Below are 115,343 nucleotides of genomic sequence, written 5' to 3'. Positions count from 1 at the left end.
TCCGAGATTGGGAAGAACTGTTTCTTGACCACGGCCATGCCCAGTATCGCCAGCACGAACAGGCCTACCACCGCGCCAGCCACCGGCCACTTGCGGGTGATGACGCGCTTCAGTAACTGGCGGAAGCGGTTATAGCGCGGCGTGTTGTAGAGCGCCTCGTGGCCGCCCTCGACCTGTTTGAGTTCGGGCAGCAGTTTGACGCCCAGGTAGGGGGTGAAGACCACGGCGACGACCCACGACGCAATCAGTGCGATGCCAACGATCCAGAACATATTGCTGGTGTACTCGCCTGCGGTGGAGCGGGCAAAGCCGTTCGGCATGAAGCCCACTGCCGTGACCAGCGTGCCCGACAGCATGGGCGCGGCGGTATGGCTCCAGGCGTAGGCAGACGCGGCGATGCGGCTGGCGCCTTCCTCCATCTTCACCACCATCATTTCGATGGCGATGATGGCGTCGTCCACCAGCAGGCCCAACCCCAGTATCAAAGAGCCCAGCGTGATGCGGTCAAAGTTCTTGCCGGTTGCGGCCATCACAATGAAGACCACCGCCAGGGTCAGCGGCACGGCGGCGGCAACGACGATGCCAACGCGCCAGCCCATGCTGACAAAACACACCACCATCACCACCAGCAGCGCAACGAAGAACTTGACCATGAATTCATCGACCGCCGAACTGATGTTCACGGCCTGATCGGTGACCTTGGTCAGTCCCATGCCGAGCGGCAGTTCGGCGTTGACCGCGCCGACCTCTTTATCGAGCGCCTTGCCGAGATCGAGTCCGTTCCAACCATCACGCATGACGATGCCGAGCAGTAGGGCGGGTTCGCCGCCGTTGCGCAGCATGAAGGTCGCCGGGTCTTCATAGCCGCGCTTGATCGTGGCGATGTCCGACAGCTTCAAGGTGCGACCCTGGGCAACGACAGGCGTGTCGCGGATCTTTTGCAATTCATCGAAAGCGCCGTCCAGGCGTATGAATACCTGCGGCCCCTTGGTTTCCACCGAACCGGCCGGCGTCAGGACATTCTGATTGTTCAGCGCGGCGAACACCTGCTGCGGGCTGACGCCCAAAGTCGCCAGGCGTTCATGCGAGAACTCGACAAAGATACACTCGGGTTGTTCGCCAACGATGTTGACTTTTTTAACGCCAGGCACATGCAGCAGACGTTGGCGTAGCGTCTCGGCATCCCGCACCAGCAGGCGCTGTGGCTCACCCTTGGCCTTCAGCGCGAACAGTGCAAAAGTGACGTCCGCATATTCGTCGTTGACCATGGGACCGATAACGCCGCTTGGCAGGTTGCCGGCCTCATCGCCGACTTTCTTGCGCGCCTGGTAGAACTGCTCCTGCACTTCCGCCGGTGGCGTGCTGTCCATCAAGGTCAAGGTTGTGAATGCCAGCCCCGGCCGGGTGTAGGTTTCGCTACGCTCGTACCAGCGCAATTCCTGCAGCCGCTTCTCGATCTTTTCGGCGACCTGGTCCTGCATCTCTTGCGCGCTTGCGCCTGGCCAGGCAGTGACCACGGTCATGACCTTGACCGTGAAAGCCGGATCTTCCGCGCGTCCCAATTTAAAGAACGAAACGACGCCAGCCGCGGAAATCAGGAAAATCAGGAACAAGGTGACGGCGCGCTCGCGCACGGCGAGCGCCGACAGGTTGAAGCGAGCTGCGCTCATGGTTGCGCTCCCGCGCCGGCGGCGGCCTGGTCGGAGATACGCACCGGTGAGCCTTCGCGCAGCAGGTGCGCGCCAAGTGCCACGATCCGCTCGCCTTGCTTGAGCTGAGCGGTAACGAGCGCGGTGTCGTCGCCCAGACGCTGGACCGTCACCGGACGCCAGTTGACCTTGGCCGGCTGGCCCTGGATCACCCAGACGCCTGGCCCCTTGCCAGCGTCAAACAGGGCGCCCAGCGGCACCGACCACGCGCTCTGCGGAGCGGACTGCCCATCCGGGATCTGGATCGTCACGGTGGCGCCCAGCGGGGCGTCGGCCAGCTCACCTTCCAGCACATAACGCGCCTCGAAAGTGCGCGTGAGGCGGTCTGCCGTATCTGAAAGCTGTCTTAGTTTGGTCGGGGCGCCTGCGCCAGCCTTGCCAAAAAGCGAGGCTAACCCCGCCGAGCCTATCGCGGGCCGCAGCGTTTCCGGGAGCTGGATGATGGCTTCGCGGCGGCCTGCATGGGCGATACGGATGACCGCCTGGCCCGCGCCGACGACCTGGCCGGGTTCGACCAGCGTTTCCATGACGACGCCATCGGCATCGGCCACCAGTTCGGTATAGCGGCTGGCGTTGCGCGCCACCTCGGCTTGGGCTTCGGCTGCGTTCAGCTGGGCTTTCGCGGCGTCGGCGGCGGCCGAGACCTGGTCATAAGCGGAGGCCGAAATTGCGCCGGTGCCGCGCAGGTCGCGGTAGCGCGCTTCGTCCTGCGCGGTTTGCTGCGCGCGGGCGCGGGCGGCCGCGACCGCTTCCTGTTGGGCCAGGACAGCAAGCCTCAGATCGGCCGGGTCGATGCGCAGCAGTACTTGGCCGCGCTGTACGGTCTGGCCGGTATCCACCAGGCGCGCCAGTACTTTGCCGGAGACCCGAAAGCCCAGGTCGCTTTGCACCCTGGCGGCGACGGTTCCGGTGAATGCCCGTGTGGCAAGCGCCGCATCCTTGACGATGGCGGCGCGTACCAACGGGGCATCGGTACGCGGGTCGGATTGTTTTTTTTCGCCGCAGGCGACCAGCATCAGCGGCAAAACGGATATGACGGCGGAGAAAACGAGGCGGCGGCGAAGCATAGAAATCCCGTAAATGAACAAAACAGGATTTCATTTTGAGACTAGTGACTAAATATGTCAATAGTCACTCTCAATTTTGCATGGTCATCTTGATAAGCTTCGTAGCACCAGGCTCGATAGTTGAGCCGGCGCGTCGTCGGTGGAATCCAAGCTGTATTGCAACAGCAGCGGGTTGAGGTAGGGGCGCATGACCAGGTAAATGGCGTTCGCGGTTTCGTCCAGCGGCGTCTTGCGCTCGAAATCGTCGGCTTCGCGGCCCAGGCGCAACACCTCCTGCAGCATTTGCCGGATACGCAATTCGTAGTCCCGCACGGCTTGCCACTGTCCAGTGGCGGCAGACGCCGCGATGTCGTACAGCCGCCGGTCTTCGGAGAATAATTGCATGCTGGACTCAACGATCGCCTTGAACATGCGGCGCAGCTTCTCTGGCGCCTGGTCCGCGCTGTCGACGGCTGCCCTGATGTCGGTCTCGATTTCGCGCAAGCAGTTTGCGCAGATGAGTTCTCCGATCGCCTGTTTGGACTCGAAAAACTTGTAGATATACGCCTTGGAAAAGCCGATGGCTTTGGCGAGGTCGGAGACGGTGGTCTTTTCATAGCCGTACAGACGGAAATGTTCGGTAGCGGCGGAAACGATCTGATCGCGTACTTCGTGATCGGCGGGGCCTCGGGCGGGGCCGGGATTGATGGTGGGTTTATTCATGTCCGACAGCTTAACGCGAGTCGCGGAGTTGCACAACAAGTGACTAAATCGTGATATAGTCACTTCAACTTATCCACCATGCGAAAAATCCCATGCTACTCAAACGTACCCTCATTTCGTTCGCCGTCGCTTGCATTGCCACCGGTTGTGCCATCGGACCTGACTACGTCCGCCCCGACGTGCGCTTGCCGGATCGCTACCTTGGACTGGCCGCCGTCGAGCAAAGACAAGCCGGTGTCGCCGCCGATTTGACCACATGGTGGGTCGGCTTTGGCGACCCGCAACTCACCCGCTTCGTCACGCTGGCACTGGAACAGAACCTGGATCTGGCGCAGGCGTCCGCTCGGGTCACGCAGGCACGCGCCGGGCTGGGAGCAGCCAATGCGGCGCTGCTGCCATCGGGCACCGTCAGCGGCCAGGCGGCGCGCGCCTACCAATCGGCGGAAACGCCGCTGGGGCAAGTGCTGAACGCCCAGCCAAATTTTGATCGCTACGGAAACGCCTATGAAGCCAATCTCGGCGTCGGTTGGGAGCTGGACCTGTTCGGCGGCTTGCGTCGCGGGCGCGAGGCGATGCTTGCCGAGTACCAGGCGTCGGCTGCCGGGGTGGCGGCGACGCGCCTGGCGGTGGCCGCGCAGACCGTCGACATCTACATCAGCATACGCGGGCTGCAAACCCGCATTGACGTCGCGCGCAACCAGGTCAGGACACAGCAAGAGCTGCTGGCGACGCTCAATTTGTTGTATGGCAAGGGGCTGGTCGCGGAACTTCAGGTACGACAGGTCGAAGGCGCGCTGGCGCAGGTCAGGGCGGCGGTGCCGGTGCTGGAGGCTGGATTGGAAACGGCCATGAATGCGCTCGACGTGATGCTGGGCGCCGCGCCGGGAGCGTATCGGGATGAGCTGGCGATGGCGCGCGCGATCCCGGCCGCCCCGCAGATCGCAGCCACTGGTTCGCCTGGAGATTTGCTACGCCGCCGGCCGGACCTGATCGCGGCCGAACGCCGCCTCGCCGCGTCGAACGCGCGCATCGGCATGGCCATCGCCGAGTTTTACCCTAAGCTGTCCTTTGGTGGGATGATCGGCAGCGCGACGTCGGTCTCTGGCGGCAATCTGTTCACCGGCGGGGCCAGCCAAGGCTCCGGCGTGCTGGGGCTGCGCTGGCGTCTGTTTGATTTCGGCCGCATCAATGCGCAAATTGATCAGGCCAAGGGGCAGGAGGCGGAGGCGCTGTCCGCTTACCGTCTGGCTGCGCTGCGGGCCACCGCCGACGTGGAGAACGCGTTGTCGGACCTGGTCAAGCGCGAGGCGCAGGCCGCCATGCTGGGGCAGGGCGTGCATTCCCTGGGCCTGGCAAGGAAGGCGTCGTTCGCCGCCTTCCAGAAAGGCGTTGTCAGCCTGATCGAAGTCCTGCAGGCCGACGACAGCTTGCTGCGCGCCTCCGACATGCGGGCGCAAGCCCAAACCGAATCCGCGCGTGCGGCGGTGGCCGCCTTCAAGGCGCTCGGCGGTGGTTGGCAACTTCAGCAAGCCGACGCGGTGGCGCTGCGTTAATCCGCCGGTTCCGCGCATACTCGGCGGGTATCAAAGACATACTCAATCGGTGTTGGACCACCTCCCGGAACTTGTCTACTCTGACCCTGCAGTACACGGTCATACAACAAAGACAACGATACCGGGAGACCCGATGCAAGTTTTTTCGTCCTCATCACGAGGCAGGCGCCTGGCCGCCACGTCGCGCTGGGCCGACAGTTCGGTCTCCGCGATTGCCGCCGGCTTCCTGGCGGTGCTGGTCTCGCTGGCCGGGCCGCTGGCGATTTTCTACCAGGCGGCGCAGGCCGGGCAGATGTCCAACGAGATGTTCGCTTCCTGGGTATGGGGCATCTCGCTGGGCGCGGCGGTGGCCGGCATCTTCCTTAGCTGGACCCTGAAAGCACCCGTCATCACCGCCTGGTCGGCCCCCGGCACGGCCTTGCTGATCCCATTATTCCCCGCGCTGTCGATCCATGAAGCGGTGGGCGCCTACCTGACCGCCGCCTTGCTGTTGCTGGCGATCGGCCTGTCCGGCGGCTTTGAACGGCTGATGTCCCACGTTCCCAAGGGTGTCGCCAGCGGCATGATGGCGGGCATCCTGCTGCCGTTCGGCCTGAATGCCTTCAAGGGCATGGGCACGCTGCCGCTGCTGGTGGGCGGAATGCTGATCGCCTACCTGCTGTTCAAGCGCTGCTGGCCGCGTTACAGCGTGGTGCTGTTGCTGGTGGCGGGCATCGCCATTGCCGTGCTGACCGGTCAGACGCATTTCGATGGCGTGCACCTGCAGCTGGTGCGGCCGCAATTCATCACGCCCGCCTGGAGCTGGGCCAGCACCTTCAGCCTCGCGCTGCCGCTGGTGTTGACGACGCTGAGCGGACAATACCTGCCCGGCATGGCGATCCTCAAGAGCGCCGGCTACGACGTGCCGGTGCGCCGCGTCGTCGTGGTCAACAGCGTGGCTTCGCTGGCGACAGCTTTCACGGGCGGCATCACCATCGCGATCGCCGCCATTACCGCCGCCATGTGCACCGGCCGCGACGCGCACGAGGATCCCGCCAGGCGCTATGTCGCAGGCATCGCCAACGGCGCCTTCTATTTGCTGGCCGGCTTGTGCGGCGGCTCGGTGGTCATGCTGTTCGCCGCCTTGCCCAGGGAGCTGATCGTCGCGCTGGCCGGGCTGGCGCTGCTCGGTCCCATCACCGTCAACCTGACGCAGATCGTCACCGCACCGGAGCGCGAAGCGGCCGTGCTGACCTTCCTCGCCACCGCCTCCGGCATGACCTTCCTCGGTCTCGGCTCGGCATTCTGGGGCATCTTGATCGGCATGATGGCACACCGCGTGCTGCGCCCGGCCACGGCCGCATAAATTTCATCACACCGCAGCACCAACACAACTACAACAAGGGGATCAACACCATGCAGCAAATCGACATCCACAAACTGGCGGACCAGGCCCGCTTCAACCGCTTCCACGCCGGCGTACTGGCGTGGTGCGCGGTCATCATCATCTGCGATGGCTACGACCTGGCCGTCGCCGGCATTGCGCTGCCATCGATCATGAAGAGCATGGGCGTGACGGCGCAGAACGCCGGCTTCATGGTCAGCTCCGCGCTGTTCGGCATGATGTTCGGCGCGATCTTCCTCGGCACCGTGGCCGACCGCATCGGCCGTCCGCGCGCCATCGGCATCTGCCTGGCGCTGTTCAGCGTCTTCACCGCGGCGGCCGGGCTGACGCACGATCCGTACACCTTCAGCGCGATGCGCTTCCTGGCCGGCCTGGGTATCGGCGGCGTGATGCCGAACGTGGTCGCGCAGATGACCGAGTACTCGCCCCGCAAAATCCGCTCCACCATGGTGACGCTGATGTTCAGCGGCTATGCGGTGGGCGGCATGCTGGCCGCGTTGCTGGGCAAGGGCATGATCGAGGCCTATGGCTGGTCGTCCGTGTTCCTGGCGGCCGGCGCGCCGGTGGTGCTGATTCCGTTCATCCTGAAGTCCTTGCCGGAATCGATGCCGTTCCTGATACGCCAGAACCGGCTGGTCGAGCTGAAGTCCATCCTGGCGCGCATGGAGCCCGGCTACCGCGCCCACGCGGACGACCGCTACACCGTGCCTGCCCACGACCGCGCGGAGGGCGCGCCGATCCGTAAGCTGTTCCAGGATGGGCGGGGCTTCAGCACGGCGATGTTCTGGATCGCGTTTTTCATGTGCCTGTTCATGGTATATGCGCTCAGCTCCTGGCTGGCCAAGCTGATGGCCGGCGCCGGCTACAGCCTCGGTTCCGCGTTGACCTTCGTGTTGGTGCTGAACTTCGGCGCGGTGATCGGCGCGATTGGCGGCGGCTGGTTGGCGGACCGCTTCCATATCAAGCACGTCCTGATCGGCATGTACTCGCTGGCTGCGGTGTCGATCACGCTGCTGGGCTATAAGGTGCCGACCGAGGTGCTGTACCTGCTGGTCGGCCTGGCGGGGGCTTCGACCATCGGCACCCAGATCGTCACCTACGCCTACGCCGGCCAGTTCTATCCGGCCGCCGTGCGCTCGACCGGCATCGGCTGGGCGTCGGGCGTGGGCCGCAGCGGCGCCATCCTCGCGCCCATCGTGATCGGCACGCTGGTCGGCATGGCGCTGCCGCTGCAGCAGAACTTCGTGGCGATCGCCATCCCGGCCGTCATCGCGGTAATCGCGGTGTCGTTGATCCGCCATGGCCGCTCAGCCTCCGCAGCCGCCGCCAATCCGGCGACCGGCGCCACGGCGACCGCGTAAGGCTAGAGCGTCTCGCGGATGTAGTCGATGCCGGCCGCGTCGTAGACTTCATAGATCACGGCCAGCATCTGCTGCAGTTCCTCGGAGCGATCCAGCTTGCGCACGCTGAACATCACCGGCGACACCGCATGGCGGTCGGCGATGGCGCGGAACACCACGTCGTCGCGCCGCATGCCTTGCACGCTGTCCGGCACGATGGCCACGCCCTGGCCGGCCGCCACCAGGCCGATGGCGATCTGCAGCTCTCGCACCTCGACAATCTTCTGCGGCGCGATGGCGCGCTCCGACAGCACCGACAACACCTGGTCGGCAAAGCTGGGGCGGGGTGCCTTGGGGTAGACCAGCAGGCACTCCGTCTGCAGGTCGACCAGCTGGATCGCGTCGGTCGATGCCGCACGCGGGTGGCCGGCCGGCAGTGCCACGATCAGGCGTTCCTCGCGCAGCACGATGCGGCGGATGTTGGGGTCCTCGCACTTGACGCGGCCGAAACCGACGTCGATCACGCCATCCTTCAACGCCTGGATCTGCTGCATGGTGGTCAACTCATGGAACGTCACCTCGACCTTGGGATATTGCATGCGGTAGCGTCGCACGATGCGCGGCAGCAGGCCGTACAAGGTCGACGCCACAAAGCCCATCGACAGCGTGCGGTCGATCTTGCCCACGCGCTGGGTCATGGTTTTCAGTTCGGCGGCCTTGGCCAGCAACTCCTGCGCGTGCGCGTGGAAGAAGGCGCCGGCCTCGGTCAGCTTGACCGGCCGCGTGCCTTTCTCGATCAGCTCCACTCCCAGCTCCTCTTCCAGCTGCTGGATCTGGCGGCTCAGCGGCGGCTGGGCGATATGCAGCCGTTCGGCGGCTCGGGTGTAGTTCTTCTCATCGGCGACGGCGACGAAGTAGCGCAGGTGGCGTAATTCCATTGCATACCTTTCGGGTATGAAAAACATACTAACTCGGTGTTGGACCAGGCGATCCACGTGGAATATTGTGTATCTATCGAACTCATTATACGAAATAAATATGATCACGAACATAGAAGTCATCCTTGCGGACGTCCCGACCATCCGGCCGCACCAGCTGTCGGTGGCGACCATGCGGTCGCAAACGCTGGTGCTGGTGCGGGTGCTGTGCGCCGACGGCGTCGAGGGCTGGGGCGAGGCCACCACCATCGGCGGCCTGAATTACGGCGAGGAGAGCCCGGAGAGCGTCAAGGTCAATATCGACACCCACATCGCGCCGCTGTTGATCGGCATGGAAGCGCGCCAGGTGGCCAAGGCGATGGCCAAGGTGCGCAAGGTCATCCAGGGCAACCGCTTCGCCAAGTGCGCCATCGAGACCGCCTTGCTGGATGCGCAGGCACGCCGGCTGGGCGTGCCGCTGAGCGAACTGCTGGGCGGCCGGGTGCGCGATGCGCTGCCGGTGGCCTGGACCCTGGCCAGCGGCGACACCGCGCGCGACATCGCGGAAGCGGAGCAGATGCTGGAACTGCGCCGCCACCGCATCTTCAAGCTGAAGATCGGCGCGCGGCCGGTGGCCGAGGACGTGGCGCACGTACTGGCGATCAAGAAGGCACTCGGTGACTCGGTCAGCGTGCGGGTCGACGTCAACCAGGCCTGGACCGAGCTGGAAGCGATGCGCGGTATCGCGGCGCTGGAAGCGGGCGGCATCGACTTGATCGAGCAGCCGACCCGCGCCACGCGTCAAGGCGGCATGGCGCGGCTGGCGCATCGCTTCGCGGTGGCCTTGATGGCCGATGAAGCCCTGCAAGGCCCGCAGGATGCGCTGGCCATCGCGCAGGCCGGCGGCGCCGACGTGTTTGCGGTGAAGATCGCGCAGTCCGGCGGCCTGCTGCCGGCGGCGCAGGTGGCGGCGGTGGCGCAGCTGTCCGGCATCAGCCTGTATGGCGGCACGATGCTCGAAGGCGGCATCGGCACCGCGGCGTCGGCCCAGTTGTTCTCGACCTTCGGCGAGCTGGAATTCGGCACCGAACTGTTTGGCCCATTGCTGCTGACGCGCGAAGTGCTGCGCGAGCCGCTGGTGTACCGCGACTTCATGCTGCAGGTGCCGGACGGTCCGGGCCTGGGCGTCGAACCGGACATGGACAAGCTGCGCGAACTGCGCCGCCGTTAATTTCAAAGGAGATCCTCATGCTGTTCCACGTACGTATGGATGTGCAGCTGCCGCCGCACATGCCGGCCGCGCAGGCCGACGAATTGAAGAAGACCGAGCGCGAACTGGCGCACAGCCTGCAACGCAGCGGCAAGTGGCGCCACCTGTGGCGCATCGCCGGCCAGTACGCCAACGTCAGCGTGTTCGACGTCGTCGACGTCGAAGAACTGCACGCGCTGCTGACCTCCTTGCCGCTGTTCCCGTACATGCAAATCCAGGTGATGCCCTTGTGCCGCCACCCGTCGTCGGTGCGCGACGGTGACGCCTGAACTTAATTTATCCCACTAAACCAAAACGAAGGAGACTGACATGACACACAATGAAATCGACACCCTGGTAAAAGGCTGGATCATCGACAAGGCCGAAGGCCCGGTCAACGCGCGGGTGCAGCAAGTGGTGGTGCGCCTGGTCGGCGATCTGTGCAAGGCGATCGCGGACCTGGACATCCAGCCGAGCGAATTCTGGAAAGGGCTGGAATACATGAGCGAGGCGGGCGCCCGCAATGAACTGGGCCTGCTGGCGCCTGGCCTGGGCCTGGAGCGCTTCCTCGACATCCGCGCCGACGAGGCGGAGGCGAAGGCCGGCCTGACCGGCGGCACCCCGCGCACCATCGAAGGCCCGCTGTACGTGGCCGGCGCGCCGGAAAGCCAGGGCTTTGCGCGCCTCGACGACGGCACCGAAAGCGACAAGGCCGAAGTGCTGTTCATGCAGGGCACCGTGCGCGGCCAGGACGGCTTGCCGCTGCCGGGCGCCAAGGTCGAGGTCTGGCACTGCAACCTGCTCGGCAACTACTCCTTCTTTGACAAGTCGCAGTCGCACTTCAACCTGCGCCGCACCATCATCGCCGACGGCGAAGGCCGCTACCAGCTGCGCAGCATTCTGCCGGTCGGCTATTCCTGCCCGCCGGACGGCACCACGCAGCGCCTGCTGGACCAGCTGGGCCGCCACGGGCACCGTCCGGCCCACATCCACTTCTTCGTCAGCGCCGCCGGCCAGCGCAAGCTCACCACCCAGATCAACATCGATGGCGACGAATACCTGTGGGACGATTTCGCCTTCGCCAGCCGCGAGGGACTGGTGCCGCCGGTGCGCCGCGTGACGTCGCCGCAGCAGATCGCCGCCAAGGGACTGCAGTCGCCGTATGCCGAAATCGACTTCGACTTCCAGCTGCACGCCGAAACGCCGGTGGCGCCGGAAGCCGTGGTGGAACGCACACGCGCCGCGGCCTGAGTAGGAGAGACACCATGATCCCGATCATTCCCGTCGCCTCGGCGAACAGCGCCAGGCCGGCCAGCCTGGATGGCTTCCTGGTGGAGGACCACGAGCGCGGCGACTATCGCCTGCACCGCAGCGCCTTCACCGATCCGGCCCTGTTTGAACTGGAAATGAAGCACATCTTCGAAGGCAACTGGATCTACCTGGCGCACGAAAGCCAGGTACCGAACAACAACGACTACTACAGCACCCACATCGGCCGCCAGCCGGTATTCATCGCCCGCAACCGCGCAGGGGAGCTGAACGCCTTCATCAACGCCTGCACCCACCGCGGCGCGCAGCTGTGTCGCCACAAGCGCGGTAACAAGGCGACCTACACCTGCCCGTTCCACGGCTGGACCTTCAACAACAGCGGCAAGCTGCTGAAGGTAAAGGACCCCGAGGACGCAGGCTATCCGGACTGCTTCAACAAGGAAGGTTCGCACGACCTGAAAAAGGTGGCGCGTTTCGAAAGCTACAAGGGCTTCCTGTTCGGCAGCCTGAATCCGGACGTGCTGCCGCTGGGCGAGTTCCTGGGCGAAGCCGGCAAGATCATCGACATGATCGTCAACCAGTCGCCGGACGGGCTGGAAGTGCTGCGCGGCGCGTCGACCTACACCTTCGACGGCAACTGGAAGCTGCAGGCCGAGAATGGCGCCGACGGCTATCACGTCTCGGCGGTGCACTGGAACTACGCGGCCACCACCAGTCGCCGCAAGGAGCAGGGCGAAGCCCGCGAGGACAAGATCCGCGCCATGGATGCCGGCAAGTGGGGCAAGCAGGGCGGCGGTTTCTACGCCTTCGAACATGGCCACGTGCTGCTGTGGACCCAGTGGGCCAATCCCCAGGACCGGCCCAACTTCCCGCGCCGCGAGGAATACGCGCAGCAGTTCGGCGGCGCCACGGCGGACTGGATGATAGGCCGTTCGCGCAACCTGTGCCTGTATCCGAACGTGTACCTGATGGATCAATTCGGATCGCAGATCCGCCTGTTGCGGCCGATCTCGGTCGACAAGACCGAAGTGACGATCTACTGCATCGCCCCCAAGGGCGAGCCGGATGACGCGCGCGCGCGCCGCATCCGCCAGTACGAGGACTTCTTCAACGTCAGCGGCATGGCCACGCCGGACGACCTGGAGGAATTCCGCGCCTGCCAGCAGGGCTACATGGGCAGCGCGCTGGAATGGAACGACATGTGCCGTGGCGCCAGCCACTGGATCAACGGTCCCGATGCGGCGGCGCGCGAGATCGGCCTGGCGCCGGTGATGAGCGGCGTCAAAACCGAGGACGAAGGCCTGTACACGATCCAGCACCGCTACTGGCTGGACGTGATGCAGCGCGCCGTCAAGCAGGAAGGCGGTGCGAAATGAGCGCACCTACCCTGGATCAGATCTGCGCCTTCATCTACCGCGAAAGCCGTCTGCTCGACGACCAGCAGTGGGACGAATGGCTGGAGTGCTACCACCCGGAGGTCCAGTACTGGATGCCGTCGTGGGACGACGACGACCAGCTGATCGGCGATCCGCAGCGCGAAATCTCGCTGATCTTCTATCCAACCCGCCAGGGACTGGAAGACCGCGTGTTTCGCATCAAGACCGAGCGCTCAAGCGCCACCATGCCGGATACGCGCACCAGCCACAATATCTCCAACGTGGAGATCGAGCGGCAGGACGGCGCGCGGGTGACGGTGCGCTTCAACTGGCACACGCTGAGCCACCGCTACAAGACCGATTTCAGCCACTTCGGGATGATGCGCTACGAGATCGACTTCTCCGGCGCGCGTCCGCTGATCACCAACAAGTACATCGTGCTGAAGAACGACTACATCCATCAGGTGATCGATATCTACCACCTGTAGCACCGCAACCAGGAGACGACGATGAGTTACCACATCGCACTGCAGTTCGAGGACGGGGTCACCCGCTTCATCTCATGCAACGAGAACGAAAAGCTGGCCGACGCGGCCTACCGGCAGAAAGTCAACATTCCGCTCGATTGCCGCGACGGCGCTTGCGGCACCTGCCGCGGCCTGTGCGAATCGGGCAGCTACGACATGCCCGCATCGAGCTATATCGAGGATGCGCTGACGCCGGAAGAAGCGGCCCAGCGCCAGGTGCTGGCCTGCCAGATGAAGCCGACCTCGGACTGCGTGGTGCGCATCCCCGCCACGTCGGCGGCCTGCAAGACCGGCGTGGCGCGCCACGACGGCAGCCTGGCGCAGGTGCGGCAGCTGTCCGCCACCACGCTGGGCTTCTCGATCGAGCTGGCGCCGGGCACGGATGTTGGCTTCCTGTCCGGCCAATACGTCAACGTCGAGATTCCGGGCACCGGCTTGACGCGGTCCTATTCCTTCAGTTCCGCCCCGGGCGCCTCTCGCTACGACTTCGTGGTGCGCAACGTGCCGCAAGGCCGCATGAGCACCTTCCTGGCGCGGGACGCCAAGGTGGGACAGGCGATTTCGTTCTCCGGCCCTTACGGCAGCTTCTACCTGCGCGACGTGCGGCGGCCCTTGCTGCTGCTGGCGGGCGGCACCGGCATCGCGCCGTTCCTGTCGATGCTGCAGGTGATGGCGGCGTCCGGATTCCGCCAGCCGGTGCGCCTGGTGTTCGGCGTCACGAATGATGTCGACCTGGTCGCCATCGAGCAGTTGCAGGGCATCGCCGCGGCGCATCCCGGGTTCAGCTTCCGCACCTGCGTGGTCTCGGCCGACAGCGCGCATCCGCGCAAAGGCTACGTTACTCAGCATGTGGAGCCGGATTGGCTCAATGGCGACGACGTCGATATCTATCTGTGCGGACCGGTGCCGATGGTCGATGCGGTGCGGCGCTGGCTGGTCGACTGCACGATCGCGCCGGCCAATTTCTACTTCGAGAAGTTCTCGGCCAGTACCGACGCAACGGCGCAGGCGGCGGCATGAACGCGCGCCGATTTGAAGGCCAGGTGGTGATCGTCACCGGCGCGGCACAGGGCATAGGGCGGGGCGTGGCGCTGGCGCTGGCGCGCGAAGGCGCGCAGCTGGTGCTTGCGGACCGCGCCGCATTGGTGGAGGAGGTCGCGGCGGAAGTGCAGGCGCTGGGGGCCATGGCGGTGATCGCGCGCAGCGACCTGGAAACCTGGGCCGGCGCCGCGCAACTGAACGAGATCGCGGTGGCGGCGTATGGCCGGGTCGATGTGCTGGTCAATAACGTCGGCGGCACGATCTGGGTCCAGCCCTACCAGGAGTACACGCCGGAACAGGTGGAGGCCGAAATCCGCCGCTCGCTGTTCCCGACCATGTGGTGCTGCCGCGCGGTACTACCCCAGATGGTGGCGCGCAAGCAGGGCGTGATCGTCAACGTGTCGTCGGTCGCCACGCGCGGCATCTACCGGATTCCGTATTCGGCGGCCAAGGGAGGTGTCAACGCGATGACCGCCAGCCTGGCGATGGAGCATGCGCAGGACGGCATCCGGGTCAACGCGGTCGCCACCGGCGGCACCGAGGCGCCGCCGCGCCGCATACCGCGCAACGCCCAGCCGCTCAACGAGCAGGAGCAGCAGTGGTACCAGGGCATCATCGACCAGACTGTCGCCAGTAGCCTGATGCACCGCTACGGCAGCATCGATGAACAAGTCAACGCCATCCTGTTCCTGGCGTCGAGCGAATCGTCGTACATCACCGGCACGGTGCTTCCGGTTGGTGGCGGCGATCAGGGCTAAGCCAGGAGCGATACATGCCAGTCATACGTTTGCACGGCAACGAAGTCTCATTTCAGGTCGACGGCGAGGCGGGCCAGCCTTGCCTGATGTTTTCCAATTCGCTGGGCACCAACCTGCACATGTGGGACGCCCAGGCCGAATGCCTGCGCCGCGATTTCCGCATCATCCGCTACGACACGCGAGGCCATGGCGGTTCCGCCACCGTGCCGGGACCGGCCAGCCTGGCGCAACTGGGGCAGGACGTGCTGGCGCTGCTGGATGCGCTGGATGTCGAGCGCACCCATTTCTGCGGCCTGTCGATGGGTGGCGCGATTGCGCAGTGGCTGGGCATACATGCTCCGCAGCGGTTGAACAAGCTGGCGATCGCCAATTCCGCTCCGCGCATCGGCACGCCGCAGGGCTGGCAGGATCGTGCCGCGCAGGTCAGGGCGGCGGGAATGGCCGCAGTCGCCGACGGCGCGGCCGGACGCTGGTTCACGCCGGGCTTTATCCAGCGCGAACCGCAACGGGTGGCGCCGTTGGTCGCTGTCCTGCGCGGCGGTAGCGCGGAAGGCTATGCAAGCTGCTGCGATGCGCTGGCAGACGCTGACCTGCGCGGCCAGTTGCGCGCCATCGCGGCGCCGACGCTGCTGATAGCAGGCGCCCACGATCCAGTGACCACGGTGGCTGATGCCGCCGCCATGCTGGAGCAAATTCCGCGCGCCACCATGGTGACGCTGGAGGCGTCCCACATTTCGAACATCGAGGCTGAAGCGGGCTTCAACCTGGCGTTAAAGGAGTTCCTGCACCGCTGATTTGCGCCAGAAAGATACGTTAAAATGGTTGGACGAAGACCGATTAAATTATCTAGGAGTCCTGCATGAAACGTGTCACAGGCATAGGCGGTGTGTTCTTCAAATCTCCCGACCCCAAGGCGCTGGCCGAGTGGTACCGGGTCCATCTCGGCCTGGAAGTCTCGGCGTGGGGCGGCGTCGCGTTCCGCTGGTCCGGCCCGGATAACCCAAGCGGTACGGGCACCACGGCCTGGAATCCGTTCAAGGCCGACACCGACCACTTCGCTCCCAGCACCGCCAGTTTCATGATCAACTATCGGGTGGCCGACCTGCACGGCCTGTTGGCCGCCTTGCGTGCCGAAGGCTGCCGCGTTGAAGACAAGGTCGATGAATCGGAGTACGGCAAGTTCGGCTGGGTCATCGACCCCGATGGCAACAAGGTCGAATTGTGGGAGCCGCCGCCGGGCAAATGACCGTCAGCGGACGTGCGAGGGCGAGCAGCCGAAGCGTTCGCGGAAGCGCAACGAGAAGCGCGCATGCGCCTGATAGCCGCAGGCTTCGGCGACCAGCGGAATGCTCCAGCCTGTGGTTTGTAGCAGGCCCATGGCGTGGTGCATGCGCACCTCCAGCAGCAGGGTTTCAAAGCGCAGATGCTGGGCCGCCAGTCGACGCCTGAGCGTGGCCTCGCTCATCGCCAACTCGCGGCCGGCCTTGGCGGCGGTCCACTGCTGGCCGGGCGCATCGCTCAGCAGGCTGGTGAGCAGATCGCCGATGTTCTGGCTGGCGGGGCGGGCAAACACGATGCCGCGTTCCGCCAGGGCCAGCAGCAGCCCGACCAGCCGATGCATCATCACGCGCTCGCTGACGCCCGCAGCGTCCAGGCCACGGATGCAGTGGTCCAGGGTTTCCCGCAGATCGTCGTCGAAGGCCGTTTCGCGCCATGCGCTGATCGGCGCAGGGGGAAGCTCTTGCTGGTCATAGCGCTTGTAGAATTCGCGCAGCACTTCCGGCGCGATGGTGAGCAATAGCGAACGAAACCTTGGGTCCTCGCCACCCGGCAGCTTGACCAGGTCCGCGCAGACGTTCTGGGCCACCGCCATCAACCCGGACGGTGCTTCCAGCAATGCCTGCGTGTCGCCGGTGTCGAGGCTCAGGCTGCCGGATTTGACCAGCAAGACGGTCGCCTCCAGAAAACGGAAGCGACTGGCGCGCTGCGGTTGCCGCAGGCACGGCTGCGCCAGCATGCACAGGCCGCGCCGGGCGATCGGCATGCCGGAGGGCAGAGTCCATTGGCCGTGAGCCGTCATCAGCGCAGCTTGGGATTGAGCGTGTAGGTGCCGGTCAGGGTGGCTTCGGCCAGCACATGGCCGGCGATCGCGCTGCGGATGGCCTGGCCGTCCAGCGCCAGGTTTGCCGGCAGCGCCGCCACGTCGAGCGCGTACAGCGTGAAGACGTAGTGGTGCAGCAGGGTGTCGTTCCACGGTGGGCAAGGGCCGTCGTAGCCGTAGTAGTTGCCGCTCATCTGGGCGTCGCCGGCGAACCAGTTGGTGTAGTCGTTGATGCCGTGTTTCATGCCGCCCACCGCCTCGGGGCCGGCCTTGCCGCGCGGCGTGACGGCGTCGCTGTGGCTGCCGGCGGCGATGGCGCGCGTGGCGGCCGGGATGTCGACCAGCAGCCAGTGGAAGAAGTCGACGCGGGGCAGGCTGGCCGGTACTTCACGGCCGTCCTGGTTCACGTCGTCACCCCGGCTGGGCACGTCCGGATCATGGCAGATCAGCGCGAACGACTGCGTGCCGGCCGGTACGTCGTCCCAGGCCAGCTGCGGGTTACGATTGGTGGAAAGGCTGATGTGGGTGTCCGGGGCGATCACCGCGAAGGCGAATTCGCCGGGAATGGGCTGGTTGTTGGAAAAGCTGGTGCTGGTCAGTTTCATGGCTGGGGAAGCTCCCGTAAAAGTTGTAGGCAGTGATGAAATTATAGAGCTCAGCGTGTATTCGCGACTAACCAACCCAGTCAAATATTACGCTATTCCGATCAATATGATGGCTTTGGTGCTGATTGGCACCTTGAGTAGAGAAAACCCATGCGATTTAAACAAATTCTACTGGCAGGGCTGCTGGCCATGGCTGGCGCAGCGCAGGCCGGTGCGGATCTCCGCATGACGTCGGAGCTGGAAGAACTCGTTGGGCTATACCGGCACGGCGATTATCAGGCCGCGTTCAAGGGCTTGAGCAAGTATGCGCGCAAGGGCGAGGCCTACGCCCAGGGTCTGCTGGGCAAGATGTACGCGGACGGCCAGGGCACGCCGCAGAATGATGCCCTGGCGGTGGAGTGGTTAAGCCGTGCGGCCGCGCGCGGCGACGATTTGGCGCAGAACAGATTGGGCGACATGTACGCGGAGGGCCGCGGCCTGCCCCAGGATCTGGAGAAGGCGGTCGGCCTTTACCGTGAGGCGGCCGAGCAATACAATGCCGCCGCTTGCTACAGCCTGGGGCTGGCCTATGAAGAGGGGCGCGGGGTGGCGGTCGATCACGCGGCGGCGCTCAGGTACTTCCGCCTGGCCGCCAAGCTGGGCAATGCCGGCGCGCAGTACGAACTGGACAACCCGTCGACGGAACCGACGTCGTCTCCGAAACAATAGGCTGCGCACTGGTAAAAACAATACCGGTTGGACCCCGGACATGGCGCTGGGCATACCGCTGTTCGACGAAGCGCACGAGGCGCTGGCGGAACAGATCAAACTGCTGACGCACTGCAAGGACGAGGACTTCAGCGCCGGCCTGGTGCTGCCCTGGTTCCACGCCCACCTGGCCACGGCCGACACGGCGCTCGCCATCGCGCTGCAAATGAGCGGCCTCGATCTCGCCGAGGCGGCCAAGGTCGGCTAGTGCGGCGTCTACGGGTGACGCACGGCCCGGCGTCCGAGCAGCACGTGCAGCACGAACAGCACGGCGGCGGCCAGGCCCACCACCCAATGCACCGACGACCACACTGGCCGGTTGCTTTCGCCGGCCAGGTAGTACAGGCCGAAGCCGCTGGCGGTCAGCGCCAGCATGGCGGCGATCATGCTCCAGCCGGTGCGCAGATTGCGGGCGGCCTTGAGCGCGCGGCGAATATGCGCGTTCATCAGGCTGCCGAGGAAGAACAACATCACCATCGCGGCCGCGCCGTGCAGCTTCATCGACCACGGTTCGAGCGGGTTGATGGTTTCGCCGAACTGGCCGACGGGACGGAAGAAATAGCGCGCCAGCAGCCAGGCGGCGCCGCTCAGCAGCAGGGCGGCGAAGCTGGCGTAGATGCAGCGGCGGTGCCAGCGCTCGACGCGCAGGTTGACGTGGGGACGGGATCGGTGAGTATGCATCGCTCAGATTATAAACGCTGAGGCCTGCAATGCGGCCAGCGCAGGGTGTTGCGCATCGCCGCTGGCCAGCACCACCTTGGTCAGCGCATCGGCCACGGCGCAACGCGGCGCCCGCACCGAGACGCTGATGGCCATCAGCAGCGGCTCGCCGTTGCGGCCATCGACCAGCGCGCTGATTTGGCGGCCGCCGTGCCGGCGCGTCGAGAAGTAGGTGGCCGATGTGGCCAGCGCTTCGTCGCGCAGCGACAGTTGCGCACCGGCGCGCCCCGGCGCCAGCGGGTCGCGCACGACAACCGGCCAATCCAACGGACCGAAGCCGCGCAGGTCGCCGCCGGCGTTGACGCAGCCGCTCTCGGCGCCGGCGCGCCGCAAGGCCGCCACCGCCAGATCGACCGCGTAACCCTTGGCGATGCCGCCCACATCCACCCAGCCATGCGCCAGCTTGCGCACCAGCGGCTCCTGTTCGCAGCGGTAGACGGCCAGCGCCGGTTGATACGTCGGCATCTCTGCGTCGTCGGGGCGCGGCAGGCATAGCCAGTCCACCAGCCGCGGCGCGCAGGCGATGTTGAACAGGCCTTGCGACAGTTCGGCCATCTGCGCCGCCAATTGCAGCACCTGCCAGGTGTGCGGATGCAGCTCCAGCAGTTCGCCCGGCGCGGCGCGGTTCATGCGCGAGACATCGCTGGCGGCGTCATGAAAACTCATCAGCCGGTGCACCAGCGCGACCTCGGCGAACGCCTGCGTGATCGCCTGTGACCGCGCCGGCTGATCGCTGTCGGCAGTGATTTCGACCAGGGTGCCCAACCAGGGCTGGGCGCGCCGTATCATTTTTTCAGCGCCACCTGGGCGACGGCGGCAATGCGCCGCACGCCGTCGGTCAGGTGGGTGCAGGACAGGGTGGCGCCGCTGATGTTGGCGATGCCGTCGCCCACCGCCAAGCCGCCCGTTTGCGCGGACTTGCCGGCGAACTGGCGGCGCCAGGCCGGCAGGCGGATTTCGCCGCCGTGGCTTTCGCGGTAGGTCAGGATCTCGACCTGGCGCACGGTGGCGTCGGGATTGAGGCCGACCGCGTACGAGATCAGCTCGAACTTGCCGATCACGTCGTCGAGCACCATGTAGCCCAGCAGCTTGTCGCCGCTGTAGGCGCCGACCACGCGCCAGTTGACCGAGCGCGCCGCCAGCCCCGCCAGTTTTTCCACCTGCTGCATCTGCGGCAGCGACAGCGCAACGTCCTGTTCGCGGAACGCGCTCGCCTCCGGGAACATCAGCTTCTGCGCCTGTTCCGCGTTCAGGTACTGCGCCGCGAAGGCCGGCGCGCCGGCGGCGCATGCCGCCAGAGGTATCCAGAGTCGGTAGCGCATATCAGTACGCGAAGCCCATGCCCAGGTTCAGGCGGTCGCGCGACTTGTCCTCCTTGAACCACTGGTAATCGGCCTTCAGCACCACGCCTTCGCCGACCTTCAGGTTGGCGCCGACGGTGGTGACCTTTTCATCCGGCGACGCGGCTACGCCCAAGCCCTGCGGCACGGCGGCATAGCTCTTGGCGGTGTTGAACTGCTCGTAGCGCGCGAAAGGACTGAGCGTGTAGTCGCCCGCTTGCAGCAGGCGGTAGGCTGCCTGGGTGTACCAGCCGGCGAAGCTCTTCGGTACCGGCGTCGGATTGCCGACCAGGGTCTCGTTGAGCGCTTCGGTATTGCTGATCTGGCCCCGCGCGTACAACGCCGACAGGTCCCAGCTGCCCGGCGTGTAGCGGGTGTGCAGGTCGACCATCGTGATGCGGGCGTCGTTGGCGGTGAAGCCGTCGGCCTTGTGGCCGGCCTTGCCGGTGAAGATGGAGCCGCCCACCAGCAGGCCCGGTACGCCGCGCCAGTTCAGCGCCGCGTGCACGCTCAGGTCGCGCGACTTGGCCTGCTGGCCTTCCTGGTGGATGGAGCCGAGCGGCGATTCGCGGCCGTCGCTGCCGGCGGCGTCCCATTTGCCCAGGTCGAAGCCGGTGGTGATGCCGGTGTCCCAGGTCAGGCCGTTGGCGGTGTCGCCGGACAGGCTCACGCCCACTTCGCGCCAGGTCGACGGGATGATCGCCGTCTCGACGAAGTTGCGCTCGACGCCGTAGTAGGCGGTCGGCTCGTGGTTGGTGTTCAGCAGGCCCATGGGAATCAGGTACAGGCCGACCTTGCTGCGCAAGCCGTTGCCGAATTCGCGCTCGACGTACAGCTGTTCGACTTCGCTCTCGCCCTTGTCGCTGGCGGAAACGACGGCGTGTTCCCATTCGAATTCGGCGACCATCTTGGTCTTCGGGTCGAAGCGGTGCTCGATGCCGATCACGGCGCGGCGCACGTCGGCCTGCGCGCCGCTGGCGTTCTTGCTCGGACGGTTGTAGTTGATTTCGCCGTAGGCGCCGAAGACGGTGGCCGGCGCCGACGGTACTTCCACCGCGGCCAGGGAGACCGGCGCGCTCACCCGCGCGGCGGCCGGTGGCGGCGCCGAGGCCAGCGCCTGCTGGCGTTGTTCCACCGCTTCGGTTTTTTTGACGCTGGCTTTCAGCTCGGCCTTCAGCTGTTCCAGTTCGGCGGCCATCTTGTCGATGCGGGCCAGCAGTTCGGCCTCGCCTGCGGTGGCGGCGAAAGGCGCGCTGAGGAAAGCGGCGGCGAGGGCGGTGGCGATCAGGTGCTTGTTCATGTTCAGGTCTCTGCGATTAAGGGTTGGATTTGTAGCCGTCGGTCAGCGTGCCGAGGAATGTGACGACATCGTCGATCTCGCCGGGCGACAGCGCCGGCGCCATGCCGGGCTGGCGGTTGTAGGGCACTTCGGTGGTGTTGACGTTCTTGCGGTATTGCGGCGGCAGGTCGTTAAACTTCTGCACCACGCCGTCGGCGCCGGTCGGGTACCACTCTTCCGGATTGGTGTCGCGCCGCACGTAGAAGGCCACGACGTCCTTCAGGTTGTCGAAGGCGCCGTTGTGGAAGAAGGTCTGGCGGGTGGCGACGTTGCGCAGCGTTGGCACCTTGAAGGCGCCACACAAGTCGGCGCGCGCGGCCAGGTCGGTGCGGTCAGGGCCGCACAGGCCAAGGTCGAAGTAGGTGGGATCGGCGGTCGCCGCCAGCTTCTTGTTGCGCGGCACGCCGAGATTGTCGAACGTGAAGTCGGTGAACAGCGGCGCTGCACCGTCGGCCCCGCGCGCACTGGTGTGGCAGCCGATGCAATTGCCTTTGGCCGGATCGTTGAACAGCGCCAGGCCGCGCAGCTCCGGGTCGGACAGCTTCACTTTACCGGCCAGGAATTGGTCGTACTTGGAATCGAAGGGGTGGAAGGCCTCGTCTTCCAACTGGAATTTTTGCAGCGCGAAGGTCATGCGGCCAAAGGCCTGTTCGGCGTTGTCCAGGATCGCGGCGCCGAATTGGGCGCGGAACTGTTCGACGTACGGGGCCTTCTTCAGTCTATCGATCACCTCCTGCTTGCTGGCGTTGGCCATTTCGTGCGGCGCCAGGAAGGGGCGCTCGGCCTGTTCCGCCAGGCTTTGTGCGCGGCCGTCGCGGTCGATGCCGCCGGTTGGCGTGCCGTCCTTGGCGAAGAAGAAGGCCGGGTTCTGGTTCAGGTAGCGCAGCGACGGCGCGGCGCGGAAGCCCTGCACGTCGCCGTTGGCGCCACCCAGCTGGGCGGACAGGTTGTTGGTCGGGCCGTGGGCGTTGTCCGGGCTGTGGCAGGTGGCGCACGATTGCTTGCCGGAGGCCGACAGCGACTGGTCCTTGAAAATCAGTTCGCCCAGCCGGGCGGCCTGGCTCAGGTCTGCCTTAACGACGGGCGGCGTCGGCGACGGCGCGGCGGTGCCGCCGCCACCGCCGCTGCACGCGGCCAGGCTGGCCAGCAGCAGTGCGGCGGGGAGGCGGGCGACGCGGGAATAGTGTGTAAGCATGCGTTTTTGGTAAATGGGAATGACAACAATTCGCATTATCCACGATACCTTGGTTTTATGCCAATCCGGCAATCCAGCTGTGGTTTATTTTTCCTGCCGGATAATGAATGAGTATTAATCTCATTCATGTTGACGGTTTAATTCTGCGTTAATTTACGCTCTGCTAGAATCGCCGCCGTGCGCTATTTGGCCTGTACATGGGCAACGATGTATCAATGCGATTCATGATGCTGTCATAATTTGTTCTTAGACTTTCCGGTTTTCACACCCCCGCAAACTGGAAAGTCATATGAAGAATCCGAAGCAGCACTTGATCTTGTCGACGATGTCGGCCCACGTTCTGGCCGCGTTGACCCTGATGTCCGGCGGCGTGCAGGCGCAAACCGCCGCGCCGACCATCGAGGATGTGCCGGTATCGAATACCGCGCTGGATTCGGAAGCGATTAAAAGCCGCGTGGTGATCACCGGCTCCAACGCCGCCAACCGCGCGCCGGTGCAGGCCTCGTTGAAGGCGACGCAGCCGCAGTCCATCATCACCGCGACCTTCATCGAGCAGGCGGTCACGCCGCTGGCGGACTTCAACGCGGTGGCGCGCATCGCGCCGAGCGTCGGTTCCGGCCTGTCGTCCAACGGCCCAGGGCTGGGCGAATCGAAGGTCACGCTGCGCGGCTTCCAGGACGGCGAGTACAACGTCACCTACGACGGCATTCCCTTCGGCGACACCAACAATCCCACCCACCACTCGACCTCCTACTTCCCGGCCCGCATCATCGGCGGCATGGTGATCGAGCGCGGACCGGGCAACGCCAGCAACCTGGGACAAGCCACCTTCGGCGGTTCGATCAACCTGTTCTCCAAAGAGCTGGCGACCGAATTCCGCTTTTCGCCTTATGCCACCTACGGTTCCTGGAACACCAAGATCCTCGGCGCGGAGATCGACTCCGGCCAGCTGGAGCAGTTCGGTGACGCACGCATGATGTTCAACGCCTCGCGCCTGACCAGCGACGGCTACCAGACCTACAGCGGCGTCAAGGAAGACAACTACCAGTTCAAGTTGCAGAAGCCGCTGGGCAAGGACACCATGCTGACGGTGTTCTCGACCTATAACAAGATCCACAGCTATGTGCCGGACAAGGCCGGCGTCACGCTGGCCCAGGTCGCGCTGTTCGGTAAAAACTACTCGCTCAACAACGACAAGACCAGCCAGAACTACTACGGCTACAACTACAACGACAAGCGCACCGACTTCGAATACATCCGGTTGCAATCGAACCTGGACGGCGGTTGGGTGATCGACAACACGCTCTACACCTACGCCTACGACAACAACACCTTCTCCGGCCAGGACGCCAGCGGCGCCACCGCCAACGGCACCAAGGCCGGCGCGGCCGGCAACAAGAACGTCCCCGGCTACAACAAGCTCAATTCCTATCGCGTCAACGGCGACATCTTCAAACTGACCAAGCAGCTGCCAGCGGGCCTGCTGCGCGCCGGCGTCTGGCTGGAGAGCTCGGACACCGAACGCCACACCTTCGATCTGGACTGGACGCTGAACGCACCGAACCCGAAGGAAGCGACCGCGCCGAAAGACGTTTCGTACAACCAGAACTCGTCGTGGAAGCAGTACCAGCCTTTCGTTGAATTCGAATGGGCGGTGGCGCCGCAATGGACCGTGACGCCGGGCCTCAAGTACGTCAACTTCAAGCGCTCGCTGGATGCGGTGGTCAACCAGGGCACGCGCATCCCGACCAAGGCCGACCAGACCTACAACACCACCTTGCCGTTCCTGACCGCGAACTACGCCGTCAACAAGGAGTGGTCGGCTTACGGCCAGGTGGCGCGCGGCTTCCTGGTGCCCGACCTGTCCATGTTCTACGTGAATAACCCGAACCTGAGCACGCCCAAGCCGCAGACCTCCACCAACTACCAGCTGGGCACCGTGCACCAGTCGGGCAACCTGACCTTCGATGCGGACATCTACTACATCGATTTCAACAACAAGATCGCCTCGACCGGCACCGGCAATGACCTGGTCTACTACAACCAGGGCGGTGTGGTCTACAAAGGTATCGAAGGCGCGGCGACCTACTATGTCGGCAGCGGTTTCTCGCTGCATGCCAACGGTTCGGTCAACAAGGCCGAAGCCAAGGACACCGGCCTGCAGATCGCCAAGGTGCCGAAATCGACCGCCGCACTGGGCCTGCTGTACAAGGACCACGGCCTGTATGGCTCGCTGATCGCCAAGACCAACGGCAGCCAGTACGCCAAGGACGGCGAACCTGCCGCCTACCAGATCGGCGCCTACACGGTGACCGACTTCACGGCCGGCTACCGCTGGCGCGTGGGCGGCGTCGTCAAGATGCTCAAGGTGCAGGTCGGCGTGAACAACGTCTTCAATAAGCAGGACGCGATGTCGATCAGCGCGAACAGCAAGGGCGCGGCGTTCGACCAGTACACCTTTGTGCCTGAGCGTAGCTGGACCGTGTCGCTCAATGCCGACTTCTAAGATGGCTGGCATGCGCATATCCACGATGCTGTGTTGCGCGGCGCTGGTGCTGGTGTTGGGCCAAGGCGCCGCGACGGCGGCGGCCGACCCGGTGGTGATGTCGTTCGCCACCGTGGGCGACTCGCGCGCCGATCCGGCCAGCGCCGCGACGGCGCAGGACAAGGTCTACCTGCAAAATACCCGCGCCTTGTCGCGCATCCTGCGCGAGATCCAGGCGGCCAAGCCGAAGGCCTTGTTCTTCAACGGCGACATGATCATGGGTTACACCGCCGACAAGAGCGCGATCGCCCGCCAGTACGCTTACTGGCGCGGCATGACGGCGGGCTTGATGGAAAGCGGCACCTACGTGGTGCCGGTGACCGGCAACCATGAAATGCAGTTCAAGGACAAGGACGCAGCCGGCAAGACCACCAAGATCGCGCGTCTTGAAAATGAAGAGCTGTGGCGCGAAAGCATGGGCGACCTGATACTGGATACGGCCCGCTGGAAGGCCGTCACCGGCATCGAGGCCGGTGCCTTCGAGGCCGGCAACGCGCCGCCGGCGGGTGGGCCGGATGGCAACCAGACCAGCCAGTCGCAGTTGACGTTCTCCTTCGATGCCGGCGGCAGCCACTTCGCCGTGATCGACACCGACCCGGTAGGCAACGACGGCCACGGCCCGGCGCACTGGCTGGCGGAGGACTTCCGCCAGGCCAAGGCGCGCGGCGCCAGGCGCTTCTTCGTGTTCGGCCACAAGCCGGCCTACACCTACTACTTCAAGGACGGCGTGGAGGCGGACGGCATGGACATCTATCCGGACAACGCCAAGGCCTTCTGGCAGGTGATGGAACAATACGGCGGCGCCTACTTCTGCGGCCACCAGCACATCTTCAACGCGCAGCAGCCGGCGCGCGCCGACGGCGGCAAGGCGTGGCAGGTGATGGTGGGTTCCGGCGGCTCGCCGTTCAGCGCCAAGGCCGGGGACAGCCGCAATCCGCAGGACCGGGCCTACGCCTGGGCGTTGGTCAAGGTGCATGCCAGCGGCAAGGTGGGTATCGAGGTGTACGGCTTCGACGAACACTACGGCAAAACCAAACGGCTGAAAACCATCCAGTTCTGAGCCGGGCCACCGCGTCGCCGGCAATTGGTGACGAGGCGGTAAGCTCGCGCTACAATGGGCCGATGCTACGTGTGCCGACCAGGGTTGTTGTACTCAGTGCGATGTTGTCCTTGCTGTCAACGGCCGGGGGTGTCGGTGCGTCCGAAATCCGTACAGCAGCCCAGCAGGGCACCGAGCCAAAATTCCAGAACGCCGGCGCGGCGGGCGGTCGGGTGGTCGGCATTTGCATCGACATCATGCGCGCCGTCGAGAGGTTGGATCCCGGCCTGAAATTCGTCGGGGACCAGTTCTGGCAGCCCTTGCCCCGTATTTACTCCAGTTTGGACCGTGGCGTGCAGGATGCTTCCTGCGGTCTTTCGCATTCGGCTGAACGGGACAAGAAATATTTGTTTATCGGTCCGCCGTTGTTCTCGATCCGCTACTACCTGATCGCGCGCAGCGACGACGCGGCGGTGGTCGCCAACTGGGACGACCTGCGCAAACTGGCCCCGGACAATGTGGTGCTGGCCAATCGCGGCTTCGCCGCCGTGATGGTGCTGGAGTCTGCGGGCGTCGACAAAATCGATGCCGGTGCCGCCGATCCTAAACTTAACCTGCAAAAGCTGCTGGCCCACCGGGGCCGCTTCTTCCTCCATCGGACGCCAGGTTTGCAGGCGGTGCTCGACCGCTCAGGCCTGGCCGCCAAATTCAAGATCCTGCCGACCGTCATGGCTGTCAGCCCTTTGTATTTCGTCGTCGGCAGGCAGGTCGATCCGGCGGTGGTCGAGCGCCTGCGTACAGCCTTGCAGACGCTGGAGAAAAGCGGAGAGCTCGAACGTATCGCTAAGTCGTGGGAGTAGCCGGCGATAATTTGCCGATCAACGCCAGCAGCGCGTCGACATCGACCGGCTTGACGAAGTAGTGGTCGAAGCCGGACTCGCTGGCCAGGTCGCGGTCTTCGCGGCTGCCGTAGCCGGTCACCGCCACCAGCGTGGCGTTGGCCGTTTGCGGCAGTTCGCGCAGGCCGCGCGCCAGCTCGTTGCCACTGAGGTCGGGCAGGCCGATATCGAGCAGGCAGAGTTCCGGCGACGTGCGCTGGGCGATCTCCAGCGCTTCCAGCGCGGTATGCGCGACCAGCACCTCGTGGCCGGAGGCGTCGAGCAGTAGTTGCAGCGTCTGCGCGGCGTCGATGTTGTCGTCCACCACCAGCACGCGCAGCTTGGCGCCGGCGGCGGCAGGCCCGGCCATCGCCGGTGCATGCTGGCCCGGCCCACCCGGCAACGTGATGGTGAAGGTGCTGCCTTGCTGCTCGCCCGGACTGTCGGCGGAGACGCTGCCGCCATGCAGCTCCACCAGTGATTTGACCAGCGCCAGTCCCAGTCCCAGCCCGCCTTGCGAGCGGTCGGGATTGCGGTCGGCCTGCGCGAACAACTCGAACACGCGGGCGCGCAGCTCCGGCGCCATGCCGATGCCGGAATCGCCGACCACCAGCCGCACCACGCCGTCTCCGCCCTGTACCGCCAATGTGATGTCGCCGTCGACCGCGGTGTATTTTGCCGCGTTGTTGAGCACATTGACCAGCACCTGCACCAGCCGTTTGTGGTCGCCGCTGACTTGCTGCGGCAGCTCCGGCAGCGACAGTTTGAACTGCTGATGCTTGCTCTTGAATAGCGGCTCCGCCTGCTCGACGGCGTCGGCCACCACGTCGGCCACGTTGAGCGGCACACGCGTCACCGTCACCAGCCCGCGGGTCACGCGCGACACGTCGAGCAGGTCGTCGACCAGGCGCGTCATGTGGTGCACCTGGCGCACGATGATGCTGGCCGTGCGCTCGACCGCCGCAGCGGTGGCGTGGCCGCTTTGCAGCAGCTGCGCGCCGGCGCTGATCGGCGCCAGCGGGTTGCGCAACTCGTGCGCCAGCATCGCCAGGAATTCGTCCTTGCGCTGGTCGGCCAGGCGCAGCTGGCTTTCCGCCTTCATGTGTTGTAGTTCCTTGGCCTGCAAGGCTTCGGCCATCGCGTCCAGCGCGCGCGCCAGTTCGCTGATTTCCTCGTTGCCGTAGACGATGCCGCTGCGCGCGCCCAGCGTGCCGGAGGCGATGCTGTTGGCGGTGGTGGCCAGGCGCTTGACCCGGCGCAGCACCAGCACGTCGCCGACAAACCAGGCCGCCAGCAGCGCCAGCGCCAGCGTGACGGCCAGCGCCGACATGTCCAGCAGCTGGTCGTGGCGGGCGGCGGCGGTGATGTCGTCGGCCGGAATGCCGATGGTGACGGTGTAGTCGGACAAGCCGTTGTTGCCGACGCGGGCAAAGCGGTGCAGGCGTTCGACGCCGTCCGGTCCGGTCAGCAGCACCGGCTTGCCCGGTTCGCCGGCCATGGCGGCCCGCATTTCCGGCCATATCATCTGGCCGAACCATGGCTCCGGGTTGGGCTTGCGTGAAATGATCTTGCCTTCCGAGTCGGACGTCAGCAGCAGCGATCCGGGCGGCAGCTTGATGTCGGCCACGAAGCGATCCAGCTTGGTCAGGTCCAGCGCGGCGAACACCACGGCCCTGACCTGGTCGCCGTCGCCGAACAGCGGGTAGGTGAGGTTGACGGTGTGCTTCTGGATCACGCGGCCGAACACGTAGCCGCCGGCCACGAAGCGGCGCAGGTGCACGCTGCGGCGGAAGTGCGAGCGGTCGGCCAGGTTGACCGGCGTGGCCGAGGGGATGGCGCTGCAGGTGACGTCGCCGTTCAGCTGGATCAGGCCCAGGTTGGCATAGTCGGGATTCTGCTGCCGGATATTGGCCAGCAGGCGGCTGCAATGGGCCTGGTCGCCCATCAGGTCGGGAATGCTGGCCAGGTCGCGCAGGATCTGGCGCGCGCCCTCGATCGATTGCGCTTCGTTGGCGGCGGCCAGGTTGGTCAGGCGTTGCAGGTTCTCTTCGGCCACCTGCACCGCGTGCTGGCGTTCGCGCAAGCCGCTGACCAGCGTCATCACCGCGATGGGGGCGATCGCCAGCGCCACCAGCAGGATCAGGCGGCTGCGCAAGCTATTGAGTTGGAAGAGAAGAAAGGCCATGCTGGGTGCTTAACGGGCCCGATAACGTGCGTTGCCGTAGCGGATGATCGCTTGCACGCCGCGCCGCAGCGTGGCGATGTCGTCCGAAATATAACCGATGCGGATAAAGCCGGGCGCACCCAAGGCTTCGCCAGGCATCAGCGCCACCGAGTATTCGTTCAACAGCTCCTCGGCGAAGCGCCGGGTGTCCATGGTCAGCGCCGAGACGTCGCCCCACAGATAGGGGCCGGAGGCCGGGCAGCGCATGGTCATCCAGGGCAAGCCATGCACCATGTCCAGCACCAGGTCGCGGCGCTGGCGGTATTCATGCAGCATCGCCGTCGGTTCGCCCGATTCGAAGGCGGAAGCCAGCGCCAGCTGGATCAGCATGGGCGCGGCGGCGGTGATCGGGCCTTGCAGCGTCTCCATGGCGGTGACGATGTGGGGCGGCGCCACCGCGAAGCCGGCGCGCCAGCCCATCATCGCATAGCTTTGCGAGGCGGAATAGATGCTGACGATGCCGATCTGCTGCCAGTCCGGCCGCGCGGCCAGGCTGGTATGGACGCCTTCGAAGATCAGCTTTTCGTAGCTTTCGTCGACGACGGCGCGGGTGCCGGTGCGTTTGAGCCAGCCGGCGATGCGTTCGATGTCGTCGGCCCGCAGCACGCCGCCGGTGGGGTTGTGCGGATTGTTGAGGATCAGGATCTTGGCCGGCGGCAGGCTGTCGAGGAATTCGGTGCTGACGGTGGCCGGCAAATCGACCAGCAGCGGCTCCAGTCCCAGCAGCTTGCAGGTGGTGACGTAGGCCGGCCAGTGCGGCTTGAAGATGATGACGGCGTCGCCGGGATCGGCCATCACGTACAGCGCCTGGTACAAGGCCTGCTTGGCGCCGTTGGTGACGATGATTTCGCTGGCGCTGGCGGCGATGCCGTTCTCGCTGGAGACCTTGGCGGCCAGGCGGGCGCGGATGGCGGCGTCGCCACCGACCGTGGTGTAGGGCAGGGAGGGTTGTTTCAGACCGTCGCGCACCGCTTGCAGCACGCTTTCCGGCGCCTGGAAATGCGAAATCGCAATGGAGAAGTCAATCACGTCCTCGCCGCGCGCCTTCATGGCGTCGACCCGGCCGTGCATTGCGGTGGTCGCCAGCGGCTTGGAGCGGGCGATGCGTTGTGATGTTTCCATGCAAAGTGTCTCTATGGCAAATGTTTCGATTTGTTATTCTACTTCAGATAGAGAAGTCAGTACGCACGACTGCACACATATTTGCCTGGTGGTATCCTTGTCCAATTCACCAGTGAGGATGGCTCAATAATCTTATGCGATCAACAATAAAAATAGCTGGCCAGGCGCTTGCGCTGGCCGTCGTTGCCAGCGGCGCGCAGGCGGAACAGATCATCAGGATCGGCCACGTGGCGGCGACTTCGGGGCCGATCGCCCATTTGGGCAAGGACAATGAGAACGGCGCGCGCATGGCGGTCGACGAGCTCAACGCCAGGGGCGTGCTCATCGGCGGGAAGCAGTACAAGATCGTGTTGCAGCCGGAAGACGATGCCGCCGATCCCAAGCAGGGCACCACCGCCGCGCAGAAACTGGTGGACGCCAGGGTCAACGGCGTGATCGGCCACGAGACGTCGGGCACGACGATCCCGGCTTCGCGGATCTATCACGACGCCGGCATTCCGCAGATCTCGCCGTCGGCCACCAATCCGCAGTACACGCGCCAGCATTACGAGACCGCGTTCCGCAACATCGCCAACGACGAGCAGCTGGGTGCCGCGTTGGCCCGCTACGCGATGCGGAATGTGAAGGCCAAGCGCATCGCCGTGATCGACGACCGCACCGCCTATGGCAAGGGACTGGTCGATGAATTCGTCAAGAACGTCAAGCGTTCTGGCGGCGCGTCGGGCACGACCGTAGTGTCGACCCAGTTCACCACCGACAAATCGACCGACTTCAGCGCCATCCTCACGGCCATCAAGGCGACCAGGCCGGATATGGTGTTCTTCGGCGGCATGGACGCGGTGGCCGGGCCGATGCTGCGCCAGATGAAGGCGCTGGCGATTCCGCTCAAGTTCATGGGCGGCGATGGCATGTGTTCGGATTCGGTGCCGCGCCTGGCGGGGGACGCCATGAGCGACGGCCAGGTGATCTGCGCCGAGGCGGGCGGGGTCGAGCCGTCGCAGGAAAAGGGCATGGCCGATTTCCGCGCCGCCTACAAGAAAAAATTCGGCATCGACGTCGAGACCTACGCGCCATACGCCTACGATGCGCTGATGACGATGGTCGAAGCGATGCAGAAAGCCGGTTCGCCGGAGCCGGCCAAGTATTTGCCGGCGCTGGCTGGCATCACCCACAAAGGCGTGACCGGCAACATCACCTTCGACGCGCGCGGCGACGTGAAAGATGGCGTGCTGACGATCTACACCTTCCGCAACGCCAAGCGCGAAAAAGTGGCGGTGATGAAATAACAACCCCCGTGGTTTTAGCCTTCCGACGGGCCGCCGCGGCCGGGGCCGCCCGGCGGCGGGCTGAAGCGTGGCTCGTTGTGCGTGTCGGCCGCCGTGGCGGCGCCGCCCAGGCGGTAGGACAGGCCCAGGTAGAACACCCGGCCGTCGAAGCGGCGGGTGCTGGTCTCGCGCAGCATGGCGCTGTTGATCACGGTCTCCATCTTGTTGGTACTGAACAGGTCGGTGACCGTGCCTACCAGGCTCAGACGTGGTGTCACGGCCTGGCGCACGCTCAGGTTGAAGGTGTTGTTCGGCGAGCGGTAACCCTGGCCGGACAGCGTCTTGCCCTGCATTTGCAAGGCCATCTGCACTTGCGTGGCGGCGCTGTACGCATAGTTCAGGCGCACGCGGCCGCTCAGCGAGTTGGCCGTGCGGGTGACCAGGGCGCCGCTGTCGTCCTGCGTGGTCTGCTGGCTGCGCGCCAGGTTGCCGCTGGAGTTCAGCGTCAGCGACGGCGTCAGCTTGCCGCTGACGGTGAATTCCAATCCGCTCGCATGACTGCCTTCGCCGTTCTGGCGCGTGGTCAGCAGCACGTTGTTGGCGATGAAGGTGCGGTAGTCGACGATGGCGTCGGTGTCCTTGCGGTAGTAGCCGCGCAGATTGGTTTCCAGCGCGCCGACCTTGGTTTCGTAGCCCACTTCGAACGAGTCGGTCTTGGTCGGCTTGAGCATCGGATTGCCGGACGAGACGTTGAACTCGTCGCGATACACCACGTAGGGATTGAGGTCGTTGGCGTTCGGGCGGCGGATGCGGCGCGCGTAGGCCAAGCGCATGTTGGCCGTCTCGCTCGCCTTGTAGGTGGCGAACAGGCTAGGGATCAAATTGGTGTAGTTGTTCTTCGCCTCGACGCCGCTGGTGATCTGGTGGATGTCCATGCCGGTGTGCTCGGTGCGCAGGCCGCCCAGCACGCCCCAAGTATCGTTCAGCTTGAGCTGGTAGGAGCCGTACAGCGCGACCACCGTCTCTTCCAGCTCATAGCGGTTGCTGCGCGCCGGGTTGACCACGGCGACCGAGCTCAACGGATCGATGTCGGTGTACAGCGTGTCGAAGTTGTTCTTGTTGGTGGCGACCTTGTAGCCCGCCTTGAGGCTGCCGCCGGCCAGCGGCCGCTCGTAGTCGCCGGTGAAGTCGACGATGTGGCTGCTGTTGTCGTTGCGCTGGTGGGCGCGGCTGTCCGGCAGGATGCCGCCGGCGTAGTCGTTGGCGTAGGCGCTGTTGCTGTCGTTCTCGGAGGCCGACACGCGCAGGTCGATCTTCAGCGTCTCGTTCGGCAACTGGCCTTTGTGGTCGTAGCGCCCGCCCCAGCTGAAGTTCTTGGCGTCGCCGTCGCGCGCGGTGGTGCGCACGTAGTCGGTGGCGGGGAAGCCGGCGGTGGCGCCGTTGACGTAGTGGTCGACGCCGCGCTGGTCGTTGCCGCGGCCCATGTAGGTGGCGCTCGCGGTCAGCGTGTCGCTCTGGTCCAGGTTGTAGCTGACGGTGCCGTTCGCGCCGCCCATGTCGTTCAGGCCGGCGCCGGACGAGCTCTGGCTGCTGTGCACGAAGGCGCCGGTCGCCGGATCGAGCCGGTCGCGACTGACCACGGCGGTGGAATTGCGGCCGTCATGCCGCACGTTGACGCCGCCCTGGAAGCCCCACGGCCCCTCGTTGTAGCTGCCCGACGCGGCGCTGTTGTAGCGCCCGGCATAACCGGCGTTGGCGTTGAGGTTGGCAAAGCCGCCCGGCTTGCGGTTGCGGCGCATTACCAGGTTGAGGATGGGGCCGCCGCCGGCCTCGTTGCCGAACTGCGCGCCGGGATTGTTGATCACTTCGACCGATTCGATATCGTCGGCGTTCATCGCCTGCAGCGTCGGGCCGCGGTTGTCGCCCTGCAGCATGGCGGACGGCTTGCCGTCGACCAGGATCTGCACATTGCTGCTGCCGCGCAGCGTGACCGTGCCGTCCGGATCGACCGCCACCGACGGCACGTTGTTCAACGCGTCGGCGGCGGTGCCGTTGGTGCTGCTGATGTCGGACTTGACGTCGTACACCTGGCGGTCGATGCGGTTGGTCGGCCGTTCGCCGGCCACCGTCACCGACGGCAGCACCGGCGCCGGTTCCCTGGGCTTGGCCGTGGTGGTCGGCTTGGCGTCCGGTTTGTCGGCGGCAGGCTGGGTTTGGGCGAGGGCGGTCAGCGGCGCGGCGAGGCAGGCGGTCAGGAATATCTTGTGCATGGTGGGGCGGCCCGATGCATCGGCGCCATCTTGTTCGTCGTTGAAAGGCTGCCATTTTACAGTCGGCATAAGTAAGAATGATTGCTATTTACAATACTTTACTTAACATGTTGGACGCGGGCTAAAATAGCGGCCATCACATAGGAGGATCACATGGCACGCGGCACCGCACATATCGGCAAGGACAGTTATCAAACCACCCTCGAGGTCAGCGGCCACGCGCTGGTCGGCGATGAGCCTGAGCGCAACGGCGGGCGCGACAGCGGTCCGGCGCCCTACGATTTCGTGCTGGCGGGCCTGGGCGCGTGCACCGCCATCACGCTGCGCATGTACGCCGACCGCAAGCAATGGCCGCTGGACGCGCTCGATGTCGGCCTGCACCTGAGCCACGGCGACGATGGCGCCATGATGGTCAAGCGCACGCTGTCGTTCACCGGCGCGCTGGACGCCGAACAAAAAAACCGCATGGCCGAAATCGCCGAGAAGACGCCGGTGACGTTGACGTTGAAGGCCGGGATGGTGATAAACACGACTGTCAGCTGAACATCTGAGCGGAAAGATTCCCCAAATAATCCGGCCACCGCGCCGGATTTTTTTTGCCGACGCGGGAACTGATGAGTATTGAATCGATCTAATCAAGGCAAGTTGAGCCGTACCAATGAGGTTTCCGATTCCACCTTCTCATCATGAGGATAGACATGGACTTGATTAAACGCTGGGCGGGGCTGCTTGCAGTCGCCGCTGGTTGTACCGTCTCCGCTTCCGCTGCGCCCTTGCTCAGCGAAAGCTTCAACGACATCACGACCTTGCCCGCCAACGGCTGGGTGTTGGTGAACAACAGTTCTCCGCCCGGCAGCACTTCCTGGTTCCAGGGCGATCCCGCAATCTTCGCGGCGGCCGCCGGTCCGGCCAATGCCTATGTCGCGGCCAACCTCAACAACGCCGGCTTCGGCGGCGCGATCAACAACTGGCTGCTGACGCCGGAGCTGGCCTTGTTCAACGGCGAGTCGCTGAACTTCGCTTTGCGCTTGCTGGGAGAAGGCTTCCTGGACACGGTCCAGGTGTACCTGAGCACGGGCGGCGCCAGCACCAACCTGGGCGGCTTCAATCTGCTGGGCAGCTTCGACTCTGCCTCCGATACCGGCTGGGTCGACCACGCCATCACGGTCGCTGGCTTGACGGCGCCTGCCAGCGGCAGGTTCGCCTTCCGTTACGTGGTCGATGACACCAGCATCCACGGCGACTACATCGGCATCGATTCCGTCAGCGTGAACGCGACCGCGATACCTGTTCCCGGCACGGTGGCGTTGATCGCGCTGGGTTTGTGCGGGCTGGCGGGCGCGTTGCGGGCGCGGCGGCCGGGGGGACGGTTGGCCATATGCGGCCTGGCGTTGGCGGCAACGTCGGCGCAGGCCGCGCCGGACAATGGACTGATGACCTTCCCGCATGTGAATGTTGTCACGCAGCAGGCGCCGCCACAACAGGCGGCCGCCGCCGGCGGGCTCAAGGCGTACAAAGATCCCGCTACCGGCAAGCTGGGCAGCCCCAGCCAGGACCAGGCCGCCGAGCTGGACAAGGCAATCCGCGCCAGCGCGGCAGGGCCTAGAGCGCGTTCCGCCCGACCGGCGACGATCCATCCGCCGCACGGCGGCGTCGGCGTGGTGCTCGATGAAGCGCATACCCAGTATTCGGTGCACAAGAATCCCGCCGCCCAAGGAGAGCAGAAATGAAGCGCATCTTGCCAGCCTTCATGACAGCAGTGGCGCTGCTGTGCACCTCGTCGGCCTGGGCCGCCGCGACCATCATCATCGTCAACGGCGACCCGGCCGGCGTCGGCTTCAACGACGCCTCGCCGGTCGCTCCGGTCGGCGGCAACGCCGGCACCACGCTGGGCGCGCAACGGCTGAACGCCTTCCAGGCCGCCGCCAGCAAGTGGGGCGGCACGTTGACCAGCACCGTGCCGATCCGCATCCTGGCGACTTGGGAAGCGCTGCCGTGCAACGACGGCGGCGCGGTGCTGGGCTCGGCCGGCGCGCTGGAAGCATTCAGGGACTTTCCCGGCGCGCCGGTCGCCAACGCCTGGTTCAGCAAGGCGGAGACCAACAAGTACCTCGGCGTGGACGCCGATCCCACCACGCCGGACATCCGCGCCCGCTTCAACGTCAACCTGGGCCAGCCGGGCTGTCTGACCGGCGCGCCGTTCTATCTCGGCCTGGACGATAGCCATGGCGCCGAGGTCGACCTGGTGACGGTGCTGCTGCATGAGTTCGGCCATGGCCTCGGCTTCCAGACCTACACCGACGACGAAACCGGCGAGCAACTGGACGGTGTCCCCAGCATCTGGGACTACTTCCTGCTGGACACCAGCACCGGCAAGTTGTGGAAGGACATGAGCGACACCGAACGCGCAGCGTCCGCCCTCAAGTCCGGCAAGCTGGTGTGGAACGGGGCGTTCGTCAAGCAGGCCGCGCAGACGGTGCTGCAACAGGGCACGCCGGTGGTGACGGTGTTGGCGCCGGCCGGCATCGCCGGCATCATCCAGGTCGGCACTGCCAGCTTCGGGCCGCCGCTGGCCAGTCCCGGCGTGACCGGCGAGGTGATGCCGGTCGTCGACACGCCGCCCGACCGGGGCCTGGCCTGCACGCCGCTGTCGCCGGCCAACGCGCTGGCGGTCAACGGCAAGATCGCGCTGATCGATCGCGGCAGCTGCACCTTCGTGGTCAAGGTCAGGAACGCCCAGGTTGCCGGCGCCATCGGCGTGATCATCGCCGACAACACCGCCGGCGCGCCGCCGCCCGGCTTGGGCGGCACCGATCCCGGCATCGTGATCCCTGCCGTACGCATCACGCTGGACGATGGCATTCGGCTCAAGGCTGCGTTGGCGACGCGCTCGCGCACGCATTCAGGCGTCTATGCCAACCTCGGCGTGAACCTGGCGATCCGCGCGGGCACCGATGCGGCGGGCCGGGTGCTGATGTACGCGCCCAATCCCAATCAGCCGGGATCGTCCGTGTCGCACTACGATGTCAGCGCTTTCCCCAACCTGCTGATGGAGCCGTCCATCAACGGCGACCTGACGCACGAGGTGAGCCCGCCGCGCGACCTGAGTTTCCCGCTGCTCAGGGATATCGGTTGGTAGTCCAGCCGCCGCCCAGCGCCTTGACCAGGTAGACCGAGGCGACCATCTGCTTGCCGCGTATCTGCGCGGCCAGGCGCTGGTTGTTGAGCAGCGTCTGCTGGGCGGTGATGACGTCGAAGTAGGTTTCGACGCCGCCGGCGTAACGGTCGTTGGCCAGCTCCAGCACGCGCCGCGCACTGCGCACGCTGGCCTCGGACAGTGCGTGGGCGCGGCCCAGCGCCGCCAGGCCGGACATGCCGTCCTCGACTTCCTGCATCGCCACCAGTACGCTTTGGCGGTAGCTGGCGACCGCCCCCGTATAGCCGGCCTGGGCGATGGCCACGGTGGCGTCGCTCTTGCCGGCGTCGAACAGGGTTTGGGTGACGGCCGCGCCGAGCGACCACAGCAGACTAGGCGCTTGCAACAGCTTGCTCATCTGGTTGCTGTCCCAGCCCCCGCTCGATAGCAGCGTCACGGACGGGAACCAGGCGGCGCGGGCGACGCCGATGTTGGCGTTGGCGGCGGCCACCGCGCGCTCGGCGGCGGCCACGTCCGGCCGCCGTTGCAGCACGTCCGACGGCAGGCCGACCGGCAGCGACGGCGGCGTCAGCGCCACCACGGCGGACGGCAGCGTGAAGGAGGGCGCCGGCGTGCCGGTCAGCGTGGCGATGGCGTGTTCGTATTGCGAACGCTGGCTGTGCAGCAGTTCCAGCTGGGTCTTGCTGGCGTCCAGCAGCGACTGCTGTTGCGCCAGATCGAGGCCGGTGGCGGCGCCTAGTTCGTGCCGGGCCTGGATGAAATCGTAGGCTTTCTGCTGCAAGACGATGCCCTGCTTAAGCACATCGACTTCCGCATCCAGCTCGCGCAGGTTGAAATAGTCGGCGGCCAGTTCGGAGCACAGCACCAGCCGGACGTTCTCAAAGTCGGCCGCCGCCTGCTCGGCGGAGGCGCGCGCGCTCTGCACCCCGCCGCGCACGCGGCCGAACAAATCGGCTTCGTAGGTGACGGCAAAGCCAAGCTGGTAATTGTCTTGAACGACCGATTGACTGGTGGCGTTGTACGCGGCCAGTGGACGATTGGCCGACGTCTTCTGCCGCGCCGCCCCGGCTTGCAGGCCGGCTTGCGGGAACAGGCCGGCCGAACTGACCGTCACCTGCGAACGCGCCTGGGCCAGCCGCGCCGCGGCGCCGGCCAGGCCCTGGTTATGCGCCAGCGCCTGTTGCGCCAACTGGTTGAGCTGTGCATCGCCGAAGACTTCCCACCAGTTGCCCTTTAGTCGTGCATCGTCGGGCATGGCGGCGAGGAAGGGGGCGGACGATTGCCACATCGCCGGCAGGTCGATGGACGGCTTCTCGTAGACGGGAGCGCTGGCGCAGCCGGCCAGCAGCGCGCCGGTGATCGCGCCGAGCGCGCCGAGTGCGCGGCGCAGTCTCATCGCGATGCCTTCCCGGCCGCGCCGGCGCCGGCATCGGCCTTGGCCTGCTTGACCTGCACCACGTCGCCGTCGGCCAGCGAGTCCGCCGGATTGAGCACCAGCCGCTCGGCCGTGGTCAATCCGCCCAGCACCTCCATCTTATTGCCGAGGTCATGCCCAAGCGTGATGGCCTGCAGCTTGACCTTGCCATCGCCGCCGACCACCGCCACACGCGGCCCCTCCGGCCGGAACAGCAGCACGTTGGATGGCACCAGCAGCGCATTCGAGCTGCCGCTGATCGGCAAGGCCACCTGCACATAGGCGCCGGCCAGCAGCGCGTTGTCCTTGTTCGGCAGGTTGATCTCGATCTGCATGGTGCGCGTGGCCGCGTCGATGGCGCCCGCCGTGCGCACCACCGTCCCGCCGAACTTCTGGCCGGTCAGCTCGGCCTGCGTCACCGTGACGCGGTCGCCGATCTTGATGCGCTGGGCGTAGGTCTGCGGTACATACACGTACACACGCAGCGGATCCACCTGCGCCAGCCGGAACAGCGCCCGGTCCGCGCCGCCATTGCCGCCGTTGATCAAATCGCCGACGTCCACGGTGCGGCTGGTGATCACGCCGGAAAACGGCGCGACCACGCGCTTGAAGTCCCCTGTTTTCTGCAAACGGCGCATATTGGCGTCGGCCGCCGCCAGGTTGGCTTGCGCCTGCGTGTAGGCGCTGCTGCGCTCATTGAGCTCCTGCTGCGTGACGGCGTCCTTTTTGCGCAAGGCTTCCCAGCGCTCGGCCGAGCTTTTGGCCAGTTCCAGGCTGGCCGCCGCCTGCTGGCGCGCCGCCACGGCTTGCGATAGCTGCTGGTCCACTTCCGGCGTATCGATCTCCGCCAGCACGTCGCCCTTGTCGACGCGGGCGCCGATGTCCCTGGTCCAGCGCAGCACGTAGCCGCTGCTGCGCGCATAAATGGGCGATTCGATGATGCCCTGAAGCGTGCCGGGAAGGGAGAGCGGCTCGCCGCCCGGCGCCGCCTTGGCGCTGGTGACGAGCACATATTGCTGGTTCAATTCGGTGGTGGCCGCCGCCAGCGCGTTCGCATGCACGGCGCGCTGCGCCAGCGTGGCGGCACCGCCCGCCAGCAGCAAGACGATGGCGATCAGGCCCGCCAGTTTGGCGCGCTTGAGGATAGGCCCGCGATGCGGATGGTGATGCGCGCCATCCTCCGGCGTGTGATGAATGCCAAGCGTGGCGTGGCGTTTTTCGGACATGTCAGGTATTCCCTTCTGCGACGGCAGGGGTGGACGGAAGCCGGCGCGCGGCGCGGTGTTCCAGATAGCGGTGGACGCCCGCAAAGACGATAGGCACGAACAGCAAGGTGGAGACGGTGGCGAACAGCAGGCCGCCGATGACGGCGCGGCCCAGCGGCGCATTCTGCTCGGCGCCTTCGCCCATGCCAATGGCCATTGGCACCATGCCGATGATCATGGCCAGCGCCGTCATCAGCACCGGCCGGATGCGCGTGGCGCCGGCTTCCAGCGCGGCCGACAGCGGCGGCAGGCCGTCGTTGAGGCGCTGCCGCGCGAACGACACCATCAGGATCGAGTTGGCGGTGGCCACGCCCATGGTCATGATGGCGCCGGTCAGCGCCGGCACGCTGAGCGTGGTCCCGGTCAGGAACAGCATCCAGGCGATGCCCGCCAGCGCCGCCGGCAGCGCGGTGATGATGATGAACGGGTCCACCCAGGATTGGAAGTTCACCACGATCAGCAGGTAGACCAGCACAATCGCCATCAACAGACCGACGCCCAGGCCGATGAAGGATGAATGCATGGTCTCGACCTGGCCGCGCAGGTTGATCTTGCTGCCGCGCGGTAGTTTGGTGTCCATCTGGTCCACCAGCTTCTGGATGTCGGCCGAGGTGGCGCCCAGGTCGCGGCCTTCAACGCTGACGAAGATGTCGATCACCGGCGTCAGGTTGTAGTGCGAGACGATGGCCGGCTGGGTCGATGGCGACACCGTCACCAGGCTGCTCAATTGCTGGGTGGCGCCGGTGCCGTCGCCCACGGCGCCAGGCGTGCCGGCGCCGCGTACCGGCGTGCGCAGCAGCGCATCCAGGTCGTCGATGCGGTACTGCGGCGTTTGCACCGCCACGCTGTACACCACGCCGTTGCCGGGATTGAGCCAGAACGCCGGCTGCGTCACCGAGCTGCCGGACAGCGTCACCAGCAGGTTCTGCGCCACGTCGATCGGGTTCAGCCCCAGTTGCTTCATCTGGCCGCGATCCATGTTCAGGCCCAGCGTCGGCAGGTCCATGCGCTGCTGGATGTGGACATCGACCGCGCCGTGCACTTGCCTGATCTGCTTCATCAGCTGCGCGGCGAGCTGGTAGTTGCTGGCCAGGTCCCTGCCGGCGATCTGGATGTCGACCGCCGCCGGCTGGCCGAAGTTGAGGATCTGCGTGACGATGTCGGCCGGCTGGAAGAAGAACTCCACGCCGGGGAAGCGCCTGGGCAGCTCGCGCCGCAAGCGGTCGATGTAGACCTGCGACGGACGATGATCCTCGTGCAGCGACATCAGGATCTCCGCATCCAGCGTGCCGATGGTGCCGGCGTTGCTGTACGAGAGATTGATGCTGCTGTACGGCGTGCCGAGGTTGTCGAGGATGGTTTGCAGCTCGTCCTTGGGGATCACCTCGCGGATGACTTTCTCCACCTCGTCGGTGACGCGCGCGGTTTCCTCGATGCGGGTGCCGGTCGGCATGCGCATGTGCAGGCGGACCTGGCCCGAATCCACGCTCGGGAAGAAGTCGCGGCCGATGGCGAACACCAGTCCGAGCGACAGCACGCAGAACAGCAGGAAGGCGCCGCCGAAGCGCTTGCGGTGCGTCAGCAGCGTGGAGAGGATGATGATGTAGCCGCCGCGGAAGCGCTCGAACGCGGCGTCGAAGCGCAGGTAGACCCGTTGCAGCATGTTCGGCTTCGCGTCGACAGGCGAAGGCGCATGGTCCATCATCAGCATGACCATGGTCGGCACCAGCGTGCGCGAAAGGATGTAGGACGCGATCATCGCAAACACCACCGCCTCGGCCAGCGGCACGAACAGGTAGCGCGCCACGCCGGTCAGGAAGAACATCGGCACGAACACGATGCAGATGCACAGCGTGGACACCAGCGCCGGCACCGCGATCTCGCCGGCGCCTTCCATGATGGCCTGGTGCAGGTCCGAGCCCTGGTGCAGGTGGCGCTCGATGTTCTCGATGGTGACGGTGGCGTCGTCCACCAGGATGCCGACCGCCAGCGCCAGCCCGCCCAGCGTCATGATGTTGATGGTCTCGCCGAGCATGTACAGCACCAGGATGGACGACAGGATGGACAGCGGGATCGACACGGCGATGATGCAGGTGCTGCGCCAGTTCCCGAGGAACAGCAGGATCATGGCGGCGGTCAGCGCGGCGGCGATGATGGCTTCGCGCACCACGCCGCTGATCGCGGCCTTGACGAACAGCGACTGGTCGAACAGCGGCGTGATCTTCAGTTCCGCCGGCAGCGACTGCATCGCCTTCGGCAGCAGGCCCTTGAGCGTGTTGACGATGTCCAGCGTCGACGAGCCGCCGTTCTTCAGCACCGACAGCAGTACGCCGCGCTCGCCGTTCTGGCGCACAATATTGGTCTGCGGCGAAAAGCCGTCGCGCACCCGCGCGACTTCGGACAGATAGGTGATGCTGCCGTTCTTGCTCAGCACCGGAAGCTGGTTCAAGCCCGCGATGGTGTCGGGCGAGCCGTTCATGCTGACGTTGAATTCCGTGGCCCCTATCTTGGCGGTGCCCGATGGCAGGATCAGGTTCTGCGCGTTGACGGCGGCCACCACGTCGGTCGGCGTCAGTCCCTTGGCTTGCAGCGCCTTGGTGTCCAGGTCCACCGACACCAGGCGCGATTTGCCGCCGTAAGGGTAGGGCACGGCCGCGCCGGGAATGGTGACCAGTTGCGGGCGCAGGAAGTTGACGGCGGTGTCGAACATCGCCTGCTCGGTCATCGACGGGCTGGATAGGCCCAGTTGGATCACCGGGATGCTGGAGGCGGAGTACTTGATGATCAACGGCGGCTGCATCCCCGGCGGCAGCTGGCGCAGCTGCGCTTGGGAGATCGCCACCACCTGCGCGATCGCGGTCTGGATATTGGCTTCCGGCTGGAAGAAGATCTTGATGACCGACGAACCGGCCAGCGATTGCGACTCGATATGCTCGATGTCATTGACCGTGGTGGTCAGGCTGCGCTCCGTCGAATTGGCGACGCGCTGGCCCATCTCCTGCGCGGACAGGCCGCCGTACTGCCAGATCACGCTGACGACGGGGATATTAATTTCCGGGAAAATGTCGGTCGCCATCTTGGTCAGCACCAGCGGCGTGGACAACAGTATCAACAGCGCCATCACGATAAAGGTGTAAGGGCGCCGCAAGGCGATTTGAACGATCCACATCCTGGGCTTTTCCGCGTGGTGACACAAGCGGAAAATCATAGCACGGCGGGCGTGGCAGCTGGTTTTAGGCTTCGGGCGCGCTGGTGAGATATTCGAAAATTAATTCGGCCGCCAGGTCGGGAATGGCCAGGAAGCGCGCGCCGTTGCGATAGCGGCCGTGGGTTCCGATCAAGGCGCTGTGCAGCACCGTCAGCGTGACCTTGTTTTGTACGGAACTGCCGGGAAAACAGAACGTCAGCACATGGTTGGTGTCCGCCGGCAGCGGATGATCGCTGAGGAAGGCCACGCCCATGCGGGAAATGTCGATGATCTGGGTAACGACGTAGTTTTTACCATCCATGTCGCTGATGTGGGCGTCCACCTGTAGCAAGCGGCGCACGTGTTCTCGTCTCGGGTCCATCTATTCATGCCAGCGAAAAAACACAAGTATGACAGATTTGCGCCTCTACCGAGGCTGAACTTCGAGTGTACGGAACGGGCGGGGCGTAGCGGTCGCGGCGGCGGGGCGGATGCACGCAAAAGCCAGCAGCCCGGCTAGCACTAGCAGGCCGCTCGATACCGCCATCGCCAGCTGGATGCCGCCGAGGATGTGGCCGGTGGCGCCGCCGGCCACCAGTGCGCCGAAGATCGCCACGCCGACCGCGCCGCCGACCTGCCGCGCCGTGTTCAACACCGCCGACGCGGTGCCGGCCTGGCGCCGCTCCACGCCGGACAGGATGGACGTGGTCATCGCCGGCACCGCCAGGCCCATGCCGGCCGGGATCAGCGCCAGGCCTGGCAGCATTTGCAGGAAGCTGGCGTCGTTCGATATGCCCCACCAGCCCAGCAGCGCGTAGCCGCTGGCGCCAATGAAGGCGCCCAAGATCATGGGCGTGCGCAGCCCGGTGCGCGGTGTCATCCAGCCGCTGACGATGTTGGACAGGATGAAGGTGGCCGTCAGCGGCAGGAACACCAGTCCGGCGTGCAGCACGCCGAAGCCGCGCACTTTTTGCAGGTAAAAGCTGAGCACAAAGATCACGCCGTAGTATGAAAAATTCATCAACACGCCGAACAGCACCGCGCCGGAGAAGGGCGCGCTGCGGAACAGCGCCAGGGGCAGCATGGGCGACTTGCTGCGCGCTTCGACGCCGATGAACAGCGCTCCGGCCACAAGCGCCGCAACCAAGCCGCCGCGCACCATCCAATGCGACCAACCCAGCGATTCAAACTCGATGACGGCGCCGATCAAGCCGGTCAGCGCGACGATGGCCAGCAGCTGTCCGGCCAGGTCCAGCGAACGATGCGGATCGCGGCCGGCCAACGCCGGCACCACGCGCCAGGTCAGCCAGAAGCCGATAACGCAGATCGGAATATTGACCCAGAAAATGCTGCGCCAGCCCGCCACCGACAGCAGCAGGCCGCCCAGCACCGGCCCGGCCGCAATCGACATGCCGCCGGCGGCGGTCCACCAGGCGATGGCCTTGGCCAGCATGGCTTTGTCGTCGGCGTAGGTGGCGTTGAGGATGGCCAGTGAACTGGGCACCAGAAGCGCGGCGCCGGCGCCTTGCAGCGCGCGGGCGATATTGAGGGCGGTGGCGCCGGACGCCATCGCACAGGCCAGCGAGGCCGCCGTGAACAGCGCGAAACCGGTCAGGAAGGTGCGGCGCGAGCCGAACTTGTCGCCCAGCGCGCCGGCCGACAGCAGGAAGACGGCAAAGCCCAGGGTGTAGGCGTCCACCACCCATTGCAGGTCCGTTACGTCCGCGCCCAGCTCGCGGCCTATCTGCGGCAGGGCGACGTTGACGATGGTGACGTCCAGCTGGACGATGATAAAGGCGAAGCTGCATGCGAGCAGGATGGCCAGGGAGGGGGCGCGGTCGGTTTTCATGACTGAACTATAGGATGGTTTGACTATTTCAAAAAATGAATAATAATGAAGTCATCTATCTCATTTTAAGAATCGACCATGGAACTCTCCGCCTTGCGCATCTTTAAAGCGGTTGCCGAAGAGGGCAGCGTCACGCTGGCCGCCGCCCGGCTGAACCGCGTCCAGTCCAACGTCTCGGCGCGGTTGACGCAGCTGGAGGAGTCGCTGGGCGTGCCGCTGTTCCATCGCTCCGGCCGCAAACTGCAAATCACCGTCGAAGGCTCGCGCCTGCTGGCCTATGCCGATCGCCTGCTGCAGTTGGCGGAGGAGGCGCAGGCCGCGATGCAGCCGGATCAGAAGCCGTCCGGCCAACTGCGCATCGGTTCGATGGAGACCACGGCGGCAGCGCGGCTGCCGCAAGTGCTGGCCGCCTTCAACCGCAAGCACCCGCGTGTGGATCTGATACTGGACACCGCGCCCACCGACCAGCTGCTGGACGGCGTCCTGAAACACCGGCTGGACGTGGCCCTGGTGGCCGGTCCGGTGCAGCACGCGGAACTTGAGCAGCTGCCGGTGTTTGAGGAGGAACTGGTGCTGATTACCTGCCACGGCCATGCGCCGGTGACGTCGCCGCAGGAGCTGGCGCGGCGCAACCTGCTGGTGTTCCGCACCGGCTGCACCTACCGCCGCCGGCTGGAGGCCTGGTTTGCCGAGGGCGGCGTGGCGCCGGCGCGGGTGTCGGAATTTGGCACCTTTGAAGCGATCATCGGCTGCGTGGCCGCCGGCATGGGCGTGGCGCTGATGCCCAAGGAGGTGCTCAACCAGCGCAAGCTGGCCAAGACCATACGCCAGCACGCGCTGCCGCCGCACATCGCCCAGGTCGAAACGCTGCTGGTCTGGCGCAAGGACGTGCTGCATCATCCGGCCCGCAGCGCCTTCGCGGACAGCCTGGCCTAGTGGCCCGGCAGCTTGGCCACCAGGAAGTCGACAAAGGTGCGCACCCGCAGCGACAGGTGGCGCGCGTGCGGATACAGCAGGATAAAGGGCCGCGACGTGCCGCCGTGTTGCGGCAGCAGTTCGACCAGATCGCCGCGCGCCAGGTCCTGTTCGATGATGTAGCGGTAGGTCTGCACCAGTCCCGCGCCGGCGCGCGCCAGCGTGACGATGCCCAGCACGTCCTCCGAGCAGCACAAGCCACCGTTGGTCGGCATGTCGATCGCCACGCCGTCCTGCATGAACTGCCACGGAATGCGCTTGCCGGTGCTGGGCAGCTCGAACTGTATGCATTCATGCTGGTGCAGGTCCTCCAGCTTGCGCGGCTTGCCGTGGCGTTTCAGGTAGGCGGGCGAGGCGACCAGCACCAGCTCCGCGTCTTCCAGCTTGCGCGCGATGAGGCTCGAATCGGCCGGCGCCCGCCCGCGTATCGCCAGGTCGTAGCCTTCGTCGGCAAAGTCGATGTTGCGGTTGCTGACGTGGATATCCAGCGTCACGTCCGGGTACTTTCGGCGGAACTCCCCCAGTAATGGCAATAGCCGGTAATGGGCATACGGCGTCGGCGCGCTGATGCGCAGCGCGCCGGCCGGCTTGGCCTGGCCGCCCGTGACCTGGCGCTCGGCGTCCGTCAGCAGCGACAACGCTTGCCGGCATTGCTCGAAATAGTGACGGCCGCCGTCTGTCAGGCGGATCTGGCGCGTGGTGCGCACGAACAGGCGTACGCCCAGCCGTTCCTCCAGCCTGGCGATGGAACGGCTGACCGCCGCCGGCGTCACGCTGGCCGCCGTGGCGGCTGCGGTAAAGCTGCCCAGTTCCGCCGCAAAGCAGAACAGCTCTATGCTGCCCAGCAGGACATCGTCGAAATTGCGCTTCATGTCGGCCTCATTGATGACACTCATTGATTACACTCATTGATTACATTGTGTATCAATTATCTTGCACTGCAGCTCATTTATCAACCTCGAAGTCATAAGTATAGTGATCTGCATGGCGTCGCTGAACGCCGCAACCAGAAACCCCAAGGAGCATCATCATGAAAACAGTTATCGTCACCGGCGCATCGAGCGGCATCGGCTTCGCCATCGCCGAGGCTTACCTGAAACGCGGCTACAACGTGGTCGGCAACGCCCGCACGCTGGACCGCCTGCAGACCGCCGCCGCGCAGTGGGGCAATCCATCCAACTTCCTGCCGGTGGCGGGCGACATCGCCGATCCGGCGACCGCCAAGGAGTTGTTCGCGCGCGCCGTTGCGGCTTTCGGCAAGGTTGATGTCCTGATCAACAACGCCGGCATCTTCATCGCCAAGCCGGTCGGCGACTACACGCAGGAAGAAGTGCAAACCATCGTCAACACCAATCTGATGGGCTTCTTCTACCCATCGCAGGCGGCGGCGCAGCATATGAGCGCCAACCGCTCCGGCCATATCGTCACCATCACCGCCAGCCTGGCGCTGCAGCCGACCGCCAAGGTGCCGGCGCTGCTGCCGATCCTGATCAAGGGCGGCTTGAATAACGCCACGCGCGGCTTGGCGCTGGAACTGGCCGCTTCCAATGTCAAGGTCAACGCGGTTGCTCCCGGCATTATCGATACGCCGATGCACGGCAAGGACGAAGGCACCCGCACGTTCCTGAAGGCGCTGTCGCCGAGCGGCGAAATGGGCGGTGTGAAGGATGTGGTGGAGGCGGTGCTGTATCTGACCGAATCCGGTTTCACCAGCGGCGTCGTGCTGCCGGTCGACGGCGGCGCCACCGCCGGCACCTGGTAAGGAACCGCGCCATGCCATACGTGAACATCCGCGTGACCAATGAAGGCGTAACGGCGGCCCAGAAGCTGGAGCTGATCGAGGGCGTCACCGACCTGCTGACCCGCGTGCTGGACAAGGACCCGGCGACCACCTTCGTCATCATCGACGAGGTGGAGACCGACAACTGGGGCTTGAACCGCGAGAGCATCACCACCCGCAGGCGCCGCCCCAAATCGGCGGTGTGACGCTGCGTCAGGCGGCGTGGGGCGCGATGGCCAACGGCGCCCCGGCCGCCAACCGCTCCAGCGCGGGGCGGGATTGCACCACAAAGCCGCGCTGGCCGAGCGATATCCAGCCCTTGCGCTTGAGGGAACTGAGCGTGCGGCTGACGGTGGCCGGAGTCAGGCCCAGGTAGTCGCTGATGTCCTGGCGCGACATCGGCAGCGGCGAGTGGGGTTCCAGCATCGGCGCCTGCGGCGCCGGCCCGGCGCGCTGCAGCAGGAACATCACGATACGTTGGCAGGCGCCGGCGCTGCGCAGGATGGCGGCGGCCAGCTGCTGGCGGTCGATCTCGCGGCTCAACATCGCGCTGAACAGGTCGCAGCTATACGGCTCCTCGTCCATCAACTCGGCCAGATGCCGGTACTGCACCACATCCACCTGGCAGTCCGTCAATGCCTGGGCGGACGCGTGCCGATACTGTTCGCCTATCGTATCAACGCCCAGCCAGTCGCCGGGGCGGGTGAAGTCGATGATGCGCTGCACGCCGTCGCCGCAGGGCTGGTAGATCTTCAAGTGGCCGCTGCGCACCAAATACAGTTCACCGTCGGCTGCGGCGCCCATCTGGAACAGGTGCTCGCCGCGTGCCAGTTGCACCTGGCTGCCAAGCTGGCATTGGGCCAATTCCAGCGCGGTCATGACGCCACCATTGCCGGCTCCAGCGCGCTGCCGATCGCCATGCGGTGCAGCGCCGACAGGTCCAGCAGCCTGATGTCCCGGCGCCGCAGCTCGAACAGGGCGCGTTGCCGGAACTGCAGCAGCAGGCGACTGACGCATTCGGCGGTCACGCCCAGGTAGCTGGCGATATCGCAGCGCGACATCGGCAGCCGGAACTGCTCGGCCACGTGGCCGAATTCGACGCGGCGCTGCGACAGCGACAGCAGCAGGTCGGCCATGCGTTGCTCGGCCTGGGTATTGCGCAGCATGAGGGCGGCGCGCTGTTCGCGGCGGATCTCGCGGCTGAGCAGGGCGTGCAGGCTGGCGCGCATCACCGGGCGTCGGCGCCCTTCGAAGGCGTGCCGGTTCCAGTTGATGCTGCATACCTCGCTGTCTTCCAGCGCGATGACGGTGTTGGCGTGCCGCTCGCGGTCCAGCGCATCGAGGCCGAGGAAGTCCGGCGCCAGCGCGAAGCCGATAATCTGCGCCGGTTGTTGCGACGCGGCGCGCAATACCTTGAAGCTGCCGGAGCGGATGTTGAAAATGTGATCGCTGACTGCGTCGCCGGCCTGGTACAGGATGTCGTGGCGGGCAATGCGTATGCGTTGGCTGGCGTCCCGATTGCCGGCGGCGGCGCCGACGCACGTCATGCGATGCTCGCACTCGGCGCAATTGTTGCGTTCGATCGAGATATTCATGATTTCCTACTCTTATTTTTTGGACGATAAGCCCATGGTAGTGACCTCGAACTGCAATTTCTTTGATCCAGATCAATTATTTTCTTGATGGGGATCAGTAGCCAACCGTGGACCTACGGACATCCCCTCCAGCTTGTCCACGGTTGGCAGGTTTAACTGGTCAATGCTTCGGCGGGACCGAAGAACTCGTAGTAGGTTTGCGCTTGCGGCACGCCCAGCTCCAGCAGGTGCGACTTGATCGCCTTCATGAACGGCGTGGGGCCGAGGAAGTAGGCTTCAACGTCGCGCGTCTCCGGCAGCCATGCGTTCAACTGCTGCCGGTTGATGTAGCCGGTGGCATGCGGTTGCGGGCCGCTGTCGTTGGCTGCCTCGTAGCAGTAGAAGCGTTGCAGCTGCGGGTGCTGCGCCGCCAGCGTGTCGATGTGCTCGCGGAAGGCGTGCACGCTGGCGTTGCGGGCCGCGTGGATGAAGTGGATCGGGCGTCCGGTGTCCAGCGCCGCCGTCAGCATCGCCAGGGTCGGCGTGATGCCGACGCCGCCGCTGATCAGCACCAGTGGCTTGTCGCTGTCGGCCAGCGTGAAGTCGCCCGACGGCGGCACCAGTTTCAGGTGGTCGCCAACGTTGACATGGTCGTGCAGGAAGTTGGACACCGCGCCGCCCGGCTCGCGCTTGACGCTGATGCGGTAGCTGTTGCCATTGCTGGCGGCGGACAGCGAGTATTGACGCCGTTGTTCGTCGCCGTTCACGTCGATCAGCAGGCCGATGTACTGGCCCGGCACATGGGCCACCACTTTGCCGCCATCGGCCGGCTGCATGATGAAGGAGGTGACTTCGTCGCTTTCGACGGTCTTCGAGACCACCTTGAATTCGCGAGCGCCGCTCCAGCCGCCTTCCGCCGCCTCGTTCTTCTCGTAGACGCTTTGTTCCGCGCCGGCCAGGATGTCGGCCAGTTGGCCGTAGGCTGCGCCCCATGCGTCGATGACGGCATCGGTGGCGATTTCGGCGCCCAACACTTCGCGGATCGCCTTCAGCAGCGATGCGCCGACCATAGGATAGTGTTCGCGCTGGATTTGCAGCGATACGTGCTTGTTGACGATGGTCGATACCAGCGGGCCCAGTTGCTCCAGCCGGTCGATATTCTTCGCGTACATCAGCACCGCATTGGCCAGTGCGCGTTGCTGGTTGCCGTCGGCCTGGTTGGCCTGGTTGAAGATCGGCTTCACTTGCGGGAAGTCGCGGAACAGCGTCAGGTAGAAGTGACGGGTCAAGGCTTCGCCGCCTTGTTCCAGGATAGGGACGGTGGCGCTGATGATGGCTTTTTGTTCGGTGCTGAGCATTTTGCGGTCCATGTGTGGTTTTGACGTAAAGAAGTATATCACATGAATGTTTAAATGGTGGAGCAGGCGCAATCGAAAAAACGATTGCGCCTGCGCGGGGCGGGCTTAGAGATCGAACTTCAATTCAGCCACGTAGGTCCGTTGCGGATACGGGTGGAAGTTCCAGTACTTATAGTTGTTGAGGTTATCGATGCCGAACGCCGCGCTCCACTGGCGATTGATGCGGTAGCGCGCCCGCACGTCGGTCGTGAAGTATTTGCTGCCGCCCATGTAGGCGAAGCCGTTGACGTCCGTGTTGTCGAGCGTTGAATACTGGCTGCCGCTGTAGCGCGCGGCCAGCGTCAGCGAGAGCTGGTCGTTCACGGCGTAGCTGGCCACGCCGGTGGCGCGCCATTCCGGAATGCGCGGCTGCCACTTGCCCACGCTGGCAGGGAACTTGTCGTTGCGGGCGATCTTCGAATCGGTCCAGGTGACGCTGGAGCTCAGCGCCAGTCCGCGCACCCACACTTCGTCCGCCGTGTAGGCAGCTTCCAGCCCCTTGGTGTTGATGCGGTCGATGTTCTGGATGGTGCTGACGTTCGATCCCGCCAGCACATTGACCTGCGAGTACAGCGCGTCCTTGGTGCGCTCGCCGAAGGCGGTCAGGCGCAGCAAGCCGTTGGCCAGCCTGCGTTCCGCCGTCAGCTCCGTGGTCCACGATTTTTCCGGCTTCAGGTTCGGATCATTGTTGATCAAGTCACCGGCGGCGTTGATGCCACCCTGGTAAAGCTCTGACACGGTGGGCATGCGCACGGCGCGGCCCAGCGAGGCTTTCAATACCCAGTCGTCGCTGGCCTGGTATGCCAACGCGGCTTTTGGCGACAGGTAGTTCTCGCTGCGCTCCGGATGCCGCGCCGTCACGCTGCGGTTGGAGGTGGCGCCGTCATGGGCGCTCCAGCGCTCGTAGCGCATGCCCAGCACCGTCTTCCAGCGCGGTGCAAACTTCCAGCTGTCCTGGGCGTACAGGCTGTTGGTGTCGGTCTTGCCGGTGAAGGCGGCATTGCGGTCGCCGGGTGCGCCGGCTATCCAGTTGCTGGCGGCGTTCTCGATGCTGGACAATTTATACGCTTCGCGCTGATAGCCGAATTCCGCCACGTGCGCCGGGTTCGGACGCCATACGCCCTTGGCGGACAAGGTGTTCCAGCCGGTGCCGCCCTGGTTGACGATGCGGCCGGCGCCGCCGGCCAGCGCGCCCGGCATCTCGACGGTGGCGGCGCGCAGCTGGTCCTTGTCGTAGTCGTACAGGCTGGCCGCGACTTCCCAGTCGAATACACCCTTGGTGTGGGACTTGACGGTCAGGCCGTGCATCACGTGCTGGATATTTTCGTTCGACAGGTTGAAGTCCGTCGGCGCCAGCGTGTAGCTGCGGCCGGCGATGTTGACCGCGCCGCTGTAGACCGGACGTCCTGCTGCATCGCGCAGATAGCTGTCCGGACGGCCTTCGGAGTCGTTGCGCCAGACGCCGAGGGTGTAGCTGGCGCGCAGCGTCGGCGAGATATCGTAGGCCAGCTTGCCTTTGAACTGGTCCTGCACCGTGTGGTACTGGGTGGCGGTGCCGAGGATGAACCAGTCCTTGTTGTTGCGGTCCAGGCCCGCGACCGCGCCGGTGACCGGGATGCCCGCGCTGCCTGGCTTGCCGGCGCTGGGCGCCCTGGTTGGGAAGGTCAGCGGCTGGCCTTCGCTGTCGGTGCGGTTGACGTCCACAAACCACGACCAGCCGCCGTGACGGTCACCCAGCGAGATGCTGGCCTGCTTGCCCTGGTAACTGGTGCTGGTGTTATACAGCTCGAAGGGCTGGCGTGTCAGCGTCAGCTTGGCGTGTGCTTCGAATTTGGTCGGCATGCGGGTCACGTAATCGACCACCGCGCCCACCGAGTTGCCGCCATAGGCTGCGGAGAAGGGACCATACAGCACATCGACGCGTTCGATCTGCTCCGGGCTGACCATGCCCCAGCGCGGCGCGAAGCTGGCGCCGTTGCCCAGGTAGTTGGACAGCAGGATGCCGTCGGCGTACACCATCGAGCGCGCGCTGTTGCCGGTGCCGGAGGCGCGGGTGGACAGCACGGCGTGGTTGTAGTCGCCGATGTAGCGTTTGCGCACCAGCAGGCTGGGGAGGTATTTCAACGCGTCTTCGGCGTCGGTGGCGTTGATGGTGCGTTCGATTTCGGCCTGGGTGATGCCTTCGATCGTGGTCGGGATCTGGGTCGGCAGCGACGTCGGACGGTTGCCGCTGATGATCACGGTGCCCAATTGATGAAGCGGCGCGTCCTGCGCGCAGGCGAAGGTGGAGAAGGCGGCAAGCAGCTCCAGCGCCAGTGGAGACATGGTCGGTTTCATGGTGTTCCTGATATTTGGATGATGACCGCCGCTTGGCGCGCACTGGTGGCGGGCGGCGAGGCGGCAGCGGATAAGGCGGGGTATCAGGAACGGGCGGGCGGTCCGCGCGGGTTGGCGGCGCTCCAGCTGTGCAGCGGCCTTGGTGCGCTGTAGAACAGCGGCGGGTAGTAGTCATGGCCGCCGACGACGGCGAAACTGGCCATGGCCTGCGGCAGCAGCGCGAAACTGCCGCCGTGCGTGACACAGTACGGACAGTGTTCCATCGCGTGCTCGGCCGGGGCAGGGGACTTCTTGAGGTTGTCGATCGAGCAGATTTCGGCGTAGCCATATGGCGAGGCCGGCGTCAGCGCGCGCGAAACCGTCGGCGCAAGCGCACTGAACAGGACGGCCAGCATGGCGATCCAGAGGTGCAGCGTTCGACGTTTCGCAAGTTTGAACATGACGGTAATTATAACAAATCCTCGCGCTTACATTTGAGAATGAGAAGTGTTATCATTTGAGTCGTTGATACACCACCGCACCCACACCATGTCGCTGACCACCATTCCGTTTAAACCCACCCTGATCGCTGTTGCCGCATCCTTGCTGGCCATGTCCGCCCACGCACAGGAGGCCGCTACGCCGATCGAGTCTATCCAGGTGGCCGGCAGCTGGCTGGGTTCGGGTTTGCAGAACAGCGTCAAGAACTTCGCCGGCGCCCGCACCGTGATGAGGAAGGAAGACATCGACAACAGCGGCGCCGCCGACATCGGCGATGTGATGCGCCGCATTCCGGGCGTGCAGTCCACCGACAATTCCGGCAGCGCCGGCAGCGCCATCTCGCTCAACATCGGCGTGCGCGGGCTGACCGGGCGCTACTCGCCGCGCTCGACGGTGTTGTTGGACGGGATACCGCTGGCGGTGGCGCCATACGGCCAGCCGCAGCTGTCGTTCGCGCCGGTCAGCCTGAACAACATCGAATCGATCGACGTGGTGCGTGGCGGCGGCGCGGTGCGCTACGGTCCGCAGAACGTCGGCGGCATCATCAACTTCCGCAGCCGTTCGATTCCCGATACGGCGGGCGTCAGCGGCGACGCCTCGTTCCGCTACAACGACTTCAATAACGGCGGCCAGAACCGCCAGTACAGCGCCTTCGTCGGTAGCCAGCAGGAGGGCGGGCTGGGCGTGGCGGTACTGTATTCCGGCATGGCCGGCACCGAGTGGCGCGCAGGCAGCGATGAAAAGGTCAACGACCTGGCGCTGAAGCTCCGTTATCAGCTGAATCCGCATAGCGAGCTGAACGCCAAGCTGTCCTACTACGAAGTCAATTCGCGCACGCCGGGTGGCTTGACGGTGGCGCAATACGACGCCGATCCGTTCCAGAACACACGGCCTACCGACTACTGGAGCGGCGACCGCCGCAGCGCCGATGTCGGCTATTTGAACACCTTGTCGGCCACGCAGGAATTCGAGGTCAAGGCTTACTACAGCGACAGCTTCCGTCAAAGCGCGTTGATCAACGCGGCCAAGACGCAGCTGACCAGGCAGCCCCGCAACTATGAAGTGCTGGGCGTCGAGCCGCGCTACACACAGCGCTTCGCCGCTGGCGGCGTGACGCACGACGTCACGGCCGGCTACCGCTATCTGCGCGAGCGGGGCGACGACAACAGCTTCATCCAGACTGTGAAGACCGGCGTCAACGGCGCAACGACCACCTTCGTCAACAGCACCGATGCGCACGCCGTGTATATCGACGACCGCATCGCCCTGGGCGCATGGCGTATCACGCCGGGCCTGCGTTACGAGCACATCAAGTCGGAGCGCAAGGACGTGAGTGCCAAGTCGGTCTTCGAGAGCGACAACAACAAGGCGCTGCCGTCGCTCAACGTGGCCTACCTGGTGAATCGGGCGCTGACCGTGTTCGCCAATTACACGACGTCATTCGGGCCGGTGCAGAACACCCAGCTCAACTCGCAGACGCCCACCAATCCCTTGAAGCCGGAACTGGCCAAGACGGCCGAACTGGGTGCGCGCTGGAAGACTGGCGCGGTCAACGCCGAAGTCACCGCCTTCAAGCTCAAGTTCGACAACCAGATCCTGCAAGTGCCGGGCACCACGCCCGCCGTGTTCCGCAACCTGGGCGCGACCAACCACGACGGCATCGAAACTGCGGCCGACTATACGTTCGGCGATGGTAGTGCGCTGGCCGGCCTGAACGTCTACGCAAATTACACCTACACCAAGGCGATCCAGGATTCGGGCGACACGGCGGGGCTGGACGTGCCGTTCTACTCGCGCAACACCGACACGCTGGGCGCGCGTTACCAGGTCGGCACATGGTCGGCCAATCTGTCGACCACGCATCAAAGCAAGCAGTATTCGGACACCGCCAACACCGTGCAGGAAGCGGCGAACGGCAGCAACGGCATCGTGCCGGGTTTCCGTCTGTGGAATGCGCAATTAAGCTGGAAGATGCCGGGCAAGCCGGGCTATGAAGTGATGGCCGGCATCAACAACATCGCCGACCAGCGCTACTACACGCGCAACGTCGACGGCAACGCCGGCCGCATGGTGGGTTCGCCGCGCATGGCATACCTGCAACTGCGCGCCAACTTCTGATTAGTGCAGCACCCGCGGTGCGGGTTGCATGCTGAAGCCGGTGTAGTCCATGCGTAATGGCGGCGAGATGGCTTCGACCTGGTCCAGTTTGCGCTGGACTAACTTATGCCACGCGCTCGCCCAGCGGGCCGCCAGCTGGGACTCTTCCGCCGAACGCGCATACAGCGTTCGCTCCACGGCGATTTTCTGTCTTTGCAGGGCGTAGGTGGCAGATATCAGAGTAGTCATGGTGGCGGTGACGCTGGCTAGGGTTAAATAGTATGCCTTGCCATTCTGCCCGGCTCGCCGACGATTGAATGTGCGCCATTTCACCCATAGCGACGAGAAATCAGATATGGACGTGTAAAACGCACACTCTGTTGCGTTTTTGCATCACTCATGGTCTTAGTTTCTTTCCATGTGGACAACTAATCTTTCCAGGAACGCGTAGGCGGGCTTGTGCAGGTGTTGCGGTTATGGCATGAAATCCTGATCGAGTATCTGCTCGACGGAATAGGGCAGGCCGGGCGGAAAGTCTTCTTCGCTCAGACCGGTCTCCTCGGCGGCGCGGCGGCGGGCGATGGGGTAGCACTCCGCGGCAAATTGCGGGACTTTCTTCCGCATGCTGGGACTGGTCTTCAGCAAGCGTGAGATGCGGTAACGCTGCTCGATCAACGTCGAGCGCCATTTGTTTTGCGGATAGTCCTTTTGAAACTGGCACTTGAGCAGGTGCATGACGAGCACCGTCAGCCGGCTGTCCAGTTCGTGCTCGTACTGTTTTTTCATGCCGTCGAGCTCCTCGAGCAGGTTTTCCATGTCCAGCTCGGAGAACCTGCGATCCAGCAGCAGTTGGATTTGGGCGTCTATCCACAGCGCCAGATCGTCGTCATAGCTCGGGTGTTCGCGGGATTGGACCAGGGTTTGCATGGCGCTCCTCCAGATTCGTCAGGCTAATCCTATGCCTGTTCCCGCGTTTGATCCCACTCAATAGAAATACGGTGTCTTGCGCGCCCACTCGTTGTTCTTGTAGCGCTTGTGCAGCAGCGTGAAGGCGCTCTTCGACAACACCTTGGCGTCGGCGTCCAGGCAGCCGCCGCGCGTCGATTGCACCGTCACGTACAGCAGCCACGGCAGTTCCGGGTCGTTGGGCACGGCGCTGGCGCGCTGCATGACGAAGTCGCCGAAGTAGCCGGTGGCGGTCTTCATGCGGGACAGCTGCGCCAGCTCCTGATCGCGAGCGGCGGCGTTGCCGAGCTCCGGCATCGGCGGCGAGTGTTCGGCTTCAGTGTTTTCGCCATAGCTGTCGCCGGCCTTGGCCGGCACCTTGCACCACATGTCGGCCAGGGTGTCGTCCGGCGCGCGCGCGGCGATGTCGGCGCTGGAGTAGCTGTACATCGGCGACAGGCCGTATTTCAAGGCGTTCACCAGCATCCACGAATGGTGTTCCGGCGTGCCCGCCAGCTTGCGGTACTTCTGCATTACCGCGGTCAGTGCCGGCGCGTTCTGCTCGATCTCCAAAGCGGCGGCCAGCGCTGCTTCGTCCTGGCCCAGCAGGTCGGCGCGCATCCAGCTGGAGACGGCGATCTGCACGCGCAAGGCCTTGGGTAGCTTAGGATTCGCGGCCAGCGCGGACAGGTCGGCGGTGGACAGGCCGCTGTTGAGCCAGCGGACGCCGTCGGCTGCGATGTCCACACGGGCTGGTGCCGCGCCGGCTTCTTCGCTGGCTTTGGCCAGTTCGCCGGTATCGGGATCGAGGTCGCGGCTTGAGGCGCGCAGCAGATAGTTGGCGGCGTCCGCCGGCGACGATGCCACGGCAAAGCGCTCCTGCAGGAACTGATTGCGCACGCTGGTCGAATTGTTGGTGGTCAGAGCGGGTCCGGTCAACACGCCGTCTGCGATCGCGCGGGCCTTGTCGGCCTGCTTGCTCAAGCGGTAGTGGCGGGTCAGCGCGTAACGCATGGTCAGGTACTCGGGCGTGTTGGCTGGCGCTTGTAGCGCGGCTTTCTCCAGTTCCGGCGTCATCTTCTCGGGCAGCAGGACAGCCGCCAGCAGCCACGCGCGCGCCTGCGCCTTGTTGCCTTCCTTGGCGTAGCGGTTCCACAGCGTGACCGCGTGCGCGCGTTCGACCGCGCATCCGGGCTTGGCCTGGTACTCCTGGCATTGCTGGATGGTCTGCATCCAGTCGATAAAGCCTGCGCTGCCGCGCAAGGCGGTGCGGGCGTCGGCCTGTTCGGCGACCGGCGCTTGCAGCAGGTCGTTCGCCAACACGCGCCAGTCGCCCAGATGATCGTCCAGATACGGATTGGTGCGCGGGTCGTCCAGCAGTTTGCTCAGCTCCGCGAAGCGCAGCGATGGCGTCAGCCGCACCTGCATGCTGCGCACGATGGCGCGGCTGGCCTCATGCAGCGACGACAGGTCGGGATTGGCGAGGATGTGATCGGCGCTGGCCTGGATGCTGGCCAGCTTCTTCTGCGCCGCGGCCAAACGTGCCGCCGCGGCGGCCGGACCTTCGCGCCGGACGTCAAGCCGCTCCTGCCAGATCGCCTGTTCCGGATTGGGGCCTGGCACAAACACGGCGGCGCGCGCCTGCGAGCGCAGGCTCAGATACTCGCCCCACTGGCGCAGCGGATGCTTGTCGGTGGCGCCGATTCGGGCGAACAGGCTGCCGCTCAGCGTGTAGTTCTCGCCGTAGAAGGCGGCCGACGCCAGTTGATATTGCTGCATCTGGCGCCAGTACAGCGCTTCCGATGCCGGCAGTTCCACCGGCGCCGGAATCACGCGCTTGGTCCCGTCGAAGCGATTGCGCTGCGCTTCAGCGTCGTCGCCGCAGAATTTGAAGACCTGGCGTTGCGTCGTCACCCATGCGTTCAGGCGGGCCGGCGTGGCGTCGCTGCGCCGCGCAAGATCGTTCAGCGTGGCGGTGGCGAAGGTGTAGCTGCCCAGCGGGCAAGTCACAAAGCCATTGGCCAGGCTGTCGTCGTCCTTGGGCGCGACCGGCGCCTGCTTCAACGCGCTGTTAATGGCTGCCTGCCATGCGCCATAGACCTTCTTGCCCTCGGATGCATCGACCCAACCACCATTACGGTTGCCGATGGCCCGCAGCAGGGCGCCTTGCGGATTCGGCGCCGCTTTCAAACCGTCGGCGCCGAGCAGCACGCTGCGCCAGGCGGTGTACATGTACATCCGTTCATAGCTGGGCATCACGATGCCCAGCTCACCGCCCTGATAGCGGTTCAAGGCGATATCGGGTCCGCTGCGGTTGACGTAGGAATCCCACGCGCCGCCGCCGCTGGCGCCGGCGTTGGCGCAGGCCAGCAGCGCCGCGGCGATGGTGAGTGGACGAAGTAGTGTGGTCATGGAGAGCTCCTGGAAAGCGGCGACAGGTCCGCGCCGGCGCGCTTCCATGCGTGGCGGTCGAACCAATAAGTTTTACGATAGCGGGCCGCGACTTGCGGCGTGAACGGCTCTTGCGGCGAGAATCCTGCGCTGCCCGCGCGGCAGCTGGCGTGCAGCGTGGCGGGCGATTGTTCGACGATGGCGCGCATGCTGGCGCTGTCCCGGCCCATGCGGAAGAACATCGGCACCACCTCGTCGGCGGCCAGTCCGTCCAGCCAGGCCGGCGAGCGGCACCACCACGCCAGCGCGGTCACACTCAGTTTGATCTGCGGCGGCAGCGCGCCGCGCAGCTGTTTGACCAGCGAACGATAGAACTCGCGCTGCGAGGGCTTGGCCTCCATGTCCAGCTGCACCCAGCCGGAGGTGCTGTCAGCCGCCGCGTCGAGCAGCGCCCGCACGATCATCGCGCGGCTGGCCTCAATATCCTGCGGCGGATTAACGGTGCTCACTTCCACATGCAGCACCGGCGTGACGCGCGTGGCAGCGGGCATCGCGGGCTGGCGCATGCGCGGACGGGTGCGGGCGGTGTCGCCGGTTAGCAGGATATGGCGGTGCAGGACCGCCGCTTCAGGCTGCGACCATGCTGGCAACAGAGCCTCGTCCCACAGCCAGGCGACGGCTTGCGCGCGGGCGGCGCAGTGGCAGAGCAGCAGGGCGCATATCGTCAGGCGGAGTAGAAAGGAGGGCATCGGAAAACGGAGCAAGAAAACGGGGCAAGCAGGTGCCCCATTTTACCGATGTTTACTATTTTTACAAGATTGATTGCGTGCTTTCAAGCGCCTTGATCGCCGCTGCCACGCCCGCGCCGTAAGCCGGATCGGCCTGGGTGCAGTGGTGGATGTGCCGTTCCTGCACCGGCTTCGATACGCCGTGGATGGCGCGTGCGGTGTTCTCGAACAGCAGCTGCTTCTTCTCGGACGTCAGCAGGCGGAACAGATTGCCGGGCTGCGAGTAGTAGTCGGTGTCGACCCGATGATCCCAGTGGCCCGCCGCACCTTCCAGCGACAGCGGCGGTTCGGCGAACTGCGATTGCTGCGCCCATTCGCCGCGGCTGTTCGGTTCATACGAGGTGGCGGCGCCGTGATTGCCGTCGGTGCGCATGGCGCCGTCGCGGTGGAAGCTGTGGAACGGACACTTGGGCGCATTGACCGGAATCGCGTGATGGTTCACGCCCAGGCGGTAACGGGCCGCGTCGCCATACGAGAACAGGCGCGATTGCAGCATCTTGTCCGGCGAGAAGCTGATGCCGGGGACCACATTGGCCGGCGAGAAGGCCGACTGCTCGACCTCCGCGAAATAGTTCTCTGGATTGCGGTTCAATTCCAGCACGCCGACATCGATCAGCGGAAAGTCCTTGTGCGGCCAGATCTTGGTCAGGTCGAACGGGTTGTACGGCACCTTGGAGGCTTCGGCTTCCGGCATGATCTGCACCGCCAGCTTCCAGCGTGGGAAGTCCTTGTTCTCGATGGCGTCGAACAGGTCGCGCTGCGAGCTTTCGCGGTCGCGGCCCACCACCTCGGTGGCTTCGGCGTCGCTGAAGTTGGCGATGCCCTGCTGGCAGACAAAGTGGAACTTGACCCAGAAGCGCTCATTGCCAGGGCTGATGAAGCTGAAGGTGTGGCTGCCGAAACCGTGCATGTTGCGGTAGCCCTTGGGGATGCCGCGGTCGCTCATGACGATGGTGATCTGGTGCAGGGCTTCCGGCAGCAGGGTCCAGAAGTCCCAGTTGTTTTCGGCGCTGCGCATATTGGTCTTGGGGTCGCGCTTGACGGCGTGGTTCAGGTCCGGGAACTTGAGCGGATCGCGGAAGAAGAACACCGGCGTGTTGTTGCCGACTACGTCCCAATTGCCTTGCTCGGTGTAGAACTTGACGGCGAAGCCGCGTATGTCGCGTTCCGCATCGGCGGCGCCGCGTTCGCCGGCCACGGTGGAGAAACGCATGAAGATATCGGTCTTCTTGCCGACCTCGGAGAACAGCGCCGCGCGCGTGTATTTGCTGATGTCGTGGGTGACAGTGAAGGTGCCGAAGGCGCCGGAGCCCTTGGCGTGCATGCGGCGTTCAGGGATTACTTCACGCGCGAAGTGGGCCAGCTTTTCCAGGTGCCACACATCCTGCAGCAGGACCGGGCCGTGGGGGCCGGCGGTCTGGGTGTTCTGGTTGTCGACGACCGGCGCGCCGGCTGCGGTGGTGAGGTTTTTCATGTAGCGTCCTTGGGCAGTTTGAGGTGGGCGGAAACGTCCAGCATAACGAACACAATGCGCTTGCACAGCTCTCTTTCGGGAGAGCCCAAAACAAAAACGCCCGGCTGTTGAGCCGGGCGTCCGATATTACCTGATGTTGCCGAAAGACGTCGCGACGTCTTTCGTACTGAATTACTTGCTTGGGTAGACGATGTCTGCGCGACGGTTTTGTGCGCGGGCTGCGTCGTCGCTGCCGGTGGCTTTTTCTTTACCGTAGCTGATGGCTTCCATCTGGCTGTCTTTCACGCCTTGTACTTTCAGGGCGGTGATCACAGCTTGAGCGCGCTTCTGGCCCAGGGCCAGGTTGTACTCGGCGCCGCCGCGTTCATCGGTGTTGCCTTCGATTTTGATCGAGACGTTAGGATTGGCCGACAGGAACTTGCCGTGATCGGCAACCAGGGCGTTGAATTCCGGCTTGACGGTGTACTTGTCGAAGTCGAAGAACACGCTGCGGTTCTTGTAGATCGAGCTGCTTGGGTCCAGGTAGGCCGGCAGGGACACGGCGACTGGCGCGGTGACTGGAGCCGGAGCTGGTGCAGGCGACGCAACTTTAACTGGCTCAGGTGCCGGTGCTGGGGCGACGACTGGGGCTGGGGTGCTGCAAGCGCTCAGAACAGCCAGTGCGCAGGCTGCCAGCAGGAATTTTTGTTGTGCTTTCATGGAAATGCTCCCGAAATGATTCAGATTTTTTGGACGTGCATGGGGTGTGAGGCTTGGACACCAGCCGCGACCGACATTATATAAGGGTTTCCCTCAGAAAAATTAACTTGCTGCACTATTTTTTTATCCAGGGCGCAAACGGGGCCAGATCCTTGCCCGCCTCGACAAACCAGGCCCTGCGGGCGATGTCGAATTGCGCGCCCAACGCCTTGACCTGGTCCTTCTCGTGATAGGTGGCCGTCAGGTACTGGCGCGCTCCTGGGGCGGAAGCCGCGGCCGGCCTGGCCTGGTTGCGGGCGATGGCGGCGTCGGCGGCGGCGGCCGACTTGGGCAGGCGCATTTGGGCGATGAAGCCGCTGCGCAGCGCCGCATCGGTGGGCGAGAGCAGCGTCAGGCGCGCGCGCGCGCGGGTGGCGCCGACGTAGAACAGGTTCTCTTCCTCGGCCTTGGGCTGCATCGGATGCGGGAACTCGTCCGCTTGCAGGAAGGGCAGGATCACGTGGTCGAACTCCTTGCCCTTGGCGTTGGCCACGCATTCGATCAGCACCGCCTTGCGTTCGCGCTTGCGGCGCACGAAGGCTTCGCGCGCGTTGAGCGCGGCCCAGAACTCGGCCAGTGTGTGGCCGGAGGCGGCCGCCGCTTCCAGCAGGCCGGCCACGGATTTGTTGACCACGCCCGCTTCGTAGGGACGCACGAAGATGCGGCGCGCCGTCGCCACCAGTTTCACCCGCTCGCACACCTCGGCCAGTACGGCCGCCGCCGGCGTGGCCGGATCGACGCCAGACAGCCAGGCGATGGTGTCGATGACGGCCTTCTTGGTGGCTTGGCTGGCGACGTCGCGGTAGTTGGGCTCATCGCCGTCGCGCCGTTCGTCCTCGATCAGGAACAACTCGCCCAGCAGCGCCGGGTCCTTGATGATCTGGGCCTTGAAGTTGTCCATGCGGCGCGCCGAGAAGCGCATCTCGCTGAAGGCGGTCATGGCGTCGACGATGGCGCTGCGCACCTGCTCCGTCTTGACGGCGCCGAAGTCCTTCAACGCGATCGCCAGCAGGCCGCGCAGGAACAGGATCTCGTCGCGCTGCAGGTAGCCGGCCATGGCGGGCGTGCGGTAGTCGATGTCGGCTTCGATCAGCGCGTTCTCGATGGCCATCGATTGATGGCGGTCGCGTATCAGGATGGCGCAGCCGTCGAGCGGATGGCCGTCGGCCTTCCACTGCTGGATCGCGGCGATGGCCTGCTGTGCGCAGCCGGCGCTGTTGTCGTAGTGCGCGTGGCGGATCTGCGTGTGCAGCGGCAGGCTCGATTCCACCGCCTTCTGCTTGAACTCCGCCATCGCGTAGGCCAGGTGCGGGCCGTGGCGGTAGCTGTAGGTCAGCGGATAGCGCACCAGCTTTGGATAGTTCTGGGCGAAGCGGCGGTTCAGGTATTCGTCGCTGGCGCCCAGTTTGGCGTGGATCACCTGGTCCTTGTCGCCGGCGCCGACGAAGAAGCACTGCGGCTTGGCGATCAGCGCGTCGAGGATCTGGAACGCCGCTTCGTTCAGGTCGTGCAGCTCGTCGCACAGCACCAGGCGGTAGTCGGGGAAGTGCTCGGCCAGGCGCGCGCCCGCTTGCAGGTTGCTGGCCAGGTCGTAGGTGGCGTCGAACGGGCCGCGGAACACCGCGCCGGCGCCGCCGTCCAGGCGCAGGGTTTCGTATTCCACCGTGGTCAGGTAGTCGGTCAGCGGCACGCCCATGGTTTCGGCGACTTCCTCGATGCCCAGGTATTCGACGTCGGCGGCCAGCGCCATCGTCGCCTTCAGTTGCAGCTGCACGTCGAGGAACTGGGCCAGCGCGATGCTATGGGTTTGCAGGTTCAGGTCTTCCAGGCGGCCGGCATAGCGTTCGCTCACGCGGTCGATCGCGGCCAGCGCAAAATCCTTCAGCTGGCGCGCCTCGGCGCACTGGCGCAGGTCGTCGCCGTCGATGCGGTCCAGTTGCAGGCCGGCGAAATCCTCGAAGGTCAGCACGGCGACCCGGCTGGCCAGTGCATGGGGCACGCCGACGTCGAGCAGGCGCTGGCGCATGACGTCGCGCGCTTCCGGCGTGAAGGTCAGGGCCAGGATCTGTTCCGGCGCCAGTTTGCGCGCCAGCGCCTCGCCGATGCGGATCGCCAGCGTGGTGGTCTTGGCGGCGCCAGCGTTGGCGTCCACCAGCACCACCTTGTTCTGCGCTAGCTGAATGGCGGTCTGCTCGGGAGTCGGGATCAGGCCTTGCGGGGTGAAGCGGGGAGGATTGGCATCGTTCATTTACTGCATTATAGCGGCCGGCACGCGGATGCCGGTGGCCGATGCCGTCGTCGCGGACGGCGCGGCCGGCTTCGGCCGCAGGCGCGCGGTGGCGCCTTCGATGAACTGGGCGCTGAACACACGCCGTTCGACCTGGGATTCACGGCTGTCGATGACGGTGCACAGCAGGCTGGCCGCCGCGCTGGCCATCTTGGGCATGGGCTGGCGCAGCGTGGTCAGGTTGTAGCTCAGCCAGTTGGACGGCTCGACCGCGTCGAAGCCGGCCACCGACAGCTGGCCCGGCACGTCGATGCCCAGCTCGTGGCGGGCGCAATCGAGGCAGCCGATGGCCATGACGTCGCTGCCGCAGATGATGGCGTCCGGGACGCCGCCCATTTGCGCGATCAGCGCTTTCAGGCCGGTGGCACCACTTTTATAGTCGTACTCGCCCGGCACCACGACCGGCGGCGGCAGGCCCAGTTCGGCCAGGCGTTCGCAGGCGCCGCGATGGCGTTCGCTGGCGACGCTGGAATCGGCGCTGCCGCCGATGATGCCGAAGCGCCGATGGCCGGCGGCGGCCAGCCGCGAGACCAGCATGCGGCCCGCTTCCAGATGGTCGCAGGTGACGGTGTTGACCGACTGGTCGCGCAGGGTGCGGTTGAACAGCACCAGCGGCATGTGGCGGCGCTCGAATTCGGCCACGTGTTCGTCCGACAGGCGGGCGGCGGCGATCACGCCGTCGACCTGGAATTGCCAGACGTCGGCCAGCACGCGCTCGACATCGGACTCGCGCGCCAGCGGGAACAGCAGCACGCGCTTGCCCAGGGTGGTCAGCTGCTGGCTTAGTTCGGCCAGCAGTTCCGGGTAGTAGAGGTTGGCCTGGTTGGTGATCAGCACCGCGACCATGTTGGAGCGGCGCGTGATCAGGCTGCGGGCGGCGGCATTGGGGATGTAGTCCAGCAGCGCGGCGGCCTTCATCACCCGGGCGTGGGTGGACTTGGATACGCTGGCGCCGGGCTTGAAGCAGCGCGACACCGCCGATTGCGATACGCCAGCCACCAGCGCCACGTCATACGAGGTGACGCGGCGGGCTTCACGGGCAATACTGGCTTTGTGTTCAGTCGCGCAGACTTCGATTGTCGGCTTGGTCTTGGTCATCGTCTCGTTACGTGCGTGGTGTTGCTTGCATCTTCGTTAGTTAATCGAGCATAATCAAAAACTTACTCAATGGCAATAATAATCGATTTTCTTTCAAGAAATATTGAACCAGGTGTGGTCCCGCTGCAATTTTTCCTGAAAGACGGGGTTTTCTGATAAGATAACGCCCCTTTATTCACGTGAAGGGTCGACATGGCCATTGCTTGCGGCGTCGATTTTGGCACGTCAAATTCCACGGTGGGCTGGGTGCGTCCCGGACACCCGGTGATGTTGGGACTGGAAGACGGCAAGACCACCTTGCCGTCGGTGGTTTTCTTCAACGCCGAGGACGAAGAAGTCACCTTCGGACGTGCAGCGCTGGCCGAATATCTGGCCGGCTACGAGGGGCGTTTGATGCGCTCCATGAAGAGTTTGCTCGGGACCAGTCTGATTGACGGTCAGACCGAGGTGGGTGGCCGCGCGCTGCCGTTCCGCGCGCTGCTGGCCCAATTCATCGGTGAAGTGAAGCGCCGCGCCGAGCAGTCGGCAGGGCGCCAGTTCACGTCGGCCGTGTTCGGCCGCCCCGTTCATTTTATCGACGACAGCAAGGAAAACGACCAACTGGCCGAGGATACGCTGGCCGAGGTGGCCCGTTCCGTCGGCTTCAAGGACATCGCCTTCCAGTTCGAGCCGATCGCCGCGGCGTTCGACTACGAGTCGCAGATCACCCGCGAGGAACTGGTGCTGATCGCCGACATCGGCGGCGGTACCTCGGACTTTTCGCTGGTGCGCCTGTCGCCCGAGCGCGCCACCAAGACCGAACGCCGCGACGACATCCTGGCCAACGGCGGCGTGCACATCGGCGGCACCGACTTCGATAAATACCTGAGCCTGTCGTCCGTGATGCCGTTGCTGGGCTACGGCAGCCGTCTGCGCAATAACAGCGAAGTGCCGTCCAGCTACTTCTTCAACCTGGCGACCTGGCACACCATCAACCAGGCCTACACCAAGAAAATGTGGACCCAGCTGTCCGACCTGTTGCGCGATTCGGCCGAGCAGGAAAAGCTGGGCCGCCTGCAAAAGCTGATCGACCAGCGCGCCGGCCACTGGCTGGCGATGAAGGCCGAGGAGGGCAAGATCGCCCTGTCCGACGCCGTCAAGGTGCAGCTGGAGCTGGACCGCCTGTCGCCGCCGGTGACGCTGGAGCTGGACCGCGCGCAGTTCGACGACGCCATCGGCCACCTGGTCGGCTCGGTTGAGAACACCGTGCTGAGCCTGCTGCGCGACGCCGGGGTGGCGCCTGCCGACGTGGATACGGTATTCTTCACCGGCGGTTCCAGCGGCGTGCGCATGCTGCGCGAGCGCATCGGCGCGCTGGTGCCGACGGCCCGCAAGGTTGAAGGCGACCTGTTCGGTAGTATCGGCGCCGGCCTGGCGCTGGATGCCGTGCGCAAGTTCGGCTAAATTAAAAGGAACACCATGCTCGACCAACCCATCGTCATGCTCGACTTCGAGACCACCGGCCTGTCGCCCGATATGGGCGACCGCATCACCGAGGTGGCGGCGTTGCGCATCGTCGGCGGCAAGGTGGTCGAGCGTTATGTCACGCTGATTAACTGCCATGTGCGGATACCGTCCTTCATCACCGGCCTGACCGGCATCACGCAGGCGATGGTCGATGGCGCGCCGCCGGTGTCGCAGGTGGTGCCGGAGCTGCTGGACTTTATCGGCAGCGACGCGCTGTCGGCCCACAACGCCAGCTTCGACGATAAGTTCCTGCGCGCCGAGGCGGCCCGGCTGGGCCTGACGCCCGGCTACCAATCGCTGGTGTGCTCGCTGAAATTGTCGCGCCGCGTGTTTCCCAAGTTGTCGAGCTACAAGCTGGGCAATCTGTCGGGCGAGCTGGGCATCCGTTTCAAGAGCGCTGCCCACCGGGCCGAGTCGGATGCGGAAGTGGCGGCCGAGGTGCTGATCCACATCGGCAAGCACATCGGTTCGACCTACGGCATCGCCGGCGTCGATCCGGCCTTGCTGGTGGCGATCAACAAACTGGCGGCCGCCAAAGTCCACCAATTCCTCGAAAAACAAAAAGTCCGCTGAAAATCTGTGGCGCGCATTACAATACCGGCACTGATGGTCCGATAGTTGGTATTTTGTGAATATACGCCGCAACTTCTTGTATGTGCTGCTGTCGCTTCTGCTGGTGTTCTCCCAGCAGATGGGGTACTCGCACGCGCTGTCGCACGCTACGGCTGCGAACGGCGTGGTGCAGGCCGCCGTGCAGCAGGACGACGATGCCAGCAGCGGTATCACCAAGCTGGGGCTGGATCACAATTGCGCGCAATGCCTGGCGTTTGCGCAGATCGCCTCCGCCGCCGACACCCATTTCTATTCCTTCCCGCTGGCTGCCAATACGTCGGTGGCCGTCACCCATACGCCGGCGCCGCTCGATTGCCGGCGCACCGTCTGCGGCTTCCGATCGCGCGCGCCGCCCGTCCTGTCCTGATCGCACACCCTTGATCCGTCACCGCTGCCGCTTCCGCAGAGGTGCGGCTTATCGTAGCTATCTACAGGATTTGACATGTTGAAACACAAAGTGATGATGGCCGCCTTGAGCGTGGCCGTGGCGGCCCCGCAGGCCTACGCCGCAGATAAAAAAGAACAGAAGGAACTGGCGGAAATCCGCGCCGAGATCCGCCAGATGAAGCAGGCCTACGAGGCGCGTCTGCAGGCGATGGAGCAGCGCTTGCAGCAGGCTCAGGCTGACAACGCCGCCGCCAAGGCGCAGATCGCGGCGATCGGTGCGCCGGCGGCTTCGGCCCAGGCCGCTGGCGCCACGCCTGCGGTCGCCGCATACGTCGAAACGCCGGCAGCGCCCGCCAACCCGGCGCCGACCGGCGGCGCCAACCCGGCCAGCAATCTGTTCAACCCGAACATCTCGATGATCCTCGGCGGCACGCTGCAAAACCTGAAGCAGGACCCGACCCAGTACCGCCTGCAGGGCTTCGCGCCAAGCGGCGGCGAGGCAGGTCCCGGCAAGCGCGGCTTCAACCTGGGCGAATCCGAACTGACGATGGCGGCCAATATCGACCCGCAGTTCGCCGGCCAACTGACCTTCTCGCTGAACGGCGAGAACCAAGTCAGCGTTGAAGAAGCCTTCGTGCAGACGCGCGCCATGGAGAACGGCCTGAACATCAAGGCCGGCCGTTTCCTGTCATCGATCGGCTACCTGAACGGGCAGCACGCCCACACCTGGGACTTCGTCGACGCGCCGCTGGCGTATCAAGCCTTCCTCGGCGGCCAGTACAAGCCGGACGGCGTGCAAGCCAAGTGGCTGGCGCCGCTCGACCAGTTCCTGGAAGTCGGCATGGAGGCCGGCAACGGCACCGCCTTCCCGGGTAACGACCGCAACAAGAACGGCGCCGGCGCCGTCAGCGTGTTCGCCCACCTTGGCGACGATATCGGCAATTCGTCCAGCTACCGCGCGGGTGTGTCTTACCTGCATACGGGCGCCGAACGGCGCGCTTACCAGGACCAGGGCCTGAGCAATAGCTTCAGCGGAAAATCGACGATGTGGATCGCCGACGCCATCTACAAATGGGCGCCGAACGGCAACCCGACCAACACCAACTTCAAGCTGCAAGGCGAGTACTTCCGCCGCAAGGAAAGCGGCACGCTGAACTACGCGGTCGAGACCGACGCGGCGGCCAGCGGCAACTACCGCAGCATGCAGTCGGGCTGGTATGTGCAAGGCGTCTACCAGTTCATGCCGACCTGGCGCGCAGGCCTGCGCTACGACCGGCTGTCGTCCGGTTCGCAGCGCATCGGCCTGATCGACAGCGGCGCGCTGGCCTGGGCCGACTTGCCGATACTCGAAGCCTACAACCCGTCGCGCAGCAGTTTCATGATCGACTACAGCCCGTCCGAATTCTCGCGCCTGCGCTTGCAACTGGCGCGCGACCAGTCCCGTCCAGGTGTCACCGACAACCAGATTTTCCTTCAATACATCATGAGCCTGGGCACGCACGCGGCCCACTCGTTCTAAAGGAGCAGGCATGAAACGCACACTCAAACATCTGCTGGTCGCCGCAGCCTGCGTAGCGGCCACCTCGGCGCACGCCGCCGTCAACGTACTTGCCTGCGAGCCGGAATGGGAAGCGCTGGCCAACGAGCTTGGCGGCGACAAGGTCAAGGTCTCCAGCGCCACCAACGCGCTGCAAGACCCGCACCGCATCGAAGCGCGGCCGAGCCTGATCGCGCGCACGCGCAACGCCAACCTGCTGGTGTGCACCGGACTGGAGCTGGAAGTGGGCTGGCTGCCGGTGCTGGTCCAGCAATCGGGCAACAGCAAGATCGCCGCCGGCCAGCCGGGCAACTTCGAGGCGGGCGCCTTCGTGCCGCGCCTCGACGTGCCGAACAAGGTCGACCGCAGCGAGGGCGATGTGCATGCCGCCGGCAATCCGCACATCCAGCAGAATCCGCACAATATCGCGCTGGTCGCCGTGGCGCTGGCCAAGCGCCTGGCCGAGCTGGACCCGGCCAACGCCGCCTACTATCAAGCGCGCCAGAAGGACTTCGCGGCGCGCTGGGATGCTGCCATGCTCAAGTGGGAGAAGCAGGCTGCGCCATTGAAAGGCGTGGCCGTGGTCGAGCACCACAAGAATATGGAGTACCTGATGGGCTGGCTGGGCCTGCACCAGGTCGGCACGCTGGAACCCAAGCCGGGCGTGGAGCCGAGCGCGGCGCACCTGTCCGAGCTGCTGTCGCAGTTGCAGCGGGCGCCGGCCAAGATGGTGATACGCGCCGCCTACCAGGATGGCCGCGCCTCGCAGTGGCTGTCCGAGCACGCCAAGATTCCGGCCGTGGTGCTGCCGTTCTCCGTCGGCGGCGACGACAAGAGCAAAGACTTGTTCGGCCTGTTCGATTCGACTGTACAACGCTTGATGGATGCAAATAAATGAACGCTGAAGCGCTCGATCTGATGATCGTCCTGCCGGCCTTGCTGGCCGGCCTGTTGGTGCTGCTGACCCACGTGCCGCTGGGCGCGCAGGTGCTCAAGCGCGGCATCGTGTTTATCGACCTGGCGATCGCGCAGATCGCGGCGCTGGGCGTGATCATCGCCGGCGCCGCCGAGCTCGATCCGCAAAGCTGGGCGGTGCAGGCCGCCGCCGCCGCCGCCGCCGTGCTGGGCGCGCTGCTGCTGACGTGGACCGAAAAACGCTGGCCGGAAGTGCAGGAAGCGCAGATCGGCGTGATGTTCATCCTGGCCGCGACGGCCGGCTTGCTGCTGGTGGCCCACAATCCGCACGGCGGCGAACACTTGCAGGATTTGTTGGCCGGTCAGATTTTGTGGGTGCGCTACGAACAGCTGCTGTTGCCGGCGATCGGTACGGTGGTGATCTGCGGGCTGTTGTACTTCCTGCGCGAACGCTTGAGCCGGTTGGGCTTCTACCTGATCTTCGCGCTGGCGGTCACGGCGTCGGTGCAACTGGTGGGCGTATATCTGGTGTTCACCAGCTTGATCGTTCCCGGCCTGGCCGTGCGTCACTATGTCGGCAAGAAACGCCTGGTGTTGGCCTACCTGATCGGCGCAGCCGGCTACGCCAGCGGACTGGTGCTGTCGACGCTCTACGATTTGCCGTCGGGCGCCTTGATCGTCTGGTGCCTGACGATAATAGCCATTGCCGTCTATGCATTGGGTCCCAAACCGGATGGCGCGCCTCGCGTGGCCCATCACTAGAAACGATATCATTTCACTATGGCTCGTTTGAGCGTAGTCAAACCCGAGCCGGGGCCGCGTTTTACACTTTAACCAACATTGTTGTGGTGTTGGCCAGAGGTGTACCATGAAGAATCAAAGCTCGGCGAGGGCAGGATACGACACTTTTCTCTGGTACCGGGAGGCGGCCGAACGCGGCAATCCTTACGCCCAGTTCAATCTGGGCCTGGTCTATAAAAAAGGGCAGGATGTGGCGCGCGACGAGGTCCGCGCCTTTTACTGGATGTCCAAGGCGGCCCAGCAGGGGCTGGCGTTCGCGCAGAATCACCTGGGCGTGATGTATTTCAACGGCCGCGGCGTCGCCCATAGCGACAAGGAAGCCGTGCGCTGGTTTCGCGCGGCAGCGCTGCAAGGCGAGGTCTCGGCGCAGCAAAATCTCGGGCAGATGTACAAGAAGGGCCGCGGCGTGGCGCGCAACGACGAAACCGCCTTGTCGTGGTTCTACCGCGCCTCCGAGCAGGGTGTCGCCAGCGCGCAGACTTTGCTGGGCGAGGCTTATGTGCACGGCATGGGGGTGCGCCGCAACTATCCGCTGGCACTGGCCTGGTTCCGCAAGGCGGCGCTGCAAAACGATGCCAGCGCCCAGCTCAATCTCGGTTTGATGTACAAGCACGGCCACGGGGTGGCGCGCAGCGACGGGCAGGCCCTGGCCTGGTTCCGGCAGGCCGCCGCCCAGGGCTGCGCCGTCGCGCAGCGGCTGGTGGGCGTGGCCTATGCCGAGGGGCAGGGCGTGGTGGCCGACCAGCTGCGTGCCTATGCCTGGTTGCTGCGGGCGGCGGAACAGGAAGACGCCGACGCGCAATTCAATCTCGGCATCATGCTGGCCAACGGCAAGGGCGTGGACCGCGACGACGAGCTGGCCTTCACCTGGTATCGCCGCGCCGCCGAGTCCGGCCATGTGCTGGCCCAGTACAACCTCGGCGGCATGTACGCGCGCGGACGCGGCGTGGCGCGCGACGAACAGCGGGCCTTGGAGTGGTACCGCCTGGCGGCCGAGCAGGGGGCGCCGAACGCCCAGTTCAATGTCGGCGTGATGTACGCCAACGGCCACGGCGTGGCCAAGGACGAGGCGCGCGCGGTGGCCTGGTATCGCTGCGCGGCCGAGCAGGGCGACGCCAGCGCGCAGAACAATCTGGGCGTGATGTACGCCAACGGCCTGGGCGTGGCGCGCGACGAGGAGCTGGCCGTGAGCTGGTACGGCAAGGCGGCCGAGCAGGGCCATGCACTGGCGCAGTTCAACCTGGGCGGCATGTATGGCAGCGGGCGCGGCGTCGTGCGCGACGACGAGAAATCCTGCATGTGGCTGACGCTGGCCGCCGAAGCCAGCGAACTGGCGGCAGCCAGCAACCGCAAGAAGTCCGAGCTGGATCTGTCGCCGCAGGCGATGGCGGCGGCCGCCGAGCAGGCACACCGTTGGCGGGCCGCCCATGCGACGCAGGCGCGTCCGGCCTGAACCGTTCAGTTGGCCTGTTGGCGGCGATCCACGAACAGGCTGTTGCCGTGGATTTTCTTGGCTTGCCTCTTCGATTCCGCCGCCGCGGTGGCGATCTGGTGGTGGGTGTAGTACTGGTGCGGTTCGACGCGGATCGCACCGATCGACAAGCTCATCAGCGAATAAAACACTTTCTTTCCCTGCCGGTCTTCGCTGATGTAGCCGCCGCGCTCGCGGTCTTCTATGCTGTAGAAATCCTGCACTTGCCGTTCGAACTCTTCCAGGATGACCTTGCAGCGGGCTTCCCAGTCTTCGCTCTGGAACAGGATCATGAAGTCGTCGCCGCCGATGTGGCCGACGAAGTCGCGGTCGGCGTCGGTACGCTTGCTGAGCAGGCGGCCGGTCAGCTGGATCACGTCGTCGCCGCGGCGATAGCCGTAGACATCGTTGAACGGCTTGAAATGGTCGAGGTCGAAATAGCAGACCCAGAAGCGCGTGCCGCTTTCCAGCAGGCGGTCGATATGCTCGTTGATCGGCACATTGCCCGGCAGCTGGGTCAGCGGATTGGCATAGCGCGCGGCGTTGATCTGCATCTGCGTGATCTCGCGCATCAGGTCGTGGCCGGTGCCCATGCCCAGGTAGCGCCCCTGGTCGGTGATGATGAAGCCGTTGAACAGCTGGTGGGCGTCGGCCTGCACCATGCGGAAGCTCAGGTCTTGCAGGCTGGTGTCCTTGTCGGCGATCAGCGCGTTGCTGTCCATGAACTGCTTGCACGACTTCTTGCCGTACAGCTCGCGCTGGTAGGGACGGGCGAAGTGCTCGATCATGTCGAAGCGGCTGACCAGGCCCAAGGGCACGCCGTCGTCCACCACCGGGATGATCAGCAGCTTGGGATGGCGCACGAAGATTTCGTACAGCTCGTTGTTGTTCATGCAGGACGGCACCGAGTCGGTCTGATGCAGCAGCTTGTAGATGCTGGCGCCGTTCTTTTCCGCGCCGCGCTGCGGATAGACCGCCACGCCGTTGCGCGCCAGCGCCTTGACCACCTCGGCCGGCGCGGCGCGGGCCGGCTGGGCGTGCGGCCGGCCCAGGTGGTAGCCCTGGCCGAAGGCGACGCCGACATCGCGCAGCACCAGCAGCTCGGCCTGGGTCTCGATGCCCTCGGCGATCACCAGCGTGTTGGATTTCTCGGCGATTTCCTGGATCGAGCGCACGAACTGCAGCTTGACCGGATCGTGGTTGATGCCCTGGATGAAGTGCATGTCGATCTTGACATACTCGGGCCGCAGCTCCGACCACAGCCGCAGGCTGGAAAAGCCTTCGCCCAGGTCGTCGATGGCGATCTGGAAGCCCATGTTACGGTAATGCAGCACCGCTTCGCGCATCAGCTCGTAGTCGTAGGTCGGCTGGTTTTCGGTCAGTTCGATGATGACGCGGTCCGGGTTGATGCCAATCTGGTGGATGTATTCCAGCGTCTCGCCGTGCGGCGCGTCGCGTTGCATCAGGCATTCCGGGCTGACGTTGAGGAACAGCTTGCCGGGCAGTTCAAGCTCGGCAAAGCGCTCCAGCACCACGCGCCGGCACAGGTGCTCGACCTCGACCGTGAGGCCGTTGGCGCGCGCCACCTTGAACAGATTCATCGGCGCATGCAGGGGGCTGTCGGACGGCCCCCGTATCAAGCCCTCGTAAGCGATGATTTCACCGCTCTGCATGTGTACAATCGGCTGGAACAGCGCGCTCAGCTGGCGGCGCGCCAGGATATCGTACAGGTGGGCGCGCAACACCGCCTCCTCGTCCTCGGCCTTGGGCGGAAGATAGATGATGTTGGGGCTGAGTACGGAATTCACGGTGAGTGCTTGCCAAAAGTCGGTTTAACTGCACAATGTTAATTACCTTTTGTGACTGCATGATGACCTGCGGAAATAATTAGCGACAAACTGCGAAAAACCGTGCCGTAGGTTATTGCCCACGCGCTACAATCTAAGCTGTACAACCACCGAGATCAGGCTTCCCATGCTCCGTCACGCCCTACGCCAGACCCTGTCGACCTTGTTATTGCTGAGCGCAGCAAGCGCCGGGGCCACCGGCATCACTGTGCAAGTGCTGGACGCCGGCGGCAAGGCCCTGGCCGATACCGTGGTCTATGTCGAGCCGGAAAGCGGTGCGGCCAGCGGGCGGGCGCCGGCCACCGCGGAGATCGAGCAGAAGGGGCTGAAATTCGTGCCCCTGGTCAGCGTGGTGCAGACCGGCGCCAAGATATTTTTCCCGAACAACGACAAGGTCAGGCACCATATTTACTCGTTCTCGCCGGCCCATAAATTCGACCAGAAGCTGTACTCCGGCCAGTCGGCCTCGCCGCAGGTATTCGACAAGGCGGGTACGGTGGTGCTGGGCTGTAATATTCATGACAAAATGCTGGCCTATGTCAAAGTCGTCGACACGCCGTATTTCGCCAAGACCGACGCCAGCGGCGGCGCCCACATCGAGCTGCCGGCCGGCGGCAAGTACGTGGTCAAGGCCTGGCACTACAACACGGTCGGCGGCGCCACGCCGGAGCAGGCGGTGACGGTGAGGGCGGGCGATGCGCCGGCCAGCGCCGCCTTCAGGCTGCCGATGAAACCAATCGTGGCCGACGATCCATCGTCGACCACACTGTAAGGGATAGCCCGAGCATGCGCATGCGCTTCCGCAGCCTGGAGAGCCGTATCGTCACACTGTTCCTGGTGTTGATCGTGGCTGTGCAGGTGATCGGCCTGCTGGTGATCCAGCGTGGCATCGACAACAATGCGCGCCTGTCCATCAGCAGTGAGCTGGGCAACGGCGCCAAGGTGTTCCGCCGCCTGCTGGAGCAGAACGCGCAGAACCTGCGCTTTGGCGCCCGTCTGCTGGCGCGCGACACCGCCTTTGTCGCCACCATCGGCAACAACGACGAGAACGATCGCGGCACCATCCTGTCCGCGCTGGACAACAGCGGCAAACGCATCAAGGCCTCGCTGTCGATGCTGATCAGCGCCGACCGCAAGATCAGCGTCGCCACCAACAACGAACAGGCGGCCGCGCTGGAGCAGCAGGTTGCCGGCATGCTCGACGCCGCCGAGTCCTCGGTCGGCGCCAGCGGCATCGCCATCGTCGAACACCGGCCTTACCAGATCGTGGTCATGCCCATCCTGGCGCCAAGGACTATCGGCTGGATCGTCATGACCTTCCCGATCGACCGCCAGCTGGCCAGCGACATGCGCGAAATCAGCGCGCTCGATACCGCCGTGCTGACCCGCGACGCGCAAGGCAAATGGCTGGCCGTGGGCTCAACCTTCGCCGGCCCGGTGACGCAGAGCGTGGTCGACCAGCTGCAAGCCTTGCCCGGCACGCCGGTCGGCCCGTTCGACCTGTCGCTGGCGGCCGGCCAGTACAGCGCGCGCCTGCTGGCGATCGGCCAGGATGGCGGCCAGACCGCCAACGTCCTGCTGGCCCGCTCGATCGACGAGGCGACCGCGGAATACAGCCGCCTTGAACGCTGGCTGATCGGCCTGACGCTGGGCGGCATCCTGGTTTCTGCGCTGGCCATCGTGTTCACCGCCAAGCGCATCGCGCAGCCGATCAGCGAGCTGGCCGTCACCGCCAGGCGCCTGGAGCAGGGCGATTACAAGGGCCAGATCGACACCAGCCGCGAAGACGAAATCGGCGCCCTGGCGCACGCCTTCGACGCCATGCGCGAGGGGATCGCCAAGCGCGAACAGGAGATTCGCCGCCTGGCGTACTGGGACACGCTGACCAACCTGCCGAACCGCGCGCAGTTCGTGCTGCTGCTGAACGACGCCCTGGCCGATGCCGCCAAGCGCGAGGAAACCGTGTTCGTGTTGATGATGGACCTGGACCGCTTCAAGCACGTCAACGACGTCATGGGCCATAGTTTCGGCGACGCCTTGCTGCGCCAGGTGGCCGGCCGCTTGCAGCTGCTGCTGGCCAATCGGCGGCAATCGTCGGCCCAGGTGGCGCGACTGGGCGGCGACGAATTCGCGGTGCTGCTGCCGTCTTCCGACCTCGATGCCGCCCGCCGCGTGGCGGCCGAGATCCTGCAGGCGCTGGAGACGCCACTGTCGCTGGAAGAGCAAACGGTGGACATTGGCGCAGGCCTGGGCATCGCCGGCTATCCGGAACACGGCAACGACGGCGAGGCGTTACTGAGCATGGCCGAGGTGGCGATGTACGCGGCCAAGCAGCGCAACGACGGCGCCGTGGTGTACGACGCGGCGATGGACAAGTCCAGCGAGCAGAGCCTGTCGCTGTTGACGGAGCTGCGCAACGCCATCGAACGCAACGAGTTCCGCCTGCATGTGCAGCCGAAGATCAGGCTCGATACCGGCGAGGTGGTGGGCATGGAGTCGCTGGTGCGCTGGGCGCACCCGGAGCGCGGCAACGTGTTCCCCGACGAGTTCATTCCCTTCGCCGAGCAGACCGGCTTTATCCGCGTGCTGACCCGCTGGGTGATGGAGAAATCGGCTGAGCTGTGCCAGGAGCTGACGGCCAAAGGTTATCCGCTCAAGGTCTCGGTCAACCTGTCCACGCGCGACCTGCTGGACCAGGACCTGCCGGCCAAGTTTGCCGAAACGCTGGCGCGCTACCAGCTGGCTCCCAGTTCGTTCTGCCTGGAGATCACCGAGAGCGCCATCATGGACGACCCGGTGCGCGCCCAGCACACGCTGGAGCGCCTGAGCGCCATGGGCGTCGATTTGTCGATCGACGATTTCGGCACCGGCTATTCGTCGCTGGCCTACCTCAAGCGCCTGCCGGTGAATGAACTGAAGATCGACAAGTCCTTCGTGCTGAATATGGAGAACGACATCGGCGACACCAAGATCGTCCGCTCCACCATCGACCTTGGCCACAACATGGGCCTGCGCGTGGTGGCCGAGGGCATCGAGAGCGAGGCCGTCTGGCGCCTGCTGGCTGATCTGGGCTGCGACCAGGGGCAGGGCTACTTCATGAGCCGTCCCATCCCCGGCGACCAGCTCATCGCATGGCTGGAAAAGTGGCAAGCGCCGGCCGCCAACGTGGCGCCGGACTACAACGCCATCGATATCGGCAGCTGAATTTTCAGCGAGCCGTATCCTGCTCCATCCCGGAAATTTGCGTTTCGGTTGGCTTAATCTGCGGTATGTCGCATAGCCCGCGACTTCATTCCGCGGCATCACTAAGCTAGCGCGATACCAACTATCCCAGGAGGCCCCATGCAGCGTCTGCTCGCCGGTATCTTTGTTGCTGCCGTTTTTCACGGTAACGTCTTCGCTGCCGAATCGCTCGCTCCGGCATTCGTGCCGGCCGCATTCAAGCTGCAAAGAGGGCAGCCGAACGAGCTGATGGTGCTCGGCACGGCCCATCTGTCGCAATTGCCGAAGTCCTTCGATCCGGCCAATTTGAGCTTGCTGATGGAGCGCCTCGCGGGCTGGCAGCCCAAGGCCATCGCCATCGAGGCGCTGTCCGGGGCGCAGTGCGCGTACCTGCGCAGCTACCCTGAACGCTATGACGATACCGTCAAGACCTATTGTTGGGACCCGGCGCCGGCCGCCAGCGCCACCGGCCTGGACGTGTCCGCCGCGACCGCGCAAGTGGACCGGACGCTGGCCGCGTGGCCGGCGGCGCCAACGCCAGCCCAGCGGCGCAAGCTGGCGTCGCTGTTCCTGGCGGCCGGCGAACCCGCCTCGGCAACGGTGCAATGGCTGCGTCTTCCGGCCAGCGAGCGGCACGCCGGTGACGGCCTGAATGACAAGCTGGTGGAACTTCTGGGCCGGCTGCGTCTAAAGCGCGATGAAATTTATCTGATTGCCGTGCCGCTCGCGGCCAGCAATGGGCATGAGCGGGTCTACCCGATGGATGACCACACGGCAGACTCCGTCGACGCCGATGAAAAAGCCTATGGCGCGGCGATCATGAAAGCCTGGGACAACCCGTACAATGCAGCGCGCAAGCGCCAGGACGATGCCTTGGAAGCCGGGCTGGCGGCACCGGCCGGCGTGCTGGCGCTGTACCGGGCGTATAACAGCGCCAGCGCCGCCGAGCAGGTCTTCCGCAGCGACTTCGGCGCGGCGCTGGAAGAGCCTTCGCCCCAGCATTTCGGCCGCGGCTACGTCAGCTACTGGGAGACACGCAATTTGCGAATGGCCTCGAACATCCGCGAGGCGTCCAGCCTGCTGCCGGGCAGCCGCACCCTGGTCGTCGTCGGCGCGTCGCACAAAGGCTACCTGGAGGCCTACCTGAACGCGATGCACGACGTGCGCATCATCAGCACGGACGCCATCTTGCGCGCCGAATAAAACACGCCGATAACGCTTTCCTATCATTGCTTATTTGTCACAAAGCAAGCTATGATCGACCGCGTGGCGCGGTGTGAGCACTAGTGTCATTGAGCCCCGGCGGCGCCGTAGCCCGGCCCGCCGCTTCCGAATATTCTTCGATCTTATGGACTTTCGCATGAAGCATTTGAAATGCGCGGCCCTGGCGGCCGCCGTGCTGCTGGCGCACAGCGCCTCCGCCCAAACCTGCGCCGTTTCCGGCCCCGGCATGAACTATCCCGTCACCCGCACCGTAGACCAGACCGACGACTACCATGGCGTCAAGGTGGCCGATCCCTACCGCTGGCTGGAAGACGCCAACAGCGACGAGACCCACGCCTGGGTCGTCGCGCAGAACAAGCTGACGCAGGACTATCTGTCGCAGATTCCCGGCCGCGACGCCATCAAGACCCGCCTGACCAAGCTGTGGAATTTCGAGCGTTTCAGCGTGCCGTTCAAGGAAGGCGGCCGTTACTTCTATAGCCGTAACGACGGCCTGCAAAATCAGTCCGTGCTGTACACGATGAAGACGCTGGCCGACGTGCCGCGCATGCTGCTCGATCCGAACACGCTGGCCGCCGACGGCACCGTCGCACTGGCCGGCCTGGCGGTGAGCCCGAACGGCAAATACCTCGCCTACAGCACCGCGGCCTCCGGCTCCGACTGGAACGAGATCAGGGTGCGCGACATCGACAGCGGCACGGACATCGATGACCTCATCAAGTGGGTCAAGTTCTCCAGCACCGCATGGCTGCACGACGGCTCCGGCTTCTTCTACAGCCGCTACGACGAGCCGAAGGAAGCGACCAAGCTGGCCGATGTCAACTACTTCCAGAAGCTGTACTTCCACAAGATCGGCACGCCGCAAAGCGCGGACACGCTGGTCTACGACCGCCCCGACCACAAGGACTGGGGCTTCGGCGGCGAAGTCACCGAAGATGGCCGCTTCCTGATCATCACCGCTTCGCAGGGTACGGAGAACAAGAACCGCGTCTACTACCAGGACTTGTCGCGCAAGGACGCCAAGGTGGTGCCGCTGCTGGAGGACTTCGACGCATCGTATAATTTCATCGGCAACGACGGCATGGTGTTCTGGTTCCGCACCGAGCGCAATGCGCCGCGCGGCCGCATCGTCGCCATCGACACCCGCAAGCCGGGTGTGTTGAACTGGAAGCAGATCGTGCCGGAAACCGCCAACACCATGGTGTCGGCGTCGGTCGTCAACAACCAGCTGTTGGTAGACTACCTGAGCGACGCCCACAGCCTGGTCAAGGTGTTCGACCTGAAAGGCAAGCCGCTGCACGATCTCGAGCTGCCGGGACTGGGCTCTGCGGGCGGCTTCGGCGGCAAGCGTGGCGATGCGGAGACCTTCTATTCCTACACCAGCTTCACCACGCCGACCACCATCTACCGCTACGACCTGAAGGCCAACAGGAGTAGCGTCTATCGCCAGCCTAAAGTGGACTTCGACCCGGCCGCGTTCGAAACCCGCCAGGAGTTCTTCACCAGCCGCGATGGCACCAAGGTGCCGATGTTCATCGTCTCCAAAAAAGGCCTGAAGCTCGATGGCAGCAACCCGACCTACCTGTACGGCTACGGCGGCTTCAACATCTCGCTGACGCCGTCGTTCTCGGTGGCCAACCTGGCGTGGCTGGAAATGGGCGGCGTCTACGTGATGGCCAACCTGCGCGGCGGCGGCGAGTACGGCGAATCCTGGCATGCGGCGGGCACCAAGCTGCAAAAGCAGAACGTGTTCGACGACTTCATCGGCGCGGCCGAATGGCTGGTCGCGCACAAGGTGACGTCGCCGGCCAAGCTGTCCATCGGCGGCGGCAGCAACGGCGGCCTGCTGGTCGGCGCGGCGATGACGCAGCGTCCCGATTTGTTCGCGGCGGCGATCCCGCAGGTGGGCGTGCTCGATATGCTGCGCTTCCATAAGTTCACCATCGGCTGGGCGTGGACTTCGGACTACGGTTCGTCCGACAACGCCGACGAGTTCAAGGCGCTGGTCAAGTACTCGCCGCTGCACAACCTGAAGAAGGGCACCTGCTACCCGGCGACCATGATCACCACCGCCGACCACGACGACCGCGTGGTGCCGGCGCATAGCTTCAAGTTCGCCGCCACCGCGCAGGCCGACCAGGCAGGCGCCGCGCCTATCCTGATCCGCATCGACAGCAAGGCGGGCCACGGCGCCGGCAAGCCGACCACCAAGCAGATCGAGGAAGTGGCGGACCGCTGGGGCTTCCTGAGCCGCGCGCTGAAGATGGATGGTGCTACGGAGGCCGTCAAAGCGGCAGGCCAGCAGTGAGGGCCGCGCCAGTCGCCGGGCCGCTGCTGTGCGCCATCCTGATGCTGGGCGTGGCGCCGGCGGCGCCGGCGCTGGCGGCAGCCGCCGAAGGTGCGCCTGCGCCTTCGGCAAAGAAGATCGCCGATGTCACGCACGGCCTGCAATCGCAGCCGGGCTTCATCGACCTGTGGCGCGATACCGACAAGGGCAGGGTGCTGCTGTCCGTATCAGCGCTGGAGCAACCCTTTCTGCTATTGAGTTCCCTGCCTTATGCACTGGGCTCGAACGACGTTGGCCTGGATCGCGGCCAACCGGGCGAGATGCGCATGGTGCATTTTGAGAAGCACGGTGCGCGCCTGTTCCTCGTGCAGGAAAATACCAACTTCATCGCCGCCTCGGCGGACAAGGATGAACGTGCCGCCGTCGCCGAATCGTTCGCCAGCGGCGTGCTGTGGTCCGGCGAAATCCTCGCCAGCGAAGGCGAGCGCCATGTGATCGACTTCTCCAGCTTCCTGCTGGCGGATCGGCACGGCGTCGGCGCGCGGCTGACTGCGACCAAGCAGGGCGCCTACCAGATCGATGCGGCGCGCAGCGCGGTGCTGGCGGAGCAGGCCAAGGCCTTCCCCGACAACGTCGAACTGGAAGCACTGCTGACCTTTGCGGGCCCCGGACAAGCGGAGTACGTGCGCCAGGTCGCGGCCGATGCCAGCAGCCTGTCGCTGCGCCAGCGCATCAGCATGGTGCGCCTGCCTGCGGCGGGCTGGCAACCGCGCAGCTATCATCCGTATTCCGGCGGCTTCGACGTCAACTACTATGATTTCGCCACGCCGCTCGCCAGCAGCATCGACGTGCACTGGCAGGTACGCCACCGGCTTGAGAAAACCGATCCATCCGCTGCGGTCAGCACCGTCAAGAAGCCGATCGTCTATTACGTCGACCGTGGCGCGCCGGAGCCGGTGCGCTCGGCGCTGATCGCCGGCGCTTCATGGTGGGCCAGCGCCTTCGAGAAGGCCGGCTTCAAGGACGCTTACCGCGTCGAACTGCTGCCCGAAGGCGCGGATGCGATGGACATCCGCTACAACGTGATCCACTGGGTGCATCGCGCCACGCGCGGCTGGTCCTACGGGAACGCGCTGGCCGATCCGCGCACCGGCGAGATTATCCGAGGCGCTGTGACGCTCGGCTCGCAGCGCGTGCGCCAGGACATCCTGATCGCCGAAAGCCTGCTCGCGCCATATGGCAAGAACGCCCCGGCCGACAAGCAGAAGCTGGCCGAAGCGATGGCGTTGGCGCGCCTGCGCCAGTTGGCCGCGCATGAAGTCGGCCACACGCTGGGCTTTGCCCACAACTTCGCGGCCAGCCGCATGGGCAATGGCTCGGTGATGGACTATCCGCACCCCATCCTCAAGCTGGACGCCAAGGGCAACGTCGATATCGCCGATGCCTACGGCGTCGGCGTCGGTCCGTGGGACGACTACATCGTCAAATACATCTACGGTGATTTCGGCGGCGGCACGCAGGAGCAGGCCGCACTGGCCAAGCTGCGCGCCGAGGCCCGCGCGGCCGGCATGCTGTACTCCAGCGACCAGGACGACCGCTCGCCCGGCTCCAGCCACCCCGACGGCTTGCTGTGGGACTTCGGTCCGGACTCGCTCAAGACCTGGGACCAGCTGGGCGCCGTGCGCCAGCGCGCGCTCCAAACCTTCTCGGTCGACGTGCTGCCCGACGCCCGCCAGATCGGCGAGCTGGAAGCGCGGCTGGTGCCGGTCTACCTGCTGCAACGCTATCAAGGCGAAGCGCTGGCGCGCCTGATCGGCGGCGGCGATTTCGACTACGCCAGCAGCGGCGACGTCAAGGCCGGCCTGGCCAAGGCGGGCATCAAGGCCACGCCGGCGGCGGTGCAGCGCCAGGCCCTGAACCGCCTGGCGGACAGCCTGCGCGCCGAATACCTCGCCTTGCCGGCCGGTGTGCTCGATATCCTGACCCCACCGGCGATGGGCCATGAACGCAGCCGCGAGTACTTCGCCACCCGCATGGATACGGTGTTCGACGCCTTCTCGATCGCCGAGGCGGGCGCCGCGCAGACGGCCGGCTTCCTGCTCGACCCGGCCCGCATCAACCGCGTCGCCTGGCAGCACGCGCGCGACGCGCAGCAGCCGGGCGTGCAGGAAGTGCTGTCGCTGCTGCTGCAGAAAACCTGGAAGCGCGAGCCGGTGCCGGCCTCCGTGGCCGGCGGCGAGGCGGTGCAACTGGCGGCCAACTGGGTGCTGATCGACGCCACCTTGAACCTGCTCGACGGCGGCAAGCTGCATCCGCAGGTCGACGCGGAAGTGCGCCAGTCCACGCGCGAACTGGTGCAGTGGCTGCAAAAGAACCCGGGCAAAGGCGTCACCGCCGACAGCCGCAAACAGGCGGCCGTCCTGATTGCCGCCTACCTGGCCGATCCTCGCAGCGTCAAACTGCGCGCCATGCCGGCCATTCCGCCGGGGGCGCCGATCTGACCTCAAAACCCGTGCGCACCAAAATGATGCCTTATTTCGGTGCGCACGGCCTTGGTGCATGCCCATGCACAAAATAAAAACACCTTGAAATCAAGCACTTAAAATTTGCACCAAATTGGAACGATTATTGCTTTTATCGATACTCGCAACTAATTTTTGCATTATTTTGGGGAGAGATTTTGATGGGTGGATACAAAGACGGCGCCGACGCATTGTTCATATTGCTTGGCGCCATCATGATTTTGGCCATGCACGCCGGCTTCGCGTTCCTGGAGCTGGGCACGGTGCGCAAGAAAAACCAGGTCAACGCGCTGGTCAAGATCCTGGTGGATTTCGCGGTATCGACGATCGCCTACTTTTTCGTCGGCTACAGCATCGCGTATGGCGTCAATTTCTTCTCCTCGGCCGAGGTGCTGGCCGCCAAAAACGGCTATGAGCTGGTCAAATTCTTCTTCCTGCTGACGTTTGCCGCCGCCATCCCGGCGATTATCTCGGGCGGCATCGCCGAACGGGCGCGCTTCCATCCGCAATTGATCGCCACCGCGCTGTTGGTCGGCCTGGTGTACCCGTTCTTCGAGGGGATCGTCTGGAACCACCGCTTCGGCGTGCAGGAATGGCTGGCGTCCGTGTTTGGCGCCGAGTTCCATGACTTCGCCGGTTCGGTGGTGGTGCATGCGGTGGGCGGCTGGATCGCCTTGCCGGCGGTGCTGCTGCTGGGCGCGCGCCGTGGACGCTACATGAAGAACGGCGCCATCGCCGCCCATCCACCGTCGTCGATTCCTTTTCTCGCGCTGGGCGCGTGGATTTTGACGGTGGGCTGGTTCGGCTTCAACGTCATGAGCGCGCAAGCGCTGGACAAGATGAATGGACTGGTGGCCGTCAACTCGCTGATGGCGATGGTCGGCGGCACGCTGGTCGCGCTGCTGATGGGGAAGAACGATCCCGGCTTCGCCTACAACGGCCCGTTGGCCGGGCTGGTGGCCGTCTGCGCCGGCTCCGACCTGATGCACCCTCTGGGGGCGCTGGCCACCGGATGCATAGCGGGCGCCGTGTTTGTCTGGATGTTCACGCTGGCGCAGAACAAATGGAAGATCGACGACGTGCTGGGCGTGTGGCCGCTGCACGGCCTGTGCGGCGCCTGGGGCGGCATCGCCGCCGGTATCTTCGGCCAAAAGGCGTTGGGCGGCATCGGCGGCGTATCGTTGGCGTCCCAGCTGGGCGGCACCTTGCTGGGCGTGGCGATCGCCCTGGCCGGCGGCTTTGCCATCTACGGCGTGCTGAAGGCGACGCTGGGCCTGCGCCTGGATCCGGAAGAAGAGTTCCAGGGCGCAGACCTGTCTATCCACCGCATCAGCTCCACGCCGGAGCGTGAAGCCAATTGGTAGCTTACGGTATGTGGCTGACTGCACCGCGTTGCAGCACATAGTCGCCAGCGCTGGGGGCTGTGAAGTACAGCGTGCCGGCTTCGGGCTTGACTTCGTACTGCACCGGTTGACCGCCCACCTTGGCGACGGACCATATGCCTGTGCCGAGGTCAGTGACCAGCACTTGGACTGGCGAGCTGGACGCCGTCAAGGTAAAGCTGGCCGAGGAACCCAACTCCTTACCGTCCTTGGTGAAGAGCACCGCACGGTCCTGAATCTGCACGCCGGACATCACGTCGGATACGATGGCCGTCGTAGGTAGCGCAGCCGGGCCGCCCGTCGCGTCCATCACCTGCATGACATTCAGGAAGGTGTCCGAGGCGGCTTTGGTGGCGGGCGATATTTCTACTCGCCATGCTCCGGCTTCTTCCGTGTTTTTGACATAGGCGGCGTAGATAGGATAGTTGCTACCCTGGACCGTGTACTCGTTGCCGGCTCCGCCCACTGCTGTGATAACGGCGTTGGCGCCGGCTGGCAGCAGGGTGCGATTGACGAGCTGGCCGTTGTAGCCGACAGTGGCATCCACCCGTTTGATCGTGACGGTATCACCGGCGATCTGCGGTTGGGATTGGCTATGCAACAGCCACGTCTTGGTAAAGCTGTCATTGCTCGACGTAATTTTGTCGAACACGATCAGCGCGGCAGGGTGCGCCGTGTCATTCAGATTCAGGAAAACGAAAGAGCGTTTGACTTCGCTCACCTTGGCCGAATACGCATTGGTCAGGTCGCCCTTCAGATAGCTGTAATCCGGCTTGACCGGGTCGGGGCCGAAGTCCTGCTTCAGTACGCTGGCTACAACGGAACTGCCTTTGGCTGGGCCGTCCAACAAGACATCGGCCGGCGCAGTGCCGAGCAGCTCCGCCTGTGAAAACGACTCGGCTCGATTTTGCGGATTGACCCAGCGCTGGCCGCCGTCATTGGCGCTTGCCTGGAAGGTCTCGGCGGGATCGAAGATTAACAGGCTGTTGTGCGCGATCGTCCGCTTTTGATAGTTCATGTCGTGCAAGCCGCCATAGCCCTGCGTTGGACAGTCCTTCACTCCGGGACAGTTGTCCTTCAACCCCTGATAAATACCGGATGCCGTGGCCAACCCGCCCTTGTAGTAAATCTGGAATTGTCCGGCATCCAGGTGTTGGTGATTCCTGTACTGGACGCTGCCAATCTTCATGCTCGCAACCACGGCGCCAGAAGTCATTTTTACGCCGTCGGACCAGCCGGTACGCGCTACCATCATTCCGTACGGTTCCGGGAAATACTTCGTCAATGGCAGCGATTGCGACACTTGCTCTGACAGCTGCGTATCGCGGAACAGCACGTGCCAGATGTCGTCCAACGCAGCGGAAGTGATGTTGATTTGCTCCGCTACCTTTTGCTGCAACACCATCTCATGCTTCAGAATGGGATCGCTGTAATAGCTCGATGCCAGCAGGTACGGCACTGGCTCAGACCAATACTGGGTGTATTGCATGTATTGCGAATGATAGACATCGCCGTCGCGCAAGAACTGTCCATCCGGCCTGCGCATGTAGATCCAATGATACGGCGTCATTTGCTGCGCCGGATCGAACAGCTTATTGCTACCCATGCGGCGGAAGATCCAGGATGCGAACATGTCGCCGATATAGCGCACCGGCCCGTAGGAGACGCCCTGGTGGTGCGCGTGCGCCGGGTAAGTATAGTTACGCGGCTCGATGTAGTCGGCAAAGAAGCGGCCGGCCACCAGCTGATAAATGGCCGGTGCTTCGTCGTAGAAAGCGACGGCGGCGCCGAGTTGGTCGCGCATCAATAGCGTTTCGCTGCCATGGCCTGTGACCGATCCCTCCTTGGTCGGCGGGAAGCCGATCTCCATTTTTCCGGCGATTTCTACGAACTTGTCAATGAATAACTGGCGCTGATCCGTACTCAGCAGCGGGTAGCACCAGTCGTAGACTATGGCTGAAGTCAGAATGGTGTCGCCGCGCGGTCTGCCATCGTCATCCGGGACGTTGAAATTAACGGTAGTAATAAAGTTGCTCATCATCGCGACCGCTTGCGCACCGCTGGCCTGGTTGCCATCAAGCAGATAATAGAGCGCCTTGGCCCTGATCGATGCCAGCACTGCCGAGCTGTAATTGGATTTGGTCGTATCCGCAGGCGGTGGCAGGACGCCCGTCCCGGGGGCAGCCACGGCGGCGTCCAGGCGGTGGCGTATCAGCTGCAGTTCGGGGGCCGTGAAATGGCTGCGGATTTCGGCAAGGTCGGATGGCATGGCAAACAGGCGCGGGTGGCCAGCGGGCGGCGTGATTGGTAATGCGGCGGGATTAGTCCCAACGCCGGTGGGCATAAATGAAGGCAATGCCGTAACGAAGATGCGGTCCAGTCCAAAATTTTCTGAGAAGGGAGTGAACTTGAGCGTCTGCTTGCCCTTCGTCAGTGTCCGAGTCGTCGCGTACCATCGCCACTCATCGGAGGTGCTGGGCATGGTAACGTTGGGGTTTGAAACCTGCTCCGTGAAGAGGCGCACGGTCCTGGAGCTCAGGTCTTTGGCCAGCCCCCTTATCCAGATTTTGTAGTTGCCGGAATAAGGAATGTCGACATCGTAGGAAAGGTCGAGCAGCCCTTTTGTCGCGGCCATGTACTTGCTACCCGAGGCGGTCGGGCTGCTAGTCAACTTCCACGATGCATTTTCTGGGATGGACTCCGCCTCGATCATCGTATTGACGGGGTAGGATGCGGCAAGAACGTGGGCACTTGCTGCTGCTATGCTCACGCTGAGGATGGTGCGGATAAAACGAGGGGATGGCATTGAACTGGCTCCTTGCAATGTTTACTAATTTATAATTGCAAGGATGATAACGCCAAAATCAGGGCGCCGCCAGTGCCGATGGTCAGCGGTATTCGTGGCGCGGCCTATCGGCCACACTCTATAAAAAAAATACAAAATAATTAATAGTGACATGTCATAATTGTTTTTTTACCTGAATTTTGTGAGGCAACATATGAAGCTCAATCGTATCAGTGCTTTGCTCGTCGGCACATTGTCGTTGGTCGGAGTTATGTCTGCGGCAAACGCAGAGATCCTGGAACTAGACGGCGCGCACGTCCGATTTTTCTACGATAGCGACCTGTGGGGTACTAACGCCGCCACCGTGATCGGTGACACCATCATGTTTGCAATCAGCCCGACCTATTCGATGACCGGGCAGGTCACGCAACCAGGTAGCATTTATTTCGACAGCCGCTCTGGCAATTCCGAATCGGCATTGACCGTGGTTGCCAAAACCGGCTATGAGGTCAAGCTCGGCGTCACGACCGAAATGACCGGCCGCTACCGCGCGATCGGCGGCGACAGCAATGTATCGGCCTCCGGTGTCGGCCTCATCGGTGGTGGCGCCTACGACGGCAGCAGCTACCACGGTTTCGGAACGCGTGAACAATACGGCGTATCGAGCCAGTTCAATTCGGGGCAGCAAGGCAATATGTCCACCTCGGACACCTTCGTTGCGGCTTCTGGACGTTCTTACCAGGCACTGCGGGCCGGCGTGCAGCTCAGTACCGGCATCGTCATCAACGAAGTTGGCGAATCGGAGATCCAGTTCGATGCCTATCGCTACCAATTCAACGTCATCGCCGTGCCTGAGCCGGGTCAATATGGCATGCTGGCGCTTGGCGTGTCGATGTTGGCACTGCTGGCGCGCCGTCGCCGCGCGAACCAGCGCAAGGACATCGACGGCTGACCAGCCTCGGGGCCTTAGCGGTGTATCACCACCAGCAGCGCCTTCGCCTCGGTCTTGCCGACGTTGCGGATGATGTGCTGCTGGTCCCCCGGGTAGCGCGCCGTGCTGCCCAGCTTCATCTTCTTCTTGTCCGGTCCGACTTCCACCTCCACTGAGCCATGCAGCAGTGTCAGGTGCTCCTGCGCGCCGGGATCGTGTCCTTGCGAAGCCAGTTCGCCGCCCGGCGCCAGCGTCAGTTCATACCATTCATATTTACTGGCCAGTTCCAGCGGACCCAGGATGCGCAGCACGTAACCGGCGTGATGGCCGGGCAGGGTGGGGATTTCGTGCGCCTCGATCACGCGGACGGTCTCCGTCTGGCGCTCGGCCGTCGCCAGCAATTCGCCGATCTGTACGCCCAGTGCATTGGCCAGCCGCCAGGTGATGGCGATGGTCGGATTGGCCTTCTCACGCTCGATCTGCGACAGCATCGATTTGGAGACGCCGGCGATGCGCGACAGATCCTCCAGTGTCAGGCCACGGGCCAGGCGCAGCCGCTGGAGGGCGGCGCCGACTTCTGGAGGTGCATTCGTCGAAACGGGTGTTTTCATTGTTTTATTCGGCAGATGGGCTAAATTTCAAGTGAATCGCTGCGCGCGCATGGCTTGCGCAGTGCACAGCTGTTCTGTAAAATTCGATATATTGAATTTGAGTTCGACATAACGGATTTCGCACAAGGCAGTGTAATTGCGGTGAAATCGTACCACACACAGGGACCCATCATGACCATTCCAGCTAAAACCACCTTCTTCAGCGGCCTGCAACAAAACCTCGACCAATTGCGCGAGCAGGGCCTCTACAAGCCAGAGCGCGTGCTGGCCTCGCGCCAGGGCGCGGAAGTGACGAGCGAAGATGGTCGAATGCTGATCAATATGTGCGCCAACAACTACCTGGGCCTGTCCGGCCAGGAATGGGTGGCGCAGGCCGCCATCGAGGCGACGGAAAAATATGGTTACGGCCTGTCGTCGGTGCGTTTCATCTGCGGCACCCAGACCGTGCACAAGCAGCTGGAACAGGCGATCTCCACGTTCCTCGGCACCGAGGACACGATCCTGTACGCGGCCGCCTTCGACGCCAACGGCGGCGTGTTCGAGCCGCTGTTCGACGAGAACGACGCCATCATCTCGGATGCGCTGAACCACGCCTCCATCATCGACGGCATCCGCCTGTGCAAGGCCGCGCGCTTCCGCTACGCCCACAACGACATGGCCGACCTGGAAGTGCAGCTGCAAGCGGCCGCCGGCAAGCGCCATAAAGTCATCGTCACCGACGGCGTGTTCTCGATGGACGGCACCATCGCCCAGCTGGACAAGATCTGCGACCTGGCCGACAAGTACGGCGCGCTGGTGATGATCGACGAATGCCACGCCTCCGGCTTCATGGGCGCGACCGGCCGCGGCACCCACGAGCACCACCACGTCATGGGTCGCGTCGACATCATCACCGGCACCCTGGGCAAGGCCCTGGGCGGCGCGATGGGCGGCTTCACCTCGGCGCGCAAGGAAGTGATCGACATGCTGCGCCAGAAATCGCGTCCTTACCTGTTCTCGAACACGCTGGCGCCGTCGATCGCCGGCGCTTCGCTGGCCGTGCTGCAAAAGCTGTCGGAATCGACCGAGCTGCGCGACCGCCTGCACGAAAACACCGCCTTCTTCCGCAAGGAGATCGAGCGTATCGGCTTCACCATCAAGCCGGGTACGCACCCTGTCGTTCCTGTCATGTTGTTCGACGCGCCCGTCGCGCAGAAATTCGCGGCACGAATGTATGAGCTGGGCGTTCTGCTCAGCGGCTTCTTCTACCCGGTGGTCCCGATGGGCCAGGCGCGCGTGCGTGTCCAACTGTCCGCGGCCCACACCCGCGAACAGCTGGAAACCGTGCTCAAAGCATTCGAGCAGGCAGGCCGTGAGCTCGGCCTGCTGAAGAACTAAAACATGAATATCGTCAGGAACAATAATATGAATACCCAAGAACGCATCCTCGTCATCGGCGCCAACGGTCAGATCGGCAGTGAGCTGGTGGAGGCGCTGGCCGCCCAGCACGGCGCGCAGAACGTCATCGCCGCCGACATCAGCCCGACCAATCTGTACAACGCGGCGCGCTACACCACGCTCAATGTGCTGGACAAGGTCGCGCTGTCGGCGCTGGTCACCGACGAGGGCATCACCCAGGTCTACCAGCTGGCGGCGATGTTGTCGGCCACCGGCGAAGCGGCGCCGCTGAAGGCCTGGACGCTGAACATGGACGGCTTGCTGAACATCCTGGAAGTGGCGCGCGAACGCGGCGCCATCGGCAAGCCGCTGCGGATCTTCTGGCCGTCGTCGATCGCCGCCTTCGGCCCGAACACCCCGGCCGTCAACACGCCGCAAACCACGGTGATGGACCCGACCACGATCTACGGCATCAGCAAGCTGGCCGGCGAGCGCCTGTGCGAGTACTACTTCATCAAGTACGGCGTCGACGTGCGTTCGATCCGCTACCCTGGCATCATCAGCTTCAAGTCGCCTCCTGGCGGCGGCACCACCGACTACGCGATCGCCATCTTCCACTCGGCGCTGCGCGGCGAGCGTTATGAATGCTTCCTCGGCCCCCAGACCGCGCTGCCGATGATCTACATGCCCGATGCGATCCGCGCCACCATCGAACTGATGGACGCGCCGGCCGATCAAGTGAAGGTGCGTTCGGCCTACAACGTGGCCGGCGTATCGTTCAACCCGGAGCAGCTGGCCGCGGCGATCACCCGTGCGCTGCCGGACTTCAAGATCGGCTATAAACCCGACAGCCGCCAGGCCATCGCCGACACCTGGCCGCAAAGCCTGGACGACGCCACCGCCACCGCCGACTGGGGCTGGAAAGCCCGCATCGGCGTCGACGAGATGGTCGCCGACATGCTGGCCAACGTCGACGTCCACCTGGGCAAAGCGGCGTAATTCAAACACACTATAAAAAAGCGAGACAACTGATGGACATGAGCGTATTCGACCTGTTTAAAATCGGCATCGGGCCGTCGAGTTCCCACACCGTGGGACCGATGGTGGCGGCCCGCCGTTTTCTGCTCGATAGCGCTCCGCTGGACGACGTCACCGGCGTCACCGCCGAGCTGTATGGCTCGCTGGCGCTGACCGGCATCGGCCACGCCACCGACAAGGCGGTGATCCTCGGCCTGATGGGCGAGACCCCGCAGGACGTGGTGCCGACCAGCGTCGACTCGCAACTGGCGCAAGCCGAAGCGGCCGGCGAACTGCGCCTGCTCGGCACCCGCGCGGTGTCGTTCAAGCGCGGCGTCAACCTGGTGTTCCACATGGCCGAATCGCTGGCCGAGCACCCGAATGGCATGCGCTTCACGCTGACCCGCGCCGACGGCAGCACCTTCAGCAAGGTGTACTACTCGGTGGGCGGCGGCTTCATTAAGGAAGAGGGCGAGGCCCACCAGGCCGCGCCGACGGTGGGCAGCGCGCCCGCCGCCGCGATTCCGTTCGCCTTCGACACCATGGACCAGCTGCTGGCGCATGGCGAACGCACCGGCCTGACCATCCCGCAGATGCTGCGTACGAACGAAAACATCAAACGCACGGACGAGGAAGTGAACACCGGCATCGACAAGATCTGGCAGGTGATGCGCGACTGCATCGCGCACGGCCTGGAGACGGGTGGCCAGCTGCCGGGTGGCTTGAACGTCAAGCGCCGCGCCGCCAACCTGTGGAAACAGGCCTGTGACGCCAAGGCTTCCGACAACCGCGCCAACGACCTGCCGCATGACGCGCTGCACCAGGTCAGCCTGTACGCGATGGCGGTCAATGAGGAAAATGCCGCCGGCGGCCGGGTCGTCACGGCGCCGACCAACGGCGCCGCCGGCATCATCCCTGCGGTGCTGCGCTACTACGCGGAAGACTGCAAACCGAGCGACCCGGTCACCGGCATCCGCAACTTCATGCTGACGGCTGCGGCCATCGGCATGCTGTGCAAGCGTAACGCCTCGATCTCCGGCGCGGAAATCGGCTGCCAGGGCGAAGTGGGCGTGGCCTGCGCGATGGCGGCTGCCGGGTTGGTGGCGGCGCTGGGCGGCAGCAACGCCCAGATCGAGAACGCGGCGGAAATCGGCATCGAGCACCATCTCGGCATGACCTGCGACCCGATCGGCGGCCTGGTGCAGATACCCTGCATCGAGCGTAACGGCATGGGCGCGGTCAAGGCGATCACCGCCGCCTCGCTGGCGCTGAAGGGCGACGGTACCCACTTCGTCAGCCTGGACGAAGTGATCGAAACCATGCGCCAGACCGGCGCTGACATGCAGGCCAAGTACAAGGAAACCTCGCTGGGCGGCCTGGCGATCCACGTGATCACGGTGAACCACGCCGCCTGCTGAACCTGCTGGGGTCAAGTCTGACATTCGGACACGAACTGTGCCGTAGTAGCCGCTTACGGCAGAGCACGTGTCCGAATGTCAGACTTGCCCCCCGGGTTGGGCGATGGCAAAACAACAGGATTTTACGGGAATCGGCCGGGCGCACTATAATATCCGCTCGCTTTGTACCGTTCTGCCTTTTATCCGTCAGCTCAACCGGACTTTCTAATCTATGCAATACGTGTCTACCCGCGCCGCCGCCTCGGCCGCCGCCTCTTCTTCCCAAGAATTCTCCGCGAATTTCTCCGATATCCTGCTGGGTGGCTTGGCCGTCGACGGCGGCCTGTTCCTGCCGGCTTCGTACCCGCAAGTGACCGGCGCCGAGCTGGATGCATGGCGCCAGCTGTCCTACGCCGACCTGGCCTACGAGATCCTGAAGAAGTTCGCGACCGATATTCCAGACGCCGACCTGCGCGCGCTGACCGCCAAGACCTACACCAAGGAAGTCTACAAAAACGCCCGCCAAGGCGAAAAACCCAGTCAGATCACGCCGTTGCGCATGCTGGAAGAGGGCGCGAACGGCTCCAAACTGATGTTGCAGGCGCTGTCCAACGGCCCGACCCTGGCCTTCAAGGACATGGCGATGCAATTGCTGGGCAATCTGTTCGAATACACGCTGGCCAAGCAGAACGCACAACTGAACATCTTCGGCGCCACCTCCGGCGATACCGGCAGCGCCGCCGAATACGCGATGCGCGGCAAGAAGGGCATCCGCGTGTTCATGCTGTCGCCGCACAAGAAGATGAGCGCCTTCCAGACCGCGCAGATGTTCTCGCTGCAGGACCCGAACATCTTCAACATTGCCATCGAAGGCGTGTTCGACGACGCCCAGGACATGGTCAAGGCGGTCTCCAACGACCTGCCGTTCAAGGCCAAGCAGAAGATCGGCACCGTCAACTCGATCAACTGGGCGCGCGTGGTGGCACAGGTGGTCTACTACTTCCGCGGCTACCTGTCGGCCACCACCTCCAACGACCAGAAGGTGTCGTTCACCGTCCCGTCGGGGAACTTCGGTAATATCTGCGCCGGCCACATCGCCCGCATGATGGGCCTGCCGATCGCCAAGCTGGTCGCCGCCACCAACGAAAACGACGTGCTCGACGAATTCTTCCGCACCGGCGTGTACCGCGTGCGCAAGTCGGCCGAGACCTACCACACCAGCAGCCCGTCGATGGACATCTCCAAGGCGTCCAACTTCGAGCGCTTCATCTACGACCTGGTGGGCCGCGACGGCGACCGCACCCGCGCGCTGTTCCAGAAAGTGGAAACCCACGGTGGCTTCGACCTGTCCGGCAAGCCGGGCGCCGATGGCGACGAATTCAAGCAGGTGGCCAAGTACGGCTTCAAGTCCGGCAAGTCCACCCATGAAGACCGCCTGAACACCATCCGCGACGTGGCCGACGACTACGGCATCGTCATCGACACCCACACCGCCGACGGCATCAAGGTCGCGCGCGAGAACCTGGAACCCGGCGTGACGATGATCGTGCTGGAAACCGCGCTGGCCGCCAAGTTCAACGAAACCATCCTCGATGCGCTGGGCGAGGACGCGGAACGTCCGGAAGGCTTCGAGAACATCGAAGACTTGCCGCAGAAGTTCGTCGTCATGCCGCCGGACGTGGAGAAGATGAAAGCCTACATCGCGGCGAACACCGGCCTGTAACGATGAGCGCCCACAAGCCCCTCCTGCCGGTCAGCGAAGCGCTGGCCCTGATGGCCGCCGCCGCGCGGCCGGTGGTCGACGTGGAAACCGTGCCGACGCTGACCGCCAACGGCCGCGTGCTGGCGAAGGCGCAGGTATCCGGCATGAACGTGCCGACGATGGACAACACGCAGATGGACGGCTACGCGGTGCGCGCCGCCGATTGCGTCAGCGGTAATGCCGCGCTGACGGTGTCGCAGCGCATACCTGCCGGCCACGTTGGCCAGCCCTTGTTGCCGGGGACCGCGGCGCGCATCTTTACCGGCGCGCTGATACCGGAGGGCGCCGACGCCGTCGTCATGCAGGAGCAGTGCGAGTTGGCGGGCAATGTGGTCACGGTCCGCCACGCGCCGAAGTCCGGCGAATGGATACGCCGCGCCGGCGAGGATATCACCAACGGCAGCATCATCCTGCCGGCCGGTACGCGCCTGCGCAGCCAGGAGCTGGGCCTCGCGGCTTCGGTCGGCCTGGCCGAGCTGCCGGTCAGGCGCCGGCTGCACGTGGCGGTGTTCTTCACCGGCGACGAGCTGACGATGCCGGGCGAGCCGCTGGCGCCTGGCGCCATCTACAACTCCAACCGCTTCACGCTGCGCGCCTTGCTGGAAAACCTGGGCTGCGAGATCACCGACTTCGGCATCGTGCCCGATACACTGGACGCCACCCGGTCCGTGCTGCGCGAGTGCGCGCAGGGGCATGACCTGATCATCACCTCCGGCGGCGTGTCGGTCGGCGAGGAGGATCACATCAAGCCGGCCGTCGAGGCGGAGGGTAAGCTGAATATGTGGCAGATCGCCGTCAAGCCGGGCAAGCCGCTGGCATTCGGCGAGGTGGGGCAGGCGTTCTTTGTCGGCTTGCCCGGCAATCCGGTGTCGAGCTTCATCACCTTCCTGATGTTTGTGCGGCCGTTCATCCTGCGCCTGCAAGGCGTGACGGAGATGGTGGCGCCGCGCGCGTTCACGATGCGCGCCGATTTCAACTGGCCCAAGGCCGACAAGCGCAACGAGTTCCTGCGCGCGCGCATCAACGCCGCCGGCGGGCTTGAATTGTTCAATAACCAGAGTTCGGGCGTGCTGACGTCGACCGTGTGGGGCGATGGCGTGATCGACAATCCGCCCGGCCAGTCCATCGCGGCCGGCGACATGGTTCGATTTATACCGTTTAGCGAGTTAATGCACTGATGGCTGTTACCGTAAAATTCTTTGCCAGCGTGCGCGAGTCGCTGGGCGCGTCGTCCGAGACGCTGGACCTGCCGGCAGGCGTGGCCACGGTCGGCGCACTGCGCGCCCACCTGGCCGGGCGCGGCGACGCCTGGCAGCAGGCCCTGGGCAGCCCGGCCTTGCGCATGGCGTGCAACCAGGTGATGTGCGGCGCCGATACGGCGCTGGCCGACGGCGCCGAAGTGGCGTTCTTCCCGCCGGTGACGGGCGGCTAAAGCTACGGCTTCTTGCCCTTGCCGGCGTTGCGGGCGGCGTCCAGGTCGTCGCACAGACCGCAGGCCTTGGCGTTGCGGTAGCGGCGCCAGGCCGCATAGGTAAAGATGCCTGCCGCGGCGAGCGCCCACGCGGCGGCGCTCAGATAGTCCTCGCGCGCGGTCGAGCCCTTGATCCATTCCACGGCCGCCAGTATCGCGAACAAAGGCACGGCGGCCTGCACATAGCGTTTCACCCAAAACATCGCGCCCATCTTGTCTCCTGTAACAATGCTTCTATCGGACCGAATTCATGCAGTCTAGTTTGACACCTTTTCGCGTTGCCGTCATCGGTGGCGGTCCCGCCGGCCTGATGGCCGCCCAAACCCTGGCGCAGGGCGGGGCGCAAGTCGACGTTTATGACGCGATGCCTTCGGTCGGCCGCAAGTTCCTGCTCGCCGGGCGCGGCGGCATGAACATCACCCACGCCGAGCCGTATGCGGATTTCGTCACGCGCTACGGCAAGGGCGCCGCGCCGCTGCGCGCCATGCTGGACGCCTTCGGCCCGCAGGATGTGCGCGACTGGGTGCATGGGCTGGGCGTCGATACCTTTGTCGGCACCTCGGGCCGGGTGTTCCCGACCGATATGAAGGCGGCGCCGCTGCTGCGCGCATGGCTGCACCGCCTGCGCGAGCGCGGCGTGCAGTTCCACATGCGCCACCGCTGGCTGGGCTGGCGCGACGATGCGCTGCTGCTGAACACCCCCGACGGCGAGCTGCTGGTGCGCGCGGACGCGGTGGTCCTGGCACTGGGCGGCGGCAGCTGGGCGCGATTGGGCTCGGACGGCGCGTGGATGCCGTTGCTGGCTGAACGCGGCGTCGGCGTGGCGCCGCTGGCGCCGGCCAACTGCGGCTTCGACGTCGACTGGAGCGAGCATTTCAGCAGCCGCCATGCGGGCGAGCCGCTGACCACTGTCGCCATCATCTCCAAAGGCGCGGATGGCAAGGAATTCCGCAAGCAGGGACAGTTCGTCGTCACCCAAGGTGGCGTCGAGGGCAGCTTGATCTACGCGCTGTCGGCCGCCTTGCGCGACCAGATCGCCGCCGACGGCAGCGCCACTATCCATCTCGACCTGCTGCCGGACCTGACGGCGCAACGGGTGGCGGACGAGGTGGCGCGGCCGCGCGGCGCGCGTTCGATGGCCAGCCATCTGCAAAGCCGGCTAGGCATCAAAGGCGTCAAGGCCGGCCTGCTGCGCGAGTGTTTGAGCAAGGAACAGTACGCGGACGAGGACCAGCTGGCGCAGGCGATCAAGCGCTTGCCGGTGCGCCTGTTGCGCGCCCGGCCGATCGACGAAGCGATCAGCAGCGCCGGCGGCGTGCGTTGGGATGCGTTGGAAGGAGCGATGCTGAAATCCGCGCCGGGAGTGTTCGTGGCCGGCGAGATGGTCGACTGGGAAGCGCCGACCGGGGGCTATCTGCTGACAGCCTGCCTGGCCGGCGGCCAGGCGGCGGGACGCGATGTCCTGGCCTGGCTGGGCCGAAGCTAAGAATCTATTCCCAGGTCACGTCGCCGGAACCGGTGCGGCTGACGTTGCGGTTGTCCGGATTGCCCAGCACGCGGATATCGCCGCTGCCGCGCAAGGTCAGGTCGGCCGACTGCTTGGCGAAGACATGGCTGGTGCCCGAACCCTTCAGGTTGACCGTCACCTTGTCCGACGACAGGTGGCGCGCATCGAGGTCGCCGGAGCCGGTCAGTTCCGCGGTCAGCGTCTTGCAGCTGCCGGACGACGTGATCTGGCCCGAGCCCACCATCTCCAGTTCCACATTCTCGCTGCTGCCAGCGTTCAGGTTCAGGTGGCCGCTGCCATGGGCACCGGCGCTCAGGTCGCGATAGCGGCCGGTGAAGTTCACATTGCCCGAACCGTGCAGCTGTAATTCGAGCTTCTCGCCGCTGAAGCCCGACACCTTGGTCTCGCCGCTGCTGCGCACCACCAGCTCTTCCAGTTGCGGCAGCACCAGCTCCACCTGCAGGGGGTGGCGCGGATTGAGCAGCATGCCCTTGGTGCCGATGTGCAGGTCGCGGCCATCCTGGATGGTTTCGATATTGGCCAGCGAACGCTGTTCGCCGCGCACCTTCAGCGACGCCACCGGTCCCTGGATCAGTATCAGGTCGATCGGACCGCTCAGCTCCACGGCGCTGGCCATGGCGTCGATCTTGCGGGTTTCGCTGCCGAGGGCGCGGCCGGCCGAACTGGTCGGGCTGGTGCTGCCGTAGGCCTTCAGCATGCTGTAGCTGACGCCGATCAGGACGAAGGACAGCAGCAGCAGGCTGGTACCGATTTTCATTAATGCGCGCATGGTCATGACTCCTTAGCGTCCGCGAAGCAGGGACACGTTCATTGCTACATACCGTTTCAAACCGATCATGGTGTAGCGGGTGACGACGATGCTGATCAGGCACAGCCCGATGCCGCCCAGGATCAGGCCGAAGCCGATCAGCGACTGGCTGGTGCGGGCGCCGCTGTCGAAATCGGTGGTGATGTGCAGGTCGCCGGTGGCGACCGCCTCGGCGCGGTTCAGCAGGCGGCCGCTGCGGCTCAGGTTCTCGTCGCCGCTGTTGTTGTTGTCGGAGTTGTCCGGGTCCTTGCTGACCTGCACGCCCATGTTGTTGATGGCCATGCGCCAGCCCTGGATGTCCTGCTCCTCGTCGCTGGAGTCGAAATGCGAATTGGTGAACGCCATCACGTGGCGCAGCGGGCCTTCCAGCGCCAGTTCGTTCTGGCCCGACAGGCCGCTCGACACCAGCGCGATACCGCCGATGTAGAAGCCGAAGGCGGACAGGTAGACGGCGCCCAGCAGCGAGGCATACACCATCGCCGGGATCACCATGAACAGGTTGAAGATGCAAAGACCGATGAAGGAGACCATCACGCGGGCCAGGTTGACCGGGGTTTTCTTTTGCTCGAAGGCGCTCAGGTGCACATTGGCGCGCAGCGTCATGGCGACCTTGCGCGGCTCGTCGAGGTCCTTGTAGACCTCTGCTTCGCTGCGGCCGGCCACCAGGCCGTCGATAAAGCGCTGCTCGTAGTAGGCCAAGGTCTTGGCCACCGTTTCCGGCGGCAGGCCCTGCATGGCCTGTTTGAGCGCGTCGAGGTATGCCTGCTTGTTCATGATGTTAAATACCTAATGTTGCGCTGCTGTGTGCCATGGCCATCGCGCTGCTTGCCACCGGTGCGGTTTGCACGATGGAGACCGTGCTGGCCGCGACGAAGGCGATCAAGGCAAGGATTTTCAAGCTGAGAGCGATGTTCATGTTGATTCCAATGTGTCTTTTGTCGATGGTGCTACTGTACGCAAGCGCTCGCCCGGATGCCATCGGCATGTGACAGGCTGCATAAATTGCGGGGCAGGCGACAAAAACCGGGGACTAGATGGTAGCCCCCTTGAGCAGCCCGGCGGCGGCGACGCCGCTGCGGACCGCCGATTCCAGCGTGGCCGGGTAGTCGCCGGCCGTGTAGTCGCCGGCGATGACCAGGCCTGGCAGGCCGCTGGCGTTGTCCGGCCGGACCAGGCCGGGTGTGCAGGCGTAGGTGGCGCGCTTCTCGGTGATGACCTTGAACCACAGCGGCCGTCCAAGCTCCGGACGCTGGAATACCGTCGCCAACTGTACCGCGACGGCTTCGGCCAGCAGGTCCTGGCTTTGGGCGGCGGCGCTGCCGGAGGCGCTGATGACCACCGCCAGCAAGCCGGCCTGCTTGGCGTCGAGTTGGCCGCGGTCGAACACGAACTGGCCCCATTGGTACTGTTCCGGATCGTCCAGCAGGGCGAAGAAGGGCAGTTCCAGCCGCGTGGCGGGATCGTATTGCAGGTAGCAGGTGGTGATGGCTTCGGTCTCGAAGGCGGTCAGCTGGCTGCACAGGGCCGAGCTGTCGCAATCGGGGATGCCGTGCAGCAGGGCGGCGGCCTGGCTGGTGCCGGTGGCCAGCACCACGCCGCTGAAATAAGTGCTCCAGTTGCCGCCCACCGCCGCGCCGCTGATATCGAGCTGCCACAGACGGCCTTCGATGGAGCGCAGCGCCTGCACCTTGGCGCCGGTGCGCACCGAACCGCCATGCGCTTCGACGTAGGCCGCCGCCGCCTCAGGCAGCAGGGCGGACAGGTCGGCGCGCGGCAGCAGCATGTCCGAGGCGCTGCGTTTGGCGCCCAGGCTGTCGCGCAGCACGTTGAGGAAGACTTGTGCGGAGGCGCGTTCCGGCGGCGTGTTCAACGCGGCCAGGCATAGCGGACGCCACATCAGCTGGATCAGGCGCGGGGTCTGATCGAAGCGTTCCAGCAGTTCGCTCACGCTGCAATCGGCGTGCAGGGTCCAGCCCATCCAGCGCGCGGTGGTGGAAAAGCGCGCCAGGCTGAGTTTATCGGCCCGGTCCAGTCCTTTGGCGCGCAGCAGCGCCAGCGCCAAGTGCAGCGGCGCGGGCAGGCGCGGCGCGACGAAATCCATGCCGCCGCTGCCGGCGGGGTAGCGCATTTGCAGCGGCAGCGACAACATCGCCTGTTCGCGGTCGATGCCGGTCAGCTTCATCAGCCGCAGCGTTGCGCTGTAGGCGCCCAGCAGGATGTGCTGGCCGTTATCCAGGTGCCGATGGTCGGTCTCGATGCGGCGGGCGCGGCCGCCCAGGGTGCGGGCCGCTTCGAGCAGCGTGACCTTGTAGCCGGCACGCGCCATCTCCACGGCGGCGGCGCAACCGGCCCAGCCGGCGCCGATCACGGCCACCGACCGCGAGGTCAGCCCCGGCTCGATTTTGCCGGAGCGCTTGTCCACGCCTTCCTTAGCCACGAATATAGGTCTTCCAGGCCAGCCAGAGCTTGCGGATAGGCGTCAGCGAGATGCGCTGGGTGAGCACGTGGTAGCCGTCGGCCTCCACTTCGGTCAGCAGGGTGCGGTAGATGGCGGACATCATCAGGCCGGGGCGCTGGGCGCGGCGGTCTTCCTTCGGCAGCAGCGCGAACGCTTCGTCGTAGACCTTTTGTGCGCGGGCGGCCTGGAAAGCCATCAGCTTTTCGAAGTTCTCGCTGTGACGGGCATTGAGCAGGTCGGCGGCGGTGACGTTGAACTGTTGCAGCTCACTGATCGGCAGGTAGATGCGGCCTTTGCGCGCGTCTTCGCCGACGTCGCGGATGATGTTGGTCAGCTGGAAGGCGTGGCCCAGCTTCTCGGCGTATTGCAGCGTCTCTGGCCTGGTCGCGCCAAAGACGCTGGCCGACAGGATGCCGACCACGCTGGCCACGTGCCAGCAGTACTTGGACAGCGCCGCGTAGTCGAGGTAACGGGTCTGGTTGAGGTCCATCTCCATGCCGTCGATAATGGCCTGCAGGTGTTGCTGCTGCAAGTTGTAGGCGGCCAGGTGCGGTTGCAGCGCCTGCGTGACCGGGTGGGTCTGCTGGCCCTCGTACATATTGGCGATTTCCTTGCGCCACCAGGAGAGCTTGATGCGGGCGATCGACTCGTCGGTGCACTCGTCGACGGTGTCATCCACCTCGCGGCAGAACGCATACAAGGCGGTGATGGCACGGCGACGCTCCGGCGGCAGGAACAGGAAGCTGTAGTAGAAACTGGAGCCGCTCTGGGCGGTCTTTTGCTGGCAGTAGTCGTCGGGAGACATGGATAAAAAAGCAAGGATGACATCGAAGCCGCTATTCTATAGGTTTAGTGTCACAATGTGGGCTTCTGTCGGCATGGAGGGAAGGGGCATGATAGGTATTCGTGGAATCGACCATCTGGTGCTGCGCGTGGTCAGCCTGGAGCGCATGTTGGAGTTCTACTGCGGCGCGCTGAGCTGCCCGGTCGAGCGGCGCCAGGATGAAATCGGCCTGGTGCAGCTACGCGCAGGCAGTTCGCTGATCGACCTGGTGCCGGTGGATGGCAAGCTGGGCAGCATGGGCGGCGCGCCGCCGGGCGCCGAGGGCCGCAATATGGATCATTTCTGCCTGCGGGTCGAGCCTTTCGACGACGCGGCGATCCGCGCGCACTTGCAGGCACATGGCGTCGAAGCCGGGCAGCTGGAGTCGCGCTACGGCGCGGAAGGCAAGGGGCCGTCGATCTATCTGACCGACCCGGAGGGTAATGTGGTCGAGCTGAAGGGCCCGCCAGCTTGAGTTTGAGTCTGGACCGCTAGCGCCGCAGGCTGCCGGCGCGGCGGCGCCCGGGTGGATCGGACAGCACCCGCACGATGACGCTGAACGGTATATTCCTGCGCACCAAAAACTCCGACGCAAACGCCCGTCCCCGGCTTTGCAGCAGGTTGACGCCCAATTCCACCACCTTCGATGTTGCCATATCCGGTCGCGAGGACCGATCTTCCATTTGCATAATGCCGCCTCTCCATTTGCTGCCAAGGTAGCATGAGGAAGGGAAATTGTGCAGAGGAAACGATTTAATCGTGCGCGGCTATTGCTTCTTCATCCGTACGGCCGCCCAGAAGATGCCCAGCCAATCCCGCCTGGCCAGCTTGGGACGGTGCAGGAACACATCGTACTCGGCCGCCTCGATCGCGTCCAGGATGCGCAGGCCGCCTTGCACCACCATGCGCAGCTCGAAACCGATGCGGCCGTTCAGGCGCAGGGCCAGCGGCGCGCCGCTCAACATCAGCGCGCGGGCGCGGTCCACTTCAAACTTCATCATCGAACGCCAACGCGGCCGGGCGCTGGCGTGGTCGAGCGCCGCCGGCGAGATCGCGTAGCGGTTCAAGTCCTCCAATGGGATGTAGATGCGCTCTTTATGAATGTCGATCGCCACATCTTGCAGGAAGTTGATCAGCTGCAGCGCGGTGCAGATGGCGTCCGAGTCGCGGATGTTTTCTTCGTCGGCCTGGCCGTACAGGTGCAGCATCAGGAAGCCGACCGGATTGGCCGAGCGGGCGCAGTAGTCCAGCAGCGCGTCGTAGGTCGCGTAGCGGCTCACCAGCACGTCCTGCTTGAAGGCCGACAGCAGCTCATACAGCGGCTTGAGCGGCAGCTCATATTGGCGGATCGCCTGCGCCAACCGTTCGAACAGCGGTTCATGGCCCGTGCCGCCGGCCTCGATATGCGCCAGCGCCGCCTCGTAGGCGTTCAGCGCGGCCAGCCGCTGTTCCGGCGTGGCGTCGCCCTCATCGGCCAGGTCGTCGGCGCTGCGGGCGAAGGCGTAGATCGCTTCCACCGCCGGCCGCAAGCGGCTAGGCAGTAAAAATGATGCAACAGGGAAATTTTCGTAGTGTTCAACCGGCATAAATTGTATTGCTAAAAGGCATAGTTAAAATTAATGACGCGAAAGTCATTTGCAAACGGATAGGCTCGGCATATAATAAATTAACGGAAAGTCATTAATTTCCGAGCCGTAATAGTAGTGCCATCTACACTCCAGAGCAAGCTAAAGGAATACACCGTGGTCGCCTTTAAAAAACAGCGTCAGATTTCCCCTCTCATACTTAGCGTTTTAGCCGCCGCCGTTCTGGCCGGTTGTTCCAAGCCCGCCGAGAAAACCGAAGACATCCGCCCGGTGCGCGCCATCGTGCTCGCCAGCAGCGATGTCGATGTCAACGCCGAGTTTTCCGGCGAGGTGCGCGCCCGCGTGGAATCGCGGCTGGCCTTCCGCGTCGGCGGCAAGATCGTCACCCGCAAGGTCGATGTCGGCACCCTGGTCAAGCATGGCCAGGTGCTGATGCAGCTCGATCCGCAGGACTTGCAGCTGTCGCAGGCACAGGCGCTGGCCGGCCTGCGCGCCGCCGAGACCAACCGCGACCTGGCCAAGGCCGAGCTCAAGCGCTATCAGGAACTGCGCAGCAAGAATTTCGTCAGCCAGGCCGTGCTGGACGCCAAGGATTCCACCTACAAGGCGGCGCAGGCCAATGTGGACGCCTCGCAAGCGGGATATCGCGGCCAGTCCAACCAGGCGGGCTATGCCAGTCTGGTGTCCGATGTCGACGGCGTGGTGACCGCGGTCGACGCCGAAGTCGGCCAGGTGGTGCAGCCGGGCGCGCCCGTGGTGCGCGTGGCCAAGCAGGGCGAGAAGGAAATCGTCATCGGCCTGCCGGAAGACAAAGTCGAGACTTTGCGCCGCGTGCCGGACGTGCAGGTGCGCCTGTGGGCCGATCCGAAGAACGCGGTGGCCGGCAAGATCCGCGAAATTTCGCCGGTGGCCGATCCGTCCACCCGTACTTACACCGTCAAGGTCTCGATCCCGGACTCGCTGGCCGAAGCCAAGCTGGGCATGACCGCCGTGGTGCAGTTCGCCTCCAAGACGGCCACGCCGCAGATCAAGGTGCCGCTGACGGCGCTGTACTATGAAAAATCGGCCTCGTCGGTGTGGGTGGTCGAGGGCGGCGTCGTCAAGCTGGTGCCGGTGACCATCGCCGGCGCGGCCGGCAACGATATCGTGCTGGGCAGCGGCGTCAAGGCCGGCCAGACGGTGGTGACGGCCGGCGTCAACCTGCTCAAGCCGGGCCAGAAGGTCAAGATACTCGGTAACGACTTGCCGGCGACGTCGACCCCTGCGCCTGTGGTAGCGGGGAACGTCAAATGAAGGGATTCAATCTTTCACGCTGGGCGCTGGAGCATATCCCGCTCACCCGCTACCTGATCGCGGTGCTGCTGATAGGCGGCATGCTCAGTTATTCCAACCTGGGCCAGGACGAGGATCCGCCATTCACCTTCCGTGCGATGGTGGTGCGGGCCAACTGGCCGGGCGCGACCTCGCTGCAAATGGCCGAGCAGGTCACCGACAAGCTGGAGAAAAAGCTGCAGGAGACGCCGGATATCGACGAGATCAGCAGCTACTCCAAGCCGGGCGAGACCACCATCATCCTGAAGCTGCGCGAATCGGCGCCGCCCAAGGAAGTGGCGCAATCCTGGTACCAGGTGCGCAAGAAGATCGGCGACATCCGCGGCACCTTGCCGCCGGGCGTGCAGGGGCCGTACTTCAACGATGAGTTCGGCGATACCTATGGTTCCATCTTCGCGCTGTCCGGCGACGGCTTCACCTATGCCGAGATGAAGGACTACGCCGACTTCGTGCGCCAGCAGCTGCTGGGCGTGCCGCTGGTGTCCAAGGTCGAACTGTTCGGCGTGCAGGACGAGAAGATCAACATCGAGTTCTCGCACCAGAAGTTCGCCCAGTTGGGCATACCGATCGAAGCCATCGCCAACCAGATCGCCACCCAGAACACGGTGGAGGCGACCGGCGTGCTGGTGACGCCGACCGACAACTTGCAAGTGCGCGTGACCGGTGCGCTGAAGACCGTCAAGGACCTGGAGGAGCTGGAGCTGCGCGCCAACGGCACCACTTTCCGCCTGGGCGACTTCGCCACCATCAAGCGCCTGTACCAGGACCCGCCGGGCAACAAGATGCGCTTCAACGGCAAGGAAGTGATCGGCCTGGGCGTGTCGATGGAAAAGGGCGGCAACATCATCCAGCTTGGCAAGCACATGGAGAAGACCGTCGCCGCGATGAAGGCCAAGCTGCCGGTCGGTATCGAGCTCGAGCGCGTGTCCGACCAGCCTGAAGCCGTCAAGGCTTCGGTGGGCGAGTTCGTGCACACGCTGATCGAAGCGGTGCTGATCGTGCTGGCCGTCAGCTTTGTCGCGCTGGGCCTGCATACCAAGCCCAAGCTGCGGCTGGACGTGCGTCCCGGCCTGGTGGTGGCGCTGACCATACCGCTGGTGCTGTCGGTGACCTTCTTGTGCATGCGCATGCTGGACATCGACCTCCACAAGATTTCGCTGGGCGCGCTGATCATCGCGCTGGGCCTGCTGGTGGACGACGCCATCATCGCCGTCGAAATGATGGTGCGCAAGATGGAGGAGGGCATGTCGCGCTTCGACGCCGCCACCTTCGCCTACACCTCGACCGCGATCCCGATGCTGACCGGCACCCTGATCACGGTGGCGGGCTTCCTGCCGATCGGCCTGGCCAAGTCGGCGGCCGGCGAATACACCTTCTCGCTGTTCTCGGTCAACGCCCTGGCGCTGGTGATTTCGTGGGTGGTGGCGGTGGTGTTCACGCCCTACATCGGCTACGTGCTGCTGAAGGTCAAGCCGCATGCCGACGGCGGCAGCGAGCACGACCTGTTCGACACGCCGGGTTTCCGCAAGTTCCGCGCGGTGGTCAACTGGTGCGTCGAGTTCCGCAAGACCACCATCGTCTTGACGCTGGTGGTGTTCGCGCTGGGCGTGTACGGCTTCAAGTTCATCGAGAAGCAGTTCTTCCCGGATTCCAGCCGTCCCGAGCTGATGGTCGAGTTGTGGACGCCGGAAGGCACGACCTTCGCCGCCAACGAGGCGCAGGTGAAGAAGTTCGAAGCCTTCATCCGCAAGCAGGAAGGCGTGGTCAGCGTGACCAGCTATGTCGGCACCGGCTCGCCGCGCTTCTACCTGCCGCTGGACCAGATCTTCCCGCAGACTAACGTGTCGCAGATCGTCGTGCTGCCGAAAGACCTGCACGCCCGTGGCGCGCTGCGCGACAAGATCGTCGACATCTTCAAGCGCGACTTCCCGGAAGTGCGCGGCCGCGTCAAGCTGCTGCCGAACGGGCCGCCGGTGCCGTATCCGGTGCAGTTCCGCGTGACCGGCGGCGAAGTGGACAAGGTGCGCGCCATCGCCGACCAGGTGAAGGACCTCATGCGCGCCAACCCGAACACGCTGGGCGTCAACGACAATTGGAATGAATCGATCAAGGTGCTGCGCCTCGACCTCGACCAGGACAAGATGCGCGCGCTGGGCGTGACTTCGCAGACCGTGATGCGGGCGGCGAACACCATCCTGTCGGGCACCACCATCGGCCAGTTCCGCGAGGACATCAAGCTGATCGACATCCAGATCCGCCAGCCCATCGAGGAACGCAACACCATCTCGATCCTGAACGACACGAACATCCCGACCGCCAGCGGCAAGTCGGTGCCGATCAGCCAGCTGGCCCGCGCGCACTTCGTGTGGGAGCCTGGCGTGGTGTGGCGGGAAGGGCGGGAATGGGCGATCACCGTGCAGTCCGACGTGGCCGACAACATCCAGGGACCGACCGTCTCCGGCCAGATCGAACCCAAGCTCAAGCAGCTGCGCGACAATCTGCCGGCCGGCTACGCCATCACCGTCAAGGGCGCGGCGGCCGACAGCGGCACGGCGGAGGCCTCGATCGCGGCCAACCTGCCGCTGGCGATCTTCATCATCTTCACCTTGCTGATGCTGCAACTGCACAGCTTTTCGCGGGCGTTGCTGGTGTTCCTGACCGGCCCGCTGGGCGTGGCGGGGGCGGCGATGGCGCTGTTGTTGCTGGGCCGTCCGCTGGGCTTTGTGGCCAACCTGGGCATCATCGCGCTGTTCGGCATGATCATCCGCAACTCGGTGATCCTGGTCGACCAGATCGAGCAGGATATCAAGGCCGGCCACGATCCGTGGACCGCGATCGTCGAATCGGCGGTGCGCCGTTGCCGTCCTATCATCCTGACGGCCGCCGCGGCGGCGCTGGCGATGATCCCGTTATCGCGCTCGGTATTCTGGGGGCCGATGGCGGTGGCTATCATGGGCGGCCTGATTCTGGCCACGGCATTAACCTTATTATTCCTGCCAGCGTTGTATGCGGCGTGGTTTAGAGTGAAAAAGCCGGTGAAATAAGGAAAAATCAGCGGAATGTTGGCGACATATTAAAAATCGTCACATTTCGCTGAAAAACCCGTTAAAATACCGCGTTGAAGTTGAAAGCTCTCGCAGGGTTCAGCGGGAATAGGGCGACCGTTTTCACTTACGGGTCGCCCTTTGCTTTTGTGCAAACATGCCGCGAGGATGGCGAAATTGGTAGACGCACCAGGTTTAGGTCCTGACGCCAGCAATGGTGTGGGGGTTCGAGTCCCCCTCCTCGCACCAACTGTATTACTATTTTTTTGGACGATTTTTACATGGCAACTGCAGTCGAAACCTTAGGCAAACTCGAACGTCGTATCACGATCTCCTTCCCGCTGACCGAGGTCCGCGCTGAAGTTGAGAAGCGTCTGAAAGTGCAAGCCAAATCGGCTAAGGCACCAGGCTTCCGTCCGGGTAAAGTTCCTATGAAAATGGTCGCAGCACAATACGGTTATCAGATCGAAACCGAAGTGCTGAACGATAAAGTTGGCCGTGCTTTCAACGACGCCGCCAATTCCGCCGAACTGCGCGTAGCAGGCTACCCACGCATCGAGCCTAAGGAAGAGTCGGCTGAAGGCGTGCTGGCCTTCGACGCCACCTTCGAAATCTACCCGGAAGTCGTCGTTGGCGACCTGACCACCGTGGAAATCGAAACCGTCAAGGCTGACGTGTCGGAAACCGAAATCGACAAAACCATCGAAATCCTGCGCAAACAGCGCGTTCACTTCCACACCAAGGGTGAAGCGGGCGAGCACGGCGACGGCGGCGCAGCGATTGCAGCCAACGGCGACCGCGTGACCGTGGACTTCGTCGGCTCGATCGACGGCGTTGAATTCCCAGGCGGCAAAGCTGAAGACTACGCTTTCGTGCTGGGCGAAGGCCGCATGCTGCCAGAATTCGAAGCAGCAACCGTCGGCCTGAAAGTCGGCGAAGCCAAGACCTTCCCACTGGCTTTCCCAGAGGACTACCATGGTAAAGACGTCGCCGGTAAAACCGCTTCGTTCACCATCACCCTGAAGAAGCTGGAATGGGCGCACCTGCCGGAAGTCGACGGCGAATTCGCCAAGTCGCTGGGCGTGGCCGATGGCGACGTCGCTAAAATGCGCGAAGACATCAAAGTCAACCTGGAACGCGAAGTTGCTGGCCGTGTCAAAGCCCGCAACAAGGAAGCCGTAATGGATGCGCTGGTGAAGACCGCCACTCTGGACGTGCCACAAGCGCTGATCGCTCAAGACACCGAACGCCTGGCCGAAATGACCCGTCAAGACATGGCGCAGCGCGGCATGAACGTCAAGGACATCCCGTTCCCACCAGAACTGTTCGCAGAAAAAGCCGAGCGTCGCGTACGCCTGGGCCTGATCCTGTCGCAACTGGTCGGCGAGAACAAGCTGCAAGCCCAGCCTGAACAGGTCAAAGCGCAAGTCGAAGACTTCGCGCAGAGCTACGAAGACCCGCGCGAAGTGCTGAAGTACTACTACAGCGATCGTCGTCGTCTGGCTGAAGTCGAAGCCCTTGTATTGGAAGAAAACGTCGTCAACTACGTCCTGGGCCTGTCGAAAACGTCGTCCAAGGTTGTGGCCTTCGACGAACTGATGGGAAGCAACGCACAAGCGTAATCCAGCGTGGGCCGGATGATGTAATATTGAATCTCCGGCCTCTAGCTGCTTCACAAGGAAATGGAATGACTGGTATGAACCGTAATCCGGCGCTGGACACTGAAATGCTCGGCCTGGTGCCGATGGTGGTCGAACAAAGCGGCCGCGGCGAGCGCTCCTATGATATTTACTCGCGCCTGCTGAAGGAACGCGTAATCTTCATGGTCGGCCCTGTCCACGACCAGATGGCGAACCTGATCGTCGCCCAGTTGCTGTTCCTCGAGAGCGAAAATCCGGACAAGGATATCTCGCTGTACATCAACTCCCCAGGCGGCTCGGTGTCGGCCGGTCTGGCGATCTTCGATACGATGCAGTTCATCAAGCCTGACGTGTCGACGCTGTGCACCGGTATGGCCGCCTCGATGGGCGCCTTCCTGCTGGCAGCCGGCGCCAAGGGCAAGCGTTTCTCGCTGCCGAACTCGCGCATCATGATACACCAGCCGTCCGGCGGCTCGCAGGGCATGGCTTCGGATATCGAAATCCAGGCCAAGGAAATCCTGTACCTGCGCCACCGTCTGAACTCGATCATGGCTGAACGCACGGGTCAAACCGTCGAGCAGATCGCCAAAGACACTGATCGTGATCGTTTCATGTCGGCGGAAGAGGCTGTAGAGTACGGTATGATCGACAAAATGTTGTCGAACCGGGCTTGATGCTTCCTTCGCAGCATTGCTAAAAAAACGCCCGGGCGATTAATCGTTCGGGCGTTTCGTTTTTATTTCGGGTAGCATGTAGTCATAGGTGGGCTTTTCCAGACGCTAATAAAATCGATTACCTGCTTCCTGGCAACAGCTAAGCCATTCTGTAACCCAAAGAAAACTGCCCCATGTCAGACAAAAAATCCTCCAGCGGCGAAAAATTACTGTACTGCTCGTTTTGCGGCAAGAGCCAGCACGAGGTAAAGAAACTTATCGCCGGCCCATCGGTCTTCATCTGCGACGAATGCATTGACCTGTGCAATGACATCATCCGCGATGAAACCTCGGCCATCGAGTCGGTCACGGGCGCCAAGTCGGACCTGCCGACCCCGCACGAAATCAAGGACTTGCTGGACCAGTACGTCATTGGCCAGCAAACGGCCAAGCGCATCCTGTCGGTGGCGGTGTACAACCACTACAAGCGCCTCAAGCACCTGGGCAAGAAAGACGACATCGAACTGGCCAAGAGCAACATCTTGCTGGTCGGTCCTACCGGCTCGGGCAAGACCCTGCTGGCCCAGACCCTGGCCCGCATGCTGAACGTGCCGTTCGTCATCGCCGACGCCACCACCTTGACCGAAGCCGGCTATGTGGGCGAGGACGTTGAGAATATCATCCAAAAACTGTTGCAAAGCTGCAACTACGATGTGGAAAAAGCCCAACGCGGCATCGTCTACATCGATGAGATCGACAAGATTTCGCGCAAATCGGACAACCCGTCAATCACCCGCGACGTATCGGGCGAGGGCGTGCAGCAGGCGCTGCTGAAACTGATCGAAGGCACGATGGCGTCGGTGCCGCCACAAGGCGGCCGCAAGCATCCTAACCAGGATTTCGTGCAGATCGACACCACCAACATCATGTTCATCTGCGGCGGCGCCTTTGACGGCCTGGCCAAGGTGATTTCCAACCGTTCGGAAAAATCCGGCATCGGTTTCTCGGCCAGCGTGAAGAGCAAGAAGGAACGCAGCGCCAGCGACGTACTGCTGGAAGCGGAACCGGAAGATCTGATCAAGTTCGGCCTGATTCCCGAGCTGGTGGGCCGCCTGCCGGTGGTCGCCACGCTGTCGGAACTGACCGAAGAAGCGCTGATCCAGATCCTGGTCGAGCCGAAGAACGCGCTGGTCAAACAGTACGCCAAGCTGCTCGACATGGAAGGCGCCGAACTGGAAATCCGTCCGGCCGCCCTGCATGCCATCGCCAAGAAAGCGCTGGCCCGCAAGACCGGCGCGCGCGGCCTGCGCTCGATCCTGGAACACGCGCTGCTCGATACCATGTACGAGCTGCCAAATGAAACCAACGTCACCAAAGTGGTGATCGATGAAAATACGATCACGAGTGGCGCCAAACCTTTATTGATCTATCAAGACCAGGCCAAAGCGTCTGGTGAGAATTAAATAACTTGTGCACACTTACCCCACTCAGCAGAAAAATTCATTTCGCATCCGTGGGGCAAGGCGGTACAATTTAAATCAATAAAAGAATGCAGGCTTCATTCGGAAAGCCACTCGTGACAGCGTCGTTTGTCACGCGTGGCTTTTTTATTTGTCGCGTTTTTTTAGAACATGATTGGCTTCTTTGAAAATACTCTTTTTTAGGAGAATTATTTCTTGCAGGTCGGTCTTGTGATTCGGCGGAACAGCGCCCACATCATAATCACGCTTTCACATAAGGTACGCCATGACAACTTCCAAATTAACTGAGCAAACTCAACTGCCGTTATTGCCGCTGCGGGATGTTGTAGTTTTCCCGCATATGGTGATACCGCTGTTCGTAGGGCGCCCAAAATCGATCAAGGCGCTGGAAGCCGCTATGGAGCAGGGCAAGAGCATCATGCTTGCCGCGCAAAAAGCCGCTGCCAAGGACGAACCTTCTGCTTCCGATATTTACGAGATCGGCTGCGTGGCCAATATTCTGCAAATGCTGAAACTGCCGGACGGCACCGTCAAGGTGTTGGTCGAGGGCGCCCAGCGCGCACGCATCAACCGCATCACCGATGCGCCGACGCACTTCATCGCCGATCTGACGCCGCTCGATTCCGAGCTGGGCGACGATTCGGAGATCGAAGCGATGCGCCGCGCCATCGTTCAGCAGTTTGACCAGTACGTCAAACTGAACAAAAAGATCCCGCCTGAGATCCTCGCCTCGCTGTCGGGCATCGACGACGCCGGCCGCCTGGCCGACACCGTCGCCGCGCACCTGCCGCTGAAGCTTGAGCAGAAACAGGTGATCCTGGAAATCTTCAGCGTGGCCAAGCGCCTGGAGCACCTGCTGGGCCAACTGGAAGGCGAACTCGACATTCTGCAAGTCGAGAAGCGCATCCGTGGCCGCGTCAAGCGCCAGATGGAAAAGTCGCAGCGCGAGTACTACCTGAACGAGCAAGTCAAAGCCATCCAGAAGGAACTGGGCGAGGGCGAGGACGGCGCCGACCTGGACGAGCTGGAGAAAAAAGTCGCGCTGGCCAAGATGCCGAAAGAGGCCTTGGACAAGGCCACCGCCGAGCTGAAAAAACTCAAGCTGATGTCGCCGATGTCGGCCGAAGCCACCGTCGTGCGCAACTACATCGACACGCTGGTCAGCCTGCCATGGAAGAAAAAATCCAAGGTCAACAACGACCTGGCCAACGCCGAGAAAGTACTGGAAGGCGATCACTACGGCCTGGACAAGGTTAAAGAACGCATCCTGGAATACCTCGCGGTGCAACAGCGCGTCGACAAGCTGAAAGCGCCTATCCTGTGCTTCGTCGGTCCTCCGGGCGTCGGCAAGACCTCGCTGGGCCAGTCCATCGCCCGCGCCACGAACCGCAAGTTCGTGCGCATGGCGCTGGGCGGCGTGCGCGACGAAGCCGAGATCCGCGGGCACCGCCGTACCTACATCGGCTCGATGCCGGGCAAGGTGCTGCAATCGCTGGCCAAGGTCGGTGTGCGCAATCCGCTGTTCCTGCTGGACGAGATCGACAAGATGGGCGCGGACTTCCGCGGCGATCCGTCGTCGGCCCTGCTGGAGGTGCTGGACCCCGAGCAGAACCACACCTTCTCCGACCACTACATCGAAGTCGATTTCGACCTGTCCGATGTGATGTTCGTGGCGACGTCGAACTCGTACAACATCCCGCCGGCGCTGCTGGACCGCATGGAAGTGATACGCCTGTCCGGCTACACGGAAGACGAGAAGACCAGCATCGCCCAGCGCTACCTGCTGCCTAAACAGATCAAGAACAACGGTCTGAAGGAAGACGAGATCTCGGTGGCCGAGTCGGCGCTGCGCGACATCATCCGCTATTACACCCGCGAAGCCGGCGTCCGTTCGCTGGAACGTGAAGTGTCGAAGATCTGCCGCAAGGTCGTCAAGATGCTGTTGTTGAAGAAGACCGAGAAGAAGGTCGTCGTCACCAACAAGAACCTGGACAAGTTCCTGGGTGTGCGTCGCTACGACTTCGGCGTGGCCGAGAAGGAAAACCAGATCGGCCAGGTCGTCGGTCTGGCATGGACCGAAGTGGGCGGCGATCTGCTGACCATCGAAGCCGTGCAGATGCCGGGCAAGGGCAATGTGATCCGCACCGGCACCTTGGGCGACGTGATGAAGGAATCGATCGAGGCAGCCCGCACCGTGGTGCGCAGCCGCGCCAATCGCCTGGGCATCAAGAACGAGGTGTTCGAGAAGGCCGACATCCACATCCACGTGCCGGAAGGCGCGACGCCGAAAGACGGTCCTTCGGCCGGCGCGGCGATGACGGTGGCGATGGTGTCGGTATTCACGGGCATTCCGGTGCGCGCCGACGTGGCGATGACGGGCGAGATCACGCTGCGCGGCGAAGTATTGCCGATCGGCGGCCTCAAAGAGAAGCTGCTGGCGGCCCAGCGCGGCGGCATCAAGACCGTGCTGATCCCTGAGCAGAACGTCAAGGACCTGGCCGACATCCCGGACAATGTCAAAAACAAACTGGAAATCGTGCCGGTGCGTTGGATCGACAAAGTGCTGGAAATCGCGCTGGAACGCATGCCGGTGGCGCTGACGGAGACGGTTCCGGTGGAAGCCGTGGCCGCTGCGGCAGCCAAGGCCGACGGCCAAACGGAAGTGGTAAAACATTAACTTTTACTAGTGTTTAGTAACTGCTGATGCACAAACAGGCGCTTTTATAGCGCCTGTTTGTTATTTGACCCCATTTTTCTATGGTGCAGCGCTTGACACAGGGGCGGGCTGGCTTGTTTAATACGGCCTGAGATTTTTCTCGGCCTGACAACGGTATTCAAATACCGTTATCTGCGGGCTAAAACGATATAACCTTTGTGACGGGGAATTGCTTTGAATAAGACTGAATTGATCGACCATATTGCTACTACCGCTGATATCTCGAAAGCGGCTGCTGCACGCGCACTCGACGCGGTGATCGACGGTGTAACCACCACCCTGCAAAAGAACGACAGCGTCACCCTGGTCGGCTTTGGTACCTTCTCCGTGAGCGAACGCGCTGCCCGTACCGGCCGCAATCCGCGCACCAAAGAAGAGATCATCATCGAAGCGGCTAAAGTTCCTAAATTTAAAGCTGGTAAAGCTTTGAAAGATGCTGTAAACTAACGGACTTCAGTGAGCGGCAAGCGGTAAAGTTGCTCACTCAAGGCAAAACGGGCGGTTAGCTCAGTTGGTAGAGCGGAGCCCTTACAAGGCTTAGGTCGGGAGTTCGAGCCTCTCACCGCCCACCAGTTTTGCAGGTAGTAACGGTAGTAAAAAGCAGTACCCAGTGTTTTGTTGGAGCGGTAGTTCAGTTGGTTAGAATACCGGCCTGTCACGCCGGGGGTCGCGGGTTCGAGTCCCGTCCGCTCCGC

98 protein-coding genes and 3 tRNA genes (1 of these 101 running past the window's edge) are annotated in these 115,343 nt (G+C 64.2%); 57 read left to right on the top strand and 44 right to left on the bottom strand.

The window, feature by feature from the left end:
- From AC07OK_RS14240 to AC07OK_RS14230, 3 genes are all read right to left on the bottom strand, one after another.
- Positions 1-1,670: the 5' portion of an efflux RND transporter permease subunit gene (locus AC07OK_RS14240; protein WP_494690914.1), read on the bottom strand. It extends 1,438 nt beyond the left edge of the window; the window shows 1,670 of its 3,108 coding nt (coding positions 1-1,670); the start codon lies at positions 1,668-1,670; the stop codon falls past the left edge of the window.
- Complete coding sequence (locus AC07OK_RS14235; RefSeq protein WP_494690913.1) at positions 1,667-2,776, bottom strand: efflux RND transporter periplasmic adaptor subunit; 1,110 nt, start codon at positions 2,774-2,776, stop codon at positions 1,667-1,669. Before AC07OK_RS14235 ends, AC07OK_RS14240 begins: the two co-directional genes overlap by 4 nt.
- 84 nt (positions 2,777-2,860) lie before the next feature.
- Positions 2,861-3,478: a TetR/AcrR family transcriptional regulator gene (locus tag AC07OK_RS14230; RefSeq protein WP_494690912.1), complete on the bottom strand. Its 618-nt coding sequence runs from the start codon at positions 3,476-3,478 to the stop codon at positions 2,861-2,863.
- Between the two features lie 92 nt (positions 3,479-3,570).
- On the opposite strand from AC07OK_RS14230, the gene AC07OK_RS14225 reads away from it, so the two are divergent.
- From AC07OK_RS14225 to AC07OK_RS14215, 3 genes are all read left to right on the top strand, one after another.
- Positions 3,571-5,031, top strand: a complete 1,461-nt coding sequence (locus AC07OK_RS14225; RefSeq protein WP_494690911.1) for an efflux transporter outer membrane subunit — start codon at positions 3,571-3,573, stop codon at positions 5,029-5,031.
- A 133-nt stretch (positions 5,032-5,164) separates the two neighbouring features.
- A complete protein-coding gene (locus AC07OK_RS14220) occupies positions 5,165-6,376 on the top strand; it encodes a benzoate/H(+) symporter BenE family transporter (RefSeq protein ID WP_494690910.1) in 1,212 nt (403 codons plus the stop codon).
- 50 nt (positions 6,377-6,426) lie between these two features.
- Positions 6,427-7,776, top strand: coding sequence for an MFS transporter (locus tag AC07OK_RS14215; RefSeq protein ID WP_494690909.1), 1,350 nt, complete (start codon positions 6,427-6,429; stop codon positions 7,774-7,776).
- Between the two features lie 2 nt (positions 7,777-7,778).
- Here the strand turns inward: AC07OK_RS14215 and AC07OK_RS14210 are convergent, their stop codons facing one another.
- A complete protein-coding gene (locus AC07OK_RS14210) occupies positions 7,779-8,693 on the bottom strand; it encodes a LysR family transcriptional regulator (protein ID WP_494690908.1) in 915 nt (304 codons plus the stop codon).
- 100 nt (positions 8,694-8,793) lie between these two features.
- Here AC07OK_RS14210 and AC07OK_RS14205 point away from each other — a divergent pair, with 100 nt between their 5' ends.
- The 9 genes from AC07OK_RS14205 to AC07OK_RS14165 all read left to right on the top strand — a co-directional run bounded on the left by AC07OK_RS14205 (position 8,794) and on the right by AC07OK_RS14165 (position 16,138).
- A complete protein-coding gene (locus tag AC07OK_RS14205; protein ID WP_494690907.1) occupies positions 8,794-9,903 on the top strand; it encodes a muconate/chloromuconate family cycloisomerase in 1,110 nt (369 codons plus the stop codon).
- A gap of 17 nt (positions 9,904-9,920) precedes the next feature.
- Positions 9,921-10,211 carry a muconolactone Delta-isomerase gene (catC, locus tag AC07OK_RS14200; RefSeq protein WP_494690906.1) on the top strand — a complete coding sequence of 97 codons (291 nt, stop codon included), beginning with the start codon at positions 9,921-9,923 and terminating at the stop codon, positions 10,209-10,211.
- Between the two features lie 40 nt (positions 10,212-10,251).
- Complete coding sequence (gene catA, locus AC07OK_RS14195; protein WP_494690905.1) at positions 10,252-11,172, top strand: catechol 1,2-dioxygenase; 921 nt, start codon at positions 10,252-10,254, stop codon at positions 11,170-11,172.
- A 14-nt stretch (positions 11,173-11,186) separates the two neighbouring features.
- Positions 11,187-12,566: a benzoate 1,2-dioxygenase large subunit gene (gene benA, locus AC07OK_RS14190; RefSeq protein WP_494690904.1), complete on the top strand. Its 1,380-nt coding sequence runs from the start codon at positions 11,187-11,189 to the stop codon at positions 12,564-12,566.
- Positions 12,563-13,054, top strand: a complete 492-nt coding sequence (benB, locus tag AC07OK_RS14185; RefSeq protein ID WP_494690903.1) for a benzoate 1,2-dioxygenase small subunit — start codon at positions 12,563-12,565, stop codon at positions 13,052-13,054. The genes benA and benB overlap by 4 nt, the downstream gene beginning before the upstream one ends.
- 21 nt (positions 13,055-13,075) lie before the next feature.
- A complete protein-coding gene (gene benC, locus AC07OK_RS14180) occupies positions 13,076-14,113 on the top strand; it encodes a benzoate 1,2-dioxygenase electron transfer component BenC (RefSeq protein WP_494690902.1) in 1,038 nt (345 codons plus the stop codon).
- Complete coding sequence (gene benD / locus AC07OK_RS14175) at positions 14,110-14,892, top strand: benzoate diol dehydrogenase BenD (RefSeq protein WP_494690901.1); 783 nt, start codon at positions 14,110-14,112, stop codon at positions 14,890-14,892. The genes benC and benD overlap by 4 nt, the downstream gene beginning before the upstream one ends.
- Before the next feature lie 14 nt (positions 14,893-14,906).
- A complete protein-coding gene (gene pcaD / locus AC07OK_RS14170) occupies positions 14,907-15,686 on the top strand; it encodes a 3-oxoadipate enol-lactonase (RefSeq protein ID WP_494690900.1) in 780 nt (259 codons plus the stop codon).
- 65 nt (positions 15,687-15,751) lie between these two features.
- The gene (locus AC07OK_RS14165; RefSeq protein WP_494690899.1) at positions 15,752-16,138 is read left to right on the top strand and encodes a VOC family protein; all 387 of its coding nucleotides are present in this window, start codon (positions 15,752-15,754) and stop codon (positions 16,136-16,138) included.
- Positions 16,139-16,141: 3 nt separating this feature from the next.
- Here AC07OK_RS14165 and AC07OK_RS14160 read toward each other — a convergent pair whose 3' ends face one another.
- Together AC07OK_RS14160 and AC07OK_RS14155 are read right to left on the bottom strand one after the other, a co-directional pair.
- Positions 16,142-16,972 (bottom strand): helix-turn-helix transcriptional regulator, encoded by an 831-nt coding sequence (locus AC07OK_RS14160; protein ID WP_494690898.1) that lies wholly within the window; start codon positions 16,970-16,972, stop codon positions 16,142-16,144.
- Positions 16,972-17,598: a YbhB/YbcL family Raf kinase inhibitor-like protein gene (locus tag AC07OK_RS14155; protein ID WP_494690897.1), complete on the bottom strand. Its 627-nt coding sequence runs from the start codon at positions 17,596-17,598 to the stop codon at positions 16,972-16,974. The genes AC07OK_RS14160 and AC07OK_RS14155 overlap by 1 nt, the downstream gene beginning before the upstream one ends.
- Before the next feature lie 150 nt (positions 17,599-17,748).
- On the opposite strand from AC07OK_RS14155, the gene AC07OK_RS14150 reads away from it, so the two are divergent.
- Both AC07OK_RS14150 and AC07OK_RS14145 read left to right on the top strand, forming a co-directional pair.
- Positions 17,749-18,306, top strand: coding sequence for a tetratricopeptide repeat protein (locus AC07OK_RS14150; RefSeq protein WP_494690896.1), 558 nt, complete (start codon positions 17,749-17,751; stop codon positions 18,304-18,306).
- A 40-nt stretch (positions 18,307-18,346) separates the two neighbouring features.
- On the top strand, positions 18,347-18,553 hold the full coding sequence (locus tag AC07OK_RS14145; protein ID WP_494690895.1) for a hypothetical protein: 207 nt from the start codon (positions 18,347-18,349) through the stop codon (positions 18,551-18,553).
- 8 nt (positions 18,554-18,561) lie between these two features.
- Here the strand turns inward: AC07OK_RS14145 and AC07OK_RS14140 are convergent, their stop codons facing one another.
- The 5 genes from AC07OK_RS14140 to AC07OK_RS14120 are packed head-to-tail and all read right to left on the bottom strand — an operon-like array spanning position 18,562 to position 22,939.
- The gene (locus tag AC07OK_RS14140; protein ID WP_494690894.1) at positions 18,562-19,026 is read right to left on the bottom strand and encodes a DUF4405 domain-containing protein; all 465 of its coding nucleotides are present in this window, start codon (positions 19,024-19,026) and stop codon (positions 18,562-18,564) included.
- 3 nt (positions 19,027-19,029) lie between these two features.
- Positions 19,030-19,854: an FAD:protein FMN transferase gene (locus tag AC07OK_RS14135; RefSeq protein ID WP_494690893.1), complete on the bottom strand. Its 825-nt coding sequence runs from the start codon at positions 19,852-19,854 to the stop codon at positions 19,030-19,032.
- Entirely contained in the window at positions 19,851-20,387 is a 537-nt protein-coding gene (locus AC07OK_RS14130) for an FMN-binding protein (protein ID WP_494690892.1), read from the bottom strand. The genes AC07OK_RS14135 and AC07OK_RS14130 overlap by 4 nt, the downstream gene beginning before the upstream one ends.
- A 1-nt stretch (position 20,388) precedes the next feature.
- On the bottom strand, positions 20,389-21,705 hold the full coding sequence (locus AC07OK_RS14125; protein WP_494690891.1) for a putative porin: 1,317 nt from the start codon (positions 21,703-21,705) through the stop codon (positions 20,389-20,391).
- 16 nt (positions 21,706-21,721) lie between these two features.
- Complete coding sequence (locus AC07OK_RS14120; protein ID WP_494690890.1) at positions 21,722-22,939, bottom strand: cytochrome-c peroxidase; 1,218 nt, start codon at positions 22,937-22,939, stop codon at positions 21,722-21,724.
- A 289-nt stretch (positions 22,940-23,228) separates the two neighbouring features.
- Here AC07OK_RS14120 and AC07OK_RS14115 point away from each other — a divergent pair, with 289 nt between their 5' ends.
- The 3 genes from AC07OK_RS14115 to AC07OK_RS14105 all read left to right on the top strand — a co-directional run bounded on the left by AC07OK_RS14115 (position 23,229) and on the right by AC07OK_RS14105 (position 27,383).
- The gene (locus AC07OK_RS14115) at positions 23,229-25,445 is read left to right on the top strand and encodes a TonB-dependent receptor (RefSeq protein WP_494690889.1); all 2,217 of its coding nucleotides are present in this window, start codon (positions 23,229-23,231) and stop codon (positions 25,443-25,445) included.
- Between the two features lie 10 nt (positions 25,446-25,455).
- Positions 25,456-26,544, top strand: a complete 1,089-nt coding sequence (locus AC07OK_RS14110; RefSeq protein ID WP_494690888.1) for a metallophosphoesterase family protein — start codon at positions 25,456-25,458, stop codon at positions 26,542-26,544.
- A gap of 101 nt (positions 26,545-26,645) precedes the next feature.
- Positions 26,646-27,383 carry a substrate-binding periplasmic protein gene (locus AC07OK_RS14105; protein WP_494690887.1) on the top strand — a complete coding sequence of 246 codons (738 nt, stop codon included), beginning with the start codon at positions 26,646-26,648 and terminating at the stop codon, positions 27,381-27,383.
- On the opposite strand, the gene AC07OK_RS14100 is transcribed toward AC07OK_RS14105, so the two are convergent.
- Together AC07OK_RS14100 and AC07OK_RS14095 are read right to left on the bottom strand one after the other, a co-directional pair.
- Positions 27,367-29,586: an ATP-binding protein gene (locus AC07OK_RS14100; RefSeq protein ID WP_494690886.1), complete on the bottom strand. Its 2,220-nt coding sequence runs from the start codon at positions 29,584-29,586 to the stop codon at positions 27,367-27,369. The two genes, AC07OK_RS14105 and AC07OK_RS14100, sit on opposite strands and share 17 nt — an antisense overlap.
- Before the next feature lie 9 nt (positions 29,587-29,595).
- The gene (locus AC07OK_RS14095) at positions 29,596-30,747 is read right to left on the bottom strand and encodes a pyridoxal phosphate-dependent aminotransferase (RefSeq protein WP_494690885.1); all 1,152 of its coding nucleotides are present in this window, start codon (positions 30,745-30,747) and stop codon (positions 29,596-29,598) included.
- 134 nt (positions 30,748-30,881) lie between these two features.
- On the opposite strand from AC07OK_RS14095, the gene AC07OK_RS14090 reads away from it, so the two are divergent.
- A complete protein-coding gene (locus tag AC07OK_RS14090) occupies positions 30,882-32,033 on the top strand; it encodes a branched-chain amino acid ABC transporter substrate-binding protein (RefSeq protein ID WP_494690884.1) in 1,152 nt (383 codons plus the stop codon).
- A gap of 14 nt (positions 32,034-32,047) precedes the next feature.
- Here the strand turns inward: AC07OK_RS14090 and AC07OK_RS14085 are convergent, their stop codons facing one another.
- Positions 32,048-34,351 (bottom strand): TonB-dependent receptor domain-containing protein, encoded by a 2,304-nt coding sequence (locus AC07OK_RS14085; RefSeq protein WP_494690883.1) that lies wholly within the window; start codon positions 34,349-34,351, stop codon positions 32,048-32,050.
- 84 nt (positions 34,352-34,435) lie between these two features.
- Between AC07OK_RS14085 and AC07OK_RS14080 the strand changes: the two genes are divergently transcribed.
- The 3 genes from AC07OK_RS14080 to AC07OK_RS14070 all read left to right on the top strand — a co-directional run bounded on the left by AC07OK_RS14080 (position 34,436) and on the right by AC07OK_RS14070 (position 37,421).
- Positions 34,436-34,825, top strand: a complete 390-nt coding sequence (locus tag AC07OK_RS14080) for an OsmC family protein (protein ID WP_494690882.1) — start codon at positions 34,436-34,438, stop codon at positions 34,823-34,825.
- Positions 34,826-34,980: 155 nt separating this feature from the next.
- Positions 34,981-36,012 carry a choice-of-anchor J domain-containing protein gene (locus AC07OK_RS14075; protein ID WP_494690881.1) on the top strand — a complete coding sequence of 344 codons (1,032 nt, stop codon included), beginning with the start codon at positions 34,981-34,983 and terminating at the stop codon, positions 36,010-36,012.
- Positions 36,009-37,421 carry a PA domain-containing protein gene (locus AC07OK_RS14070; protein WP_494690880.1) on the top strand — a complete coding sequence of 471 codons (1,413 nt, stop codon included), beginning with the start codon at positions 36,009-36,011 and terminating at the stop codon, positions 37,419-37,421. The genes AC07OK_RS14075 and AC07OK_RS14070 overlap by 4 nt, the downstream gene beginning before the upstream one ends.
- On the opposite strand, the gene AC07OK_RS14065 is transcribed toward AC07OK_RS14070, so the two are convergent.
- The 5 genes from AC07OK_RS14065 to AC07OK_RS14045 all read right to left on the bottom strand — a co-directional run bounded on the left by AC07OK_RS14065 (position 37,402) and on the right by AC07OK_RS14045 (position 45,154).
- Complete coding sequence (locus tag AC07OK_RS14065; RefSeq protein ID WP_494690879.1) at positions 37,402-38,835, bottom strand: efflux transporter outer membrane subunit; 1,434 nt, start codon at positions 38,833-38,835, stop codon at positions 37,402-37,404. The genes AC07OK_RS14070 and AC07OK_RS14065 overlap by 20 nt on opposite strands.
- Entirely contained in the window at positions 38,832-40,079 is a 1,248-nt protein-coding gene (locus tag AC07OK_RS14060) for an efflux RND transporter periplasmic adaptor subunit (RefSeq protein ID WP_494690878.1), read from the bottom strand. The genes AC07OK_RS14065 and AC07OK_RS14060 overlap by 4 nt, the downstream gene beginning before the upstream one ends.
- A gap of 1 nt (position 40,080) precedes the next feature.
- Positions 40,081-43,287 carry an efflux RND transporter permease subunit gene (locus tag AC07OK_RS14055; protein ID WP_494690877.1) on the bottom strand — a complete coding sequence of 1,069 codons (3,207 nt, stop codon included), beginning with the start codon at positions 43,285-43,287 and terminating at the stop codon, positions 40,081-40,083.
- A 64-nt stretch (positions 43,288-43,351) separates the two neighbouring features.
- Positions 43,352-43,687: a PilZ domain-containing protein gene (locus tag AC07OK_RS14050; protein WP_494690876.1), complete on the bottom strand. Its 336-nt coding sequence runs from the start codon at positions 43,685-43,687 to the stop codon at positions 43,352-43,354.
- A 45-nt stretch (positions 43,688-43,732) separates the two neighbouring features.
- Positions 43,733-45,154: an MFS transporter gene (locus AC07OK_RS14045; protein WP_494690875.1), complete on the bottom strand. Its 1,422-nt coding sequence runs from the start codon at positions 45,152-45,154 to the stop codon at positions 43,733-43,735.
- Positions 45,155-45,232: 78 nt separating this feature from the next.
- On the opposite strand from AC07OK_RS14045, the gene AC07OK_RS14040 reads away from it, so the two are divergent.
- Positions 45,233-46,090: a LysR family transcriptional regulator gene (locus AC07OK_RS14040; protein WP_494690874.1), complete on the top strand. Its 858-nt coding sequence runs from the start codon at positions 45,233-45,235 to the stop codon at positions 46,088-46,090.
- Here the strand turns inward: AC07OK_RS14040 and AC07OK_RS14035 are convergent.
- Complete coding sequence (locus AC07OK_RS14035; protein WP_494691016.1) at positions 46,087-47,001, bottom strand: LysR family transcriptional regulator; 915 nt, start codon at positions 46,999-47,001, stop codon at positions 46,087-46,089. The genes AC07OK_RS14040 and AC07OK_RS14035 overlap by 4 nt on opposite strands.
- 158 nt (positions 47,002-47,159) lie before the next feature.
- Between AC07OK_RS14035 and AC07OK_RS14030 the strand changes: the two genes are divergently transcribed.
- Together AC07OK_RS14030 and AC07OK_RS14025 are read left to right on the top strand one after the other, a co-directional pair.
- A complete protein-coding gene (locus tag AC07OK_RS14030; RefSeq protein WP_494690873.1) occupies positions 47,160-47,891 on the top strand; it encodes an SDR family NAD(P)-dependent oxidoreductase in 732 nt (243 codons plus the stop codon).
- A gap of 11 nt (positions 47,892-47,902) precedes the next feature.
- Positions 47,903-48,115: a 2-hydroxymuconate tautomerase family protein gene (locus AC07OK_RS14025; RefSeq protein ID WP_494690872.1), complete on the top strand. Its 213-nt coding sequence runs from the start codon at positions 47,903-47,905 to the stop codon at positions 48,113-48,115.
- Positions 48,116-48,122: 7 nt separating this feature from the next.
- On the opposite strand, the gene AC07OK_RS14020 is transcribed toward AC07OK_RS14025, so the two are convergent.
- The 5 genes from AC07OK_RS14020 to AC07OK_RS14000 all read right to left on the bottom strand — a co-directional run bounded on the left by AC07OK_RS14020 (position 48,123) and on the right by AC07OK_RS14000 (position 53,657).
- A complete protein-coding gene (locus AC07OK_RS14020) occupies positions 48,123-48,788 on the bottom strand; it encodes a Crp/Fnr family transcriptional regulator (RefSeq protein WP_494690871.1) in 666 nt (221 codons plus the stop codon).
- A complete protein-coding gene (locus AC07OK_RS14015) occupies positions 48,785-49,504 on the bottom strand; it encodes a Crp/Fnr family transcriptional regulator (protein WP_494690870.1) in 720 nt (239 codons plus the stop codon). Before AC07OK_RS14015 ends, AC07OK_RS14020 begins: the two co-directional genes overlap by 4 nt.
- Before the next feature lie 152 nt (positions 49,505-49,656).
- Positions 49,657-50,841 carry an NO-inducible flavohemoprotein gene (gene hmpA / locus AC07OK_RS14010; protein ID WP_494690869.1) on the bottom strand — a complete coding sequence of 395 codons (1,185 nt, stop codon included), beginning with the start codon at positions 50,839-50,841 and terminating at the stop codon, positions 49,657-49,659.
- Between the two features lie 105 nt (positions 50,842-50,946).
- Positions 50,947-53,217, bottom strand: coding sequence for a TonB-dependent receptor (locus AC07OK_RS14005; RefSeq protein ID WP_494690868.1), 2,271 nt, complete (start codon positions 53,215-53,217; stop codon positions 50,947-50,949).
- Positions 53,218-53,300: 83 nt separating this feature from the next.
- Complete coding sequence (locus AC07OK_RS14000) at positions 53,301-53,657, bottom strand: DUF2946 domain-containing protein (RefSeq protein WP_494690867.1); 357 nt, start codon at positions 53,655-53,657, stop codon at positions 53,301-53,303.
- Between the two features lie 88 nt (positions 53,658-53,745).
- Here AC07OK_RS14000 and AC07OK_RS13995 point away from each other — a divergent pair, with 88 nt between their 5' ends.
- The gene (locus AC07OK_RS13995; protein WP_494691015.1) at positions 53,746-55,815 is read left to right on the top strand and encodes a TonB-dependent receptor family protein; all 2,070 of its coding nucleotides are present in this window, start codon (positions 53,746-53,748) and stop codon (positions 55,813-55,815) included.
- On the opposite strand, the gene AC07OK_RS13990 is transcribed toward AC07OK_RS13995, so the two are convergent.
- The 8 genes from AC07OK_RS13990 to AC07OK_RS13955 form a co-directional block, all read right to left on the bottom strand.
- Positions 55,816-56,043, bottom strand: a complete 228-nt coding sequence (locus AC07OK_RS13990; RefSeq protein ID WP_494690866.1) for a hypothetical protein — start codon at positions 56,041-56,043, stop codon at positions 55,816-55,818. It abuts the gene before it with no gap.
- 225 nt (positions 56,044-56,268) lie between these two features.
- Complete coding sequence (locus AC07OK_RS13985; RefSeq protein ID WP_494690865.1) at positions 56,269-56,721, bottom strand: DUF29 domain-containing protein; 453 nt, start codon at positions 56,719-56,721, stop codon at positions 56,269-56,271.
- A gap of 57 nt (positions 56,722-56,778) precedes the next feature.
- Positions 56,779-59,151 carry a hypothetical protein gene (locus tag AC07OK_RS13980; RefSeq protein ID WP_494690864.1) on the bottom strand — a complete coding sequence of 791 codons (2,373 nt, stop codon included), beginning with the start codon at positions 59,149-59,151 and terminating at the stop codon, positions 56,779-56,781.
- Positions 59,148-59,879, bottom strand: a complete 732-nt coding sequence (locus AC07OK_RS13975) for a hypothetical protein (protein WP_494690863.1) — start codon at positions 59,877-59,879, stop codon at positions 59,148-59,150. Before AC07OK_RS13975 ends, AC07OK_RS13980 begins: the two co-directional genes overlap by 4 nt.
- Before the next feature lie 61 nt (positions 59,880-59,940).
- Complete coding sequence (locus AC07OK_RS13970) at positions 59,941-61,392, bottom strand: catalase (protein ID WP_494690862.1); 1,452 nt, start codon at positions 61,390-61,392, stop codon at positions 59,941-59,943.
- A gap of 171 nt (positions 61,393-61,563) precedes the next feature.
- On the bottom strand, positions 61,564-62,091 hold the full coding sequence (locus AC07OK_RS13965; protein WP_494690861.1) for an OmpA family protein: 528 nt from the start codon (positions 62,089-62,091) through the stop codon (positions 61,564-61,566).
- 115 nt (positions 62,092-62,206) lie between these two features.
- Positions 62,207-64,378: a 3'-5' exonuclease gene (locus AC07OK_RS13960; protein WP_494690860.1), complete on the bottom strand. Its 2,172-nt coding sequence runs from the start codon at positions 64,376-64,378 to the stop codon at positions 62,207-62,209.
- Entirely contained in the window at positions 64,379-65,515 is a 1,137-nt protein-coding gene (locus AC07OK_RS13955) for a LacI family DNA-binding transcriptional regulator (protein ID WP_494690859.1), read from the bottom strand.
- Positions 65,516-65,707: 192 nt separating this feature from the next.
- On the opposite strand from AC07OK_RS13955, the gene AC07OK_RS13950 reads away from it, so the two are divergent.
- From AC07OK_RS13950 to AC07OK_RS13920, 7 genes are all read left to right on the top strand, one after another.
- Positions 65,708-66,958, top strand: coding sequence for an Hsp70 family protein (locus AC07OK_RS13950; protein WP_494690858.1), 1,251 nt, complete (start codon positions 65,708-65,710; stop codon positions 66,956-66,958).
- Between the two features lie 15 nt (positions 66,959-66,973).
- Positions 66,974-67,594, top strand: coding sequence for a 3'-5' exonuclease (locus AC07OK_RS13945; protein WP_494690857.1), 621 nt, complete (start codon positions 66,974-66,976; stop codon positions 67,592-67,594).
- A 55-nt stretch (positions 67,595-67,649) separates the two neighbouring features.
- The gene (locus tag AC07OK_RS13940) at positions 67,650-68,000 is read left to right on the top strand and encodes a hypothetical protein (protein ID WP_494690856.1); all 351 of its coding nucleotides are present in this window, start codon (positions 67,650-67,652) and stop codon (positions 67,998-68,000) included.
- Between the two features lie 75 nt (positions 68,001-68,075).
- Positions 68,076-69,539 carry a putative porin gene (locus tag AC07OK_RS13935; protein ID WP_494690855.1) on the top strand — a complete coding sequence of 488 codons (1,464 nt, stop codon included), beginning with the start codon at positions 68,076-68,078 and terminating at the stop codon, positions 69,537-69,539.
- A gap of 10 nt (positions 69,540-69,549) precedes the next feature.
- Positions 69,550-70,455 carry a metal ABC transporter substrate-binding protein gene (locus AC07OK_RS13930; protein ID WP_494690854.1) on the top strand — a complete coding sequence of 302 codons (906 nt, stop codon included), beginning with the start codon at positions 69,550-69,552 and terminating at the stop codon, positions 70,453-70,455.
- Positions 70,452-71,234, top strand: coding sequence for a metal ABC transporter permease (locus AC07OK_RS13925; protein ID WP_494690853.1), 783 nt, complete (start codon positions 70,452-70,454; stop codon positions 71,232-71,234). Before AC07OK_RS13930 ends, AC07OK_RS13925 begins: the two co-directional genes overlap by 4 nt.
- Positions 71,235-71,340: 106 nt before the next feature.
- Entirely contained in the window at positions 71,341-72,726 is a 1,386-nt protein-coding gene (locus AC07OK_RS13920) for a tetratricopeptide repeat protein (RefSeq protein ID WP_494690852.1), read from the top strand.
- A 5-nt stretch (positions 72,727-72,731) separates the two neighbouring features.
- On the opposite strand, the gene AC07OK_RS13915 is transcribed toward AC07OK_RS13920, so the two are convergent.
- Entirely contained in the window at positions 72,732-74,552 is a 1,821-nt protein-coding gene (locus tag AC07OK_RS13915) for a GGDEF domain-containing protein (RefSeq protein ID WP_494690851.1), read from the bottom strand.
- A 166-nt stretch (positions 74,553-74,718) separates the two neighbouring features.
- On the opposite strand from AC07OK_RS13915, the gene AC07OK_RS13910 reads away from it, so the two are divergent.
- From AC07OK_RS13910 to AC07OK_RS13885, 6 genes are all read left to right on the top strand, one after another.
- Positions 74,719-75,363: a methylamine utilization protein gene (locus tag AC07OK_RS13910; protein WP_494690850.1), complete on the top strand. Its 645-nt coding sequence runs from the start codon at positions 74,719-74,721 to the stop codon at positions 75,361-75,363.
- Positions 75,364-75,377: 14 nt separating this feature from the next.
- Positions 75,378-77,795, top strand: a complete 2,418-nt coding sequence (locus tag AC07OK_RS13905; protein WP_494690849.1) for a putative bifunctional diguanylate cyclase/phosphodiesterase — start codon at positions 75,378-75,380, stop codon at positions 77,793-77,795.
- A gap of 138 nt (positions 77,796-77,933) precedes the next feature.
- A complete protein-coding gene (locus tag AC07OK_RS13900; protein ID WP_494690848.1) occupies positions 77,934-79,016 on the top strand; it encodes a DUF5694 domain-containing protein in 1,083 nt (360 codons plus the stop codon).
- Positions 79,017-79,173: 157 nt separating this feature from the next.
- Positions 79,174-81,345, top strand: a complete 2,172-nt coding sequence (locus tag AC07OK_RS13895) for a prolyl oligopeptidase family serine peptidase (protein ID WP_494690847.1) — start codon at positions 79,174-79,176, stop codon at positions 81,343-81,345.
- Complete coding sequence (locus tag AC07OK_RS13890) at positions 81,342-83,825, top strand: zinc-dependent metalloprotease (RefSeq protein ID WP_494690846.1); 2,484 nt, start codon at positions 81,342-81,344, stop codon at positions 83,823-83,825. The genes AC07OK_RS13895 and AC07OK_RS13890 overlap by 4 nt, the downstream gene beginning before the upstream one ends.
- A 182-nt stretch (positions 83,826-84,007) precedes the next feature.
- Complete coding sequence (locus AC07OK_RS13885; RefSeq protein ID WP_494690845.1) at positions 84,008-85,210, top strand: ammonium transporter; 1,203 nt, start codon at positions 84,008-84,010, stop codon at positions 85,208-85,210.
- A 1-nt stretch (position 85,211) separates the two neighbouring features.
- Here AC07OK_RS13885 and hepB read toward each other — a convergent pair whose 3' ends face one another.
- A complete protein-coding gene (gene hepB / locus AC07OK_RS13880) occupies positions 85,212-88,034 on the bottom strand; it encodes a heparin/heparin-sulfate lyase HepB (protein ID WP_494690844.1) in 2,823 nt (940 codons plus the stop codon).
- Between the two features lie 193 nt (positions 88,035-88,227).
- On the opposite strand from hepB, the gene AC07OK_RS13875 reads away from it, so the two are divergent.
- Positions 88,228-88,965 (top strand): PEP-CTERM sorting domain-containing protein, encoded by a 738-nt coding sequence (locus AC07OK_RS13875; RefSeq protein ID WP_494690843.1) that lies wholly within the window; start codon positions 88,228-88,230, stop codon positions 88,963-88,965.
- 14 nt (positions 88,966-88,979) lie between these two features.
- Here AC07OK_RS13875 and AC07OK_RS13870 read toward each other — a convergent pair whose 3' ends face one another.
- On the bottom strand, positions 88,980-89,555 hold the full coding sequence (locus AC07OK_RS13870; protein WP_217944496.1) for a helix-turn-helix domain-containing protein: 576 nt from the start codon (positions 89,553-89,555) through the stop codon (positions 88,980-88,982).
- A gap of 171 nt (positions 89,556-89,726) precedes the next feature.
- Between AC07OK_RS13870 and kbl the strand changes: the two genes are divergently transcribed.
- The 6 genes from kbl (at position 89,727) to moaD (ending at position 96,540) form a co-directional block, all read left to right on the top strand.
- Positions 89,727-90,932, top strand: coding sequence for a glycine C-acetyltransferase (gene kbl, locus AC07OK_RS13865; protein ID WP_494690842.1), 1,206 nt, complete (start codon positions 89,727-89,729; stop codon positions 90,930-90,932).
- Between the two features lie 27 nt (positions 90,933-90,959).
- Positions 90,960-91,931 (top strand): NAD-dependent epimerase/dehydratase family protein, encoded by a 972-nt coding sequence (locus AC07OK_RS13860; protein ID WP_494690841.1) that lies wholly within the window; start codon positions 90,960-90,962, stop codon positions 91,929-91,931.
- A gap of 32 nt (positions 91,932-91,963) precedes the next feature.
- Complete coding sequence (locus AC07OK_RS13855) at positions 91,964-93,367, top strand: L-serine ammonia-lyase (protein WP_494690840.1); 1,404 nt, start codon at positions 91,964-91,966, stop codon at positions 93,365-93,367.
- 211 nt (positions 93,368-93,578) lie between these two features.
- Entirely contained in the window at positions 93,579-95,069 is a 1,491-nt protein-coding gene (thrC, locus tag AC07OK_RS13850; protein WP_494690839.1) for a threonine synthase, read from the top strand.
- Positions 95,070-95,071: 2 nt separating this feature from the next.
- A complete protein-coding gene (locus tag AC07OK_RS13845; protein WP_494690838.1) occupies positions 95,072-96,286 on the top strand; it encodes a molybdopterin molybdotransferase MoeA in 1,215 nt (404 codons plus the stop codon).
- Positions 96,286-96,540: a molybdopterin converting factor subunit 1 gene (moaD, locus tag AC07OK_RS13840; protein ID WP_494690837.1), complete on the top strand. Its 255-nt coding sequence runs from the start codon at positions 96,286-96,288 to the stop codon at positions 96,538-96,540. Before AC07OK_RS13845 ends, moaD begins: the two co-directional genes overlap by 1 nt.
- Before the next feature lie 2 nt (positions 96,541-96,542).
- On the opposite strand, the gene AC07OK_RS13835 is transcribed toward moaD, so the two are convergent.
- Complete coding sequence (locus AC07OK_RS13835) at positions 96,543-96,791, bottom strand: hypothetical protein (RefSeq protein WP_494690836.1); 249 nt, start codon at positions 96,789-96,791, stop codon at positions 96,543-96,545.
- 38 nt (positions 96,792-96,829) lie between these two features.
- Here AC07OK_RS13835 and AC07OK_RS13830 point away from each other — a divergent pair, with 38 nt between their 5' ends.
- Positions 96,830-98,065, top strand: coding sequence for a TIGR03862 family flavoprotein (locus tag AC07OK_RS13830; RefSeq protein WP_494690835.1), 1,236 nt, complete (start codon positions 96,830-96,832; stop codon positions 98,063-98,065).
- Between the two features lie 4 nt (positions 98,066-98,069).
- Here AC07OK_RS13830 and AC07OK_RS13825 read toward each other — a convergent pair whose 3' ends face one another.
- The 5 genes from AC07OK_RS13825 to hpnD all read right to left on the bottom strand — a co-directional run bounded on the left by AC07OK_RS13825 (position 98,070) and on the right by hpnD (position 102,178).
- Positions 98,070-98,876, bottom strand: coding sequence for a head GIN domain-containing protein (locus AC07OK_RS13825; RefSeq protein WP_494690834.1), 807 nt, complete (start codon positions 98,874-98,876; stop codon positions 98,070-98,072).
- A gap of 12 nt (positions 98,877-98,888) precedes the next feature.
- Positions 98,889-99,689 carry a DUF1700 domain-containing protein gene (locus AC07OK_RS13820; protein WP_494690833.1) on the bottom strand — a complete coding sequence of 267 codons (801 nt, stop codon included), beginning with the start codon at positions 99,687-99,689 and terminating at the stop codon, positions 98,889-98,891.
- A 4-nt stretch (positions 99,690-99,693) separates the two neighbouring features.
- Positions 99,694-99,831, bottom strand: coding sequence for a hypothetical protein (locus tag AC07OK_RS13815; RefSeq protein ID WP_494690832.1), 138 nt, complete (start codon positions 99,829-99,831; stop codon positions 99,694-99,696).
- 114 nt (positions 99,832-99,945) lie between these two features.
- Positions 99,946-101,352, bottom strand: a complete 1,407-nt coding sequence (hpnE, locus tag AC07OK_RS13810) for a hydroxysqualene dehydroxylase HpnE (RefSeq protein ID WP_494690831.1) — start codon at positions 101,350-101,352, stop codon at positions 99,946-99,948.
- Positions 101,345-102,178, bottom strand: coding sequence for a presqualene diphosphate synthase HpnD (gene hpnD / locus AC07OK_RS13805; protein ID WP_494690830.1), 834 nt, complete (start codon positions 102,176-102,178; stop codon positions 101,345-101,347). Before hpnD ends, hpnE begins: the two co-directional genes overlap by 8 nt.
- Before the next feature lie 88 nt (positions 102,179-102,266).
- Here hpnD and AC07OK_RS13800 point away from each other — a divergent pair, with 88 nt between their 5' ends.
- On the top strand, positions 102,267-102,671 hold the full coding sequence (locus tag AC07OK_RS13800; RefSeq protein ID WP_494690829.1) for a VOC family protein: 405 nt from the start codon (positions 102,267-102,269) through the stop codon (positions 102,669-102,671).
- 16 nt (positions 102,672-102,687) lie between these two features.
- On the opposite strand, the gene AC07OK_RS13795 is transcribed toward AC07OK_RS13800, so the two are convergent.
- Positions 102,688-102,852, bottom strand: coding sequence for a hypothetical protein (locus AC07OK_RS13795; RefSeq protein ID WP_229225081.1), 165 nt, complete (start codon positions 102,850-102,852; stop codon positions 102,688-102,690).
- Positions 102,853-102,963: 111 nt separating this feature from the next.
- Positions 102,964-103,782, bottom strand: a complete 819-nt coding sequence (hpnC, locus tag AC07OK_RS13790) for a squalene synthase HpnC (protein ID WP_494690828.1) — start codon at positions 103,780-103,782, stop codon at positions 102,964-102,966.
- Positions 103,783-103,938: 156 nt separating this feature from the next.
- Here hpnC and AC07OK_RS13785 point away from each other — a divergent pair, with 156 nt between their 5' ends.
- The 10 genes from AC07OK_RS13785 (at position 103,939) to AC07OK_RS13740 (ending at position 115,342) form a co-directional block, all read left to right on the top strand.
- Complete coding sequence (locus AC07OK_RS13785) at positions 103,939-105,075, top strand: efflux RND transporter periplasmic adaptor subunit (RefSeq protein WP_494690827.1); 1,137 nt, start codon at positions 103,939-103,941, stop codon at positions 105,073-105,075.
- A complete protein-coding gene (locus AC07OK_RS13780) occupies positions 105,072-108,158 on the top strand; it encodes an efflux RND transporter permease subunit (protein ID WP_494690826.1) in 3,087 nt (1,028 codons plus the stop codon). The genes AC07OK_RS13785 and AC07OK_RS13780 overlap by 4 nt, the downstream gene beginning before the upstream one ends.
- Before the next feature lie 162 nt (positions 108,159-108,320).
- Positions 108,321-108,407: transfer RNA gene (locus tag AC07OK_RS13775), tRNA-Leu, on the top strand.
- A 32-nt stretch (positions 108,408-108,439) separates the two neighbouring features.
- Positions 108,440-109,780, top strand: a complete 1,341-nt coding sequence (gene tig / locus AC07OK_RS13770) for a trigger factor (protein ID WP_116991048.1) — start codon at positions 108,440-108,442, stop codon at positions 109,778-109,780.
- 74 nt (positions 109,781-109,854) lie between these two features.
- Positions 109,855-110,472 carry an ATP-dependent Clp endopeptidase proteolytic subunit ClpP gene (gene clpP / locus AC07OK_RS13765; protein WP_494691014.1) on the top strand — a complete coding sequence of 206 codons (618 nt, stop codon included), beginning with the start codon at positions 109,855-109,857 and terminating at the stop codon, positions 110,470-110,472.
- A gap of 173 nt (positions 110,473-110,645) precedes the next feature.
- Entirely contained in the window at positions 110,646-111,914 is a 1,269-nt protein-coding gene (gene clpX / locus AC07OK_RS13760; protein WP_008448338.1) for an ATP-dependent Clp protease ATP-binding subunit ClpX, read from the top strand.
- Between the two features lie 283 nt (positions 111,915-112,197).
- Complete coding sequence (gene lon, locus AC07OK_RS13755) at positions 112,198-114,609, top strand: endopeptidase La (RefSeq protein ID WP_494690825.1); 2,412 nt, start codon at positions 112,198-112,200, stop codon at positions 114,607-114,609.
- Between the two features lie 213 nt (positions 114,610-114,822).
- Positions 114,823-115,095, top strand: a complete 273-nt coding sequence (locus tag AC07OK_RS13750; RefSeq protein WP_020703299.1) for an HU family DNA-binding protein — start codon at positions 114,823-114,825, stop codon at positions 115,093-115,095.
- A 49-nt stretch (positions 115,096-115,144) separates the two neighbouring features.
- Positions 115,145-115,220, top strand: a tRNA-Val gene (locus AC07OK_RS13745).
- Positions 115,221-115,268: 48 nt separating this feature from the next.
- Positions 115,269-115,342 (top strand) — tRNA-Asp (locus tag AC07OK_RS13740).
- Position 115,343: the final 1 nt, after the last annotated feature.

The sequence above is a fragment of the Duganella sp. GW821-FHT07G03 genome, assembly GCF_059418605.1.
Note: the sequence above shows the minus strand (reverse complement) of the source record. Positions and strands in the feature narration are given on the sequence as shown.

Coding starts and splice junctions, on each gene's coding strand:
- AC07OK_RS13835 (WP_494690836.1), bottom strand. CDS start 96,791: ATGGGCGCGATGTTTTGGGTGAAACGCTATGTGCAGGCCGCCGTGCCT.
- AC07OK_RS13800 (WP_494690829.1), top strand. CDS start 102,267: ATGATAGGTATTCGTGGAATCGACCATCTGGTGCTGCGCGTGGTCAGC.
- AC07OK_RS13995 (WP_494691015.1), top strand. CDS start 53,746: ATGTCGCTGACCACCATTCCGTTTAAACCCACCCTGATCGCTGTTGCC.
- AC07OK_RS14025 (WP_494690872.1), top strand. CDS start 47,903: ATGCCATACGTGAACATCCGCGTGACCAATGAAGGCGTAACGGCGGCC.
- moaD (WP_494690837.1), top strand. CDS start 96,286: ATGGCTGTTACCGTAAAATTCTTTGCCAGCGTGCGCGAGTCGCTGGGC.
- AC07OK_RS14220 (WP_494690910.1), top strand. CDS start 5,165: ATGCAAGTTTTTTCGTCCTCATCACGAGGCAGGCGCCTGGCCGCCACG.
- clpP (WP_494691014.1), top strand. CDS start 109,855: ATGAACCGTAATCCGGCGCTGGACACTGAAATGCTCGGCCTGGTGCCG.
- AC07OK_RS13965 (WP_494690861.1), bottom strand. CDS start 62,091: ATGAAAGCACAACAAAAATTCCTGCTGGCAGCCTGCGCACTGGCTGTT.
- AC07OK_RS13870 (WP_217944496.1), bottom strand. CDS start 89,555: ATGAAAACACCCGTTTCGACGAATGCACCTCCAGAAGTCGGCGCCGCC.
- AC07OK_RS14110 (WP_494690888.1), top strand. CDS start 25,456: ATGCGCATATCCACGATGCTGTGTTGCGCGGCGCTGGTGCTGGTGTTG.
- AC07OK_RS14100 (WP_494690886.1), bottom strand. CDS start 29,586: ATGGCCTTTCTTCTCTTCCAACTCAATAGCTTGCGCAGCCGCCTGATC.
- AC07OK_RS13795 (WP_229225081.1), bottom strand. CDS start 102,852: ATGGCAACATCGAAGGTGGTGGAATTGGGCGTCAACCTGCTGCAAAGC.
- catC (WP_494690906.1), top strand. CDS start 9,921: ATGCTGTTCCACGTACGTATGGATGTGCAGCTGCCGCCGCACATGCCG.
- AC07OK_RS13970 (WP_494690862.1), bottom strand. CDS start 61,392: ATGAAAAACCTCACCACCGCAGCCGGCGCGCCGGTCGTCGACAACCAG.
- AC07OK_RS14105 (WP_494690887.1), top strand. CDS start 26,646: ATGTTGTCCTTGCTGTCAACGGCCGGGGGTGTCGGTGCGTCCGAAATC.
- AC07OK_RS14090 (WP_494690884.1), top strand. CDS start 30,882: ATGCGATCAACAATAAAAATAGCTGGCCAGGCGCTTGCGCTGGCCGTC.
- AC07OK_RS14005 (WP_494690868.1), bottom strand. CDS start 53,217: ATGAAACCGACCATGTCTCCACTGGCGCTGGAGCTGCTTGCCGCCTTC.
- hepB (WP_494690844.1), bottom strand. CDS start 88,034: ATGCCATCCCCTCGTTTTATCCGCACCATCCTCAGCGTGAGCATAGCA.
- AC07OK_RS13875 (WP_494690843.1), top strand. CDS start 88,228: ATGAAGCTCAATCGTATCAGTGCTTTGCTCGTCGGCACATTGTCGTTG.
- AC07OK_RS14055 (WP_494690877.1), bottom strand. CDS start 43,287: ATGTGGATCGTTCAAATCGCCTTGCGGCGCCCTTACACCTTTATCGTG.
- AC07OK_RS14235 (WP_494690913.1), bottom strand. CDS start 2,776: ATGCTTCGCCGCCGCCTCGTTTTCTCCGCCGTCATATCCGTTTTGCCG.
- AC07OK_RS13845 (WP_494690838.1), top strand. CDS start 95,072: ATGAGCGCCCACAAGCCCCTCCTGCCGGTCAGCGAAGCGCTGGCCCTG.
- AC07OK_RS14030 (WP_494690873.1), top strand. CDS start 47,160: ATGAAAACAGTTATCGTCACCGGCGCATCGAGCGGCATCGGCTTCGCC.
- hmpA (WP_494690869.1), bottom strand. CDS start 50,841: ATGCTCAGCACCGAACAAAAAGCCATCATCAGCGCCACCGTCCCTATC.
- benD (WP_494690901.1), top strand. CDS start 14,110: ATGAACGCGCGCCGATTTGAAGGCCAGGTGGTGATCGTCACCGGCGCG.
- AC07OK_RS14150 (WP_494690896.1), top strand. CDS start 17,749: ATGCGATTTAAACAAATTCTACTGGCAGGGCTGCTGGCCATGGCTGGC.
- AC07OK_RS14145 (WP_494690895.1), top strand. CDS start 18,347: ATGGCGCTGGGCATACCGCTGTTCGACGAAGCGCACGAGGCGCTGGCG.
- AC07OK_RS14215 (WP_494690909.1), top strand. CDS start 6,427: ATGCAGCAAATCGACATCCACAAACTGGCGGACCAGGCCCGCTTCAAC.
- AC07OK_RS13855 (WP_494690840.1), top strand. CDS start 91,964: ATGGACATGAGCGTATTCGACCTGTTTAAAATCGGCATCGGGCCGTCG.
- kbl (WP_494690842.1), top strand. CDS start 89,727: ATGACCATTCCAGCTAAAACCACCTTCTTCAGCGGCCTGCAACAAAAC.
- AC07OK_RS14085 (WP_494690883.1), bottom strand. CDS start 34,351: ATGCCGACTGTAAAATGGCAGCCTTTCAACGACGAACAAGATGGCGCC.
- AC07OK_RS14075 (WP_494690881.1), top strand. CDS start 34,981: ATGGACTTGATTAAACGCTGGGCGGGGCTGCTTGCAGTCGCCGCTGGT.
- AC07OK_RS14060 (WP_494690878.1), bottom strand. CDS start 40,079: ATGTCCGAAAAACGCCACGCCACGCTTGGCATTCATCACACGCCGGAG.
- AC07OK_RS13830 (WP_494690835.1), top strand. CDS start 96,830: ATGCAGTCTAGTTTGACACCTTTTCGCGTTGCCGTCATCGGTGGCGGT.
- AC07OK_RS14205 (WP_494690907.1), top strand. CDS start 8,794: ATGATCACGAACATAGAAGTCATCCTTGCGGACGTCCCGACCATCCGG.
- AC07OK_RS14230 (WP_494690912.1), bottom strand. CDS start 3,478: ATGAATAAACCCACCATCAATCCCGGCCCCGCCCGAGGCCCCGCCGAT.
- AC07OK_RS14225 (WP_494690911.1), top strand. CDS start 3,571: ATGCTACTCAAACGTACCCTCATTTCGTTCGCCGTCGCTTGCATTGCC.
- pcaD (WP_494690900.1), top strand. CDS start 14,907: ATGCCAGTCATACGTTTGCACGGCAACGAAGTCTCATTTCAGGTCGAC.
- AC07OK_RS14130 (WP_494690892.1), bottom strand. CDS start 20,387: ATGCGCTACCGACTCTGGATACCTCTGGCGGCATGCGCCGCCGGCGCG.
- benA (WP_494690904.1), top strand. CDS start 11,187: ATGATCCCGATCATTCCCGTCGCCTCGGCGAACAGCGCCAGGCCGGCC.
- AC07OK_RS14135 (WP_494690893.1), bottom strand. CDS start 19,854: ATGATACGGCGCGCCCAGCCCTGGTTGGGCACCCTGGTCGAAATCACT.
- benB (WP_494690903.1), top strand. CDS start 12,563: ATGAGCGCACCTACCCTGGATCAGATCTGCGCCTTCATCTACCGCGAA.
- AC07OK_RS13780 (WP_494690826.1), top strand. CDS start 105,072: ATGAAGGGATTCAATCTTTCACGCTGGGCGCTGGAGCATATCCCGCTC.
- AC07OK_RS14015 (WP_494690870.1), bottom strand. CDS start 49,504: ATGAATATCTCGATCGAACGCAACAATTGCGCCGAGTGCGAGCATCGC.
- AC07OK_RS13935 (WP_494690855.1), top strand. CDS start 68,076: ATGTTGAAACACAAAGTGATGATGGCCGCCTTGAGCGTGGCCGTGGCG.
- AC07OK_RS13895 (WP_494690847.1), top strand. CDS start 79,174: ATGAAGCATTTGAAATGCGCGGCCCTGGCGGCCGCCGTGCTGCTGGCG.
- AC07OK_RS14115 (WP_494690889.1), top strand. CDS start 23,229: ATGAAGAATCCGAAGCAGCACTTGATCTTGTCGACGATGTCGGCCCAC.
- AC07OK_RS13920 (WP_494690852.1), top strand. CDS start 71,341: ATGAAGAATCAAAGCTCGGCGAGGGCAGGATACGACACTTTTCTCTGG.
- AC07OK_RS14045 (WP_494690875.1), bottom strand. CDS start 45,154: ATGAAAACCGACCGCGCCCCCTCCCTGGCCATCCTGCTCGCATGCAGC.
- AC07OK_RS14000 (WP_494690867.1), bottom strand. CDS start 53,657: ATGTTCAAACTTGCGAAACGTCGAACGCTGCACCTCTGGATCGCCATG.
- AC07OK_RS13860 (WP_494690841.1), top strand. CDS start 90,960: ATGAATACCCAAGAACGCATCCTCGTCATCGGCGCCAACGGTCAGATC.
- AC07OK_RS14160 (WP_494690898.1), bottom strand. CDS start 16,972: ATGACGGCTCACGGCCAATGGACTCTGCCCTCCGGCATGCCGATCGCC.
- hpnD (WP_494690830.1), bottom strand. CDS start 102,178: ATGTCTCCCGACGACTACTGCCAGCAAAAGACCGCCCAGAGCGGCTCC.
- AC07OK_RS14040 (WP_494690874.1), top strand. CDS start 45,233: ATGGAACTCTCCGCCTTGCGCATCTTTAAAGCGGTTGCCGAAGAGGGC.
- AC07OK_RS14165 (WP_494690899.1), top strand. CDS start 15,752: ATGAAACGTGTCACAGGCATAGGCGGTGTGTTCTTCAAATCTCCCGAC.
- AC07OK_RS14210 (WP_494690908.1), bottom strand. CDS start 8,693: ATGGAATTACGCCACCTGCGCTACTTCGTCGCCGTCGCCGATGAGAAG.
- AC07OK_RS13900 (WP_494690848.1), top strand. CDS start 77,934: ATGCAGCGTCTGCTCGCCGGTATCTTTGTTGCTGCCGTTTTTCACGGT.
- AC07OK_RS13975 (WP_494690863.1), bottom strand. CDS start 59,879: ATGCCCTCCTTTCTACTCCGCCTGACGATATGCGCCCTGCTGCTCTGC.
- AC07OK_RS13990 (WP_494690866.1), bottom strand. CDS start 56,043: ATGACTACTCTGATATCTGCCACCTACGCCCTGCAAAGACAGAAAATC.
- AC07OK_RS13820 (WP_494690833.1), bottom strand. CDS start 99,689: ATGAACAAGCAGGCATACCTCGACGCGCTCAAACAGGCCATGCAGGGC.
- AC07OK_RS13930 (WP_494690854.1), top strand. CDS start 69,550: ATGAAACGCACACTCAAACATCTGCTGGTCGCCGCAGCCTGCGTAGCG.
- AC07OK_RS14070 (WP_494690880.1), top strand. CDS start 36,009: ATGAAGCGCATCTTGCCAGCCTTCATGACAGCAGTGGCGCTGCTGTGC.
- hpnC (WP_494690828.1), bottom strand. CDS start 103,782: ATGCCGGTTGAACACTACGAAAATTTCCCTGTTGCATCATTTTTACTG.
- lon (WP_494690825.1), top strand. CDS start 112,198: ATGACAACTTCCAAATTAACTGAGCAAACTCAACTGCCGTTATTGCCG.
- AC07OK_RS13945 (WP_494690857.1), top strand. CDS start 66,974: ATGCTCGACCAACCCATCGTCATGCTCGACTTCGAGACCACCGGCCTG.
- AC07OK_RS14125 (WP_494690891.1), bottom strand. CDS start 21,705: ATGAACAAGCACCTGATCGCCACCGCCCTCGCCGCCGCTTTCCTCAGC.
- tig (WP_116991048.1), top strand. CDS start 108,440: ATGGCAACTGCAGTCGAAACCTTAGGCAAACTCGAACGTCGTATCACG.
- AC07OK_RS13960 (WP_494690860.1), bottom strand. CDS start 64,378: ATGAACGATGCCAATCCTCCCCGCTTCACCCCGCAAGGCCTGATCCCG.
- thrC (WP_494690839.1), top strand. CDS start 93,579: ATGCAATACGTGTCTACCCGCGCCGCCGCCTCGGCCGCCGCCTCTTCT.
- AC07OK_RS13955 (WP_494690859.1), bottom strand. CDS start 65,515: ATGACCAAGACCAAGCCGACAATCGAAGTCTGCGCGACTGAACACAAA.
- AC07OK_RS14050 (WP_494690876.1), bottom strand. CDS start 43,687: ATGGACCCGAGACGAGAACACGTGCGCCGCTTGCTACAGGTGGACGCC.
- AC07OK_RS13905 (WP_494690849.1), top strand. CDS start 75,378: ATGCGCATGCGCTTCCGCAGCCTGGAGAGCCGTATCGTCACACTGTTC.
- clpX (WP_008448338.1), top strand. CDS start 110,646: ATGTCAGACAAAAAATCCTCCAGCGGCGAAAAATTACTGTACTGCTCG.
- AC07OK_RS13985 (WP_494690865.1), bottom strand. CDS start 56,721: ATGCAAACCCTGGTCCAATCCCGCGAACACCCGAGCTATGACGACGAT.
- AC07OK_RS14080 (WP_494690882.1), top strand. CDS start 34,436: ATGGCACGCGGCACCGCACATATCGGCAAGGACAGTTATCAAACCACC.
- AC07OK_RS14035 (WP_494691016.1), bottom strand. CDS start 47,001: ATGAAGCGCAATTTCGACGATGTCCTGCTGGGCAGCATAGAGCTGTTC.
- AC07OK_RS13910 (WP_494690850.1), top strand. CDS start 74,719: ATGCTCCGTCACGCCCTACGCCAGACCCTGTCGACCTTGTTATTGCTG.
- AC07OK_RS14155 (WP_494690897.1), bottom strand. CDS start 17,598: ATGAAACTGACCAGCACCAGCTTTTCCAACAACCAGCCCATTCCCGGC.
- AC07OK_RS13815 (WP_494690832.1), bottom strand. CDS start 99,831: ATGAACATCGCTCTCAGCTTGAAAATCCTTGCCTTGATCGCCTTCGTC.
- AC07OK_RS14140 (WP_494690894.1), bottom strand. CDS start 19,026: ATGCATACTCACCGATCCCGTCCCCACGTCAACCTGCGCGTCGAGCGC.
- AC07OK_RS13885 (WP_494690845.1), top strand. CDS start 84,008: ATGGGTGGATACAAAGACGGCGCCGACGCATTGTTCATATTGCTTGGC.
- AC07OK_RS14020 (WP_494690871.1), bottom strand. CDS start 48,788: ATGACCGCGCTGGAATTGGCCCAATGCCAGCTTGGCAGCCAGGTGCAA.
- AC07OK_RS14065 (WP_494690879.1), bottom strand. CDS start 38,835: ATGAGACTGCGCCGCGCACTCGGCGCGCTCGGCGCGATCACCGGCGCG.
- catA (WP_494690905.1), top strand. CDS start 10,252: ATGACACACAATGAAATCGACACCCTGGTAAAAGGCTGGATCATCGAC.
- AC07OK_RS14095 (WP_494690885.1), bottom strand. CDS start 30,747: ATGGAAACATCACAACGCATCGCCCGCTCCAAGCCGCTGGCGACCACC.
- AC07OK_RS13925 (WP_494690853.1), top strand. CDS start 70,452: ATGAACGCTGAAGCGCTCGATCTGATGATCGTCCTGCCGGCCTTGCTG.
- AC07OK_RS14120 (WP_494690890.1), bottom strand. CDS start 22,939: ATGCTTACACACTATTCCCGCGTCGCCCGCCTCCCCGCCGCACTGCTG.
- AC07OK_RS13950 (WP_494690858.1), top strand. CDS start 65,708: ATGGCCATTGCTTGCGGCGTCGATTTTGGCACGTCAAATTCCACGGTG.
- benC (WP_494690902.1), top strand. CDS start 13,076: ATGAGTTACCACATCGCACTGCAGTTCGAGGACGGGGTCACCCGCTTC.
- AC07OK_RS13980 (WP_494690864.1), bottom strand. CDS start 59,151: ATGACCACACTACTTCGTCCACTCACCATCGCCGCGGCGCTGCTGGCC.
- AC07OK_RS13825 (WP_494690834.1), bottom strand. CDS start 98,876: ATGCGCGCATTAATGAAAATCGGTACCAGCCTGCTGCTGCTGTCCTTC.